The organism is Clostridium sp. NSJ-145 (assembly GCF_021044725.1).
Classification (GTDB): domain Bacteria; phylum Bacillota; class Clostridia; order Clostridiales; family Clostridiaceae; genus Clostridium; species Clostridium disporicum_B.
In genome coordinates, this window is the sequence record NZ_JAJNOS010000002.1 from 115,344 (window position 1) to 230,686 (window position 115,343).

Annotated in this window: 107 protein-coding genes, 1 pseudogene and 3 other annotated features (2 of these 111 cut by a window edge); of the genes and pseudogenes, 85 read left to right on the top strand and 23 right to left on the bottom strand. The window is 28.7% G+C overall.

The features are described 5' to 3' along the window. A pseudogene (locus LQE93_RS03150) lies at window positions 1-110 on the bottom strand (3D domain-containing protein); its annotated part reaches 166 nt to the left of the window's first position; the annotation flags it as partial. A gap of 669 nt (window positions 111-779) precedes the next feature. On the opposite strand from LQE93_RS03150, the gene LQE93_RS03155 reads away from it, so the two are divergent. From LQE93_RS03155 to LQE93_RS03170, 4 genes are all read left to right on the top strand, one after another. Next, window positions 780-1,736, top strand: a complete 957-nt coding sequence (locus LQE93_RS03155) for a collagen-like protein (protein WP_055264127.1) — start codon at window positions 780-782, stop codon at window positions 1,734-1,736. Window positions 1,737-1,884: 148 nt separating this feature from the next. Then, a complete protein-coding gene (locus LQE93_RS03160) occupies window positions 1,885-3,330 on the top strand; it encodes a hypothetical protein (RefSeq protein ID WP_055264129.1) in 1,446 nt (481 codons plus the stop codon). 238 nt (window positions 3,331-3,568) lie between these two features. Further along, the gene (locus tag LQE93_RS03165; RefSeq protein ID WP_055264131.1) at window positions 3,569-4,276 is read left to right on the top strand and encodes a PspA/IM30 family protein; all 708 of its coding nucleotides are present in this window, start codon (window positions 3,569-3,571) and stop codon (window positions 4,274-4,276) included. Window positions 4,277-4,326: 50 nt separating this feature from the next. Beyond that, window positions 4,327-5,373, top strand: a complete 1,047-nt coding sequence (locus LQE93_RS03170; RefSeq protein ID WP_055264133.1) for an SPFH domain-containing protein — start codon at window positions 4,327-4,329, stop codon at window positions 5,371-5,373. Window positions 5,374-5,503: 130 nt separating this feature from the next. Here LQE93_RS03170 and LQE93_RS03175 read toward each other — a convergent pair whose 3' ends face one another. Beyond that, window positions 5,504-6,373 (bottom strand): methionyl aminopeptidase, encoded by an 870-nt coding sequence (locus LQE93_RS03175; protein ID WP_055264135.1) that lies wholly within the window; start codon window positions 6,371-6,373, stop codon window positions 5,504-5,506. Window positions 6,374-6,501: 128 nt separating this feature from the next. On the opposite strand from LQE93_RS03175, the gene LQE93_RS03180 reads away from it, so the two are divergent. Beyond that, window positions 6,502-7,332 (top strand): phosphatase PAP2 family protein, encoded by an 831-nt coding sequence (locus LQE93_RS03180; protein WP_172675736.1) that lies wholly within the window; start codon window positions 6,502-6,504, stop codon window positions 7,330-7,332. Window positions 7,333-7,419: 87 nt separating this feature from the next. Here the strand turns inward: LQE93_RS03180 and LQE93_RS03185 are convergent, their stop codons facing one another. After that, window positions 7,420-8,076 (bottom strand): hypothetical protein, encoded by a 657-nt coding sequence (locus LQE93_RS03185; protein WP_148315738.1) that lies wholly within the window; start codon window positions 8,074-8,076, stop codon window positions 7,420-7,422. Window positions 8,077-8,519: 443 nt separating this feature from the next. Here LQE93_RS03185 and LQE93_RS03190 point away from each other — a divergent pair, with 443 nt between their 5' ends. Both LQE93_RS03190 and LQE93_RS03195 read left to right on the top strand, forming a co-directional pair. After that, window positions 8,520-9,824: an MATE family efflux transporter gene (locus tag LQE93_RS03190; RefSeq protein WP_055264140.1), complete on the top strand. Its 1,305-nt coding sequence runs from the start codon at window positions 8,520-8,522 to the stop codon at window positions 9,822-9,824. Window positions 9,825-9,933: 109 nt separating this feature from the next. Beyond that, the gene (locus LQE93_RS03195) at window positions 9,934-10,752 is read left to right on the top strand and encodes a MerR family transcriptional regulator (RefSeq protein WP_055264144.1); all 819 of its coding nucleotides are present in this window, start codon (window positions 9,934-9,936) and stop codon (window positions 10,750-10,752) included. Window positions 10,753-10,972: 220 nt separating this feature from the next. On the opposite strand, the gene LQE93_RS03200 is transcribed toward LQE93_RS03195, so the two are convergent. Continuing rightward, a complete protein-coding gene (locus tag LQE93_RS03200) occupies window positions 10,973-11,623 on the bottom strand; it encodes an HAD family hydrolase (RefSeq protein WP_055264147.1) in 651 nt (216 codons plus the stop codon). Between the two features lie 195 nt (window positions 11,624-11,818). Further along, window positions 11,819-12,069 (top strand) — a binding site (T-box leader). Window positions 12,070-12,236: 167 nt separating this feature from the next. Between LQE93_RS03200 and LQE93_RS03205 the strand changes: the two genes are divergently transcribed. Together LQE93_RS03205 and LQE93_RS03210 are read left to right on the top strand one after the other, a co-directional pair. Continuing rightward, complete coding sequence (locus tag LQE93_RS03205; RefSeq protein WP_055264150.1) at window positions 12,237-12,719, top strand: Lrp/AsnC family transcriptional regulator; 483 nt, start codon at window positions 12,237-12,239, stop codon at window positions 12,717-12,719. Beyond that, window positions 12,716-13,882, top strand: a complete 1,167-nt coding sequence (locus tag LQE93_RS03210) for an aminotransferase class I/II-fold pyridoxal phosphate-dependent enzyme (protein ID WP_055264153.1) — start codon at window positions 12,716-12,718, stop codon at window positions 13,880-13,882. Before LQE93_RS03205 ends, LQE93_RS03210 begins: the two co-directional genes overlap by 4 nt. A gap of 122 nt (window positions 13,883-14,004) precedes the next feature. Here LQE93_RS03210 and LQE93_RS03215 read toward each other — a convergent pair whose 3' ends face one another. Beyond that, window positions 14,005-14,742 carry a helix-turn-helix domain-containing protein gene (locus LQE93_RS03215; protein WP_084758946.1) on the bottom strand — a complete coding sequence of 246 codons (738 nt, stop codon included), beginning with the start codon at window positions 14,740-14,742 and terminating at the stop codon, window positions 14,005-14,007. Between the two features lie 207 nt (window positions 14,743-14,949). Here LQE93_RS03215 and LQE93_RS03220 point away from each other — a divergent pair, with 207 nt between their 5' ends. The 14 genes from LQE93_RS03220 (at window position 14,950) to celB (ending at window position 32,078) form a co-directional block, all read left to right on the top strand. Continuing rightward, window positions 14,950-17,016 (top strand): NEAT domain-containing protein, encoded by a 2,067-nt coding sequence (locus LQE93_RS03220; protein WP_231071968.1) that lies wholly within the window; start codon window positions 14,950-14,952, stop codon window positions 17,014-17,016. 72 nt (window positions 17,017-17,088) lie between these two features. Continuing rightward, window positions 17,089-17,742, top strand: coding sequence for an NEAT domain-containing protein (locus tag LQE93_RS03225; protein WP_231071970.1), 654 nt, complete (start codon window positions 17,089-17,091; stop codon window positions 17,740-17,742). Between the two features lie 21 nt (window positions 17,743-17,763). Beyond that, entirely contained in the window at window positions 17,764-18,681 is a 918-nt protein-coding gene (isdE, locus tag LQE93_RS03230; RefSeq protein ID WP_055264164.1) for a heme ABC transporter substrate-binding protein IsdE, read from the top strand. A 2-nt stretch (window positions 18,682-18,683) separates the two neighbouring features. Then, window positions 18,684-19,676: a FecCD family ABC transporter permease gene (locus LQE93_RS03235; RefSeq protein WP_231071972.1), complete on the top strand. Its 993-nt coding sequence runs from the start codon at window positions 18,684-18,686 to the stop codon at window positions 19,674-19,676. After that, window positions 19,676-20,452, top strand: a complete 777-nt coding sequence (locus LQE93_RS03240) for an ABC transporter ATP-binding protein (RefSeq protein ID WP_186837822.1) — start codon at window positions 19,676-19,678, stop codon at window positions 20,450-20,452. Before LQE93_RS03235 ends, LQE93_RS03240 begins: the two co-directional genes overlap by 1 nt. Window positions 20,453-20,599: 147 nt before the next feature. Beyond that, window positions 20,600-21,109: a DedA family protein gene (locus LQE93_RS03245; RefSeq protein ID WP_231071974.1), complete on the top strand. Its 510-nt coding sequence runs from the start codon at window positions 20,600-20,602 to the stop codon at window positions 21,107-21,109. Between the two features lie 216 nt (window positions 21,110-21,325). Further along, window positions 21,326-22,030: a response regulator transcription factor gene (locus LQE93_RS03250; RefSeq protein ID WP_186837821.1), complete on the top strand. Its 705-nt coding sequence runs from the start codon at window positions 21,326-21,328 to the stop codon at window positions 22,028-22,030. Beyond that, entirely contained in the window at window positions 22,005-24,179 is a 2,175-nt protein-coding gene (locus LQE93_RS03255; RefSeq protein WP_231071975.1) for a sensor histidine kinase, read from the top strand. Before LQE93_RS03250 ends, LQE93_RS03255 begins: the two co-directional genes overlap by 26 nt. 224 nt (window positions 24,180-24,403) lie before the next feature. Continuing rightward, window positions 24,404-24,736, top strand: coding sequence for a P-II family nitrogen regulator (locus tag LQE93_RS03260; protein ID WP_055264176.1), 333 nt, complete (start codon window positions 24,404-24,406; stop codon window positions 24,734-24,736). Window positions 24,737-24,786: 50 nt separating this feature from the next. Continuing rightward, window positions 24,787-25,986, top strand: coding sequence for a cation:proton antiporter (locus LQE93_RS03265; RefSeq protein ID WP_055264178.1), 1,200 nt, complete (start codon window positions 24,787-24,789; stop codon window positions 25,984-25,986). A 112-nt stretch (window positions 25,987-26,098) separates the two neighbouring features. After that, window positions 26,099-27,262, top strand: a complete 1,164-nt coding sequence (locus tag LQE93_RS03270) for a class I SAM-dependent methyltransferase (protein ID WP_231071976.1) — start codon at window positions 26,099-26,101, stop codon at window positions 27,260-27,262. 123 nt (window positions 27,263-27,385) lie between these two features. Next, window positions 27,386-28,666, top strand: coding sequence for a L,D-transpeptidase family protein (locus LQE93_RS03275; protein ID WP_231071978.1), 1,281 nt, complete (start codon window positions 27,386-27,388; stop codon window positions 28,664-28,666). Window positions 28,667-28,900: 234 nt separating this feature from the next. Then, window positions 28,901-29,163, top strand: a binding site (T-box leader). Between the two features lie 172 nt (window positions 29,164-29,335). Continuing rightward, window positions 29,336-30,670: a branched-chain amino acid transport system II carrier protein gene (gene brnQ / locus LQE93_RS03280; RefSeq protein WP_231071980.1), complete on the top strand. Its 1,335-nt coding sequence runs from the start codon at window positions 29,336-29,338 to the stop codon at window positions 30,668-30,670. Between the two features lie 124 nt (window positions 30,671-30,794). Continuing rightward, entirely contained in the window at window positions 30,795-32,078 is a 1,284-nt protein-coding gene (celB, locus tag LQE93_RS03285) for a PTS cellobiose transporter subunit IIC (protein ID WP_055264187.1), read from the top strand. A gap of 186 nt (window positions 32,079-32,264) precedes the next feature. Here the strand turns inward: celB and LQE93_RS03290 are convergent, their stop codons facing one another. Beyond that, a complete protein-coding gene (locus LQE93_RS03290) occupies window positions 32,265-32,948 on the bottom strand; it encodes a GntR family transcriptional regulator (protein ID WP_055264189.1) in 684 nt (227 codons plus the stop codon). 166 nt (window positions 32,949-33,114) lie between these two features. On the opposite strand from LQE93_RS03290, the gene LQE93_RS03295 reads away from it, so the two are divergent. Then, window positions 33,115-34,506 carry a glycoside hydrolase family 1 protein gene (locus tag LQE93_RS03295; RefSeq protein ID WP_148315739.1) on the top strand — a complete coding sequence of 464 codons (1,392 nt, stop codon included), beginning with the start codon at window positions 33,115-33,117 and terminating at the stop codon, window positions 34,504-34,506. Window positions 34,507-34,554: 48 nt separating this feature from the next. Here the strand turns inward: LQE93_RS03295 and LQE93_RS03300 are convergent, their stop codons facing one another. Together LQE93_RS03300 and LQE93_RS03305 are read right to left on the bottom strand one after the other, a co-directional pair. Beyond that, the gene (locus LQE93_RS03300; protein WP_055264193.1) at window positions 34,555-35,142 is read right to left on the bottom strand and encodes a 4Fe-4S binding protein; all 588 of its coding nucleotides are present in this window, start codon (window positions 35,140-35,142) and stop codon (window positions 34,555-34,557) included. Window positions 35,143-35,157: 15 nt separating this feature from the next. Continuing rightward, entirely contained in the window at window positions 35,158-35,355 is a 198-nt protein-coding gene (locus LQE93_RS03305; RefSeq protein WP_055264195.1) for a 4Fe-4S binding protein, read from the bottom strand. 142 nt (window positions 35,356-35,497) lie between these two features. Here LQE93_RS03305 and LQE93_RS03310 point away from each other — a divergent pair, with 142 nt between their 5' ends. The 5 genes from LQE93_RS03310 to LQE93_RS03330 all read left to right on the top strand — a co-directional run bounded on the left by LQE93_RS03310 (window position 35,498) and on the right by LQE93_RS03330 (window position 39,626). After that, complete coding sequence (locus LQE93_RS03310; RefSeq protein WP_055264197.1) at window positions 35,498-36,148, top strand: Crp/Fnr family transcriptional regulator; 651 nt, start codon at window positions 35,498-35,500, stop codon at window positions 36,146-36,148. A gap of 101 nt (window positions 36,149-36,249) precedes the next feature. Continuing rightward, complete coding sequence (locus LQE93_RS03315; protein ID WP_055264199.1) at window positions 36,250-36,570, top strand: rhodanese-like domain-containing protein; 321 nt, start codon at window positions 36,250-36,252, stop codon at window positions 36,568-36,570. A gap of 15 nt (window positions 36,571-36,585) precedes the next feature. Beyond that, window positions 36,586-38,286, top strand: coding sequence for an FAD-dependent oxidoreductase (locus LQE93_RS03320; protein ID WP_231071981.1), 1,701 nt, complete (start codon window positions 36,586-36,588; stop codon window positions 38,284-38,286). Window positions 38,287-38,378: 92 nt separating this feature from the next. Further along, window positions 38,379-38,632: a binding site (T-box leader), on the top strand. A gap of 143 nt (window positions 38,633-38,775) precedes the next feature. Continuing rightward, window positions 38,776-39,321 (top strand): tryptophan transporter, encoded by a 546-nt coding sequence (locus LQE93_RS03325; protein ID WP_055264203.1) that lies wholly within the window; start codon window positions 38,776-38,778, stop codon window positions 39,319-39,321. Between the two features lie 110 nt (window positions 39,322-39,431). Next, entirely contained in the window at window positions 39,432-39,626 is a 195-nt protein-coding gene (locus LQE93_RS03330) for a hypothetical protein (RefSeq protein ID WP_055264205.1), read from the top strand. A gap of 61 nt (window positions 39,627-39,687) precedes the next feature. Here LQE93_RS03330 and LQE93_RS03335 read toward each other — a convergent pair whose 3' ends face one another. The 3 genes from LQE93_RS03335 to agaV are packed head-to-tail and all read right to left on the bottom strand — an operon-like array spanning window position 39,688 to window position 41,868. Next, window positions 39,688-40,530 carry a PTS system mannose/fructose/sorbose family transporter subunit IID gene (locus LQE93_RS03335; RefSeq protein ID WP_055264207.1) on the bottom strand — a complete coding sequence of 281 codons (843 nt, stop codon included), beginning with the start codon at window positions 40,528-40,530 and terminating at the stop codon, window positions 39,688-39,690. Further along, window positions 40,520-41,335, bottom strand: coding sequence for a PTS mannose/fructose/sorbose/N-acetylgalactosamine transporter subunit IIC (locus LQE93_RS03340; protein ID WP_055264209.1), 816 nt, complete (start codon window positions 41,333-41,335; stop codon window positions 40,520-40,522). Before LQE93_RS03340 ends, LQE93_RS03335 begins: the two co-directional genes overlap by 11 nt. A gap of 56 nt (window positions 41,336-41,391) precedes the next feature. Further along, on the bottom strand, window positions 41,392-41,868 hold the full coding sequence (gene agaV, locus LQE93_RS03345; RefSeq protein ID WP_055264211.1) for a PTS N-acetylgalactosamine transporter subunit IIB: 477 nt from the start codon (window positions 41,866-41,868) through the stop codon (window positions 41,392-41,394). A gap of 433 nt (window positions 41,869-42,301) precedes the next feature. Between agaV and LQE93_RS03350 the strand changes: the two genes are divergently transcribed. Beyond that, the gene (locus tag LQE93_RS03350; protein ID WP_055264213.1) at window positions 42,302-43,471 is read left to right on the top strand and encodes an AraC family transcriptional regulator; all 1,170 of its coding nucleotides are present in this window, start codon (window positions 42,302-42,304) and stop codon (window positions 43,469-43,471) included. A 228-nt stretch (window positions 43,472-43,699) separates the two neighbouring features. Here LQE93_RS03350 and yajC read toward each other — a convergent pair whose 3' ends face one another. The 3 genes from yajC to LQE93_RS03365 are packed head-to-tail and all read right to left on the bottom strand — an operon-like array spanning window position 43,700 to window position 45,627. Further along, the gene (gene yajC, locus LQE93_RS03355; protein WP_055264215.1) at window positions 43,700-43,978 is read right to left on the bottom strand and encodes a preprotein translocase subunit YajC; all 279 of its coding nucleotides are present in this window, start codon (window positions 43,976-43,978) and stop codon (window positions 43,700-43,702) included. 1 nt (window position 43,979) lies between these two features. Then, window positions 43,980-44,411: a PTS galactosamine/N-acetylgalactosamine transporter subunit IIA gene (gene agaF / locus LQE93_RS03360; protein WP_231071983.1), complete on the bottom strand. Its 432-nt coding sequence runs from the start codon at window positions 44,409-44,411 to the stop codon at window positions 43,980-43,982. Window positions 44,412-44,448: 37 nt separating this feature from the next. Beyond that, on the bottom strand, window positions 44,449-45,627 hold the full coding sequence (locus LQE93_RS03365; RefSeq protein ID WP_231071984.1) for an SIS domain-containing protein: 1,179 nt from the start codon (window positions 45,625-45,627) through the stop codon (window positions 44,449-44,451). Between the two features lie 190 nt (window positions 45,628-45,817). Between LQE93_RS03365 and nagA the strand changes: the two genes are divergently transcribed. The 16 genes from nagA (at window position 45,818) to LQE93_RS03445 (ending at window position 63,876) form a co-directional block, all read left to right on the top strand. Then, window positions 45,818-46,957, top strand: coding sequence for an N-acetylglucosamine-6-phosphate deacetylase (gene nagA, locus LQE93_RS03370; RefSeq protein WP_186837807.1), 1,140 nt, complete (start codon window positions 45,818-45,820; stop codon window positions 46,955-46,957). After that, the gene (locus LQE93_RS03375) at window positions 46,957-47,481 is read left to right on the top strand and encodes a hypothetical protein (protein WP_055264222.1); all 525 of its coding nucleotides are present in this window, start codon (window positions 46,957-46,959) and stop codon (window positions 47,479-47,481) included. The genes nagA and LQE93_RS03375 overlap by 1 nt, the downstream gene beginning before the upstream one ends. A 42-nt stretch (window positions 47,482-47,523) precedes the next feature. After that, window positions 47,524-48,375 carry a class II fructose-bisphosphate aldolase gene (locus tag LQE93_RS03380; protein WP_055264224.1) on the top strand — a complete coding sequence of 284 codons (852 nt, stop codon included), beginning with the start codon at window positions 47,524-47,526 and terminating at the stop codon, window positions 48,373-48,375. 177 nt (window positions 48,376-48,552) lie between these two features. Continuing rightward, entirely contained in the window at window positions 48,553-48,930 is a 378-nt protein-coding gene (locus tag LQE93_RS03385) for a hypothetical protein (protein WP_055264226.1), read from the top strand. Between the two features lie 372 nt (window positions 48,931-49,302). Then, window positions 49,303-50,817, top strand: coding sequence for a sodium-dependent transporter (locus tag LQE93_RS03390; RefSeq protein ID WP_055264228.1), 1,515 nt, complete (start codon window positions 49,303-49,305; stop codon window positions 50,815-50,817). Window position 50,818: 1 nt separating this feature from the next. Beyond that, on the top strand, window positions 50,819-50,929 hold the full coding sequence (locus tag LQE93_RS03395; protein WP_148315740.1) for a MetS family NSS transporter small subunit: 111 nt from the start codon (window positions 50,819-50,821) through the stop codon (window positions 50,927-50,929). Between the two features lie 222 nt (window positions 50,930-51,151). After that, window positions 51,152-51,412 (top strand): metal-sensing transcriptional repressor, encoded by a 261-nt coding sequence (locus LQE93_RS03400; RefSeq protein WP_055264230.1) that lies wholly within the window; start codon window positions 51,152-51,154, stop codon window positions 51,410-51,412. A 21-nt stretch (window positions 51,413-51,433) separates the two neighbouring features. Then, window positions 51,434-53,860: a heavy metal translocating P-type ATPase gene (locus tag LQE93_RS03405; RefSeq protein ID WP_231071985.1), complete on the top strand. Its 2,427-nt coding sequence runs from the start codon at window positions 51,434-51,436 to the stop codon at window positions 53,858-53,860. Window positions 53,861-53,885: 25 nt separating this feature from the next. Continuing rightward, on the top strand, window positions 53,886-54,095 hold the full coding sequence (locus tag LQE93_RS03410) for a heavy-metal-associated domain-containing protein (RefSeq protein ID WP_055264234.1): 210 nt from the start codon (window positions 53,886-53,888) through the stop codon (window positions 54,093-54,095). Window positions 54,096-54,229: 134 nt separating this feature from the next. Next, window positions 54,230-55,219: an alpha/beta fold hydrolase gene (locus tag LQE93_RS03415; protein WP_231071987.1), complete on the top strand. Its 990-nt coding sequence runs from the start codon at window positions 54,230-54,232 to the stop codon at window positions 55,217-55,219. Window positions 55,220-55,380: 161 nt separating this feature from the next. Next, window positions 55,381-55,704, top strand: coding sequence for a thioredoxin family protein (locus LQE93_RS03420; RefSeq protein ID WP_231071988.1), 324 nt, complete (start codon window positions 55,381-55,383; stop codon window positions 55,702-55,704). A 255-nt stretch (window positions 55,705-55,959) separates the two neighbouring features. Beyond that, a complete protein-coding gene (gene glgB / locus LQE93_RS03425) occupies window positions 55,960-57,870 on the top strand; it encodes a 1,4-alpha-glucan branching protein GlgB (protein ID WP_055264306.1) in 1,911 nt (636 codons plus the stop codon). A gap of 39 nt (window positions 57,871-57,909) precedes the next feature. Next, complete coding sequence (gene pulA / locus LQE93_RS03430) at window positions 57,910-61,110, top strand: type I pullulanase (protein WP_231071990.1); 3,201 nt, start codon at window positions 57,910-57,912, stop codon at window positions 61,108-61,110. Between the two features lie 154 nt (window positions 61,111-61,264). Further along, the gene (locus LQE93_RS03435) at window positions 61,265-62,260 is read left to right on the top strand and encodes an ABC transporter ATP-binding protein (RefSeq protein WP_231071992.1); all 996 of its coding nucleotides are present in this window, start codon (window positions 61,265-61,267) and stop codon (window positions 62,258-62,260) included. 2 nt (window positions 62,261-62,262) lie between these two features. Then, a complete protein-coding gene (locus tag LQE93_RS03440; protein WP_231071993.1) occupies window positions 62,263-63,081 on the top strand; it encodes an ABC transporter permease in 819 nt (272 codons plus the stop codon). Window positions 63,082-63,084: 3 nt separating this feature from the next. After that, a complete protein-coding gene (locus LQE93_RS03445) occupies window positions 63,085-63,876 on the top strand; it encodes an ABC transporter permease (RefSeq protein ID WP_231071995.1) in 792 nt (263 codons plus the stop codon). Window positions 63,877-64,111: 235 nt separating this feature from the next. Here LQE93_RS03445 and LQE93_RS03450 read toward each other — a convergent pair whose 3' ends face one another. Together LQE93_RS03450 and LQE93_RS03455 are read right to left on the bottom strand one after the other, a co-directional pair. Next, the gene (locus LQE93_RS03450) at window positions 64,112-64,429 is read right to left on the bottom strand and encodes a DUF1540 domain-containing protein (RefSeq protein ID WP_055264244.1); all 318 of its coding nucleotides are present in this window, start codon (window positions 64,427-64,429) and stop codon (window positions 64,112-64,114) included. 17 nt (window positions 64,430-64,446) lie between these two features. Further along, window positions 64,447-64,992 carry an NADH peroxidase gene (locus LQE93_RS03455; RefSeq protein ID WP_231071997.1) on the bottom strand — a complete coding sequence of 182 codons (546 nt, stop codon included), beginning with the start codon at window positions 64,990-64,992 and terminating at the stop codon, window positions 64,447-64,449. Window positions 64,993-65,320: 328 nt separating this feature from the next. Between LQE93_RS03455 and LQE93_RS03460 the strand changes: the two genes are divergently transcribed. The 9 genes from LQE93_RS03460 to msrB all read left to right on the top strand — a co-directional run bounded on the left by LQE93_RS03460 (window position 65,321) and on the right by msrB (window position 76,032). After that, window positions 65,321-66,109 carry a YdcF family protein gene (locus LQE93_RS03460; RefSeq protein WP_231071999.1) on the top strand — a complete coding sequence of 263 codons (789 nt, stop codon included), beginning with the start codon at window positions 65,321-65,323 and terminating at the stop codon, window positions 66,107-66,109. A 397-nt stretch (window positions 66,110-66,506) separates the two neighbouring features. Beyond that, window positions 66,507-66,959, top strand: coding sequence for a metallophosphoesterase family protein (locus tag LQE93_RS03465; protein WP_231072000.1), 453 nt, complete (start codon window positions 66,507-66,509; stop codon window positions 66,957-66,959). Window positions 66,960-67,023: 64 nt separating this feature from the next. Then, window positions 67,024-67,956, top strand: a complete 933-nt coding sequence (locus tag LQE93_RS03470) for a coiled-coil domain-containing protein (RefSeq protein WP_231072002.1) — start codon at window positions 67,024-67,026, stop codon at window positions 67,954-67,956. 34 nt (window positions 67,957-67,990) lie between these two features. Next, entirely contained in the window at window positions 67,991-69,109 is a 1,119-nt protein-coding gene (locus LQE93_RS03475; protein ID WP_055264256.1) for an anaerobic sulfatase maturase, read from the top strand. 156 nt (window positions 69,110-69,265) lie between these two features. Continuing rightward, entirely contained in the window at window positions 69,266-70,444 is a 1,179-nt protein-coding gene (locus LQE93_RS03480; protein ID WP_231072004.1) for a hypothetical protein, read from the top strand. Window positions 70,445-70,738: 294 nt separating this feature from the next. Beyond that, complete coding sequence (locus LQE93_RS03485) at window positions 70,739-73,000, top strand: glycogen/starch/alpha-glucan phosphorylase (protein ID WP_231072006.1); 2,262 nt, start codon at window positions 70,739-70,741, stop codon at window positions 72,998-73,000. 194 nt (window positions 73,001-73,194) lie between these two features. Further along, window positions 73,195-74,190 (top strand): alpha/beta hydrolase, encoded by a 996-nt coding sequence (locus LQE93_RS03490; protein WP_231072007.1) that lies wholly within the window; start codon window positions 73,195-73,197, stop codon window positions 74,188-74,190. A 143-nt stretch (window positions 74,191-74,333) separates the two neighbouring features. Continuing rightward, window positions 74,334-75,059 (top strand): MBL fold metallo-hydrolase, encoded by a 726-nt coding sequence (locus tag LQE93_RS03495; RefSeq protein WP_231072009.1) that lies wholly within the window; start codon window positions 74,334-74,336, stop codon window positions 75,057-75,059. 16 nt (window positions 75,060-75,075) lie between these two features. Continuing rightward, window positions 75,076-76,032 (top strand): peptide-methionine (R)-S-oxide reductase MsrB, encoded by a 957-nt coding sequence (msrB, locus tag LQE93_RS03500; protein WP_055264266.1) that lies wholly within the window; start codon window positions 75,076-75,078, stop codon window positions 76,030-76,032. Window positions 76,033-76,123: 91 nt separating this feature from the next. Here the strand turns inward: msrB and LQE93_RS03505 are convergent, their stop codons facing one another. Then, the gene (locus LQE93_RS03505; protein WP_231072010.1) at window positions 76,124-76,993 is read right to left on the bottom strand and encodes a helix-turn-helix domain-containing protein; all 870 of its coding nucleotides are present in this window, start codon (window positions 76,991-76,993) and stop codon (window positions 76,124-76,126) included. Window positions 76,994-77,526: 533 nt separating this feature from the next. Here LQE93_RS03505 and LQE93_RS03510 point away from each other — a divergent pair. From LQE93_RS03510 to LQE93_RS03520, 3 genes are all read left to right on the top strand, one after another. Further along, a complete protein-coding gene (locus LQE93_RS03510; RefSeq protein WP_231072012.1) occupies window positions 77,527-78,921 on the top strand; it encodes an ABC transporter substrate-binding protein in 1,395 nt (464 codons plus the stop codon). A 74-nt stretch (window positions 78,922-78,995) separates the two neighbouring features. Next, on the top strand, window positions 78,996-79,838 hold the full coding sequence (locus LQE93_RS03515; RefSeq protein WP_186837790.1) for a carbohydrate ABC transporter permease: 843 nt from the start codon (window positions 78,996-78,998) through the stop codon (window positions 79,836-79,838). An 8-nt stretch (window positions 79,839-79,846) separates the two neighbouring features. Beyond that, window positions 79,847-80,686, top strand: coding sequence for a carbohydrate ABC transporter permease (locus LQE93_RS03520; protein WP_231072089.1), 840 nt, complete (start codon window positions 79,847-79,849; stop codon window positions 80,684-80,686). A gap of 122 nt (window positions 80,687-80,808) precedes the next feature. On the opposite strand, the gene LQE93_RS03525 is transcribed toward LQE93_RS03520, so the two are convergent. Continuing rightward, window positions 80,809-82,614, bottom strand: a complete 1,806-nt coding sequence (locus LQE93_RS03525; protein WP_231072013.1) for a flavocytochrome c — start codon at window positions 82,612-82,614, stop codon at window positions 80,809-80,811. Between the two features lie 287 nt (window positions 82,615-82,901). Between LQE93_RS03525 and LQE93_RS03530 the strand changes: the two genes are divergently transcribed. Together LQE93_RS03530 and rpsU are read left to right on the top strand one after the other, a co-directional pair. Beyond that, window positions 82,902-83,351: a peptidoglycan recognition protein family protein gene (locus LQE93_RS03530; RefSeq protein WP_055264274.1), complete on the top strand. Its 450-nt coding sequence runs from the start codon at window positions 82,902-82,904 to the stop codon at window positions 83,349-83,351. A 102-nt stretch (window positions 83,352-83,453) separates the two neighbouring features. Next, a complete protein-coding gene (gene rpsU / locus LQE93_RS03535; protein WP_207731821.1) occupies window positions 83,454-83,657 on the top strand; it encodes a 30S ribosomal protein S21 in 204 nt (67 codons plus the stop codon). Window positions 83,658-83,790: 133 nt separating this feature from the next. Here the strand turns inward: rpsU and LQE93_RS03540 are convergent, their stop codons facing one another. Further along, on the bottom strand, window positions 83,791-84,672 hold the full coding sequence (locus tag LQE93_RS03540; RefSeq protein WP_055264278.1) for a DUF1002 domain-containing protein: 882 nt from the start codon (window positions 84,670-84,672) through the stop codon (window positions 83,791-83,793). A gap of 170 nt (window positions 84,673-84,842) precedes the next feature. Between LQE93_RS03540 and proC the strand changes: the two genes are divergently transcribed. The 14 genes from proC to LQE93_RS03610 all read left to right on the top strand — a co-directional run bounded on the left by proC (window position 84,843) and on the right by LQE93_RS03610 (window position 98,402). Then, window positions 84,843-85,649, top strand: a complete 807-nt coding sequence (gene proC / locus LQE93_RS03545; protein WP_186837787.1) for a pyrroline-5-carboxylate reductase — start codon at window positions 84,843-84,845, stop codon at window positions 85,647-85,649. Between the two features lie 189 nt (window positions 85,650-85,838). Then, window positions 85,839-86,756, top strand: a complete 918-nt coding sequence (locus tag LQE93_RS03550) for a patatin-like phospholipase family protein (RefSeq protein WP_186837786.1) — start codon at window positions 85,839-85,841, stop codon at window positions 86,754-86,756. Between the two features lie 60 nt (window positions 86,757-86,816). Next, entirely contained in the window at window positions 86,817-87,446 is a 630-nt protein-coding gene (locus LQE93_RS03555) for a histidine phosphatase family protein (RefSeq protein WP_231072018.1), read from the top strand. Window positions 87,447-87,528: 82 nt separating this feature from the next. Beyond that, a complete protein-coding gene (locus LQE93_RS03560) occupies window positions 87,529-88,434 on the top strand; it encodes an alpha/beta hydrolase (protein WP_231072020.1) in 906 nt (301 codons plus the stop codon). 102 nt (window positions 88,435-88,536) lie between these two features. Continuing rightward, window positions 88,537-89,940, top strand: coding sequence for a dipeptidase PepV (gene pepV, locus LQE93_RS03565; RefSeq protein ID WP_231072022.1), 1,404 nt, complete (start codon window positions 88,537-88,539; stop codon window positions 89,938-89,940). A gap of 43 nt (window positions 89,941-89,983) precedes the next feature. Next, window positions 89,984-90,361 (top strand): PH domain-containing protein, encoded by a 378-nt coding sequence (locus LQE93_RS03570; RefSeq protein ID WP_231072024.1) that lies wholly within the window; start codon window positions 89,984-89,986, stop codon window positions 90,359-90,361. 23 nt (window positions 90,362-90,384) lie between these two features. Further along, window positions 90,385-90,633 (top strand): hypothetical protein, encoded by a 249-nt coding sequence (locus LQE93_RS03575; protein WP_186837781.1) that lies wholly within the window; start codon window positions 90,385-90,387, stop codon window positions 90,631-90,633. A gap of 164 nt (window positions 90,634-90,797) precedes the next feature. Then, a complete protein-coding gene (metF, locus tag LQE93_RS03580) occupies window positions 90,798-91,679 on the top strand; it encodes a methylenetetrahydrofolate reductase [NAD(P)H] (RefSeq protein WP_186837780.1) in 882 nt (293 codons plus the stop codon). 18 nt (window positions 91,680-91,697) lie between these two features. Next, window positions 91,698-92,153 (top strand): S-ribosylhomocysteine lyase, encoded by a 456-nt coding sequence (locus LQE93_RS03585; RefSeq protein WP_186837779.1) that lies wholly within the window; start codon window positions 91,698-91,700, stop codon window positions 92,151-92,153. Continuing rightward, entirely contained in the window at window positions 92,143-92,817 is a 675-nt protein-coding gene (locus LQE93_RS03590; RefSeq protein ID WP_186837778.1) for a vitamin B12 dependent-methionine synthase activation domain-containing protein, read from the top strand. Before LQE93_RS03585 ends, LQE93_RS03590 begins: the two co-directional genes overlap by 11 nt. Continuing rightward, the gene (locus LQE93_RS03595) at window positions 92,807-95,194 is read left to right on the top strand and encodes a homocysteine S-methyltransferase family protein (RefSeq protein ID WP_231072026.1); all 2,388 of its coding nucleotides are present in this window, start codon (window positions 92,807-92,809) and stop codon (window positions 95,192-95,194) included. The genes LQE93_RS03590 and LQE93_RS03595 overlap by 11 nt, the downstream gene beginning before the upstream one ends. Before the next feature lie 85 nt (window positions 95,195-95,279). Beyond that, a complete protein-coding gene (locus tag LQE93_RS03600) occupies window positions 95,280-96,392 on the top strand; it encodes an endonuclease/exonuclease/phosphatase family protein (protein WP_186837776.1) in 1,113 nt (370 codons plus the stop codon). 167 nt (window positions 96,393-96,559) lie between these two features. Further along, on the top strand, window positions 96,560-97,024 hold the full coding sequence (locus LQE93_RS03605; protein ID WP_055266336.1) for a hypothetical protein: 465 nt from the start codon (window positions 96,560-96,562) through the stop codon (window positions 97,022-97,024). Window positions 97,025-97,151: 127 nt separating this feature from the next. Then, window positions 97,152-98,402, top strand: coding sequence for a hypothetical protein (locus LQE93_RS03610; protein WP_231072027.1), 1,251 nt, complete (start codon window positions 97,152-97,154; stop codon window positions 98,400-98,402). A 215-nt stretch (window positions 98,403-98,617) separates the two neighbouring features. Here LQE93_RS03610 and LQE93_RS03615 read toward each other — a convergent pair whose 3' ends face one another. Beyond that, window positions 98,618-100,288 (bottom strand): ammonium transporter, encoded by a 1,671-nt coding sequence (locus tag LQE93_RS03615; RefSeq protein WP_231072028.1) that lies wholly within the window; start codon window positions 100,286-100,288, stop codon window positions 98,618-98,620. Between the two features lie 211 nt (window positions 100,289-100,499). After that, the gene (locus tag LQE93_RS03620; RefSeq protein ID WP_055266332.1) at window positions 100,500-101,234 is read right to left on the bottom strand and encodes a 3'-5' exonuclease; all 735 of its coding nucleotides are present in this window, start codon (window positions 101,232-101,234) and stop codon (window positions 100,500-100,502) included. A 214-nt stretch (window positions 101,235-101,448) separates the two neighbouring features. Here LQE93_RS03620 and LQE93_RS03625 point away from each other — a divergent pair, with 214 nt between their 5' ends. From LQE93_RS03625 to LQE93_RS03640, 4 genes are all read left to right on the top strand, one after another. Continuing rightward, entirely contained in the window at window positions 101,449-104,628 is a 3,180-nt protein-coding gene (locus tag LQE93_RS03625; protein WP_231072036.1) for a ligand-binding sensor domain-containing protein, read from the top strand. 57 nt (window positions 104,629-104,685) lie between these two features. Beyond that, a complete protein-coding gene (locus LQE93_RS03630; RefSeq protein WP_231072038.1) occupies window positions 104,686-105,570 on the top strand; it encodes a potassium channel family protein in 885 nt (294 codons plus the stop codon). 121 nt (window positions 105,571-105,691) lie between these two features. Further along, window positions 105,692-106,438: a DeoR/GlpR family DNA-binding transcription regulator gene (locus LQE93_RS03635; RefSeq protein ID WP_231072040.1), complete on the top strand. Its 747-nt coding sequence runs from the start codon at window positions 105,692-105,694 to the stop codon at window positions 106,436-106,438. 263 nt (window positions 106,439-106,701) lie between these two features. After that, window positions 106,702-108,156 carry a glycoside hydrolase family 1 protein gene (locus tag LQE93_RS03640; RefSeq protein WP_231072042.1) on the top strand — a complete coding sequence of 485 codons (1,455 nt, stop codon included), beginning with the start codon at window positions 106,702-106,704 and terminating at the stop codon, window positions 108,154-108,156. A gap of 64 nt (window positions 108,157-108,220) precedes the next feature. Here the strand turns inward: LQE93_RS03640 and LQE93_RS03645 are convergent, their stop codons facing one another. Next, window positions 108,221-109,141: a DUF362 domain-containing protein gene (locus LQE93_RS03645; RefSeq protein ID WP_331000399.1), complete on the bottom strand. Its 921-nt coding sequence runs from the start codon at window positions 109,139-109,141 to the stop codon at window positions 108,221-108,223. A 251-nt stretch (window positions 109,142-109,392) separates the two neighbouring features. Here LQE93_RS03645 and LQE93_RS03650 point away from each other — a divergent pair, with 251 nt between their 5' ends. The 3 genes from LQE93_RS03650 to LQE93_RS03660 all read left to right on the top strand — a co-directional run bounded on the left by LQE93_RS03650 (window position 109,393) and on the right by LQE93_RS03660 (window position 111,376). Next, a complete protein-coding gene (locus tag LQE93_RS03650) occupies window positions 109,393-110,244 on the top strand; it encodes a DegV family protein (protein WP_231072044.1) in 852 nt (283 codons plus the stop codon). 19 nt (window positions 110,245-110,263) lie between these two features. Further along, on the top strand, window positions 110,264-110,761 hold the full coding sequence (locus LQE93_RS03655) for a DUF1836 domain-containing protein (protein ID WP_186837769.1): 498 nt from the start codon (window positions 110,264-110,266) through the stop codon (window positions 110,759-110,761). 180 nt (window positions 110,762-110,941) lie between these two features. Then, window positions 110,942-111,376 carry a GatB/YqeY domain-containing protein gene (locus LQE93_RS03660; protein ID WP_055266316.1) on the top strand — a complete coding sequence of 145 codons (435 nt, stop codon included), beginning with the start codon at window positions 110,942-110,944 and terminating at the stop codon, window positions 111,374-111,376. 102 nt (window positions 111,377-111,478) lie between these two features. Here the strand turns inward: LQE93_RS03660 and LQE93_RS03665 are convergent, their stop codons facing one another. Next, complete coding sequence (locus LQE93_RS03665; RefSeq protein ID WP_186837767.1) at window positions 111,479-112,063, bottom strand: hypothetical protein; 585 nt, start codon at window positions 112,061-112,063, stop codon at window positions 111,479-111,481. Window positions 112,064-112,265: 202 nt separating this feature from the next. On the opposite strand from LQE93_RS03665, the gene LQE93_RS03670 reads away from it, so the two are divergent. The 4 genes from LQE93_RS03670 to LQE93_RS03685 all read left to right on the top strand — a co-directional run. Then, window positions 112,266-113,615 (top strand): MATE family efflux transporter, encoded by a 1,350-nt coding sequence (locus LQE93_RS03670; RefSeq protein WP_186837766.1) that lies wholly within the window; start codon window positions 112,266-112,268, stop codon window positions 113,613-113,615. A 366-nt stretch (window positions 113,616-113,981) separates the two neighbouring features. After that, the gene (locus LQE93_RS03675) at window positions 113,982-114,377 is read left to right on the top strand and encodes a hypothetical protein (RefSeq protein ID WP_055266310.1); all 396 of its coding nucleotides are present in this window, start codon (window positions 113,982-113,984) and stop codon (window positions 114,375-114,377) included. Between the two features lie 114 nt (window positions 114,378-114,491). Continuing rightward, the gene (locus LQE93_RS03680; RefSeq protein ID WP_186839219.1) at window positions 114,492-114,941 is read left to right on the top strand and encodes a hypothetical protein; all 450 of its coding nucleotides are present in this window, start codon (window positions 114,492-114,494) and stop codon (window positions 114,939-114,941) included. A gap of 287 nt (window positions 114,942-115,228) precedes the next feature. Next, window positions 115,229-115,343, top strand: the beginning of a protein-coding gene (locus LQE93_RS03685) for a beta-N-acetylhexosaminidase (protein WP_186839218.1). The gene runs 1,481 nt beyond the window's last position; the window shows 115 of its 1,596 coding nt (coding positions 1-115); it begins with the start codon at window positions 115,229-115,231; the stop codon falls past the right edge of the window.

The window sequence follows — 115,343 nt, forward strand, 5'->3', positions numbered from 1 at the left end:
CCCAGTGGAATCACAGAAGGATCAACAGCTATGGTACTATATCCCCCTTCATTTCTTGTAGGTACTGTACCAGTAGCAGTTATACCATCTCCTGTATAGGCTGTACTTTCCATTATAAAATTACTTATATATCCAGAGTGATTATTTTCATCAGTAGTGTCACTACTATCAATATTTTTAACCGTAACATCAGTGTTAGAAACTTCCTCAACAACATCATTTGATGTTGGATTTTTTAAGATTTTATTTAACTTCTCGACATTATCTACATTTTCTTTAAATTCATTATATTTAAATTTGTGATTATTTATATCAACTGTTGTAGATAATGCATTTGCAAATGTCGGAAAAGAAGTTAGTGCTGATAGGGTAATAACGGTTAATGATACAAAAAGTTTTTTAAACAAAATTACACCTCCAAAAACTAGCTTGTGTCCATTGCGTATTTAGTATAAACATAGGCCTTAAAGCTTGTCAAATAGCCATGGATAAATATTGAAATGAATAATATTCCAAAAGTGATATTGGTTATATTATCCAATAGTTGCTTATGTAAGATGATTAAAAGGATTAAGAAGGATAAAACTTAAATATGTCAAGAAAAAAATAAGAGAAATATAATCCTGTATTTCCTGAAATTTTATCAATTGGTATGTTGAAAAATGCATAAAAATATACGAGTTTGTACAGATGTAGCACAAAAAAAATTGTTCAGCATATTTTATATTATAAATGAATGTCCAAAAGATAAAAAAATAGGTGTTTGTTAGGAGGAAAAGATGAATAAAGAACGTAGATATTATTACTATGAAGATGAAGATGATAATTCAGTAGAGGAGTATTCTAGTAATAGATGTGAAGAGAACGAATGTAATTCTAATAAATGTGATGAGTATGAAAAATGCTGTATTTGTAGAGGACCAAGAGGACCAAGAGGACCACAAGGGCCATGCGGACCAAGAGGACCACAAGGACCATGCGGACCAAGAGGACCACAAGGACCATGCGGACCAAGGGGACCAAAGGGAGAACCAGGACCATGTGGACCATGCGGACCATGCGGACAATGTGGACACTGCGGACCATGCGGACCAAAAGGACCAAAGGGAGATACAGGAGCAACAGGACCACAAGGACCATGCGGACCAAGAGGACCAAGAGGATTACAAGGACCACAAGGTGATATAGGACCAAGAGGACCACAAGGTATACAAGGACCTCAAGGTGAAGTGGGAGCACAAGGACCAACAGGAGCACAAGGACCAGTAGGAGCAACAGGACCACAAGGGCCAGCAGGAACAATTGGAGATTTTGGTATAGTTTATAGAACTGTAGATGATCCTAATATAGCTTTAGCTACTGGAGAGCATGTACCATTTACTACTGATGAAATAGTAGGAGATAATATAGTTCATCAAACTAATAGTAGAGATATATTATTAAAAGGTAATGCATCATATTTAGTTAAATATTCAGTATCTTTTACAGCAGAAAATAGATGTAGTTCTGAGGAAGGAAGAGATGTAGAATTTACTTTAACTTATGGAAACGGAGATAAAGTTGCAGCATCACAATTTGCGGCTTCAGTTTCAGAAGATATAAATTTAAATAATATAGCTAATCATACTATAGTAAATTTATGTGAAGATAGAATTATAAGATTAACCAATTTAACAGAAGGAAGGTTGCCAATAAGAATTTATGCAGCAACTATTTCTATTGTTAGATTAAAATAAGACTACTAAAAGGATCTGATAATAATACATTATCAGATCTTTTTATATGAAAGATCTGAAAACATAATGGAGGATATTAAAGTTAATACACGATAAATTGACAAGTGAATAATATATATTAAATAGTGATTTATAAGAGGTAATAAGTTTGAAAAGTGAAGTAATTATTGATTCAAAAAATGGTAGAGTAACAAGAGAAGAAAAAGAAGATATTGTATGCTTAAAAGGTAATAAAATTAATGAAGATAGTAATTTTATTGAAAACTTATGTATTGATATTAAATCAGATGTGATAGGGGAGAAAGAGTTTCCGTTAAAGATAGGTGGATATAATTTTAAGCTTTTCTTAGGTCATTTTTGTAATGAATATATTGAAGATATACTTATTTGTGGAGAAAGTGGAGGTAGTGGCAATTACGCTATAGCAAATATTTATCATTATCAAGATGGGAAGTTACTTGAAATATTTAATTCAGATACTTTCTCTGATAAGTATAAATATAAGTGTAGATACTTAAAAGATTGTAAAATTGAACTGATTTGTGATAAATTACAAAAGAAATATATTATAGATATAGGTACTATAGATAAGAATTATTTAGAACAAATATATTCTATAGATGGCAAAATAATTACTGATAGTGATCCGTCAGTATCATACGTAACTGACATATATCCAATAATAGATTTAAATACAAATCTTATGAGGGTTGAAGCATACCAAAGAGTAATTGGAATAGTGAACGCAAGTACTATTGGAGAAATAATAAGTATTATTTCTCTAGAAGAATGTAGAACAAAGGTTATAGAACAATTTGCAGCAACTGACGGAGAAAATATTTCAGAACTTTCAAGAGGTAATGATTTAAGAGATGATATTATAAGCAAGTTGCCTGATGATATAACTTTGATAAATCTAAATAAGTTTGGTGGAAGAAATGGATTAATTAAAGCTGATATAGATGGGGATGGTAATGAAGAAATATTATGTGCATATAAGTATAAAGATGTACAATATTTAAGTGCATTTAGAGAAATAGATGGAGCAGTTAAATTCTTAGATAATATAGATGGAACAGGGTATGATATATCAGATTTAATAATTGATAAGATAAAGCAAAAAGGTGGAGAAAGCATAATAGTAGGATGGAGAATTGGGGGGATATGGTCAGTATTAGATATATTAGATTTTAGAGAAGGTAAATTTATCAAGGCTTTAAAAGGGGATAAATTAAATTACTCTAAGATAGAGCTTTGTGATTCAAGTAATACAAGGGGTGGAAAGAATATAGCATTATGGACTCATGAAACTGGAGAAGCTTATAATGTACAAATATATACATTAAGAGGAGAAACCTTAGAAAAAACATACAAAGATGATAAAGAGTATTTTTTAAGGGTAGAAGAGTATTATAAAAATTTGATAAATAAATCTAGGGAAACACCACAATATCTATACTATTTAATTCAAGCTCAATGTAGAGCGGGAAAGAAGAAAGAGGCTATTGATAATATAAATAGAGCTTTGAAAAATCCAAATCCATTTCCTTCAATACAAGAGCTAAAGAGGTTAAGAAAGAGTATAAGTAAATAAACCTAATATTGAAATATGATAACTTTAACTTGCTTATATATTATGGTGAAAATATGATTAATTATAGATAAATTTAGAAATAATCATAGAAGATGTAATATATTAAGCATTATTAAAGTTATCTTTTTTATAACAGTTAAAACAGGTGTTATATGTAATATGTAAGGTTGGAAAAAAATATAATAAGTTTATATTATATGTTATAATATAAAATATATAATTAGAGGGAGGAATCAATATGTCAATATTAAAAAGATTCACAGATATAATGTCTTCTAATATTAATGCTATGCTTGATAAATGTGAAGATCCTGTAAAAATGGTAGATCAACTAATGAGAAATTTAAATAAAGATTTAAATGAGATAAAAGTAGAAACTGCTTCAGTTATGGCAGAAGAAAATAGAGCTAAAAGAGAACTTGATGAATGTCAAGAGCAAGTTAACAAAATGTTAGATTATGCAAAAAGAGCTGTTGCAGCAGGAAATGATGATGATGCAAGAAGATTTTTAGATAAAAAAGTAACTCTTTCAGAAAAGTTAACTTTATTGCAAACAAAATATGATTCAGCAAAAGCAAATTCAGAAAAAATGAGATCTATGTACAATAAAGTTTCGAATCAAATTGAAGAACTTAATGAAAGAAGAGCAGTAATAAAAGCTAAAATGACAACAGCAAAAATACAAGAAAAAGTTAATACTTTAGGTAATAGTGTAAATAAATCAACTGCTAATATGGATTCATTTGCAAGAATGGAAGAAAAGGCTAACAGAATGCTTGATGAGGCAAACGCAATGGCTGAATTAAATTCAAAACCAGTAGATGATATTGATGATTTAATGAGCAAATATAATAGTAATAATTCAGCTGTAGAAGATGAACTTGCAGCTTTAAAAGGTAATAATGATGCTGTTGAAGATATGTTAAGAGAGTTAAAAGGTGAATAATATATTCTCATGATAAACATATTATCTTTTAGGATATAACGGAGGTAAAGATGGGATTATTTAAAAACCAACTTTTAAATGTAATTGAATGGAATGAGACAAGAGATGACGTTATTTTTTGGATGTGGAAGAATAACGAAATAAAAAAGAATAGTAGATTAATAATAAGGCCTGGACAAGATGCGATTTTTATGCAAAATGGTAAGGTTGAAGGTGTATTTACTGAGGAGGGAAATTACGAAGTCGAAACAGAAATAATTCCATTTCTCTCAACATTAAAAGGCTTTAAATTTGGTTTTAATAGTGGACTAAGAGCAGAAGTGTTATTTATTAATACTAAGGAGTTTTTAGTAAGATGGGGAACTAAAGGTCCAATTAATATTCCAGCTCCAGGTATGCCTGGTGGAATGCCAATAAGATGCTTTGGATTTTACACTGTAAAAGTAGATGATTATATGACTTTAATAGATAAGGTTGCAGGTATAAAAAGTCAATTTACAGTAGATGATATCAAGATTCGTACATCAGCTATAATGGATGGACTTCTTATGAAATGGATAGTAAAAGAAGGAAAGAATATGTTTAATCTACAAGTAAATTCAGCTGAGATAGCTAAAGGATTAAAAGTAGATTTAGATATGCAGCTTTTACAAATAGGATTGACTGTAACTGGCGTAACTATTGAAAACTTCAATTATCCAGAGCAAGTTCAAAAGATGATTGATAAAAATGCAGCTTATGGTATGGTGGGGAATATAGGACATTACCAAAATGTAGCCATGGTTGAATCAATGGAGAAAAATCCAGGAAGTTCTATGGGGAATATGGCTCAAGCGGGTATAGGAATACAAATGGGTATGGAAATGGCAAAAGAAATGAAAAGCAATATAGAAAATTCAAAGTCTAATGTCTCTAACTCTAGTATTTGTCCTAACTGCCATAGTAATATAGATAGCAATGCTAAGTTCTGTCCAAATTGTGGAGAGAAAGTAGTAAAAGCAGAAGAGCAAAACTCAAAAAAGAAATTTTGTCCAGAGTGCGGAGCAAAACAAGATGGAAACTCTAAATTCTGTAGTGAGTGTGGAAATAAACTTTAAAAGGTTATAAATTAACAGTGACAAGTGATGAGTTAAAAAATTGAAGCAGCTTAAGCTGCTTCAAAACTTATCACTTGTCATTTTTTCATTTATATCTAAATAAAGTGTTGACACTTTATCTATGTTGGAATTAATAAGTTAAAATTTCTATGCCTGTTTCAGTTACAAGCACAGTATATTCCCATTGTGCTGAAGGGTATCCATCTTCTGTTAATACAGTCCAGTCATCATCTGAATCAATGAATATATCAGGAGTACCCATGTTTATCATTGGCTCAATTGTAAAAACCATACCAGGAACTAATAGCATTCCAGTACCTCTTTTTCCAACGTGAGATACAAAAGGTTCTTCATGGAATTCTAATCCTATTCCATGTCCTCCAAATTCTCTAACAACAGAGTAACCGTTGTTTTCAGCATGTTTTTGAACTGCTTCAGCTATATCTCCCATGAATCCCCATGGCTTAGCTGCTTCTAATCCTTTTTCTAAGCACTCTTTTGCTACATCTACTAGTTTATCTAAGTTAGGATGAACTTCTCCTATTTTAAACATTCTTGAAGCATCAGAAAAATATCCATTATATATTGTAGAAACATCTACATTTATAATATCTCCATTTTCTAATATCACATCAGGGCTTGGAATACCATGACAAACTTCATCGTTTATTGATGTACAAACACTTTTTGGATAACCTTGAAAGTTTAATGGAGCAGGAATAGCACCTTGAGAAATTGTAAATTCATGAACTAGAGTATTTATTTCTTCTGTACTCATACCAGCTTTTATATTAGTGGATACAAGATCTAAAACAGCAGTATTGATTTTAGAACTTTCTTTAATACCTTGAATCTGTTCAGGGGTTTTAATTATGCTTCTTGGAGGAATAATAGCACCTCTTTGAGCATAAGAAGCTAGTTTCTTATCAAATTCAAGATGACAATGTTTATATTTTTTATTGCTACCGCACCAACAAGGTGCATTTCTATTAATGTTCATAATTGTTCTCCTTAAATTAAAATTACTATAATAATTATTATACTACTAAATTGAAAATGTTGATAATAAGTATAGTAATGATATAAAATTATATTAAAAATTATATTGAGAAATGTAAAGGAGGAATTATGGAACTAGAGATAATAAGAACTATTCAAAGTATTTCAAATCTATTTTTTGATGTGTTATTTCAAATATTTACTATGTTTGGTGAAGAGTTGATATTAATATCGATAATAACTACTATATACTGGGCGTATGATAAAAAGTTTGGAGAGTATATTGCATATTCATCATTAACGAGTTTGCTATTTAATAATGCATTAAAGGATATATTTAAAATGAAAAGACCAATTGGAGAAGAAGGAATAAGAACACTAAGAGCTGAGACAGCAACAGGATATTCATTTCCAAGTGGTCATAGTCAAGGGGCTGCATCTTTTTATGGAAGTATAGCTATATATTTTAAAAAGAGAATTATTTATATTTTAGCAACTATAATAATTTTTTTAGTTGGAATATCTAGGTTATATTTAGGGGTTCATTATCCTAAAGATGTATTAGTTGGGATAGCACTTGGGCTTTTGATATCAATTATCTCATATAAATTATTTAGAACAGTGAATAATAGAAATTTACTTTATATAATAACTTTTATTTGTTTTATACCAGCATTAATATTTGCACAATCGCCAGATTTTATAAAAGGAATGGGAACATATCTAGGCTTTATTATAGGTGTAATTGTAGAAAAGAGATATATTAATTTTTCTGTTGAGGGGAATTTAGCTAATAAAATATTGAGAGTAGTTATTGGAATAGCAATTTTACTTATAATTAAATCAGGATTAAAAGTAATTTTTCCTAATGAATTAATATTTCATTTTATAAGATATACTATAGTAACATTTGTAGGAATTGGAGTATATCCTGCAATATTTAAAAAACTTAAAATCTAAACAAAATAAAGAGTAATAATCTTAGATAAAACTCACAGGCTATTGTTCATTTTAGTTGAGCATCAGCTTGTGAGTCTGACTAAGAGCTTATTTATATATGTTAATAATATTAGAAAGAAATTTAATTATATCATCAATCATTATTGTTATTCCGCTATAAAATATAGTTAATATAATCATGTAAATGCAATAAATTATAGGACATAACATAAAAAATGATAATATTTTTCTATTGTTATTTATAAAATATACAAATTTAAACCAAATCTTATCTAAAAACCATGCCTTGTTGTCTAAAATAAGATCTTTTATGGTATCTATGTCTAAATAATTACCATTATCTTTATTTGAATTTATCATAAATAGAAGTTGATTTTCCTGAATTAATTTAAAAGTGTCAATATTAATAGTATTATCAAAATCATTTTCAGGAGATAATATTAATGTAGTTAAAGGGACATCTTCTTCAATAATATCTACTAGAAGATTTTTAATATTTTCAGTTTCGTTATATATATCATAAATAAGCTTATTTGCAATATCCTTTGAGCTGTTATTATCTAAAAAATTTGATAATGGAATTATATTATATAATCCATTAGGAGTAATAGCTAGATGATATATATTGAGAGTTCTATCATCATTTTCTAAAGAAAGATTGCTTAATACTATATTATTAGATGGAAGCAACTTGAGAATATCTTTTATATTATCATTTTCTTTAAGTTCTTTAAAAAATCTCATTATATTACTGTGAATATTATGATAAATTCCGTTATGCAAAGCAACGATATGCATCAAATATATGAAGTATATTGAAGATAATATTGAAAAGTTAAGATCGAATACTATACCAAGTATTAATAATATAGTAGGTACTCGCAAAAATTTATTTCTAAATAAAAAGATAATTGATTTAAATGCAAATATAATAGCTTTGTAAGTGAATAATAAAATGTAAAAAAATGATTTAGTTAAAAGTATTATAATAAAGCCTATAGATTTAAGTAAGAAAAACAAGGTAATACCTCCAGTTTGTAATATAGTAGTATTATTTACCAATATAAAAGTTTTTATTAAATAAAATATACATAGCCATTATTATAAAAAAATAATAAAATATATTGACTCTATAGTAACAATAGACTTTATAATATGGAAGGAAAATTTAAAATATGGGGGTAATTATGACTAAAGAGTTTTTAAAATATGCTATTCCATCAGCATTAGCAATGTTTACTTCGGCTTTATATACTGTAATTGATGGAATATTTGTAGGACAAGGTGTTGGTTCTTTAGCTTTAGCAGCAGTTAATATAGTATTACCTTTTACTGTAATGTTATTTGGTATTGCTAATATGTTTGCTATTGGAGGAGGGTCTTTAGTATCTAAAAATATTGGAGCTAAAAAGATAGATAAAGCTGTTAATATTTTTAGACAAGTATTTAAGTTCTTATTTATAATAAGTATTGGAATAAGTTTATTTTGTATTATTTTTACTAATCAAATAGTAACAGTTTTAGGTGCAACAGAAAACTTAAAACCTATGGCTGTAGAATATTTAAGATTTTATGCACTTTTCTGTATTCCAAACTTAGTGGGAATAGTTTTAAATAGCTTTGTAAGAAATGACGGAAGACCAAAGCTTGCTATGATTTCTACTATTAGTGGTGCGATTACAAATGTTATATTAGATTATGTGTTCATTTTTCCACTAGGAATGGGAATAAAAGGAGCAGCAATAGCTACAGGTCTAGGACAAATCGTAACTGTTGCAATTTTATTACCTCATTTCTTAATGAAAAAAGGATATTTATCTTTTGGAAATGTTAAAATAGAAAAAGAGAAAATAAAAGAATTTTGTACAATAGGATTTCCATCATTTTTTGCACAAGCTAGTTACTCAGTAATAGTTTTATTACACAATATAGCTATTGTTAAGCTTGTTGGAGAGATTGGTATATCTGCTTATAGTATAATGAATTATCTAACAACTAATGTGTATATGGTGCTTTATGGAATAACTCTAGGAGTACAACCACTTATAAGCTATAATTATGGTAGAAAAAAATCGGAAAAAATGTTAGGATTTTATAAGATAACATGTAAATCAATTATTTTAGTAACTACAGTATTTACTGTTATAATATATTTATTTGGACTTAACTTAATTAATATTTTTACTAATGATAATAGTCTGGCAAATATAGCATTTAATGCAATAAAGATAAACATATTTAGTTATTTTGCAGTAGGATTAAATTTAAATACTTTAGTTTACTATCAAGCTATAGAAAAACCTAAGTATTCAAATATAGTATGTATATTGAGATCAGTAGCTTATTTACCGATAAGTATATTTGTATTATCAAAGTTATTCGGTATAAATGGAATTTGGGCAGCAGCTATAGTAGCTGAAACTGCTACATATATAACAATGAGATTAAAAACAAATATAGAGGAATCTACAGCTGAAATGTTAGCTGCATAGAGATATATAATATTAAAAAGTATTTTGATGACAAATAGCAAATAAGTTGAAAACTAAATTTGCTATTTGTCATTTCTCATAAAATAAAGAGTTGGAGGAAGGTAAATTTATGGAATCAAAATTTTCCATAGGAGAAATAGCAAAAATTCATAATGTTTCAGTTCAAACATTAAGACATTATGATAAGATTGGATTATTAACACCTTCTTATATAAATAAAGAAACTGGTTATAGATATTATTCATCAAAAGATTTTGTAATAATTGACCTTATAAAACAATGTAAATCTATGGGATTATCTTTAGATGAAATAAAAGATATAATTCATAACTACACATCATTAGATTCTATATTGGATATAATGAAAAAACAAAAAGATATAATAGATAAAAAGATAAACGAATTAAATACCATAAAAAATAATATATCTTTTTTAGAAAAAAGAATTAATGAATCATTAGAGGAAGGCATAAACGTAATATTTATAAAGGAATATCCTAAAAGGGAATTTATAAAGTATAATAACACAAATAGATTTACTGTAGAATTTGAAATAAACCTAAGTAAAGCGTTAGCAGATGCAGAAAGAAAATATAATAATTTCAATAAGGAATTAGCTTTTGTAACATCATTTAATGATTTTAGAAGAGATGATAAAACTATATATAAAGCAATGATGTTAAGCTTTACTGATATGATAAGTATAGATGAGAAAGAGAAGTTTATAATTCCAAAAGGAAAATATTTAACTATAAATTTTGATGATGATTATAAGGATACTAAAAAGTATTATACGAAAATTATGAATTATATACGAGAAAATAATATTAAAGTAAAAGGTGATTTCTATGAAATATATGCTATGACTAGAGTAGGTAATGATGGAAGAGAGAAGTCTTTAGGAAAGCTTCAAATAGAAGTTCTTTAATTAATGACTGAAATAAATTGTCCACGAAGCTCACAGGTGAAAGATCGACTTTGTCGAAGTGAAATGGCTATAGCATAACAGTGAAAAGCTAACTTAAGTTAAAGTGAAAGGTACTATTGAGAAGACTTTTCATTATTACTAAAGGTAATATTTCCATTGTTATGTTAGTGACCCTTTCTCTTTTGACGAAGTCAAACTTTTCACTAAAGTGTTCGGCACTTTATTTAAGTAGTTCTATAACTTGTCCTAAATCATCTGCCTTTTTATAAATCATCCCTAATAGTTCTTCATCTGGTGTTAATAAGTCTGGTACCATAATTGGATACATTCCAGCATTTTTAGCAGCATACACACCAAATCTTGAATCTTCAAGAACTATACAATTTTCAGGAAGAACATTAAGCTTTTCCGCTACTTTTAAGAATATTTCAGGATCTGGCTTTGATTTAGTTACTTCATCACCACAAATTATATAATCAAACTCATTAACTACCTCACCAAGAGTTAATAGTTTTAATGCCCTAGCTCTTGATGTAGAAGTCGCAACAGCTCTTTTGATATTATTTTCTTTTAGATAAGCAAGTAATTCTTTTAATCCTTTTTTTACTCTTAAACCATTCATATCAATAAGTTTATCAGCCATAATATTTCTTTCAGAAATAAGCTCCTTATAAGGACTTTTTTCACCGAATTTGTTAATTAGAAGATTAGTGATATATTTACTGTTTGTACCTAAAAATTCTGAAAAAAGTTCATCATCTACAGGCATATTTACTTTTTCACCAGCAATTTTCCAAGCTTCTCTAGAAACAGTTTCGGTATCAAACATTAATCCATCCATATCAAATATAACTAGTTCTATATTCATCATTTTGTGTCCATCCCTTCTAAGCGTAATCATAGTATTATATTATCTTATTAGTTTTAAAAATTAAAGAATATATTACGCATTTTCTAAATTTGAAAATTTGAAATTGACTTTAATTGAAATATTTTTTATTGACTAAATATTATTTATGATAGATAATATTTGTAAGATTAACTGAAAATTCAAATTTTAATATGTGAAAAGATTATGATGAGGAAGAGTATTTAAAGATATTATTTATAGAGAGCTAAGGGATGGTGAGACTTAGTAATAATACTTTTTAGAAGCAGCCTTTGAATTGCTTGCTGAGAACTAAGAGTTATCTTAATGTAGGTAAAGCCGGATATCCTAACGTTATAAGGAATGGAATGCTGATGTATTCCTACTGAGTGAGTAAATTTTTTTACTTATTAGGGTGGTACCGCGAAATTTTTAGCTTCGTCCCTTTCTAGGGATGAGGCTTTTTTTATTTATAATGAAAAATTAGCAATTAATAATTTATGAAGAATTCTTGCTTGTATTTTAAAAATAATTAAAGAAAAGTTATAGAATTTTCATATTTAATTATTAAATTAAAACTATTAATTATTAATTAATATGGGGAGGAATAGTTTATATGGAAGAAATTTTAGAAATTTTAGAACAAAACAGTAGATATACTGATGAAGAGATAGCTGTAATGGCAGGAAAAACTGTTGAAGAAGTAAGAGAAGCAATAAGAGATTATGAAGAAAAGAGCATAATTGCAGGATATACAACATTAATTAATTGGGAGAATACAGGTAAGGAAACTGTAACAGCATTAATTGAAGTTAAGATTACACCACAAAGAGGAGTAGGCTTTGATAAGGTTGCAGAAAGAATATATAAATTCCCTCAAGTTAAGGCATGTTATTTAATGTCTTCAGGTGGATTTGACTTAACTGTAATAATAGAAGGAAAGACAATGAAGGAAGTTGCTATGTTTGTATCAGATAAACTTGCAGTACAAGAGTTTGTTAATGGAACAGCAACACACTTTGTTTTAAAGAAATATAAAGATCATGGAACTATATTTAAAGAAAAGAAAGTTGATACAAGGGAGGCTATATTTATATGATATTAGAAAATATGATTAGAGATGATGTTAAAAATATGCCTCCATCAGGAATTAGAAAATATTTTGACTTAATAAATGAGATGGAAGATGTAATATCTTTAGGGGTAGGAGAGCCAGACTTTGTTACCCCTTGGAATGTTAGAGAGGCTGGTATATATTCTTTAGAGATGGGAGAAACTCATTATTCAGCAAATGCTGGATTTATAGAATTAAGAGAAGAAATAGCTAAGTATTTAGATAGAAAATACGACTTAAAATATAATCCTAAAGATGAAATATTAGTAACAGTTGGTGGAAGTGAAGGTATAGATCTTGCACTAAGAGCTTTAGTAGGGCCTGGAGATGAAGTAATTATTCCAGAGCCAAGTTTCGTAGCTTATAAAGGATGTACAGCCTTTACAGGAGCGACAGCAAAGATTATTGATTTAAAAGCTGAAGATGATTTTAAGCTTACTCCAAAACAATTAGAGGATGCAATAACAGATAAGACCAAAGTTGTTATAATTCCATTTCCTAATAATCCTACAGGAGCAATTATGACTAAAGAGGAGTTAGCAGGAATAGTTGAAGTTTTAAAAAATAAAAATGTAATAATACTTTCTGATGAGATATATTCAGAATTATCATATGACAAGCCACATGTATCTATTGCGAGCTTCCCAGAGGTTAAGGAAAAAACTATAGTTATAAATGGATTTTCTAAAGCTTATGCAATGACTGGATGGAGATTGGGATATGCTTGCGCTCATCCTATTATATTAGATGCTATGAAGAAGATACATCAATATGGAATAATGTGTTCACCGACAACTGCACAGTTTGCAGCAATAGAAGCATTAAAAAATGGTGATGATGATGTAAGACATATGGCAAAAGAATATAACAGAAGAAGAAGAGTTATGGTTAATGGCTTTAGAAAGATGGGATTAGATTGCTTCGAACCAATGGGAGCACTTTATGTATTTCCATGTATTAAATCTACCGGAATGACTTCAGATGAGTTCTGCGAGATGTTACTTATGGAAGAAAAGGTACTAGCTGTGCCAGGAAATGCCTTTGGGGAATGTGGAGAAGGATTTATAAGATGTTGTTATGCATCTTCTATGGAAAATATAGTAGAAGCTCTAAAGAGAATAGAAAGATTTATAAAAAAATTTGACTAATATTTAATTGAATAATTAAATTTTATTTAAAGATGTTTTGAAGTGGTTCAAAGCATCTTTTTATTTTATTTTAAATCATAATCACCCGATTACGGGTGAATGATTTAAAATAACAAGAGGAGTTACTCTTTTAAACTTTCTCTATATTTAATAGGAGTTTGGTTGGTCAATTTTTTAAAAACTGTACTATAGTAGCTTTGATTATTAAATCCCACAGATAAAGCTATATCGAGCAAAGAATAATCCGTGTTAGCAAGGAGTTCTTTGCTTTTTTCTACTTTATAATTATTTAAATAATTTATAAATGTTTGACCAGTTTCATTTTTAAAGACACAGCAGAAATAGCATTTATTTATATTAAGCTCTGAGCAAAGGTCATCTATAGAAATTTCTTTACTATAATTTTTTTCTATATATTCAATGGCTCTTTTTACAAAGGGAGAAAGAGTTCCGTTTGGAGTCGTAGTTTTATATTTATTTACTATTAGATTTGAATATAGGTTTATAACATCATCTAATAGAGATTTATTTATAGTTAATATACTAGAATCACAAGTGTTAACTTTAGTATTTTTATTATCTTGGATAATATAAGGACCTATCAAGATATATGCAGGCATATTGTCATAATGATAAAAAGCAATAGCTGAATATGAAATATTATTAGGTATATTTATAGCAATTGGATTCGAATATGAAAGACTATTTTTTAAAATATCAATTGCTTTGGATGTATAAAAGCTATTTTTTAATTCAGCATTATATTTATGTGAATGAACAATTTTAAAGCTGTTATTTAAAACTAAAGTTGGTAGTGATAAGCAAGTAAAAAAATCATTTAATACATTATAAGTATTCATAATTAGACCGCCTTTTTAGTTGAGATATACTATTATTTAAAATTTATAACACTAACAAAATATATTTAAAAAAAATATAAATATCGTTAAAACATATTAAAAAAATATATGTTATTATAATTGCAGAGAGTGAGAATCAATATCAATTATTATGGAATATAAATTAAAGAATGTCAAATAAATATGTTTTTATAGGGGGAAGTAATTATGTTAAAGAAAAAGATAGAAAAAATTATTGCTACTTTTGTTTTAGGAGCAATGGTTTTAAGTGTTGGTGGACAAACTGTAACAGCTAGTGCATCAACTTTAAATAATGTAGATACTGTGACTAAGGCGTCAACTACTGCACCAGAAGTTTTAGAAGATGGAACTTATGTAATAGAAAATGGTGCATATAAAGTAGGAACTACTGATAATAGCGGGATTAGAGATTATATAGATACAACATCTATTGTAACAGTAGAAGGTGGAAAGATAACTTTAACTCTTAAATATACTGATTTAGAATTAGAAACTGATACAGTAAGAACAATTAATTCTATTACTATAGATGGAGAAGAAGTAGAATTTAATGCAAATGAAGAAGAAATAAGTTTTGAAATTGAATCAAAAGATGTATTAACATCAAGAATTACTGTTAACCTAACTTATTACAATGAATTTATTCCAGAATTTATTGCACCAGGTGGAATGCATACAGTAGATATGGAGATATTACACATTGGAGAATTATCAAAGGTTGAAGATGATAAAGAAGAAGTTAATACTTTAGAAAATGGAACTTATAAAATAGAAAATGATGCGTTTAAAGTAGGAAGTACTGAAGATAGCGGAATTAGAGATTATATAGATACAACATCTATTGTAACAGTAGAAGATGGAAAGATAACTGTAACTCTTAAATATACTAATTTAGAATTAGAAACTGATACAGTAAGAACAATAAGTTCTATTACTATAGATGGAGAAGAAGTAGAATTTATAGCAAATGAGGAAGAAATAAGTTTTGAAATCGAATCAACAGATGTATTAAATTCAAGAATTAAAGTTAACCTAACTTATTATAATGAATTTATCCCTGAATTTATCGCTCCAGGTGGAATGCACACAGTAGATATGGAGATATTACATAAGGGAGAATTAGTAAAGGTAGAAGATGATACAGTAGAAACTCCAGAGACTCCGGAGACTCCAGAAATACCTGACAATGATAATTCTGGAAACGGAGACATTGATGGAAGTACAGGAGCAACTCAAAAGCCTTCAGAAGGTACAGGTTCAGGATCTACTGAAGAAACTCAAACAGATAAAACTTATACAGGTAAAAATGAAATAGTTTCTGATAGCGAAGCTGGTAAGGCAATGGCTAGACAAGCATTATCAGAAGATATGAAGATAGAAAAGATAGGTGAAAAATACCGTGTAACTATAAACTTTACTGAATTTGGTGCAGTGCAAATGAGCGATGTTATAGTTTATGTAAATGGTAAAGAAGTTGAAACTAAAGAGATAAGAACAACTCTAGCTGGATTAAGCTTTGAATTAGATAGCTTAGATGATTCAATAGAAATATCTACTAAAATTAATGCTATGGGTGGAAGAAGAATTTCATTTGGTCTTAAAGTATTACAAGATACTTTAGTTGAAGTTGAGAATGATGATGAAGGAATAACAGGTGGAACTACACAAGGTGGTACAACTAATGGTACTACTGGAGGAACGACTGGTGGTACAACTGGAGGAACTACACAAGATGAACAAACTTCAGGAACAACAGAAGAAACTGAAAAAGAAGAAGAACCACAAATAATAGTTGGAAAGTTGTATTCTATTCAAAATAACGTTACTCATGAAAGTGAAACAGGAGTAGCTATGGCAAGAATGTACTTAAGTGCTACTTCAAGAGTTGAAGAAGTTGAAGGACAATACTATGTTACTCTGACATTTACAGGGGCAGAATTCATGCAAAATCATGAAATATATGTAAATGGAAGCAAGGTAAGCGTAAGCAAGAGTACAAGTGGTGATGAAACTTATGTTAGATTTGCAGTTGGAAGCTTAAATGATTCTATAAAGGTAAAAATGTATGTTGTACCAATGCAAAGAGATGTTGAATTTGGTGTGGAATTACTAACAGATACATTAACTTTCATTAAAGAATATACAGTAGAAACATTACCAAACACAGGAGCTGCAGCAAGCTCAGCAGTAGTAGCAGGATTAGGGTTACTAATGACATCTGCAGGTGCAGTTTTAACTAAAAAGAAAAAATAAAATAATGTGCGGGGTAAATAAAATAGTAATACTATTTATTTACCTCATATTTGCTATAAAGGAGAAATAGATATGAAAATATTAAATAAATTTAAGAGTATATTAATAGCCGTAATGGTTTTAGGGTTATTTTTCACTATGGGAATTAAGAGTGCATATGCAGCAGATGCTGACATAGCAAGTGGTATTTATGAAGTTGAAAATGAGGTTTATCATGAATCAGAAACAGGGATGGCAATGTCAAGAAGTTACTTACTACCTACTATGGAAGTAGAAGTGACTAAGGACGGAATAGTTTATACTATAGGTTTCTCAGGAAGTGACTATATGGAAAACTACAGAATGTTAGTTAATGGTGAAGATACTGCAGTTGAAATGGTAGACGAGGTAACTGAAGAAGGTATAGTTAAACTTAAAGTTGAAGTAGATAAAGTAGATGCAGATATGGATGCTTTAATTTATGTAGCACCAATGGGAAGAGATGTACAGTTTAAGGTAATTCCTAAGATGGAAACTTTAACTTTAATTGAAGCTATAGAAGAAGCAGAAGAGGTTATAGAAGAAGTAGTTGCAGAAGATTTAATAGAAGAAGTTGTTACAGAAGTAGATGCAACATCAGGAGCTTCAGAAAATTATAAAACTATGGCTGTAGCTGGTGGAGTAGCAGTTGTAGTTATAGCAGGTATAGTTGCAGTTTTAGTAATTAAGGCTAAGAAAAAGAAATAGTAGTTAGGAAGGTTATTTATTATGAAATATAAAAGAATTATGTCAATAATAGCAGCTGGAATTATGTCTTTAGGTTTAATTAGCTGTGGTTCTAAAGCTGCTGAAGAAAATGTTGTAGTTGAAGCTAATGGTGGAGAAGTAGCTGTGGAAGCTGATAGCGAAGAAGTAGTTGTAGCAACATCTGTTGCAGTTACAGAAATTTTAGATGCTTTAGGGGTAAAGGTTTCTGGAATTCCTCAAACATCATATGAGCTTCCTGAAAGCACAAAAGGTGCAGTAGAGGTTGGAAGCCCTATGAGCCCAGATTTAGAAATTATTAAATCTTTAAATCCTACAGTTGTAGTTTCAGTTGATACTTTAGGGTCAGATTATATGGAACTTTTTACTCAAAATAACATACCAAGTGAATTCGTATCTTTAGAAAGTTTAAATGGATTAAAAGAAGCAATAAATACTTTAGGAAAAAGATTCGATAAAGAAACAGAAGCTGAAAGTTTATTAGCAAACTTAGAAGCTAAGGAAAAAGAGGTTGCTGAAAAAGCAGCACAATTAGAGAGTCCTGAAATATTAGTTTTATTTGCAGCACCAGGATCAACTATGATTGCAACATCAAAATCTTATGTTGGTAGCTTAGTTGAAATGGTTGGAGGTAAAAATATAATAGCTGATAACAGTACGTCATTTACTACTTATAATAAAGAAGATTTATCAATGCTTAATCCAGATAAGATTTTAGTAATGGTACATGCCCTTCCAGAAGAAACACAAGCTGCATTAGAAAAAGAAATGGCAACTGATGCTGCATGGCAAAACATTGAAGCTGTAAGAAATGGTGATGTTGTATACTTAGACACTTCATATTTTGGAATGAGTGCAAATCTTAAAGCTATAGAAGGATTAGATATTTTAAGTGATATAGTCCACGGTAATGGAGAGTAATTATGAAAACTTTAGATAAAAAATTTAGAGGATTATTTATAGCTGTTGCTCTTATAATATTAGTAGCAGGTATATTAATCTCATTAAAATTAGGAAGTATAAATATTACATTTGGTGAGCTTATAAAAGGATTATTCACAGGGCAAACAGATGGTAATATAGGAATAATAAAAGATTTAAGAATGCCTAGAGTTATAATAGCTGTTCTTGTTGGAGCTAACTTAGCTATTTCAGGTGTACTATTACAGTCAGTAATAAGAAACCCATTAGCAGATCCATATATAACAGGTATATCTACAGGTGCATGCTTAGTAACTGTATTTTTAATGGTATTCATGCCTGGAGTTACTAATTCAAGACCTATATTTGGTTTTTTAGGAGGATTAGTATCATGTGGTTTAGTTTATTTTATGGCATATAAAAAAGGACTTTCTCCTATAAGAATAGTTTTAGCAGGAGCAGCTTGCAATGCATTATTAGGTGCTTTCTCATCTATGATTACAGTAAGTGCAGGATTAGGTTCAAGCAATATTCAAAAATGGATGATGGGAAGTCTTGCTACTGTAAATTGGAGTAATGTATATGTATTAGCTATATATTCAGTAATAGGAATTGCTGCAGCATTTATGTTAAGTAAAATATGTAATGTATTAGCTTTAGGAAGCAAGAATGCTAAGAGTTTAGGATTTAATGCAGATGTATATATGATTGTAGTTACTGCAGTAGCTGTATTTTTAGCAGGTATATCAACTGCTATAGCTGGGGTAATATCTTTCGTAGGATTAGTAGTTCCACATATATGCAGAATGATAATAGGTTCTGACCATAAATATCTTATTCCTTGCAGTGGGATTATCGGTGCATTATTAGTATTATTTGCGGATACAGTTGGAAGAATGGCCATGAGACCTAATGAAATACCAGTTGGTGTAGTAACATGTATTTTTGGAGCACCATTCTTCTTATATCTTTTAAGAAGGAGTGACTTAAAGTAATGATAAAAGTAAAAAATCTAGAGTTCTCTTATGAAAAAGATAAAAAACTTATAGAAAACTTAAATGTTGAAATTGAAAAAGGTAAGATAACTACTATATTAGGACCTAATGGAAGCGGTAAATCTACATTATTAAGTATTTTTACAGGACTTAATAAACCTACATCTGGAGATGTTATAATAAATGGAAAGTCTATAAAAAAACTTAAATATAAAAATATCGCAAGGGAAATTGCAACAGTACATCAGCAAAATACAGTACCAGGAGATATTACTGTAAAAGAATTAGTATCTTATGGGAGAATACCTCATAAAAAGTATTTCCAAGGAAATAATGAAAGTGATGAAGATATAGTAGAATGGGCACTTGAAAAAACTGGGCTTACTAATTTAAAAGATAAGACAGTTATGAGTATGTCAGGTGGAGAGAGACAAAGAGCCTTCATAGCTATGGCTTTAGCTCAAAAGAGTAAAATATTATTTTTAGATGAACCAACTACATATTTAGATATTTATCATCAGATAGAAATATTAGAACTTGTAGAAGAGTTAAATAGAGAAGAAGAATTAACAGTAGTTATGGTTCTTCATGATATTAATCAGGCTCTTAAGTATAGTCATAATATTATAATAATGAAAAATGGTAAGATAATAAATGAAGGTAATGCTAAGAAGGTTATAACTATGGATATGCTAAATAAGGTATATAATATAGGTGGATTTATAAATGAGACTAATGATGAAACTTTCTTTGTGCCATTAAAGCTAGAAGCCTAATAATTAAATATAAATATAATAAAAAACGGTTAATTCTAAATTAGCCGTTTTTTTAATCTTAAGAATTTCTTTAGAAATGTATTAGCTTCTTCTTAACTTTTAAAAGATATCATTGAAGTATAGTAAAGAAAGGGGGATGGAGAAAAGATGGATGGGAACAGTATTATGAATAATATAACTCAATATGGAACTATAGTTATATTTTTGATAATATTCTTAGAAAATTTAAATATGCCAGGGTTTCCAGCAGGTGTAATAATGCCGATGGTAGGTCTTTGGGCATCTAAGCATAATGAAAATATTATTTTTATAGTGATACTATCAGTAATAGCATCATTATTAGCAAGCTGGATATTATATTTTATAGGTTTTTATGGAGGAAATTATATACTAGATAAGTATACAAAGAGGTTTCCAAAGCAAAGTGAATATATAGATGAAAAACTAGAATACTTAAGAAGAAAAGGGAATGTTGGAGTGATGATAAGCAGAATGATTCCAATGGCAAGAACTATAATACCTGTACCAGCAGGGGTACTGAAACTTAATTTTCTTAAATATACTGCATATTCTGCTATAGGAATTTTAATATGGGATTCAACTCTTATATGTTCTGGATATATATTAGGGGATGGGGTTATAAAGATATTATCTTAAATAGAAATATCATTAAATAATCATTCTATATAAAAGGTAGTTTAGAACAAGAGAAAATAAGAAAATGAATTATGGAAAATAATACTTTCTATGTTAGTATATAATAAAAGAATTTAGTGAGTAAGAATAGGAAAAATAGTTACTTATATTCATAAACGTAGTTTGTTTTTGCTAAAGTTAAGATTTCATGACTTACTTATAGAAAGAGGTATTAAGATGGATTTATATAGTGTTTTAGTAGTTGAAGATGAAAATGATATAGCAGTAGCGATAGAGGCTTATTTAACAAATCAAGGATATAAAGTTTTTATAGCTAATAACGGAATAGAGGGATTAGAAGTTCTAGAGAAAGAAACTATACATCTCGCTATAGTAGATGTAATGATGCCAAGGATGGATGGGATAACTTTTGTTATGAAGCTTAGAGAGAAATATGATTTTCCTGTAATAATGTTATCAGCGAAATCAGAAGAGGTAGATAAGATAATGGGATTAAATATAGGTGCTGATGATTATGTAACAAAGCCATTTAGACCATTAGAACTTTTAGCTAGAGTTAATTCACAACTTAGAAGATATTCTAAATTTCTAAATATGGTAAGCAATAAAGAGATAAATGAAAATATATATTCAGTCGGAGGTCTTGAATTAAATATTGAGACTAAAGAGGTAACAGTAGATGAAAAAGCTGTGAAACTCACTCCAATTGAATTTAAAATATTAGCTTTGCTTATGAAAAATCCAGGAAGAGTATTTTCAGCAGAGGAAATATATGAAAGAGTTTGGAATGAGCAGGCTATAAATACTGATACAATAATGGTTCATGTAAGAAAAATAAGAGAAAAGATTGAAGTTAATCCGAAAAATCCAAAATATTTGAAGGTGGTGTGGGGAGTTGGATACAAAATTGAAAAACAATAATACTAGCAAAGGGATAATTGCTACTATAGTAGCTATATTAATTATATCAATGGCGGCAATAGCGATGTGCAAATCATACCCTATAATAGATAGGAATGCACAAAATATAAGAGATAATTATTTTGATGATTATAGATTTGCAGACATTATAGCAGAAACAAGCTATGTAAATTATTTTAATTCATTATCAGAAAAAGCAGGTGGGAATCTTAATCCAGCAGAGAGTTTGTTGGATTTTGGTAACAATATATACAGTAATGATGAAGAGTATTATGAAGATTCGTATGCTAATGGATTTAATTCAAGGTTTAGCAGTTGGAGTAGGAATATAAATGAAAGCTATAGAAATTTACTATATTATTCATACGATAAAGAAAATGATATAAAGAAAACTAATATAGGTGAAGGCATAACTATCAAAGAGAAGAATATGGATATATCTTCATTAGATAAGGAGCAATTTCAGTTTTTTGTACTTTTGAATTTTGATGAAAATGGAGTTCTGACTGTATCAGATATTAAAGGTGCAGATAAGCAAAATTTTGAATATATCTTAAAAGAAAATTTAAGTGACTTAGATGGATATTATGATATTACAATGAAGCCTATTAAAAATATGTCTTTTGTGTATGCAGTGCCTAAGTCATTAATTTATGATGATTCGATATCTTGGGGAATAAAAGATTCAAATATGATAGGATATGAAATGGCTGGTACTACAGCAGTAATGATAATTTCGGCAGTTATATTGCTAGCTGCATTAATATTCCCAATTAAAAAGGCTAAAAAAATGGCCCTATTCAATGGATTATCAAAAATACCGTTTGAAATATGGATAGTAATATGTACATTTGCAGCAATGCTTATGGCTGTATCTCCTAGATATATTGTAAAACCAACTTTAGAAGGAAATTTAGAGTATTTATTTGGATTCTTTGTAAATGGAATTACATTATCTAATAATACAATATGGTTCCTTAACTTTGTAAATTGGTTTATATGTTTTGGCGTTGTATTTTTTGCTATATTAGTTATAAAGTATATTTTTAATATTGGAATAAAGGAATACTTTAAGAGAAGAACTATAGTTGGTAGAGTTATTACATTAATCGTTAGATATATCAGAAAAACTTTAGATGCTGTAACTAGTATAGATTTAAGTGATAATAATAGTAAACTTATAATTAAAGTTGTTTTAATAAATGCTGCAATATTAATAGGTATAACATCAATATGGTTATTTGGAATACCTGTAGTGATACTTTACTCGGTAACATTGTTCTTTGTAATAAGAAAATATGTTGATAAAATAAGTGAGAAGTATAAGATACTAAAGAAAGCTACAAATAAAATTGCTGAAGGAAAACTGGATGTAACTATTGAAGAGGATTTAGGATTATTTGAGCCTTTTAAAGAAGATTTAGAAAAGATTCAATCAGGATTTAAAAAGGCTGTAGATGAAGAGGTTAAGAGTCAGAAGATGAAGACTGACCTTATATCTAATGTATCTCATGATTTAAAAACTCCTTTAACAGCTATAATAACTTATACCGATCTTTTAAAGGATGAAAATCTAGAAGAAGAAAAACGTAGACAATATTTAGATACCTTAGATAAAAAAGCTCAAAGACTTCAAGCTCTTATAGAAGATTTATTTGAAATGAGTAAGGCAAGCAGTGGAAATATAACTTTAAATATAGAAAATGTTGATGTAGTATCACTGATGAAGCAGACTATACTTGAATTAGATGATAAGCTTCTTGAAGCAGGATTAACAGTCAGAAATAACTTTCCAGAAGGAAAAGTAATCTTACCTCTTGATAGTCAGCGTACATTTAGAGTATTTGAAAATTTAGTAATAAATATGACTAAGTATGCTATGAGAGGAACAAGAGTATATATTGATATATTTGAAAATGATACTTATGTAGAAATTGTTCTTAAAAATATGGCAGCGGAGGAAATTAACTTTAATGTAGAAACTATAGCAGAAAGATTTGTTCGTGGAGATGAATCTAGAAATACTGAAGGATCAGGATTAGGTCTTGCTATAGCAAAGAGCTTTGTAGAGCTTCAAGGTGGAAGCTTTAACATAAGTGTAGACGGCGACTTATTTAAGGTTAGTATAAAATTTAATAAGATATCTTAATAATAAAAATGCGTGTATCATAAAATTATAGATACGCGCATTTTTTATTAATACAATATAGAAATACATTCAAGTTTTTTATGAATATTACTTAAAATGAAATGATATCGTTATTATAGGTAAATATGACTTTAAATCGAATTAATTAGCAAATTTGCAAGTTTGAAAAATAATACTTGCAATTATATAATTTAAAATAGTGTATATTTTTAGGAGGGATAGAATTGGAATTGCTTGTAACTATTTTAGAAGAAAATGAAAATATTGAGGATATAATGTTAGAGTTCAATAAACTTGGAATTAAAGGCTCTACGATAATTGATTCTCAAGGAATGGCAAATATTTTAAGTGAATGTGAAGAGTTTAGTCTATTTAGTTCATTAAAGTTGTTAATGAATGATGGACGAGCTCAAAAGAAAACAATTTTAACTGTTTTGAAGAGTAATATGGTAGATAGTGCAATATCAGCAATTAAGAAATTTGTAGATATTGATTCGCCAGGAAGTGGAATAATATTTACAGTTCCTGTAGGAAGAGTTGAGGGTATACCTTTATAATTGCAGTAATTGAGTGAGAGGATTATGTAATAATAAAGGAGGAAAACAGAATGAGTTGGTTTTATTACCTAGCAATAATATTAATTTTTGGATTACTAATGGGAAAGGTAGTTTCTTATTTAAAATTACCTAGAGTTACAGGATACTTAATAGCTGGGGTATTAATAGGACCTTTTGTTTTAAAGCTAGTACCACATGAGGCTATAGAAAGTTTAACTATAATTTCTGAAGCTGCATTAGGGTTTATAGCTTATAACATTGGTAGTTCATTAAATTATAATAAATTGAAAAATATAGGTAAAGGCGTAATAATAATTGCTTTATTTGAAGCGTTAATGGCAACTTTTGTAGTAACGCTTGCAATGAAGTTTATATTTGGACAAACATGGGAATTTAGTTTAGCAATTGGAGCAATAGCATCAGCTACTGCACCGGCAGCAACTATTATGGTTTTAAAGCAATACAAGGCAAAGGGGCCATTAGTAGATACATTAATTCCTGTAGTTGCTATAGATGACGCTATTGCAGTTATAGCATTTGGTATTTCAATAGCTATTGCACAAATTATTTCTAAAGGATCAGATGGTGTTTCAATAATGGCATTTTTAAATCCATTTATAGAAATATTCTTCTCTATAGTATTAGGATGTGCAGTTGGATTTGCATTAACTTATTTTAATAAACTTTCTAAGCAAAAAGAAAATGCTATGAATCTTGTAATTGCAGCTATATTTTTAGTTATAGGATTAGCAGATTTATTAGATCTTTCAAATTTATTAGCATGTATGGCACTAGGTGCTACTGTAAGTAATTTAGTGTTAAGTAAATCAAAGTTATTATCATCAATTGATAATATTACGTCGCCAATATTTATAATGTTCTTTACCATATCAGGATTAGAGCTTGACTTATCAGTATTACTTACTGTTGGGTTAATTGGTATAGGATATGTTGTATTTAGAGTAATAGGTAAAGTTTTAGGTGCTTATATAGGAGCACAACTTGCTAATAGTCAACCTGTAGTTAAGAAGTATTTAGGATTAACGCTTGTACCTCAAGCAGGGGTTGCAATAGGACTTACAATGATAGTCCAAGAAGCATTGCCAAGTTGTGGAGCATCAATAAGAGCTATAATACTAGCAGGTACGGTTATATATGAGCTTATAGGACCATTGTGCACAAAGATAGCAATCTTCAAAGCAGGAGAAGCTACTGTTGATGCACATCACAAAATAGAGATAAGTCATTAAAAGGTGCGAAAGCACCTTTTTTTAGTTAAGAATACTCTTTCTTTTTAGAGAAATAACGATATAATATATCGTATAGATTATAAGAAATTTAGAAGTGATAAGGTGTGTTAATATGAACGATTTAAGAAAAGCTATTTGTGATATGGTATCTGAAAATATCGTTAAAGTAGTAATAAGTAACAAGATGAAAAGTGATGTTCAATATAATAAAATAGTATTTTTATTAAAAGAGAAGAAAGGAAAAGAGTATTATCAGATTGAAAAATATACTGATAAGCAAGTTTTCCATGAGAATATTGATAAAGGTGATTTAGAAGAGAGCCTTTTAGAAGCAATCGAATCTAAATATAAACAAGTTAATGCGTGGAGTGAAACTATAACTTTTGATATGAAGATTTCTAAAAAAGGAAAAGTATTCTTAGGCAAGAAGAACAGTGATAATAAAAAAGTTGCTAATAAATCTCACAATAAAGAAAAGAACTATATACTTAAAGAAGGGATGATAATTGAGCCTCTTATAGACTTAGGTGTATTTACTAAAGAGGGGAAAGTTGTAAATTCAAAATATGATAAGTATAAGCAAATAAATAGATTTATAGAAATTATTGATGATGAAATAAAGAAAAATAATCAAAAAGAGCTTACTATATTAGATTTTGGTTGTGGAAAATCGTATTTAACTTTTGTGTTATATTATTACTTTGTAGAAATTAAAAAGATTAATGTTAAGATGATAGGGTTAGATCTTAAAGAAGATGTAATAAAAAAATGTAATGATATTGCTAAAAGATATAATTATGAAAATCTTCATTTTGAAATTGGTGATATAAATGGATTTAAATATAATAATAAAGTTGATATGGTAATAACTCTACATGCTTGTGATACGGCTACAGATTATGCTTTATATAATGCAGTAAAGTGGAATGCAAAGATGATATTCTCTGTTCCTTGCTGTCAGCATGAGTTTAATGCTCAAATGAAAACAGAGGAATTATCTATTTTAACTAGATATGGAATAGTTCAAGAAAGAATAGCTGCACTTATGACAGATTCAGTTAGAGCCAATATTTTAGAAGCTTTAGGTTATAAAACTCAATTATTAGAGTTTATAGATATTGCTCATTCTCCAAAGAATATTTTAATAAGAGCTTCTAAGGGTAATATATCTATGGAGAAGAGAGAGAAAGTATTAGTTGAAGTTGAGAATCTTATGAAACAATTTAATTTGAGTCCAACTTTATATAATTTATTAAAAAATGATAATCTTATATAAAGTTAAAAAGTTTTGAGGGGTTACGTAAAGTAACTCCTTTAAAATTTATTAGGTTATGGTTAACATAATAATAAGATGTTAAAATAAAGTTAGTTATACACAAATACAAAAAGTGGAGGGAATATGGGGAGAATAAAAGATTATATTATTAAGAGAAGACTATTAATAATTATACTGTTAGTAATCATAGTAGCTGGAGTTGGTATAATTAATGTTGGAGTAGCTAAAGCTGAAGAAAGAAAAAGAATTTCTATAATTGAAGATTTGATATCTGAAGGTAGTTATGATGATGCAATTGAAAAAATAGATGAACTTACTGAAAAGTATAGTTATAAATTAGATAAGAAGATTACAGATTATCGAAGTATATTAGAAACATATAGATACATTGATTCATGTAAAGATAGCATAGAAATAAAAGAAATTATAGAATTATTAAAAGAAGATTATAGTGAATTGCTAAAGGATAATATATTTATAAAATTAAATGAAAGTTTATTACAAAAACAGAATGATATAGATAATCATATAAAAGAAATGGAAAATATCAATATTTTTAAAGTGCAAATCGAGGAAGCTATAGATAGGGATATTGAAGAGGCTAAAACATTAATAGAGATTTTTAAAAGAGATTATCCAGATGAAGATATTTTGGCATTAGAAAATAAATTAAAAGAAAAAATTGGTAATATTGAAAATGAAAAAGAACTTTTAAAGGAAGATGAAACTGTAATAGAAGAAGTAGAGTATGAAAAAGATATAAATAATTCTACTGGTATTCAAGAAAATAAATTAGGTATAGCTAATACAGTAGCAGCGCAAAATTCAAGTCAAATCATTACTGTAGTAAGTAATGGAGGGTCATATGGAGAACTAGTTATGTGGCAAAAGGATGGAAATGGCAATTGGGTTGAAGTAGAGAGAGTGGCTGCAAGATTAGGTCAAAATGGAATGAAGTATGCAAGTGAAGTATATGAAATGGACAAATGTACACCGACAGGTATTTATACTGTTACAGAGGCTTTTGGAATCAATAGTAATCCAGGAAGTGGAGTGCCTTATAGAGAGTTAGATGGTTCTGAATATTGGGTTGATGATGTAGATTCAGAATATTATAATACAATGCAATTTGGTGATCCAAATGGAAGATGGAACTCTGCAGAAAAGCTAGTAGATTTTCCGGGGTACTACAATTATTCTCTTGTAATAGATTATAATAGATGGCCGGTAATACCAGGAAAAAGTTCAGCTATATTCCTTCATTGTGATATGGGAATTTACACATATGGATGTGTAGCTATACCACAAAATAATTTAGTAAATTTGTTAACATGGTTAGATCCGAATAGTAACCCAGTAATGATATTAGATTTTACTTATGAGGATATATATAATAATTATTAAGAATCACTATAAATAACTTAAAAATATTTATAGGATTGCTTAAAAGGTTTAACACTTAAAAATCGATAAAGCTATATATAATAAAATGATATTAAAAATGAGTTATAGTGAATATATTAATTAAAAAATATTTAATATTATAATAAAATAACATAAATAATGATTAAAAAAATGTAAAAATAGTATTGACATTGATTTAATGGTAATATATTCTATATTTAGAAATTGATTTTAATAAATTCGTTGAAGAGAAAAAGTAAGTATAGATTTGTTCTACAGAGAGTTGGCATTTTGCTGCAAGCCAATGTTCAAAATATAGCTGAAAAATCATCTCTGAGAAGTAAAGGTGAAAAGTTATTGAGTAATCTTTACCGGAGGCTCACCGTTAAAAGAGAGGCGTATTATAATGTACGTTTACTAAGTGCTATAATAGGTTTATTTTTTATAAGCTAATTTTATAGAATTAGGGTGGTAACGCGGTTAACCCCGTCCCTTTGTATTAAGGGACGGGTTTTTTATATTTAAGTGAAACTCTAAATATATACCTATATTGGCAAATGTAATCTAGATAACTGAAAAAGGGGGCGGTCGAATGGAGACAGACATTGATATTATAAAAATAGGTAATAGATATAAAGAATAATAGATTAGATTATTGGGGGACTTATCATGAAGAATTTATCAAGAAAAGATTTAGTATTAGTAAGCTTAATGCTTTTTTCATTATTTTTTGGAGCAGGCAATTTAATATTTCCACCTTTTTTAGGACAAGCAGCAGGTAGCGCTACTTGGGTGGCAATGATAGGATTCTTTATAACGGCAGTAGGATTTCCTATTTTAGGAGTTGTGGCAGTTGCAAAATCTGGAGGATTATATTCATTAGCTAAAAGGGTTCATCCTGTATTTGCTGCAGTATTTACAGTTTTAATATATTTATCAATAGGGCCGGGACTTGGAATACCTAGAGCTGGAAGTTTACCTTTTGAAATGGCAGTTGCGCCATATTTGCCAGAAAGTATATCAACAACATTAGCACTATTTTTATTTACTTTAGTATTTTTCTCAGTTGCTTATTGGCTTTCTTTATCACCAGCTAAGCTTGTAGACCGTATGGGGAAGGTTTTAACTCCTACATTATTAGTATTAATTTCACTAATATTTATAGCTAGTATTTTTAGACCTATTGGAGCATATGGAGAAGCAACAGGAGAGTATGTGACATCTCCGTTTGTAAAAGGGTTCCTAGAAGGATATTTAACAATGGATACTATAGCAGCATTAAACTTTGGAATAGTAATATCATTAGCTATAAAGTCTAGAGGAGTATCTGATGAGAAGTTAGTTGTGTCAAATTCTATAAAAGCCGGAGTGATTGCTGGAAGTTTGTTAATAGCTATATATGCAGTTTTAGGTCACTTAGGAGCAACTAGCGGAGGTAGATTTGGAACAACTGCAAATGGTGCACAAACATTAACTAATGTAATAACATATATATTTGGAAAACCGGGAGCTGTGTTGTTAGCAGTAATATTTACACTTGCTTGTTTAACAACTTGTGTAGGATTAATAACTTCTTGTAGCCAATACTTTGCAACTTTAACGTCTAAGGTTAGTTATAAAGGCTTTGTTAGAATATTAGCATTATTAAGTATGGGAATTGCAAATATGGGATTAACACAAATACTTTCTATATCAGTACCGGTATTAAATGCAATTTATCCAATAGCTATTATGCTGATAGTTTTAGGAATGATGAACAGAGTGTTTACAGGAAATGCAATGGCGTATAGATTAACAATTATATTTACTGGTGTTGTTAGTGTAGTAGATGCATTAGGTCAAGTTGGAGTTGGAGTGGAGGCGCTTACAAAGTTATTTGAAAGATTACCACTTTACTCTCAAGGATTAGGATGGATAGTTCCAGCGGCAGTTGGAATGATATTAGGAGTATTAATGAAGGTAGTTAAAGAGAATGTAAAAACTGAAAAATTAGAAGTTAATTAAGATTAATTTAATGATTGTATAGACAATGTTTATTATGTATCTGTCTATACAATTATTTTTATTACTAAAAGTATTTGGTATATTTGTTTCATCAAAACAACGTTTACAATATGGAGGGGACGAAATGAACTTTTATCAAAAATTTGAAGGTAAAATAATGGAATTTGGGACAAAGCTTAATAATCTAAAGGTATTAAGGGTTTTACGTGATTCATTTATGATATCATTTCCATTAATAATATTTGGATCAATAATGTTAGTTATAGCTAACTTACCATTTTTAGATAAAATATTAAGTCCAGAAACATTAAACTCTTTAAAAACTTTCTTAGGACCAGCATCAATGACAACTATGTCAATAACAACAATCTTTGTTACTTTAGGTATTGGATATTACTTTAGTAAAGAAGAAGGGGTAGATCCTATATTCGGAGCAGCAATTTCTTTAGTATCTTTCTTACTTTTAACTCCTACTGCTGATGGTGGAGACTTAGGAAGTGTATTACAAATAGATAGATTAGGTGCTAAGGGAATGTTTATAGGTATGATAGCAGCATTTTTATCTGCATATATGTATACATTCTTTGTAAAGAAAAATTGGACAATAAAAATGCCAGATACAGTACCACCGGCGGTATCTAAGTCTTTTGCAGCTTTAATACCAGCAGTTTTTACATTATCAACTTTTTTAGTAATAAATATAATATTTACATTTACTCCATGGGGAAATCCACATGATTTTATATATGAAATAATACAAACACCTTTAACTAAATTAGGTAGTGGAATTGCAGCAACAGTAGTAGCAATATTTGCAGTTCAAATTCTATGGTTCTTTGGATTACATGGACAAATTATAGTAAATTCAGTAATGGATCCTATATGGAATACTTTATCACTTGAAAATTTAAATGCTTTCCAAGCTGGAGCAGAAATGCCAAATATAATAACAAAGCAATTTATAGAAACTTTTACAGTTGGGCTTGGTGGAACTGGGATGACTCTTATAGTAATATTAGCTATATTAATATTTATGAAGAGTAGACAATTAAAAGAAATAGCACGACTAGCAGCACCAGCAGGATTATTTAATGTAAATGAACCAGTTACATTTGGATTACCAATAGTTTTAAATCCAATAATAGCTATTCCTTGGATAATAGCACCAGTTGTAGCAACTTTAGTAGCATATTTTGCAATGGCATCAGGATTAGTACCAGCAACAACAGGAGTTGCAGTTCCTTGGACAACACCAGTATTAATAAGTGGATTCCTAGCTACAAATTCTATTGCAGGTTCAATACTTCAATTAGTACAGATGGCAATAGTATTAGTTATATGGTTCCCATTCTTAATGGCATTAGATAAGAGAAATTGTGACTTAGAGAAAGAAGAAAAAAGTGCATAGTATAACTACAAGTTAAACGAAACGTGAACTAATATGATATTATAAATGATAAAATTAATAGCTATAGAAATCAATCGAGGAGTTAAAGTTTTAAAGCCTATGTTTCTTACACTATTAATTTTATCATTTTTTATATGGTATAATTTACTTACTTAATTTGTTCAATAACTATATGAAGTGAAAAAACTATCTTTTAGCATAATAAACTATAGAATTATTAAAATGCTTATTTATAGAGTATTCATAAACTCGTCCGTTAGTAAGATATCCTATATTTTCAACTTGAATGGCTAGATTTGAATCTTGCTTATTAGAAAGCTCCATCTCTTCGTTAGTAAGGATTACTGCAGAGATATTTTTTATGCCATGAGAAATTTCATAATCATTATCATATTCAATATATGAAAGAAGACTTGCTTCACAATTTTGTTTTGTAAGATTAGGAAAAAGTGATATAGGCATATATATATATTCAATATGATCTATTTTTGTATTAATACATCTTAATCGAGTTATATACCAAACCTTTGACCCTTTATCTATTTGTAATTTTTCACAAATATTATCGTCAGCAACTATTTGTTTTAAATTTAGAACCTTAGTATGTATATCTTTAGCAGAATAAAGATCATATTGAGAGCTTAAATTTAAAGAATATGTGCAAGGTAATTCATTTACAAAAGTTGGGCCACCATGAGATTTCCTAGCATAACCTCTTTCTATTAACACATCCATTACTTTTCTTATAGTATGTCTATTACATTCATATTTTTGAGCAAGATTACTTTCAGAAGGAAATTTTGAATTTACTTCTAATTCACCACAAACTATGCTTTCTATTAAATCTTTTAATATATCTTTACTTTTCAAAATTTAACTTCTCCTTTAGCTTAGTATATTTTAATAATATTACAGTAAGAAAATATTTTCAATAAATCAGTGAGAGGTTATTTATATTTCATTTTGTATAGACAAATGCTGAAAATCTTTATGATAAATATTAGAATTAGGATAATAAAATAGATTTGGAGGTACGATTATGGCTAAATATAAATTTCCAGAAAATTTTACTTGGGGAGCAGCAACTTCAGGCCCACAAACTGAAGGATGGACAGATAAAAAGAACTTTAGTATATATGATTATTGGTTCCAAATTGAACCAGAAAAATTTCATAATGGTGTAGGTCCAGAGATAAATTGTGATACTTATAGAAAATATAAAGAAGATGTTGAGCTTATGAAAGAAATCGGTTTAACTAGCTTTAGAACATCAATACAATGGACAAGACTTATAAAAGATTTTGATACATGTGAAGTAGATCCAGTTGCAGTAGAGTTTTACAATAATTATATTAATGAAATAATAGAAGCAGGAATAGAACCGTATATAAATCTTTTCCATTTTGATATGCCTATAGAATTACAAAATAGAGGTGGATGGGAAAATAAAGAGGTTATAGATTTATATGTTAAGTATGCGACTAAATGTTTTGAGCTATTTGGGGATAGAGTTAAGAAATGGTGTACTTTTAATGAACCAATAGTTCCAGCTGAAGGTGGATATCTTTATAAATTTATGTATCCTAATATAGTAGATTTCAAGAGAGCTATTCAAGTTGGATATAACACTATAGTAGCTCATTCAAAAGCAGTTGAAGCTTTTAGAAAGTTAAATACAGGTGGAGAAATAACAATAGTTTTAAATCTTACTCCATCATATCCAAGATCTCAAGATGAAAAAGATTTAGAGGCATCAAGAATTGCAGATGGAATATTTAATAGATCGTTCTTAGATCCAGTAGTTCATGGTACATTCCCAAGTGATTTAGTAGAATTACTTAAAGAAAATAATTTAATGCCTGAATATACTGAGGAAGAATTAGAAGTAATTAAGAATAATCCAATAGATTTCTTAGGAGTTAACTATTATCAACCAAGAAGAGTAAAGGCTAAGGAAACAGAAGTAGACGTTAATGCACCTATAATGCCAGAAACTTTCTTTGATTATTATGATATGCCAGGAAAAAGAATGAATCCATATAGAGGATGGGAAATAGCACCACAAGTAATGTATGATGTAGCTGTTAACATAAAAGATAATTATAATAATATTCCATGGTATATTTCAGAAAATGGTATGGGAGTTGAAGGTGAAGAAAGATTTAGAGATGAGAATGGTGTAATAAATGATGATTACAGAATAGATTTCGTAAAAGAACACTTAACATATCTTCATAAAGGAATACAAGAAGGGTCAAACTGCTTCGGATACCATTTATGGACATTTATAGATTGTTGGTCATGGGCAAATTCATTTAAGAATAGATATGGATTTGTAGCTTTAGACTTAGAATCAGGAAAAAGAACTGTAAAGAAATCAGGAAGATGGATAAAAGAAGTATCTGAAACTAACGAAATTGAATATTAAAATAGAAAAGAAGTGAAGGTCTATAATTTTAAGCCCTTCACTTCTTTTTTAGAATTCAATTTTATCTTTAATTATACATATTCCTTGAGTCATAGTCCCCATAGGACAATACACACACCAGGAGTTAGGCTTATAAATAAGCATAGTAACTATTCCAAGAATTGTTGAAGTTATCATTATACTATAAAATCCAAATGCAAATTGAGCAATCCATGGAGTTACATGAGAATAATCGGCAAAATTCCAAGGTAACTTAAAGGCCCATAGAAGTGTTATAACTTCTTTTAGTGTGTTGGTACCATTAAACACTAAGTAAGTGTTAAATATCATATTAATAAACATGGATAAAAAGAAGATTAAGAATCCGTATCTAAAGTATTTATGCTTCAAAAACTTAGGCATAGGTTTATTTCTAGAAAGTTTATATTTATTTCCTAGCATGTTTAAAAGCTGACCTCTACCACAGTAGCTATTGCAATATGTTTTTCCACCACCGAATATTGATATTAACAATGGAATAGAGAAGCATAATAAACCAAGCCAAGCAAATAAAATATTAAAAAGTCCTAAAAATAAATACACGGTAGATAAAATCCACATATATTCAGACCAATGTTTTTTCTTATTTTTCTTCATAATGTATAAAACCTCCTATTTAACTTCTATAGTAGATGCAGGACAAGCTTTTGCACATTTACTACATCCTACACATTTATCAAAATCTACTTTAGAGTAAATTCCTTTATATATTGTAATCGCATTAAAAGGACAAGCTTTTTCACAAATTCCACAAGCAACACAGTATGTTTTATCTACATAAGCTTTTTTTCTAATAAATTTTTTTTCCACAATTAAATCTCCCTTCATAAAAATAAAATTTCACAAAATTTAATATAAGTATACGGTTATAATATATATATTGTATGTGATTTAATCACTAAGAGTATAAGTAGAAAAAGGGTATATTTTTAATATGAGGTGATAGAGAAAAATGACTTATAATATAGAAGATTTATATGAAGCTTATCCAGTTTTAAAAAAAGTTGATAGAAGTTTTAATGGAGTAATAAGTAAAAAAGTAATTTATAAAGAGTTATTAGCCAGTGAACATTTAACTACCAATGGAACTAGTTGTACAGGCTTTTTATTTGTTTTAAGTGGAGATATTAAGATTCAAAGGATAGGATATGATGGTGAAGAAACTAATCTTTATAATATTGGAAGAGGGGAGCTTTGCCATGAGGCATTAAGTTGCTTTTTGAAGTGTGAACCATTAAATATAATAGGAAAAGCAACACAAGATTCTAGAATTTGTATTATACCATTTGATATAGTTGAAAATTACCTTTTGAATAATGTGGATTTTTTAAAAGAAATGTATAGAGACTTACATTCTAAATTTAATTTAATAATTGGGACTAAGGAAGAAGTGAAGCATGAATCATTACAAAAAAGGTTGGTAAAGTTATTAATAAGTAAAAAAAGTAAAAATATTTATGCAACACATGCTGAGATAGCTTTTGAATTAGATTCAGCTAGAGAGGTTATTAGCAGACGGCTTAAGGAATTAGAAAAAGAGGGATATGTAAAACTTACAAGAGGAAAAATACAAATAATAAAAGATTTAAATGAATTAATGTAATCAAGTCACAAAAGTTTTAAAAATTTATGAGTAAACTATAGATATACAAGAGATAAATAAATTTCAAAAACATAAATAACAACATTTTAGGAGGAAAAGTTATGTTTGGATTTTTTAATAGAAATACAGGAAAATCAATAAATGTAAATGATATTGATAGTTTAGTAGGAAAGGTTGAACTTATAGATATAAGAGAGCCTTATGAATATAATAGTGGTTCAATTGTTAGTGCAAAGAATATTCCGATGAAAACCCTTTTAGGAAATCCATCAAAATATTTATCTAAGGATAAAGAGTACTATATAATGTGTCAATCAGGAGGAAGAAGTTCTATGGCATGTAGTGAGCTAGCTAAGATGGGATATGATGTTATTAATGTATCTGGTGGTATTGGGTCATATTTAGGAAAAAATAGAAATTAAAGAGGTGATATTGAGATGAATAAAAAAATTTTAATTGTAGGTGGAGTTGCTGGTGGGGCATCTGCAGCGGCTAGGTTAAGAAGAAATAGTGAAAAAGATAAAATCATAATGTTTGAAAAGGGGTCTCATGTATCATTTTCAAACTGTGCACTTCCATATCATTTAAGTGGAACTATAGAAGCACCAAATAGATTAGTGCTTATGAGTCCAGAAAAATTTAAGGCTCAATATAATATTGAGGCGAGGGTAAATAGTGAAGTTGTATCAATAGATAGACAAAATAAAGAGATTGAAGTGAAAAATATACTTACTGGAGAGGTATATAGAGAGAAATATGACAAACTTATTCTTTCACCAGGAGCAAGACCAATAGTGCCTAATATTCCAGGTATAGAAAATGTTAATGTATTTACTATAAGAAACGTTATTGATATTGATAAATTAAATAGATTTATTAAGGAAATAGAAGTTAAGGATGTTGCTGTAATTGGTGGTGGATATATAGGAGTTGAAGCTGCTGAAAATTTAATTGAAGGCGGATATAACGTTTCATTAATAGAAGCAACATCTCAAATATTAAAACCTTTTGATTATGATATGGTTCAAATTCTTCATAAAGAGATAATGGATCATGGGATAAATTTAATAATTGAAGATAAGGTTATGAGTTTTGAAAAGGATAAGATCGTTTTAGCTTCAGGAAAGAAGATAGATGCAAAAGCTGTAGTTATGGCAATCGGTGTAACTCCAGAAGTTGAATTAGCAAAAGCTGCTGGATTAGAAATTGGAGAAACTGGAGCAATAAAAGTAAATAGTAATTATAGAACTAATGATGAAGATATATATGCAGTAGGAGATGTAATAGAAGTATATAATGCATTAACTTGCATGAGCACAAAATTATCATTAGCGGGTCCTGCACAAAAAGCTGCTAGAACAGTAGCAGATCATATAAATGGTAAAACAACTGCTAATAAAGGATACATTGGATCATCTGCCATTAAAGTCTTTGATTATAATGCAGCATCAACTGGATTAAATGAATCTTTAATTAAAGTTTTAGATATGAAGATAAAATATGATATAGTTAGAATTATTCCGTCAGATAAAGTAGGAATAATGCCTGACTCATCACCAATGCATTTTAAGCTTATATTTGAAGTTCCTACAGGAAGAGTGTTAGGAGCTCAAGCTATAGGTAAAGGCGATGCAATAAAAAGAATTGATGTCATAGCTACAGCTATTAAGTTTGGTGCTACAGTAGAAGATTTAAAAGATTTAGAATTATGCTATGCACCACCATTTGGAACAGCAAAAGATGTAGTTAATTATGCTGGCTATGTAGCATCAAATCTTTTAAATGGAGAATTTAAACAAGTTAATGTTGATAAAGTAAGAGAACTGGTTGAGGAAGAAGCTTATATAATTGATGTTAGGGAAAGAATGGAATATGAAAATGGTCATATAAAAGGAGCGATTAATATTCCATTAAGTGAATTACGAGATAGAGTAAACGAAATACCTAAAGATAGACCTGTATATTTACACTGTAGAACAGGACAAAGAAGTTATAATGCAGTATTAGCCTTACAAAATTTAGGGTTTGGCAATGTAGTAAATATTACAGGAAGTTATTTAGCATTATCTTATTATGAATATTATAATGATATAGCTAAAAATAGAGAAAGTATAATGACAAAGTATAATTTTAAGTAATTGCACACTAAATAGGAAAGTGTAGCATTTATACTATTTATAAAATTTATTGTGACAAAATAAAGAATTTCAAATATAATATATAATATATTACAAATTCAGAGATGAGGGAGAGTAGCGAAATCAAGCTTCATTAAAGAGAGTTAGGGATGGTGAGATCCTAACAAGAAGAAATTTTGTGAATGGGCCTCTTAGAAGTAAAGGGAAATACAGTTTTGTAAAGTACTGGCACCGTGAGCTGCACGTTATAGCAGATAGAATATGTTAGTATTCGAAATTGAGAGGCTTATTATATTTTTATAATAGCAATTTAGGTGGTACCGCGGATTATAACTCCGTCCTATTTTTATAGGACGGAGTTTTTTTATTCTATATTTAATTATAGGTGTTTATTTTGGAGGTGAGTTTATGGTTTGAAGTTTCTTATCAAGTAAAGAAGACTTGGAAGTAATTAAAAAAGAATATAAATATATTTGGAGGAATAATAAAATGAAAAGAAATAGTAATACAAAAAAAATAGTTATCAATGCTTTACTTTTAGGAATAGGAGCGATTTTACATCAAATTACACCTGCTTTAGGAATACCTATGCAACCAGATTTTGCATTAGCTATGTTGTTTATTGTAATGATTATAAATTTTGGAGATTATAAAACATCATTAATTGCTGGAATAGTAACTGGAATTTTTACTGCTTTAACCACAAAGTTTCCTTTAGGACAAGTTCCTAATATAATAGATAAGATAGTTACAGTAAATCTAATATATATCTTAATGATATTTATGAAACAATTCGTAAAAAGAGGATTTGAAATTAATAATATGAAGTTAAGTATAATAGCAATAATATTTAGTTTAGGAACTTTAATTAGTGGCACAACATTTTTAGTATCAGCACAAATTTTAGTTGGACTTCCTATGAATTTTGGAATACTATTTACAACTGTAGTATTGCCAGCAGTAATAATAAACTCAATAGCAGGTATATTCTTATTTAAAATAGTAGTTTCTTCATTAAAAAGAATTGCTATATAAATCTACAATTTAAAATGAACACTTGTGACTTAATTATATTTAATTTTACTTTTCTATTTAAACAGTATATTCTTATAATAAAGAAGGAAATATAAAAAGAGGTGTGTAGTATGATAAGTGTATGTCCAGAATGTTCAGGAATAAATATAGATAGATTAGAAAAGGAATTTGGAAAAGATAATATTGATTATAGATGTATTGGAGAATGTGGAGGACGAGATGGAATAGTACTTGGATATACTAAAAGAACATTTATCCAAGCTGAAAGCGATGATGAGTTTATTGAAATAGTAAAAAAATTATAGTATGTACAAATAAAAGGAGTTGTTATTAACAACTCCTTTTAAGTGTTAAAAAGATATTATTTTATCCCCACATTGTGAAGCCACCTAAGTGACCAATAAATGCACCAACGATTCCGATTACAAGTAAAAGAGCTATACAAGTAACTGGCTTCCAACCTTTCTTCTTAAGTAAGAAGAATAATAATAATGTTAAAGCTAGAGGAATCATTTGAGGTAATACACCATCTAATATAGCTTGAATATCGATTGGAGCTTCACCATTTGGTATTACGATTCCTAATTTAGTTGCACCATAGTTAGAAGTTAAAGCACCAACTATGAATACACCTAGCATAGAAGCAGCACGTGTAAATTCTTTAGCATTCTTAGTTAAAATATCAATTGCCTTAGAACCTAGGTTGTAAGACCAGTGCATTAACCAATATCTTACACCAAATTGAACAGCATTGAAGATTAATAAGAATAATATTGGACCAGCTAGTGAACCATTGATTGCCATATTAGCAGTGATACCAGCAGTAATTGGAACTAGTGTAAACCAGAAGATAGCATCTCCGATTCCACCTAAAGGTCCCATAGCAGCAACTCTTACGGCTCTGATAGTATTTGTATCTGCTTTTTGTTGCTCTAAAGAAAGAATTATACCCATAACGAAAGTTACTAAGAATGGGTGAGTATTAAAGAATTCTAGGTTGTGTTTCATAGATTTAGATAAATCATCTTTATTAGTATGAATTTCTTTTAATCCAGGTAATATACCATATAACCATCCTGCAGCTTGCATTCTTTCATAGTTAAAAGAAGCTTGTAGGAATAATGAACGCCAAACCATTTTGTTTAAAGTTTTCTTGTCAAGTTGTTTAGCTGGAGTTAAATCTTTATATTGAGTTGAATTAAATTCCATCTTCGTCATCTCCTCCCCCTACTGGTGCATAAGCTGCACTGCTCTTCATTTTTACGTTAGTTTGGAAGTCATAGATAGCAACAGCGATTCCGATAAATGCGATAATTAATAGAGCTGAACCACTTAATCCGTCTATCTTTCCAATTATTGTTGCTAGAGCAAAACCAGCGAAGTAAATACCCCATAAATCGTTTGATAACATGATACGTAAAAGTATTGCAAATCCAACATAACGCATCATTCCACCAGCAGCACTAAGTCCGCTCATGAACCAAGCAAATTGTTCAGATAATGCAGTTAATGTTTTACCAGCAGCAGCACCACCGATTAAACCGATAACAACTACTAAAGCAAAGAATAATCCTAAAGCACCCATTGCTAGATAGTTAAGATTTTCAATTCCTTTTGTATTCGCATCTTCAGCATATTTATCAGCTTTTGACATTAATGGAGACATGATTGTGAATAGTAAAGTTACACAATATTGTCCGATTAATGCGAATGGAACAGCTAGTCCAACAGCTGCAGCTGGATCTAGTTTAGAAGAAATAGCAAATACAACTGCCATTATTCCACCAATAACAGCATTTGGAGGTTGAGCTCCTCCGATTGGCATATTTCCGATTGTCATTAATTGATAAGTACCACCTACTATAAGACCGGTTTGTAAATCACCAAGAATTGCACCGACAACAGCACCAGATACAATTGGTTGGTATAATGATTCTAAGAAACTGAATTGGTCTATACCTGCAATAAATGCAAATACTGCAACCAATAAGATTTGTACTACATTAAAATCCATTATTGTAATCCCCCTTATTTAATATTTAGTTTTTTTATAATGACCTTAAAAAGGTATTATTTGAATAGTTTATCAAGGCTTTCTGCACTTTCAGTAGGAACTCTTCTAATTTCAAGTTCTACACCTAAGTCTTTTAATTTTCTAAATGCTTCTACGTCCTTATCATCTACTGCGACAGAACCAGCAACTTGTCTCTTACCTTGAGCCATATGCATATTTCCAATATTAACTTTCTTTATTGGAACACCGCCTTCAACTAGCTTTAATACATCAGAAGGAGTTTCGCAAACTATGAAGATAAATTGCTTTGCGCTAGCTTTGTGAATTGTGCTTATAGTTTTTTCAAGAGTCCAGTAACGAGTTGAAGCATAAGATGGAGCAGCCATATCCATTAAACCTTGTCTAAGCTTGTCCCCAGCAACAACATCGTTAGCAACTAGAATTAGGTTTGCTCCGATGGAACTACACCATTGAGTTGCAACTTGTCCATGAATTAATCTGTTATCTATTCTTGTTAAAACGATATTTGGCATATTTTCACCTCCTTTATTAACAAATTGTAAAAAGTTATTAACTCTTTATATTTATTATAAAACTAACAAAAGATGGAATCTTTGGATTTTTTAATAATTGTTTTATGTTTTTTAACAACGTTTACAAAAAGGTTAAAAATACGATGATTTTTTTATGTTAAATATAATTTCAAAGCATAAAACGCGAAAAATAGGCATTATTGTAATGATAGTAAATAATTGACAAAGATTATAATTATATTACAATATAGTTGTATAAAAGAATAGAATTAAATAGGGTATTTATATATTTATCGTAAGGGTTTTTATTAAAAATATTATGTATATCATAATGAAGTGAAATTATGAATATATTATGTTAGGACAACCTTCCGTTGAGAAGATTTTCGAGTTCCAATATGATAAATATTTAAAATGAGAGAGGGGATTTGCTATGTATGATAAAACATCAAGCGCTCAATTTAAAAAATACGGTTCTATTTATGATGAACCAAAGGATCTGCATAGTGATGAATTGATACAAAGGGAAGTGGTAACTACTGATAGAGTAATTTCTAGTTTGTATCATTTTTCAGAACCAGTGTATGTAGAGGTCAAGGATGGAATGGCTTATATATTAATTGGTGATTCAAGTGATGGAGAATTTAAATTATTTGGAATACATAGGAATTTAGAAATTAAGGCTAATATGTATTTCAATATAATTCCTATGATGGATCAGGTAAAATTTAATTTAATAATTCCACCTAACTATAATTTAAACATTGAATTTCTAAATCCACCATATGAGTATAATAGAATTTTACCAACAATTAATATACCAGAAATAATGGCATATTATTATACAATAAAAAGTCCAAACTATAAGTTTAAAGGTGAAAGACATAATATATATGAATTAACCTTTGTAGATAACGGAACATTAGAAACATCAATTGATAATGTAAGTTATACTTTGAATTCTTATGACTTGATTATTTATGGAAAAAATCAGCTTCATACTCAGAATGTAAATAGCGATTCATCATGTTCATACTTAACTGTTATGTTTGATATGGAATGTAAAGATGATAGTTTAATTTGCAATAGAGTATTTCACTGTAGAAAAGAGTTATACAAGGCAATAAGAACCTTTGCAAAAAATATATCATCTACGTTGCCTTATACGCAGAATTTAATATTAAGTAATTTTCATGAAATAATTATTAGATTATTCCAGTATGATTATTTAGGTACAGAGTCAGATAAATTACCCACTGAAACTCAGCAATATTTTCAAGACGAACTATTAGAAGGAATTTTAGCTTATATTGATAAGATGGTCTGTGAACCTATTACAATTGAAGAACTTTGTGGTAAGTTTTCAGTATCTAGGTCTTCATTACAAACATTATTTAAAAATAATTTAAATACTTCGCCTAAAAAGTATATTAATGATTTAAAGTTAGCTAAAAGTAAACTATTAATAAAAGAAAATAAATATACTATTAGTGAAATAGCATTTATGTTAGGGTTTAGTTCAATTCATTACTTTTCAAGAGCTTTTACTCAACACTTTGAGATAAGTCCTAGTGAATATGCACAAACTGTATTTAAGTCTTAATTAAGCAATTGAAATAAAGTGCGAGGCACTTTGGTGAAAAGTTTGACTTCGTAAAAGGGGAAAATGTCACTGACGTGACAGTGAAAATATTGCCTATGGCAATAGTAAAAAGTGTCTACATTAGTACCTTTCACTTTAAGTTAAGTTAACTTTTCCCTGCTACGCTAGTAGCCTTTTCACTTCGTGAAGTCGACCTTTCACCAGTGAGCTTCGCTCGCACTTTATTTTTTAAGCAACACTTTGAATAGCATATCTAGATACAGTAACTACTACATTTTTAGCAACTTCTACATCTACAGTATCATTTCCTACTTTAACTACTTTACCATAAACGCCACCACAGAACATAACTTTAGTTCCAGGTTTTAATTCAATATGAAATTCTTTAATTTCAGATGTTCTTTTTTTAAGGTTTTTTGCTGAGATAAATAATAATATCATAGCTGCTATTCCTACTAATACTGCTACTGTGATACATGTCCACATAACAACTTCCCAATTTATCATATTAGATACCATCCTCGCATTCAACATCTTCATGTACAATAAATTCAAATTTTAAAATTCCGCTTCTTCCAACTTCTAAAGCACTTTCTGATAATAAAGATAAATCATCTATCATATCTTTAGTCATAGATATTTCAAGGGCCATAGGTAAATTTGTTCCACCTATTACTTCCATAGGTTTATTAATTTCTGTTTTCACTTCAACTAGAGTTTTAAAAGGTGAACCTCCAGCTAAATCAGCAAGAGCTAAGATACTATCACAATTATCTAAAGATTTTAAAGAAGTATAGTATTTTTCTTTAAGAGTTTCTGTTGAGTCTGTTTCTTCAAAATCTACATATTCAACATTAATTGGTTCCCCTGCAATTAGTTTTAAAGAAGAACGTAAACCTGATGCAAAGTTTCCATGACCACTAATTATTAATCCAACCATATTTATTCATCCTCTCTCAATTCCTTATAAGTTATTTTTATTTACAAGTATATGGATATAACGTAACACCTTTAACAACACGGTTTACCTCTCCAGATGGGCAAGGGTTATCTGGTGTTAAATCCATTGATAAAGATTTTAATACTGCTAAAGTTTGTGCAAATGTAATATACGCTAAACCTAACTCAGCATTATTTGCATTTGAATTAATATTATAAGATACTGTGTAATCGGCTAAAGTGTCTAATTCTTCTGAATGCTTGTCTGATACAACTACTAACTTATTATTCTTTCTTTGTGAACTGATCTCTCTAATTAAATCTAATTCATATTTATAAGTATATTCATCGTTACTAACATAAACGACTGTTAATGTAGAATCATCAATGATAGATTTTGGACCATGTCTGAATCCTAATGGAGTATCAAACACTGCAACTGTTTTTCCAGCAGTTAATTCAAGCATCTTTAATGAAGATTCTTGTGATATACCTTTTAATGTATTGCTACCTAAATAAACTATTCTTTCAAAATTAAATTCATCAATTATTTTAGATGCAATTTTATAATTATTATCTAAGAAATTTTGAGTAGAAGAGCAAACTTTATTTAAGATGGATTCTTTTTGCTCTAGTTCATCTAGGTTAAAGCAAAGATATGCAGCTAGATACATATTTGAAAAACTAGAAGTCATAGCAAATGATTGATCATGAGTTTCATCAGTAAGATTTATTGCATAGCAATTATCAAGTTCATCTGCCATTTTAGAAAGTGCACCATCTTTATTGCAAGTAATAAATAAATTATATAAATTATTACAAACTACAGAAGCAGCTTCAACAGCACCTATTGATTCTGGAGAATTACCTGAACGTCCAAAGCTTACTAATAATGTTGGCTTAGTTTTTGAAAGATAATTTTCAGGTGTAGCAACTATATCTGTTGTTCCATAAGATTTAACTTTGTAATTTAATTCCTTATTTAAGTAAGAATATAATGAGTTACCAATAAACTCACTAGTACCAGCACCGGTTAATATAACATCAAAGTCATCACATTTGATAACTTTATCTATAAAAGATTGTATAGCTTGTTTGCTTTCTTTAATTTGATTTAATGTTTTTAACCATGTTTTAGGTTGTTGGTAAATTTCTTTTAAAGTAAATGAGGAAAGTGTTTTCTTCATTTGCTCTTCATTAATATTAAATATATTCATAAAAATATCCCCTCCACTGTATTTTAAACTTTATAAATTTTAAGCTGAGCTTTATTAATTTTAATTATAATGAAGAGCTATTTAAATACAATGGAAGTGCTGAAAGATATAATATGTATGTTAAAAAGTGCAAATATTAGAAAAATAAACTTATGTATAATTAAAGTAATGATATACAAGGAGGATGACTATGTTAATACAAAGTAAAAAAGTTTGGATAGCAGATCAATTTATTCCAGCTCAAATTGAGATTGATTATAATAAAATAATTAATATTTATAACTATAATGAAAAGAGTGGAGCTCTAGATTATGGTGATAGGAGAATTGTTCCAGGATTTATAGATGTTCATTGTCATGGAGCATATGGCTTTGATACAAATGATGCTAATGAACAAGGTCTTAGAAATTGGACAAAGGGTATAGTTAGTGAGGGAGTTACATCAATACTACCAACAACTATAACTCAAAGTAATGAAGTTCTTACTAAAGCTGTGGCTAATGTAGCTAAGGTTGTAGAGGAAGGATATGATGGAGCCGAAATATTAGGAATACATTTTGAGGGACCATATCTTGATATGGAGTATAAAGGAGCTCAACCGAAGCAGTTTATTACTAAACCTACAGTAAGAGAATTTCAAGCTTATCAAAGAGCAGCAAAAGGATTAATAAAATATGTAACTTTGGCAACTGAAACGGATGAGGATTATGAGCTTACAGAGTACTTGTTTAAAAATGGAATAGTTGCAAGTATAGGACATTCTGCAGCAACTTATGAAGAAGCTGTACTTGCTTTTGCACATGGAGCTAGATCACAAACCCATGTATATAATGGAATGACTCCATTTAATCATAGAAAAAATGGACTAGTTGGAGCAGCTTATAGAATTAAAGGAATGTATGGTGAAGTTATTTGTGATGGAAATCATTCAACTTTAGCAGCTCTATATAATTTTTTCAATGCTAAGGGACCAGATTACGGAATTATGGTTACAGATGCATTAATGGCTAAAGGGTATGAGCCTGGAACTAAATTTATTTTTGGTGGAAATGAAATAGAAATATATGAAGATGGTAGTGCTCATTTAGTTGATACTAAAGGATTGGCTGGATCTACATTAAGGATGAATGAAGGTCTTAGAATATTAGTTGAAGAAGCGATGGTACCATTTAATTATGCAATTAATGCATGTACTGTAAATCCTGCAAGATGTTTAGGAATTGACAACCGTAAGGGAAGAATAGGGGTCGGGTATGATAGCGATTTGGTAGTTCTTAATCATGACTATTCCGTACATCAAACATATTGTTTAGGAAAGGCGATGTTGTAATGAAGAAACATGTTACTAATTTGGCAGGAAATAATTTGTATTTAGACGTATATGGAAATACGGTTTATTACAATATCTTTGATAAGAAAGGCTATATTATATCAAAAGAAGTAGAGCAAAAGTTTAGATTGTTATATTACAGATATTCAATTATTGTTATAGTTTTAATCTTATTAGGAGACTATTTTAAGTCATTACAGAATACTCTTATTATAGGAGTTGGAGCTGTAGTTTTAGTAGAACTATATTTTAGAGGAATATATCTAAAAAAGCTAAAATCAATAAAGGATTTTAAGAGAGATAAAAAGGTTTCTAAGTTAGAAGTTATTGTTAGAAGCAAAGAAAAAGAAAAAATAGTGATGAAAGCATGTGCATATATGCTATTAAGTATATTAATCGTACTAAATGCAATACAACAAAACTTTAATATAGTTTTTATGATTTTAAGTGGAATAGTAGCTATATATAGTATCTATTCAGGAGTTCTTAATATAGTAGCTGTTAATAAAATGAAAAAAATATAAATTTAGCATATACAAAGTAAAAATCGAGGGAGAAGAGGTATTATGGAATTAATTACAACTAAACAAATTTTAAAGCAAGCTCAAGAAGGGAATTATGCTATAGGCGCATTTAATGTTGAAAATATGGAGATGGTTATGGCTGTTATTAGTGCAGCTGAGGAGATGAATGCTCCTGTTATAATGCAAACTACTCCATCTACAGTAAAATATGCAGGTCTTGATTACTTTTTAGCAAATGCAAAGGTTGCTGCTAGTAAAGCGAAGGTTCCAGTAGTTATGCATCTAGATCATGGGTCAAGCTTTGAGTTAGCAGCTCAAGCACTTAGAGCAGGATATACTTCAATTATGATAGATGGATCTCATAGTGATTTTGAGAGTAATATAGAAATATCAAAGGCAGTTGTAGATATGTGTAAACCTTCAGGAGTAGCGGTTGAAGCTGAGCTTGGAAAAGTTGGAGGCAAAGAAGATGATTTAGATGGTGGAGATGGAGATTTATATACAGATCCATTAGAAGCTAAAGAGTTTGTTGAAAGAACAGGTGTTGACTCATTAGCTATTGCAATAGGAACAGCTCATGGGATGTATAAAGGTGAACCTAAGTTAGATTTAGAAAGACTTTCAGAAATAAGAAAAGTTGTATCAGTTCCACTTGTATTACATGGAGGATCAGGTATTCCAGATTGGAAGGTACAAGAGGCAATTAAGAGAGGAATTTGTAAAGTTAATTATGCAACAGAATTAAGAATTGCTTATACGCATGGAGTAAATACGTATCTTAAAGAAAATCCTGATACAATAGATCCTAAGAAATATAATAAAGCAGGAATTGATGAAGTTAAAAAGTTTGTAATAGAAAAGATAAAAGTTTGTGGTTGTCAAAATAAAGCATAAGGCTAAATGTTGGACAAGTATCGTGTAAAAAGTATCTATGTATAAAAGATATAAAATAGGTTGATAAAGAAAGAGGAACATATTAAATGTTCTTCTTTTTTATAGCTTATGATATAATTTATATGTAGAATTTTATAAGGAACAAATGAATGGTATGAAAAAATTGGGAGGGTTTATATGGGAAGAACAAATATAATTAATATTACAAAAAGTTATTTAGATAAAAGAGGATATAATAATATAAACTTTGATAATGGATATGGAGTTGTTGTTTTTGAAAAGGTTAAGATATTCTTTTATCCAGGAAATGAGGTTTTAAGAATAACAGCTATACCAACAGATAGAAAGTATAAGATATATAAAGATTTTAATATAGAAGGAACCAGTATAGGAAATATACTACTTAAATACCAGCCAGATAAAAGTAATTCAGAGTTAATGTATGATATTTATGAGAAGTATGTAACTGATTCAAATATTGATAAAGTAGCAATATTTTTCTTAAATAATACACAGGATATTTTTAATGACGTTGAAAGTGATGAGTTGCACTAGGTAAAAGTTAAATAGGAATAAAAAAACTAGTAGATTAATTTTAATTCTACTAGTTTTTTATTTGTTTTTAATATTATTGAAAAACTTTTTAAGCAATTTTAAGTAGTATTCTTTTATGATTTTAAAAAGAAAAAAGTTAGGTATATAAAAAATAAAACTTAATTGATAAATCTTCAATTTAAAGAGTTTTTTTGATATTCAAATTAACAAAATGGTTAAATAAATAAACTATAATTAATAAAATGATAAATATAAATGCTGATATATATAAATTTACCATAAAGTTCTTGAAAAAACTATCAAAATGATATAATATATAGACAAGAGAAATAAGAGGTAAAAAACCAGTTATTAACCGAAGGAGGACGAATAGTGGATAACTCAAGAGAACAATGGGGATCGAAATTAGGATTTATTTTGGCTGCAGTAGGATCGGCAGTAGGATTAGGAAACATATGGAGATTTCCATATGTAGTTTATGAAAATGGAGGAGGAGCTTTTTTAGTTCCATACTTTGTTGCTATATTTACAGCAGGTATACCTATATTAATACTTGAATATGGAATGGGGCATAAATTTAGAGGATCAACACCTCTTTCAATTGCTAGAGCAAATAAAAAGTGGGAATGGCTTGGATGGTGGCCAGTGGTTACAGCATTTTTTATTTTAAGTTATTATTCAATGATATTAAGTTGGGCTATGAAATATTTTACACTAAGCTTTAATAAAGGCTGGGGAAGTAATACAGATGCATTTTTCCATAATGACTTTTTACAGCTTACTAGTTCACCGTTTGAGCTAGGAAATATTATATGGGCTGTTCTTATAGGAATATTTTTAGTTTGGGGAATAGGTTGGTTTATATGTTATAAAGGTGTTAAAGGTGGAATTGAGAAATTAAATAAAGTATTATTACCGATATTAATAGGGATAATGGTTATTATAGTTGTTAGAGGAGTAACTTTAGAAGGAGCTACTTTAGGATTAAATAAATTATTTACTCCAGATTGGAGCAGGCTTACAGATCCGAAGGTTTGGATATCAGCTTATGGACAAGTATTCTATTCATTAAGCTTAGCAATGGGAATAATGATGACTTATTCAAGTTACTTACCTAAGAAAACAGATATAAATAATAGTGCTTTCATGACTGCTTTTGCAAATTGTGGATTTGAGTTCTTATGTGCTATAGGTGTATTTGCTATTTTAGGATTTATGGCAACAAGTCAAGGTGTTGGAATAGATGAGGTTGTTTCAAGTGGAGTTGGACTTGCCTTTGTAGTATTCCCAGAAGTATTTACAGCTATGGGTTCATGGGGAACTATATTAGCAGTTTTATTCTTTGCTTGTTTAGTTTTTGCAGGATTAACTTCAGTAGTATCATTAGTCGAAGCTATAGCATCATCGGTGATAGATAAAACAAATTGGGAGCGTAAAAAGGTAGTTTCAGGAATTTGTATTTTAGGTGTGGCAATGAGTGCTATTTTTGCTACAGGTGCAGGTTTATACTTATTAGATATAATTGATAACTTTGTAAATTGCTATGCTATAGTTGGAGTAGGCTTACTTGAAGCTATATTAATAGGATGGATAATTAAACCAGAAGTTATAAGAAATCATGTAAATAAAATATCATATTTTAGAATCGGAAAATGGTGGGATTTTATAGTTAAGTTTGTAACACCAATGATGTTAATAATAATGCTAGTACAGAGTTTAACTGCTGAATTTAAGAATCCATATGCAGGATATCCACTTGCGGCAACGCTTCTATATGGATGGGCAGTTATTGGCTTTGGAATAATATTAGGATTATTAATTAGTAAGAAACCTTGGAAAAATAAAGATTTGAATAAAGTAGATGAAGAAGAGGAGGTTGCGATTTAATATGACAGGAACATCAATAATATTTTTCGCATTAGGAGCAGTAGTCCTTTGGGGTGGTTTAATCACTACATTAACTATAACAATAAAAAATGAGAGAAAATCTGCTTCATAAAAATAAAGAATTATACTTAGAAGATAGATTAACTTTAATTCACACAGTTTAATAAGAATATCATTACTATATAAAAAATAGAGCTATACAGATTTTTGTATAACTCTATTTTTATTTGAATTTAAATTTGAAAAGTTGAAAAACTATTATTGACAGTTAGAAAAAAAAGAGTATAATGAGGTTAAAACACACCCCCCACCTGGGAGGGGGTAAGGAGGAAATATGGACGAAAGAAAGAATGCTATTCAAAGTTTAAAAGTAGCTAAAGGACAAATTGAAGGAATAATAAATATGATTGAAGATGAGAGATATTGTGTTGATATTTCAAACCAAATAATAGCAGTACAATCATTATTAAAAAAAGCTAATATGCAAATCCTAAGAAGACATATAAATCACTGTGTTTCCGATGCAATATTAGAAAATAAAGGTGAAGAAAAGATAGATGAAATTATGAAAATATTTGAGAAAATATCAAAGTAATGATAAGAGGTGATATAAAAAATGAATAAGAAATATAAAATAGGTGGAATGACTTGCTCTGCATGCTCTAATAGAGTAGAAAGGGGAGTTAAAAAGATGGATGGTATAATAGATGCAAATGTTAATTTAACAATGGAAACTTTAACGGTTAATTTTGATGAAAATAAATTAAGTGAACAAGATATAGAAAAGAAGGTTAATGATCTAGGGTATACAGTAATTAAAAATACTAAGGTTCATACCTATAAAGTTGAAGGAATGACATGCTCTGCATGTTCAAATAGAGTGGAAAGAGTTACTAAAAAGATGGATGGGGTAATTGACTCAGTAGTTAATTTAACAACTGAAAAATTAACAATTACTGTTGATGAAGATTTAGTTACCTATGGTGATATAAAGCGAACAGTAGAAAAGGCTGGATATAAACTTATAAGAGAAGAAGAAATAAAAGATGATAAGAAAAAGAAAACTGATAAAGAGAAACTTTTTATAAGATTTATAGCATCAACTGTATTTACTCTACCATTACTTATAATAACTATGGGGCATATGGTAGGAATGCCACTACCTCATATTATTGATCCTATGATGAATCCGATGAATTTTGCATTGGTACAGCTTGTTTTAACAGTTCCAGTTATGATAATAGGATATAGATTTTATTATGTAGGGACAAAGAATTTAATTAAATTATCTCCTAATATGGATTCTTTAATTACAGTAGGTACTATAGCCGCTTTTATATATAGTTTATTTGGTACTTATAAGATATATACTGGAGATAGTTCATATGCTATGCATTTATATTATGAAGCTGCTGTTACTATTCTTACATTAATAACTTTAGGTAAATATTTAGAAGCTGTTTCAAAAGGTAAAACTTCAGAAGCTATTAAAAAGCTTATGGGACTAGTTCCAAAGACAGCAACTATAATTAGAGATGATAAAGAATTAATTATTCCGATAGATGAAGTTATTGTTGGAGATACTGTATTAGTTAAACCAGGAGAAAAGCTACCAGTAGATGGAGAAGTAATAGAAGGTAGTACGGCTGTTGATGAATCTATGCTTACAGGGGAAAGTATACCTGTAGAAAAAACTATTGGAAGTAAAGTAGTTGGAGCAAGTATTAATAAAACAGGTTTTATTAAATATAAAGCAACAAAGGTTGGAAAAGATACAGCTTTAGCACAAATAATCAAGCTTGTAGAAGATGCCCAAGGTTCAAAAGCGCCAATTGCTAAAATGGCTGACGTAATATCTTCATACTTTGTTCCTATAGTAATAGGACTTGCAATATTTGCAGCTATAGGGTGGCTTATAGCAGGAGAAACTCCTGTATTTGCTTTAACAATATTTATTTCAGTTCTCGTAATAGCTTGTCCATGCGCTTTAGGACTAGCAACTCCAACTGCTATTATGGTTGGTACAGGTAAGGGAGCTGAAAATGGAGTTCTTATTAAAGGTGGAGAAGCTTTAGAAATCACTCATAAGGTAGACACTATAGTATTTGATAAGACAGGTACTATTACAGAAGGAAAACCAAAGGTTACTGATATCATAACAACTAATTATTCTAAAGATGAGCTTTTAGTTATTGCAGCTAGTGCAGAGAAGGGTTCAGAGCATCCTCTTGGAGAAGCGATAGTAAGAGAAGCTGAAGAAAAGAATCTAGAATTTAAGGGTATTGAAAACTTTAGCGCTATTCCTGGACATGGAATAAAGGTTGATATAGAAGGTAAAACTATATTGCTTGGTAATTTAAAATTAATGAATGAAAATTCTATAGAAGTCGGAACACTAGGAACAGAGTCAGATAAATTAGCTCAAGAAGGTAAAACACCTATGTATATAGCTATAGATAATAAGTTAGAGGGAATTGTTGCTGTTGCAGATACAGTAAAATCAAGTAGTAAAGAAGCAATAGAAAATCTTCATAATATGGGGATTAAGGTTGCAATGATTACAGGGGATAACAAAAAGACTGCTGATGCTATAGCTAAACAAGTTGGAATTGATATAGTATTATCAGAAGTTTTACCAGAAGATAAAGCTAATGAGGTTAAGAAACTTCAAGGAGAAAACAGAAAAGTTGCTATGGTTGGGGATGGTATTAATGATGCTCCAGCACTTGCTCAAGCTGATATAGGGATAGCAATCGGTACTGGAACTGATGTAGCTATAGAGTCAGCAGATATAGTTTTAATGAAGGGTGACTTAAGAGATGTTTCAACAGCTATTAAGTTAAGTAAAGCTACTATAAGAAATATAAAACAAAATTTATTCTGGGCATTTGGATATAATGTATTAGGCATTCCAGTAGCTATGGGAGTACTTCATATATTCGGAGGACCATTATTAAATCCAATGATAGCAGCTGCTGCTATGAGTTTAAGTTCAGTATCTGTGCTTACAAATGCTTTAAGACTAAAAAGATTTAAAGCTTAAAAATATATTAAGGAGAGTAGATTTTATGTTAAAGAAAATATTAATTGAAGGAATGAGCTGTAATAAATGTGTTGCACATGTAAAGGAGGCTTTAGAAGAACTTAAAGATGCAAAATCAATAGAGGTAAATCTACAAGAGAAGTATGCTAAAGTAGATACAACTTCAGATGATGAAGAAATTAAAGAAAAAATAGATGATGCAGGATATGACGTAATATCAATAGATAATCTATAATTTTAGAGAAAAATAAGTGAAAAAAGAGAGTTAGTGCTTTTGCAATAATTCTCTTTTTTTGTTTATAATAGTTTCATTACTAATTTGTAAAAAATGCTAGAAATATAAAAAATTTATATTAATGTGGGTGAAATATGATTAATAATTTAGAGAGAGGGTATTTCTATAATTTTGGAAGAGATTTAGAAAATATAAATAGAGTAGAAGAAAGATTAAATAGAATCAAAAAAATGGGGTATTTTAAAGGGGAAAATGACTTAGATATTTACTATGAAACTTATATAGTTGAAAGAGAAAAAGGAAGAATAGTAATAAGTCATGGATTTTGTGAATGCTTAGAAAAATATAAAGAAATAATTTATTATTTTATAGAAGAAGGATATTCAGTATTTGGTATTGAGCATCGTGGACATGGAAGGTCAGGACACTTAAGTAAAAAATATAAAAGTCAAGTAAATGTAGAAAAGTTCGATTATTACATTGAAGATTTAAAACGTTTTTTAGATCAAATTGTTAAAGAAAAGGGAAAAGATTTATATCTTTATGCACATTCTATGGGAGGGGCTATAGGTACATTATTTCTAGAAACATATCCTGGTTACTTTAAAAAAGCTATACTTAATGCTCCTATGATGCAAATAAATACAGGAAAATATTCGAATTTTATAGCAGAATTGTTAGCCAAGTTCTATATTGCCATAGGAAAAGGTGATAATTATATATTTGGACATAAAGATTTTGATGGTATAGATGACTTAGAAGGGTCAGGAACTTCTGATAAATACAGATATATGCATCATTTATCGTATTTAAAAGAAAATAAAGAGTGTCAAAGAGGTGGTGGATCTTTTAGATGGGTAAATGAAGGGCTAAAAGCAACTAGGAAGCTACTAAAAGAGGAGAATATTAAGAAAATAGATATTCCAATATTACTTTTTCAAGCTGGAAATGATACTTTTGTAGTAAATGAGGCTCATAATGAGTTTAAAGCAATAGCTAAGGATTGTGTAATAGTTTATATAAATGAAGGTAAACATGAATTATATTTTGAAAGAGATTCTATACTACATTCCTATTTAGATAGAATATTTAATTTTTATGAGCAAGGAAATATGTACTCTTAAGATAAAAATCAAAATTTTATAGATAATTATCTAACATAAAATTAAGAGCTATATATTAAAGCTCTTTTTTTATATAGAAAAATTCTATTTGTATAAAAGAGAAGAGGGGAGTTAAAATTATATATAATAGATTTAATATACAAATATAGAGGTGAATAATAGTGATTAATATAGAAAATTCAAAAGAAGTAGAAGAAGTAATTAAAAATAATAAAATGAGTATTATTTATTTTACTGGCAGTGCGTGTGGAGCATGTGAAGCAATAAAGGAAAAGCTTGAGAGTATATTAAATGAATTTCCTAAAATAGAGTGTAGAGAGGTTAATGGTGAAAAGCATATTGATTTAGCAGCTAAGTATGGTATATTTTCTTTACCTATAATGCTACTTTTTATAGAAGGAAAGGAATTTTTAAGAGTAGGAAGAAATGTTAATTTATTAGAGCTAAAAAATAATTTTGAAAGATATTATAATATGATATATTAATATTAAGAATAATTGGGGTAAAATTATAATATTTACTTAAATGGATTATTTGTACAAAAAATGGTACAATTAATATATATAATTATACAAAAAGATAATAAAGAAAGGTTAACATAGGGAGAGAAGAGTATGGTTAGTAAAATTGAAAAAAGCACGAAAAAAAGTAGTAAAGCTATTATTAGCGAAGAAATATTGCCAAAAGAAATTATAGAATGTAAAAGTGAGAAGATTTTTGGCACCGATTCCAGAAAAATAATGGAGAAAATTCAAACAGAAGAAGAAAAAGAGATTTTTGAGTTGGATGAGCATTTATTTCACGAAGGAACTCATACAAGTTGTTATGAGTTTATGGGAGCACACTTTGTAAAATATAAAGGAAAAAATGGAGTTAGATTTACAACTTGGGCACCAAGAGCTAGTAAAATAACTGTAGTTGGTGATTTTTCAAATTGGGAAATTAGAAAAGAAAATGAAATGAAAAGATATAATCAGCTTGGATTATGGACAACCTTTATAACAGGATTAAAGCCAGGCGAAAGATATAAGTTAGCAGTTACAAATTATGATGGTAGTAATACAGTTCTAAAATCAGACCCATATGCTTTTAAGTCTGAATTAAGGCCAAATACAGCATCTATATTAGTAAAGGAAAATAAATTTAGATGGTCAGATAAAAGATGGTTAAATAAAAGAGAGAAAAGTGATATTCAAAGTAGTCCTATGAATATTTATGAATTACATTTAGGTTCATGGAGAAGAAAAGATGGAGAGTTCATGACTTATAGGGAAATAAGTGAAGTATTACCAGAATATATACAAGAAATGGGATATACTCATGTTGAGATTATGCCATTACATGAACATCCATTAGATAAATCTTGGGGATATCAAGCAACAGGATATTATTCACCAACATCAAGACATGGAGATTCTACAGAACTTAAGGAATTAATAAATAAATTGCATAAAAATGATATCGGAGTGATTTTAGATTGGGTTCCAGGACATTATTGTAAAGATTCACATGGATTGAGCTATTTTGATGGAACTGCAACTTATGAGTATCAAGATTATTGGAAGGCAAATAATGAAGGCTGGGGAGCTTGGAATTTTGATTTAGGCAGATATGAAGTAAAAAGCTTTTTAATATCAAATGCTATGTATTGGATAAAAGAGTTCCACGTTGATGGATTAAGAGTTGATGCTGTATCAAATATGCTTTATCTTAGCTATGGACGTAATGATGGTGAATGGATTCCTAATATTTATGGAGGTAATGGAAATTTAGAAGCCATTAGTTTTTTAAAGGAATTTAATGAAGTTGTTCATAAAAACTTTCCAGGGATAGTAACTGTGGCAGAAGAATCATCTACATGGCCTAAGATAACACATCCTGTAAGTGAAGGGGGAATAGGTTTCGATTTTAAATGGAATATGGGATGGATGAATGATACATTGAGCTATGTGGAGCTTGACTCTATATATAGAAAATATCATCATAATAAGATGAATTTTTCAATGATGTATCAGTACTCAGAAAATTTCATTTTACCTATATCTCATGATGAAGTTGTACATGGTAAAAAATCATTAGTAAATAAGATGTTTGGAGATAATTGGTGCAAGTATGCTGGATTAAGATTGTATGCAGCTTTTATGATGGCTCACCCAGGTAAAAAACTATTATTTATGGGAAGTGAATTTGGGCAATTCATAGAGTGGAGAGAGTATGAACAGTTACAATGGCAGATAATTGACCAATATGAAATCCACAAGCAAGTTCATAATTATTTTAAGGTATTAAATAGATTTTATAAAGAAAATCCATCGTTATGGGAGCTTGATAATAAAGAGGAAGGCTTTCAATGGATAGATGCAGATAATAGTGAAAAGAGTATATTATCATTTATAAGAAAAGGTAAAAATGAAGATGATATGTTAATCTTTGTTTTAAATTTTACACCTGTAACATATTATGATTTTGAGGTAGAAGTTCCTAAGGAAGGAGAATATGTAGAAGTATTAAATAGTGACAGCATAGAATTTGGAGGAAGTGGACAGACTTTAGAAAGGTCTGTATTTACTAGTGATGATAATGGTGATCCATTTAAAATTAAAATTAAAGTACCGCCATTAGCAGTAACAGTATTAAGACCAAAGATTTAGAAATTGTATGTATGAAAATTACAATAAGGTGGTGTTTGAGTGGAAATACTGAATTATGTTGAAAAATTTGAGGTTGATGGAAATAAACACGGTAGATACGGGATAAAGTTAAGCCCTATGTCAAATACTATAAGATTTACAGCAAAATATGATAATGCTATATGTGCTTACATTGTAGGTGATTTTAATAATTGGGAAAAATTGGAAGAGTTTAAACTGAATTGGCAGCTTGATATTGAAGATGGCACCCTAAAGATGATAAAGGATGTAAAATTTGAAAATGGTTTAGAAGAAGGTCAGTATAGATATAAATATATATTAGTTGATAGAGAAGGCGATGAAATATGGGTTGATAATCCCTATGGTGGAAAAAATGGGTTTAAGTTTACTTGGGATAGAGTTGAGAATTTTTTAGAAATATTATCGTCAAATAAGTTTGTAACTTATAAAGCTCCAGTAGAGCTAGTAGGAAGAGTAGTTGAGTTGTATGACAAAGTATCTTTTCCAGATATTAATTGGTATTTAAAAGAAGAGATAGAAGGGGTGAAGTTAGAAAATTCATACTTATATGTTTCAGAAGATGTAGAAGAAGGAACAGAAATAGTTGTAATTGCACAAACTTCTGATAATAAATATAAGAATGAAAAAAAAATTATTGTTTCTAAGAGTTTACCTGACCAAACATTGGTACATTTTCTTACTGATGATAATAAATATATTGGAGAGAGCTATTTATGGAATTGTTGGGCATTTCAAGATGGATGTGATTCAAAGGAAATAGACTTTAATATAGAGACAGATTTTGGAGATTCTGCATATATGCCGTATCATAATTTCATAATAAGGAAAAAACAATGGGGTCCTAACTGGGTAAACCAGTGGGCAGAACAAAGTCCAACCTTTAATACCGGCAATAAAGAGAATAACCTATATATTTTATACGGAATACCAAGCCCATATAATTCGTTAAAGGAGGCTGTTATGGCCTGTGGAACTAAAATAAAATTTGCGGTTATTGATAACGATAGGAAGATAAAAGCGTACTTAACAAGAGAACCTCTACTAGGTGTTGACTTTCACCTTTATATAAATGGAGAAAAAATAGAGGGAGTATCAACTATAATAAGAGGAAGAGAAGTAATTTTAACTAATATACCGAAGAATATAAATGCTAATGACTTAGTAGTTGTAAGTCCTTCAAATATGTATAATCCATGTAAGGTTACGATGAGAAGTTATTTAGATAAGTATTATTACTCGAAAGAAATTGGAGTTTCATTTTTGACGGAAGATATAGTTTTAAGACTTTGGGCACCTACAGCATATAAAGTAGAAATAGCTTTATACAATAATTATGATGATTTAAATCAGAATTATTGCACTGTAGAGGAAATGGCATATGATCAAAAAACAGGAACACATTATGCCGCTATAGATAGAGAAAAAAACCAAGGTAAATATTATTTATATAAGCTATATTTTAGAGATATAAATAATGATGGTGAGATTATAGATAAAATAAATTATGCTGTTGATCCGTATGCATTTGCAGTAGGTGTTAATGGAGATAAGGGAGTTTTAATAGATATTAATAGCAATGATTGTAAGCCATTAGGATGGAAGGAAGATAAGAGTCCTTATATCGATAAAAAGATTGATTCAATAATATATGAAGCTCACGTAAGAGATTTTACAATAGATAAGACTTCTGGAGTAAGTGATGATTTAAGAGGAACTTACTTAGGATTGGTAGAAGAGGGAACTTCTTATATAGATGAAGTTAGTAATAAGAAGGTAAGTACAGGAATAGATCATTTAAAGGAATTAGGAATTACTCATATTCATTTGCTTCCGACTTATGATTTTGGTTCTGTAGACGAGAGATTCAAAGATATTGAAGGCAATAGAAATTGGGGATATGATCCTAAAAATTATAATGTCCCAGAAGGAAGTTACAGTACAGATCCATACAATCCAATTACGAGAATTTTAGAATTTAGACAGATGGTTCAAGGATTTCACAAAAATGGTATACGAGTAGTTTTAGATATGGTTTATAACCATATGATGAGTACAGAAAATATGGATAAAATAGTACCTGGATATTATTTTAGAACAGATTATTTGGGAAGATACTCAAATGGTTCAGGATGTGGAAATGAATTATGTACAGAGAGACCTATGGTTAGAAAATTTATTTTAGACTCTTGTAGTCATTGGATAAAAGATTACCATGTTGATGGGTTAAGATTTGATTTAATGGAATTAATGGATATAAAGACTACTAAGGAGATTGTAAGGAAAACTTCAAGAATAGATAAGAACTTTTTAATATACGGAGAACCTTGGAAAGGTGGGGATTCTCCTGTTAAGAATGGAACTTATAAAGGTTCTCAGAAGAAAGAAAATTTCTCAGTATTTAATGATACATTTAGAGATGCTATAAGAGGAGATAATTCTCCTTCGAGAGGATTTATAAATGGAGATCAGCATAATGCAATAAAAGCATGGAATATAGTTGAAGGGTTAAAAGGTTCTATATATACAATAACTTATAATCCAGATGAAAGTATAAACTATATGGATGCGCATGATAATTACACTTTATGGGATCAAATTGAAAAAACTCAAAATTATAATACTCAATATGGACAATATAGAGATAATATTGGAGACAATATATTAGATAATTATAATGTTAGACAGTATTTATTAGGAGCTTCAATATTATTCACTGCTCAAGGAATACCATTTTTTCAAGGAGGAGCAGAATTTCTTAGAACTAAGCAAGGAGACCATAATAGTTATAAGAGTGGAGATATTATTAATAGTATTAAATGGAGTGATAAAGTTAAATACAACGAAGTTTTTGAATATTATAAAGGGTTAATAAAAATAAGAAAACAATATGATTTATTCAAAATAACATCACCAGAAGACGTTAAGAAAAATCTAAGTATAAAGTTTGCTCATAATGATGATAAGTCTGGAGTCATAATTTCTTCAATTTCTAGTGAAGATAACAGTGAAGAATTTATTATTATTTATAATGGAACTAGTATTGATAATTATGATGTAAATAGTGAGATATCTTTAGATGTTGATAAAGAGTGGAGTATAATAGCTAATGGTAAATTAGCTGGAGTAGAAGTTATTAAGAAGATAGTTGATTCTAATATACCTTTAATAAAATCATACTCAGCTGTTATATTACGTGGAATTGCATTATTAGAAAAATAATATCAAATAAAAGATATGCCTGTGGCAAAGTGCTGAATGTCATAGGCATATTTTTTAGTGAGTAAATTATTCAGAATAAAATTAGTATTTCAACAGATGTAAAATTAAGGTAAAATATTAATTGGAAATGAAGAGTGATGAAAGAGGTGAATTTATGATAAAGGTAGAAAGTTTAACTAAAGAGTTTAGGATGAGTAAAAAATATCCTGGATTTAAAGGAGCTATAAAAACATTTTTTTCTAGGGAGTATACTGAAAAGTTAGCAGTAGATTCTATAAGTTTTGAGATAGGTGAAGGAGAAATAGTTGGATATATAGGTGCTAATGGAGCAGGGAAGTCAACTACAATAAAAATGATGACTGGAATTTTAACACCTACATCTGGGACCGTTACCGTAAATGGGTTAGTACCCTATGAAAATAGAGAAAAGAATGCTAAAAATATAGGAGTAGTTTTTGGCCAAAAGACTCAATTGTGGTGGGACTTGCCTATATCTGAGACGTTTACTCTATTAAAAGATATTTATGAAGTAAGTGATGAAGATTTTGAAGAGCGAATGAACTTCTTGAAGGAATTATTAGGATTAGAGGAGTTTTTTTTAAATCCAGTAAGAACATTATCATTGGGACAAAGAATGAGAGCAGATTTAGCAGCGGCGCTTATACATAATCCAAAGATAATATATTTAGACGAGCCTACTATTGGCTTAGATGTAGTTGTAAAGGAAAATGTAAGAAAGGCTATAAAAGAGATAAATGAAAAATACGGAACTACTATAATATTAACTACACATGATTTAAATGATATTGAGGAGTTATGTAGTAGGATAATTATAATTGATAAAGGTAAAAAGATTTATGATGGTGAGATTCAAGGAATTAAAGATAAGTATGGATATTTAACTACAGTAGAAGCTCAGATTAAAGGCGATATTTCTATAGATGACTTAAAGTTCAAAGAAATAGTTAAAGACGATGATTTTAATTTAGATATAAAAGAAAATAAATTAGCTATAACATTTAATAAAAATAAAATATCTTCAGCAGAGATAATAAGTGAGGTTATGAAAGAAGCTAAGGTTATTGATTTTATAGTTAAAGAAACTAGTATTGAAGATATAGTAAAGAAGATGTATAGAAATGAGGTGTAAATATGAATAAATTAAAGGAAATTAGAACATATTTACCTTTTGCAAGAAATACATTTCAAAAATTAATATCTTATAAGGCAAATGTAATTATTTTTATGTTTGGAGACTTACTTATGCTAGCTGTAACTTATTACTTATGGAAAGCTATATATGGAAGCTCAAGTGAAGCAGTAATAAATGGATTTACTTTAAATCAAATGATTATATATGTTTTTATAACATTCTTAACTAGCTTAATGACTTCTGTAGATATAAGCCAGGACATATCTAGGGAAGTTTTAGATGGGTCGATAGCAATTAATTTAGTTAGACCTATTAATTATGAGAAGAGGATGTTTTTTCAAGGTTTAGGAAATGTATTTTATAATTTTATAGTTATATTTTTAATTACATTTATGTTAACAACATTTTTATTTTATAGATACTTTGGATATATAAATGTAATAAATATTATTATATATTTTATAAGTATTGTATTAGGAATACTTATAAGCTTTTATTTTAGTTATATATTTGGATTATTTTCTTTTAAAATTACAAATATGTGGGGAATGTCTCAAATTATTCAGGCTATTATTCAGCTTTTATCAGGTACATTAATTCCTATAGCATTTTTTCCATCATGGGCACAAGCTATAGTTAAACTATTTCCATTTAGTTCAGTAATTTATACTCCTACGATGATTTATTTAGGAAAGCTTAGTAATACTGAAATTATAGTATCATTAGGAATACAAGTATTTTGGATAGTTTTACTTATGATCATTGCAAAATCTATGTGGAAATCTATGATAAAGAATTTAACTGTTGTAGGAGGTTAGGCTATGAAAAGACATTTTAAATTATATATAAGATTCTTACAACAATATATAAAAACACTTATGGCTTATAGAGCAGATTTTATATTAGGTCTTATTGGATTTATATTAGTTCAATCTGTAGGTGTAATATTTATAAGCCTTATATTTAGTGCAATACCTACTTTAAGTGGATGGTCATTTTATGAAATATTATTTATATATGGGTTTGCACAGATACCTAGGGGGATAGATCATGTATTTACAGATCAATTGTGGATATTTAGTTGGAAAACTATAGCACAAGGTGAGTTTGATAGATATTTAGTAAGACCTTTGAATCCACTTTTTCAAGTTATAGTAGAAAAGTTTCAACCTGATGGATTTGGAGAAATAATTATAGGTACAATGCTTTTAATAACATCTTGGAGTAAACTTTCTATTGAAGTTACATTTGGAAAGATAATTGCTTTAATATTCATGATTCTTTGTGCCACAGTTATATATACAGCTATTAAACTTGCTGTCACATCAATTACTTTTTGGGTAAAATTCGCTCAAAGTTATATGTTCATGGTATATCAATTAAGTAGTTTTGTTAAATATCCAATTAATATATATCCAAGTTGGATTAGAACGACATTAACATTTATAATACCTTTTGCATTTACAGGATATTATCCCGGAGCATATTTGCTAGGAAGAGGCAGCTTTTTTCAAGGAGTAATAATGACATTTTTAATAAGTATGATTTCTATTTTGCTAGCGTATAGAATATGGCTAATAGGAATAAGTAGATATGAAAGTACAGGAAGTTAAGATGTATCTTCCATAGGAGAAATATTTACCTAGAGGCAAAGATAAATATACTTTACAGCACATAAGTCAAGATTTGATACAGAAATATAAATATTTGCTACGTTAGGGGAAAGGTTGCAGTGCAAAGTGGAAGGTAAGAAAATTTTCACTATTGATTTAAGCAAATTTTTTCTTTAACGTAGTGAATTTTTCACTTTTGCAGAGCAACCTATTAATCTTGCCATAGGGTAACTAATTATTTTTCTTGAAAGCTTTGGCAATGTGCTTCTGAATATATTTTAACGTCATCTCCACCAACGCTAATACAAGGTAAATCACATAAACTATTACAATTATATTTACAGTTCTCAACTTTACAAATTAAAGCATCACATGAACCTGATGCATTTGTATTATTAGTTAAATCACTATAAAGATTCTTATCTAAAAAAGAACCACAACATGTATCTTTAGAGCAAGAAGAGTTTAAACCACCAATGTTAACTCTATTTGAGTAGCATACTCCAGATTTGTTATGAGAACAATTATTTACTGAACAATTTATTTCTGCCATATTAAACACTCCTTTTATTATTTAGAAAAATATCTATCAAGTAATCCTTTAAATGCTCTTCCGTGTCTTGCTTCATCTTTACACATTTCATGGACTGTATCATGAATAGCATCTAAGTTATTTTGTTTAGCTAAAGCAGCAAGCTTTTTCTTTCCGTCACAAGCACCAAATTCAGCTTCAACTCTTGCACTAAGATTAGATTTTGTATCAGCTACAACAACTTCTCCTAGAATTTCGGCAAATTTTGAAGCGTGGTCAGCTTCTTCGTAAGCAATTCGCTTATAAGCTTCTGCAACTTCAGGATATCCTTCTCTATCAGCAACTCTTCCCATTGCAAGATACATACCAACTTCTGTACATTCGCCCATAAAGTTTGCTCTTAACCCTTCTATAATTTCAGGGTCAATACCTTCAACTATTCCAACTCTATGCTCATCTGCCCATTGTAATTCGCCTTTCATTTCTTCGAATTTACTAGCTGGAGCCTTACATATTGGACATACTTCAGGTGGAGTATCACCTTCGTGAACATAACCACAGACTGTACAAATATACTTTTTCATTAAATTTTCCTCCCTTTATTTATTTTATAGACAATAAAAGTTTCAACTGTAGTATTATTTGCTAATTAAGAAAGAAATATTTATTTATATTATTATATTGGGAATATAAATTATTAGGTGTTTACTATATAACAATAAGTTTACAAAATTATACATATGTCATACAATTAATATAATGTTAAATGCTGAAGAATAAAAGCGATACTTTAAAGTATGATGAAATCTAGTGCTAGTTACTTGAGATAGTAGAAGAATATTTTGGTAGAGATAGATGGTATCAGTAATATAGAAGAATTAGATGTAAAAAGTAAAGGAGTAGAGATATATTATGAAAAAACATGTAGGGATGAGAAAAAATAAGGTGTTATATAAGATATGTCTTGCCGTAGGACTAGCTTTAATTATTTATTATATAGGTTTAAGATTAATATCTGGATTTGTTGCTTTTTCAAGTATGTTTGGCTTATTAGGAGTGATACTTTTTGTATATGGATTTATAGAGCTAAAATTCAATATTAATATATGGGGAAGAATACCTAAGATTTTAAGAAGAATCATAACAGTATTATTTTCTATAGGTATGATTATCTTTATAATAATAGAAGGAATTATAATCTATAATGGACATCACTATGATAAGGAAAGACCAGATTATCTTATGGTATTGGGAGCTGGACTTAGAGGTAGTAAAATAAGTACTTCACTTTTATACAGGCTAGAAACTGCTGTAGAGTATAATAAACTTTATCCAGATGTAAAAATAATAGTTTCAGGGGGACAAGGTCCGGATGAAGATATAAGTGAAGCAAAAGCAATGAAGGATTATCTAGTTAGTAAAGGTATAGATGAAAATTTAATCATAAGTGAAGATAAATCTACAAATACTTATGAAAATTTCTTGTTTACTAAAAAATTATTAGAAGATGAAACCGGAGAAGAAGACTTTACTGTTACAGTAATATCAAACAACTTTCACATGTTTAGAGCTAAATATTTGGGAGAACAAGTAGGGTTTGAATGTTTAGGGTATCCGGCACCATCCCATGCTGCATCAAGTTTTATATTTTACACTAGAGAATTTTTCGGTGTTATTAAAGCTTTTGTTTTTAAGAGATAGTAAGGTGATTATATTCGCTTTACTAATAGAGTTATCTTTTATTTGCATTTATATACTTAAGAGAAAGGCTAAATCTCTAGAGTTAACAGATATACAGTAACAGGTATTCATGGGGCAATTTCAAAAAAAGTAATAAATGTTGAAGGAATGAGATTAAATGTAAGATAATATAAATAATCCGATTTTTAATATACTAAGAAATAATGGAGGTTGTATAATATGACCTTCATTTTATTATTTACATTGTGAATTGATTTGTAAAAATAATTAATAAGTTGTTTCTGTAAAATATTTTTTGGTCTAAAAATATGCTATGTGTCCTAATAACATAGTAAAGAATAGTAATGCTAATAATAAATAGTATACAGATAAAAACATAACAGATAGGAGTAGAAATATGAGATTAGGAGTTATATCAGATACTCATGGAGTACTAAGGGATGAAGTTATAAAAAATCTTGAGGGGTGTGATTACATAATTCATGCTGGAGATGTAGGTGGAGAAGAGATAATTGAAAGATTAGATAAAATAGCAAGAACTTTTGTTGTTAGAGGAAATAATGATGGTGATAGTTGGGGAATAAAGTTGCCTTATTATAAGGAAATAGAGATGGATGAAACTCTTATATACGTAGTTCATAAAAAAGATGATATCCCTTCTGAATTAAGAGAAGTAGATCTTGTTATATATGGACATTCTCATAAATATAGTGAAGAGAGAATAGATAACATAATTTATTTGAATCCAGGTTCTTGTGGAAGAAAGAGGTTTTCATTACCATTAACAATGGCAATAGTTGATATAAATATTGATAGAATTGATATAAGTAAAATAGATATAGAAGGATAAAGTGTTCTATATATTTACAATAAAGTGCTATAATGGAAGAGTAGAGTGGAATAAGGGGGAGAATATGATAAAAGAGATAAATGAGAAATTAATTAAGCTTAAAGAAGACATAGCTTTAAAAAATGTATTAGAGAAAAAATTAGAAACTTTAAATTTACAATTTGATAAAGATAAGAAAGAATTAAATGAATTAGAGATAAAGTTAAAAAAAGAACATAAAGATGTAGAGAAATTAGAAAAGTTATCTTTTGCTAACATAATAGCTACTGTTATGAAAAATAAGAGTGAAAAGTTAGAAAAAGAGCAACAAGAATATATAATGGCTAAAATTAAGTATGACGAGTTTAGTTCAAAGTTAGAGTTATTAAAAGAAAACATCGAAAGCGTAAAATCTAGGCTTGAAACTCTAAAATATTGTGAAAATGAATATAAGGTATTATTAAATAAAAAGTTAGAATTAATAAAGTTATATGGTGATGAAGAAAAGAAAAGTAAATTAGCAATGATAGAATCAGAAATAGATGAAAATTTATTAGAGAAAAAAGAAATAGAAGAGGCTATAAGTGTTGGAAAGGATTTATTAATAGTAGCTAACTCTGCTAAAAATTCATTAGAAAGTGCAAAAAATTGGGGGATATTTGATATTGCTGGAGGAGATATGCTTTCTTCTATAGCGAAGCATAATAAGATAAATGATGCAGAAGTACATTTTAGAAGGGTATCTAGTTTGATAAGTAGATTTAATAAAGAATTAGGAGATATTAAATTTGAGGGACTAACATTTTCATCTACAACAATAGCTTTTGATATATTTTTTGACAATATATTTACAGACTTTTCAGTACAAAGTAAGATTAATAGTTCTTTAGATAACGTAAGAAGGTTAATATGTAGAGTTGAAAATATATTAGGTACTTTAAATGGTAAAAAGGTAAGTATAAATTCTAGGATAGCAAATTTAAGAAAAAACTATGATAGTATAATTGAAAACATTTAAGGATAGAGAATAACAAAGTGAGAGGTAAATACTGATGAAAAGAAATATAAGTTTAATGATAAAGCCATCTTCAAGTAAATGTAACTTGAAGTGTAAATATTGCTTTTATCATTCAATAGCTGATGCGCGTGATATAAAAGATTATGGTTTTATGAGCAAAGAAACATTAAGACAAATAGTAAGTAAGGTAGATGATTATTGTGATGGAGGTAATTGTAATATAGGTTTCCAAGGGGGAGAATCCTTATTAGTAGGGCTAGATTTTTATAAAGAACTAGTTAAATGCACTACTGAAATTAATAATGGAACAAAATTTAATTATCACATTCAAACTAATGGAACTCTTATAAATGATGAAATTGCTAAGTTTTTTAAAGAGAATAACTTTTTAGTTGGAGTTTCTTTAGATGGAACTAAGGAGATTCATAATTTAAATAGGATTGATCCTTTAAATAGAGATACATTTAATAGTGTAATGAAAGGAATAAATATTTTAAAGAAATACGATGTTAACTTCAATGTTCTTATAGTTGTTACTTCGGCATTATGTAAGAAGATTGATAGTGTTTATAAATTTTTGAAAAAGAATGATTTTAAATATCTACAATTTATTCCTTGCTTAGATCCTTTAGAAATAGAAAATGGACAAACTTATAGTTATTCATTAAATGTAGAAGAGTATTCGAAGTTTTTATTAAATTTATTTAATTTATGGTATAAAGATATCATGGAAGGTAACTATGTAAGTATAAGATATTTTGATAATATAGTATCTCTATTCTTAGGACAAGATTATGAATCTTGTGATATGAGAGGCATATGCTCATGTCAACATATAATTGAAAGTGATGGATCAATGTATCCTTGTGATTTTTATACATATGAAAAATATTCAATAGGAAACATTTTAGAAGAGACTTTTGATGAGATACATCATAAGAATGAAACTATCAATTTTATGAAAGAATCTTTAAATAAGAATAATAAGTGTAGTATTTGTAGATTTAAAAATATATGCAGAGGTGGATGTAGACGACACAGAGAAAATAGTCAGGATAATATGAATTATTATTGCTCAGCACATTATGAATTTTTCTCAAAAACTCTAGATAGGTTTGAGATTGTAGCAAATAAATTAAGAAGAAATATGTGATAATTAAGAATTTGTAGTTAAAATTTGATAACTAGATATTTAAGTAATATTAAGAACCTACGGGTTCTTTTTTGATATATTTTTTTAATTAAGGGAATAATTAAAATATTAAAAATTAAGTATGAATAAATAATATTAATATAAAGGAGTAGATAAATGAAAGAACTTATAGAGACATTAAGAAGAAATTCTATTATAAAGTCTCTTATGGATGAATTTAAAAAGGATTTTAAAAATACATATTATGATGCAACTCTTAAACAAAAGGAAATGCTAATTGATTATAGGGATGTTATATTTAGGAGGTGGTTATATTCACCATTAAGAGGGGGAACATATCTAACCCCAAGTTATATAATAAATAATATAGCACAACAAATATATCCTGGAGATTATTGTATTATGCCGTATATTAAAGTGGATTTAGATAGTGAGGGGAGATTAAAGTTTTATAGAAAATTCAATTATCATTCATGTAATAATAGTCCAGTAATTAAGGATTTAGAGAAATTGATAGATTTTTTAAAACCAACGATTATAGTAAGAGATGAAAATAAATATGTTATTGATGAGGGAGAAAGATTAATAAATAGGTTAAATATCCAAAGTGACTATTATATTGAATATCTTATAAATATAGCTACAAATATAGGCATATTACAACCTATGAAATCAATAGGTTGTAGGTGTTATAAAATAGGAAAAGATTATGATAATTATATAAATTTAAAGATAGATGAAAAAATTAAGATTATAATTAATAGTAGTATAGATATAGTGAGAGAAAGCATAAGTGATATTATAGAATTTGATGATACGAATACTATATTTGATATTTTAGATAATGGTGTCACTGAAGAAAAGTTTTTTCAAATGATGAAGCCATCTTTAAAAGAAACTATGGAGCATTCAAAATGTATATCAGATTCTCTAAAAGTTGATGAAAAAACAATTTATAATATTACAGAAAAAGTATTAAGTGATGAGATAGGTTATTGGTTTATTAGACGAGAAGCAGGAATATATTTAGATACTTATTTAACTTGTATTTTAGGATATTACTTAGGAATAATAAATCCAATTTATGACGAATTGTTTCTAACAAAGATTTTTGTAGATTTTGTAAGTTATACAGATAATCCTATAGAAAGATTATCAATTATATTTACTATGGAATTAGGACATAACCTAACAAGGTTTGGAGAAAAAATTATTATGGAACGAAAAATAATAAAAGGAAATAATTTTAAGGATTTAGTGCCTAAAAATATAAAATCCTGTATAGAAGAATATAAAAATAAGAAAGATAATATCTTATATCATATTCATGATTAGAAGAGAGAATTAATGAAAGATTAGGTTATATATAGTTAAAAGCAAAGAGGTTAAAATAAGAAAATACTCTTTGCTTTTTTTATTTATGAATTTTTCTGAAAATTAAGCATAATTTTTTATATATAGCAAAAGTTGAAATAAGAATGTACAAAAAAAAATAAAAATATACATTTGAAATTTTAAAAAATTGGTATTATATAAATATAAAGTATCAGAAAACAATTACATAATGTTTATACAGAACTTACATAATATGCAATTTAATATGTATTTAAATTGGGAGGAAAGATTAAAATGATTAAGGAAAATTTAAATGAAATTTTAAAGAAAAGATTTGAAAAAACAATTGCTACTGCGACTGACGAAGAAGTATATTTAGCACTATTAGAGTTAACTAAGGGTATTATTAAAAATAAGGGAACAAATAAAGGGAATAAAAAGTTATATTATATATCAGCAGAGTTTTTAATTGGTAAGTTATTATCAAATAATCTAATTAATTTAGGACTTTATGATGAGGTTAAAGAGGTTCTTTTAGAAAATGGTAAAGATTTATCTCAAATAGAGGAAATTGAGTTAGAGCCATCATTAGGAAATGGCGGTCTTGGAAGATTAGCAGCTTGTTTCTTAGATTCTATTGCTACATTAGGTTTAAATGGTGATGGAATAGGATTAAATTATCATTATGGTTTATTTAAACAAGTTTTTGAAAAAAATAAACAAAAAGCTGAAAAGAATCCATGGATAACTAAAGAAAGTTGGTTAAATAAATCAGATATTAAATTTGATGTATTATTTGGAGGATTTAAAGTTACTTCAAGCTTATATGATATAGATGTTACAGGATATAATCAACCTTGTAATAAACTAAGATTATTTGACATAGACTCTATAGATGAAACTATTGTAGAAGATGGCATTAATTTTGATAAAGAGGATATTAAAAAGAACTTAACATTATTCTTATATCCAGATGATAGTGATGAAGCTGGACATTTATTAAGAATATATCAACAATACTTTATGGTAAGCAATGCTGCTCAATTAATTCTTTTAGAAGCAGAAGAAAATGGATATGACTTACATAAGCTAAATGAACATGTAGTTGTTCAAATAAATGATACTCACCCTTCAATGGTTATTCCTGAATTAATTCGTTTATTAGGAGAAAAGGGTATAGAAATTGATGAAGCAATCGGTATCGTTACCAAGACTTGTGCATATACTAATCATACAATTTTAGCAGAAGCATTAGAAAAGTGGCCAATAGCATACTTAGAAAAAGTTGTACCACAATTAATGCCTATTATTAGAGAATTAGATAATAGAGTTAAATCAAAATATGATGATGAAAAAGTATATATAATAGATAAAAATGATAGAGTTCATATGGCACATATGGATATACACTATGGATTTAGCGTAAATGGGGTTGCAGCTCTTCATACTGAGATATTAAAAGATGAAGAATTAAATCCATTCTATAAGATTTATCCAGAAAAGTTTAATAATAAGACAAATGGTATAACTTTTAGAAGATGGTTAATTCACTGTAACAATGAGTTATCAAATTATATAACTGAACTTATTGGTGATGACTTCAAGAAGGATGCAACTAAGCTTGAGGATTTACTTAAATATATAGATAATAAAGATGTATATTCTAAATTAGAATCTATAAAGAGAAATAATAAGATTGAGTTAAAGAACTATCTAAAGGAAACTCAAAATATTGATATTGATGAAAATTCTATATTTGATATTCAAATTAAGAGACTTCATGAGTATAAGAGACAACAAATGAATGTATTATACATCATTAATAAATATTTAGAAATTAAGTCAGGAAAGTTACCAACAACCCCTATAACAATGATATTTGGAGCTAAGGCTGCACCAGCATATATTATTGCACAGGATATAATTCATACAATACTTTGCTTACAAGAGATTATTAATAATGATCCAGAAGTTAATAAGTATTTAAGAGTTGTTATGGTAGAAAACTATAATGTAACTAAAGCTTCTAAGTTAATACCTGCTTGTGATGTATCAGAACAAATATCACTTGCATCTAAAGAAGCATCAGGAACAGGGAATATGAAATTTATGCTTAATGGTGCTTTAACTTTAGGAACTGAAGATGGAGCAAATGTTGAAATTCACAAATTAGTTGGGGATGACAATATTTATATTTTTGGTAAGTCAAGTGCCACTATAATTGAACATTATAAAAAAGCAGATTATGTTTCAAGAAAATACTATGAAAAAGAAGGAATTAAAGAATTAGTTGATTTCATAGTAAGTGATAAGATGCTTCAAGTTGGAGATAAAGTAAATTTAACTAGATTATATAATGAATTAATAAATAAAGATTGGTTTATGACTTTAATAGATATTGAAGATTATATAAAGACTAAGGATAGAATGTTCAAGGATTTTGAGGATAGGGACTCTTGGATGAAGAAAGTTTTAATAAACATAAGCAAAGCAGGATTCTTCTCATCAGATAGAACAATTGCTCAATATAACGAAGAAATATGGAAATTAAAATAGCCCTAACTTATACCTTATATAAATAAAAGAGGCCATTGCTATATATGCAATGGTTTCTTTGCTGTTTAGAAAGTGTTAATTGAACTATAACAATTAAAAAATAAATTCTATATAAGTATATTAAATAGTAAAATTAATAGATTAGAAAGCAATTTAAATGAGATAAATAGTTTATTTTTATTGAGGTGATAATTTTGAAAGAGAAATTAGAAAATAGGAAATCACTATTAATACCAGCATTAGCGGTAGTTGGAACAATAACTACAATTGCAGCTGTAAATAAAATTACAGTGAAGCCAGCATCTAAGTTTATTAGATTGCTTTTTAACGGCATATACCCAGGACCTAAAAATTATGATGATATAAAAAAACTGACTACTGCCAAAAAGGATATTGATTATGGTTCAAATATAGAAAATGGAATAATGGATATAAATATGCCTTTAGACAATTCAAATAAAAAGAAGCCGTTAATAATATTGCTTCATGGAGGTGGTTTTATAGGTGGAAGTAAGGAGGCAACAGCTGCATATGCAAGAACTCTATCTAGCTATGGATATATTGTTGCCAATGTAGATTATGCTTTTGCACCAGAACATGTATATCCAACACCTATAATTCAAGTAAGCAAAGCTATAACTTACTTAAAAGATAATAAAGAAAGATTTAATATTGATGATAATAATATATTTATTGCTGGAGGTTCAGCAGGAGCACAGATAGCGAGCCAGATAGCTGCAATACAGACTAATAAAGAATTAGCAAATATTATGGGAATAAAGCCTGTGTTAGATAAGAAAGAGCTAAAGGGAGTAATATTATTTTGTGGGTTATATAATATGAGAAATGTTTCAGAAACAGGATTTCCAGGTATAAAAGAATATCTTTGGGCTTATACAGGAGAAAAGAATTTTGAAACTTATAAGAGGTTAGATGAGATATCAACGATACATCATATTACAGAAGATTATCCACCAACATTTATAACAGCAGGAGATATGGATAAGTTAGAATCTCAATCTAAGGAGATGGTAAAGATATTAAAAGATAAAGGCGTTCAGTGTACATCAGTTTTCTTTAAAGATAAAAGGTTAGTGCATCAATATCAATTTATGTTATGGACCAATGAAGCTTTAAGAACTTTAGAGAAAGTTGTATATTTCATAAATCAAAGAGTAGAAAAAAATTGAAGAAAAATTTAGATATTAATAGAACAAAAGATAAAAATAAATTCATTATCAATAGTATTTTTATTAATATACTATTTAAATAGTATTTAATATGATGTACAGTAAAATAATAGATTTAAAGATGAGTTTAAGGAGGATAAATTATGAAAGTTACAATAATAGGGTGTGATGGAGCTTATCCAAGAGTTAATGGAGCTACTTCAGCATATTTAGTAGAAGATAAGGATACTAAGGTGCTTTTAGACTGTGGAAGTGGAGCAATATCTAGACTTCAAAATCATATTGAATTAAGAGAACTAGATGGAATAGTAATAAGTCATTATCATGCTGATCATTATGCAGATTTAGAGTGTATGCAATTTGCTACAATGCTAGATACATTTGAGAAAAAGAGAGAAAACTCTGTTATAATATATGGACCAGGCAAAGAGCAGATGTTAACTTATAAGAATTTTTGTGTAGGTAAAAGTTTTAAAGGAAAAGAAAACTTTACTATAGGGAGCTTAACTTTTGAAACAATATTAAATAAGCATGGAATAGAAGCTTATAGTATAAAAGTAACTAATGAAGACGGAGAATGTTTAGTTTATACAGGAGATACAGGATATTATGATGAACTACCTATATTTTGTGAAGGGGCAAGTTTATTAATAGCAGAATCTTCTTGTTATGAGTATGAAAGGGGAAATTTATCAGGACATATGACTGGTGGAGAAGCTGCTATAGTAGCAGAAAAAAGTGGAGTAGATACGCTTATTTTAACTCATTTACCACACTATGGGGATATTGAAAAGATGACAGATGAAGCAAAACAATTTTTTAATGGAGAAGTTATACTAGCAAGATATGATTCTTGTATAGAGGTATAAAGTTTGAGGTGATAAGATGAGCAATATAAAAAAAGCAATATTTGCTGGTGGATGCTTTTGGTGTATGGTAAAACCATTTGATAAATATGACGGAGTATCTAGCGTTATTGTTGGTTATACTGGTGGGAATATAGAAAACCCAACATACGAGCAAGTATGTAATATGAAAACTGGACATTATGAAGCCGTAGAAATAACATATGATGAAGAAAAAGTAAGCTATAAAGAATTACTTGAAGCATTCTTTAAAAGTATAGATCCCACAGATGATGGAGGACAGTTTTACGATAGAGGAGATAGTTACAAAACTGCTATATTTTATCAAGATGAGAATCAAAAGAGAATTGCAGAAGACTATATAAAAGAAATAGATAATAGCAAAAGATTTGATAATCCAGTAGTAACTAAAATATTAAAATCTGAAAAATTTTATCCAGCGGAAGACTATCATCAAGATTATTATAAAAAGAATCCATTTAAATATAATGTTTATTATAAGGGATCTGGTAGAAAAGAGTTTGTGGAAAGTGCTTGGAAAAAAAGTGAGGAAGAGAAATTAGCTTTAAAAGATAAGTTAACAGATATTCAGTATAGAGTAACTCAATTAAATGCTACAGAAGCACCATACAATAATGAATATAATGATAACTATGAAGAGGGGATATATGTTGATGTAGTTGATGGAAAACCTCTATTTTCTTCAAAAGATAAATTTAATTCAGGATGTGGTTGGCCTGCTTTTTCAAAGCCTATAAATGGAGGATATATTAAAGAGATAGAAGATTTAAGTCATGGCATGATAAGAACAGAAGTAAGAAGTACTAATGCTGATTCACATTTAGGTCATGTTTTTAATGATGGGCCTACAGAGTTTGGAGGTCTTAGATATTGTATAAATTCAGCTTCTTTAAAATTTATTCCTAAATGCGATATGGAAAAAGAAGGCTATGGAAAATATTTAGATTTGATATGAAATATTTAAAGTTTTTAACTTATTTTGATAGGTTATAATTATTTCTTAAAGTTGCTAATAAATAACTACATAAAGTAATATTGCTGAAAGTTTAATCAGCAATATTACTAGGAGTTATTTCAAACTTTAAATCAGCTAAAATGCTTCTGCTTCTTACTTGATTATAGTATTGTTTAGGAGTACATTCATATTCCTTTTTAAAACTACGAAAGTAATTTGAATAATCACCAAACCCACAGTGATGATATACTTCTCTAATTGGCATACCGCTTTCTATAAGTGTTTTACTATATTCCAGTTTTCTTTTAATTATATATCTATATAAAGATATACCTGTTTTTTTCTTAAATTCATGAAGAATATGATATTTACTAAAAAATAAATCTTCAGCTAATTTGTCTAAAGAAATTTCTTCTTTTAAATGTGAATTAATATATGAAAATATATCATCCAATCTAAGGCCTTTTTTGCAGCATTTCTTTTCAGGTTCTATATTTTCTAAAATAATTCTATTTAGAATTACTAAGATCATTGATAAAGTATTTGACTTAAAGAGATCTGAAGCATATTTTTCCTCCTTGAGTTCAATGTTAAGAAGGATTAATAAAGTTCTAACCCTCATGGAATTTTCAGATTGAGAAATTATGTAACGACATTTGTCTAATGACTTCTTATCAAAACATTCAAGTAGCAAATCTTTGCTTGAATTATCAAAGTGATTATAGGAAAAAGATAAAATGTATATAGTGCATTCAGTAGTATGATCATTAGTTAAAAGTAATTGTTCTTCATCTCTTAATAATATGTAGCTATGATGACTTGCAATAAATGATTCAGTATATATATTTACGATACAGGATCCTTTTCTGAAATATATAAGACTATGGCCAAGAGTAGATTTGTATTTTAATGGTGAATTTTTTAAAATACTTATTTCTTTGAGGGTAAAAGAAGAATCCATAGTAATAACCCTTTCTTAATATTGTTAATTAAATAATTAATTAATAAAAAATTTAAACATTTACAAGAAGTAGTATAAAGCAATTTTCACAAGTTTTCAAGCAATATTTACCTATTATTCATAAAAAAAGAAATGTATAATAAAGATGAAGTTGTTAATAAATAAACAATTAAGGGGTAGAAAGTAAGTATTAAGCTTTCAGATGGAAAGATTGAAGATGTTTATAAATGAAAAGTATAAATAAGTTTTCCCTTGAATTATATTTATATATTAAAGACTGTGAGGTTTTACATAATCTCATAGTCTTTTTTTATTAATAAAGTTAATTGAATATTTCTATAAATATTCAATATATATATATTAAGAAAAATTTAAAGTGAAATTATTAATATTATTTTAGAACCGATACCGATATATAGCAAGTAGAGGATGTAGTACTATCTAATTTGAAAACCTTTTCTAAGTTTATAAAAAAGTATTCTAATAAGAATGCGATTTTTATTATAAAAGTATTAAGAAGTGAGGGAAAAGTTATGAAAATCAAAAAGTTATTAGCAATTACTATAGCTACAGCAGTTATTGCAAGTGCATTTGTAGGATGTGGAAGTAGTACCACTGAAAAGACAGAAGGAGATAGTACTACAAAGACAGAAGATAGCGAAAATACAGATAAGTCGGCTACAGAAATCTACTTTTTAAATTTTAAACCAGAAATTGCTGAAGTATATGACAAAATAGTTGCGGATTATGAGTCTGAAACAGGTGTTAAAGTTAAAGTTCAAACTGCAGCAAGTGGTACTTATGAACAAACATTAAAATCAGAAATGGCAAAATCAGATGCGCCAACAATATTCCAGTTAAATGGACCCGTTGGATATCAGTCATGGAAGGACTATTGTGCTGATTTAAAAGACACAGAACTTTATAGTCATCTTTTAGATAAGACTATGGCTATAACTAGTGAAGAGGGGGTATATGGGATACCATATGCAGTTGAAGGATATGGAATAATATATAATGATGCTATCATGCAAAAATACTTTGCATTAGATGGTGCTAAGGTTAAATCTATGGATGAAATTAATAATTTTAACAAGTTAAAAGAAGTTGCAGATGATATGCAATCTAAGAAAGATGAATTAGGAATAAAAGGTGTTTTTGCATCAACCTCTATGTCTTCAGGTAATGCGTGGAGATGGGAAACACATTTAGCAAATCTCCCTTTCTACTATGAATTTAAAGATAATACAACTACAGGTACAGTATTAGAAACAGGATTAGAAGCAAATACTGTAGAGTTCAAATATGCAGATAATTATAAGAACATTTATGACTTATACACAACAGATTCTACAACTGAAAAAGGATTGTTATCAGCAAAAACTGTTGATGATTCTATGGCAGAATTTGCTTTAGGTCAATGCGCAATGGTTCAAAATGGAAATTGGGCTTGGAGTCAAATCAATGGTGTAGATGGCAATACAGTTAAGGAAGAAGATATTAAATTCTTACCTATATACACAGGAGTATCAGGTGAAGAAAATCAAGGTATATGTGTAGGTACTGAAAATTATTTTGCAATAAATAGCCAGGTTTCAGAAGAGAAACAAAAAGCTTCAGCAGAGTTTATTAATTGGTTATTTACAAGTGATACAGGCAAGAAATACGTTTCAAATGATTTGGGATTTATAGCTCCATTTGATTCTTTTGAAGAAAGTGAAAAACCATCAGATCCATTATCAAAGGAAGTTTTAAGATGGATGGAAGACTCTAATATAAGCAGTGTTCCTTGGATATTCCAATCATTCCCAAGCCAAAATTTTAAAGACACATTTGCAGCATCATTACTTGAATATGTTCAAGGAAGTAAAGAGTGGTCAGATGTTGTTACAACTGTAAAAGATACATGGGCAGCAGAAAAACAATAAAAATATATTAGAAGGAAGAGGCAGTGATTTTGGTTGCTGCCTTTTTTTGAAGCAATATAAAAAGGAGGAATAAGATGCAAAAGAATATAAAAAAATATTTCTGGTTTTTTGTATTACCAACTTTAGTGGCTTTTATTATAGCTTTTTTAATTCCATTTATAATGGGGATATATTTATCTTTTACAGAGTTTACTACAGTAACTAATGCAAAGTTTGTAGGATTAAGTAATTATATTAAAGCATTTTCTAATAAAGATTTTTTAAGGTCATTTATTTTTACTGCTAAATTTGCTGTGGTATCAGTTATTACTATTAATGTATTAGCTTTTACTTTTGCTTATATGCTTACTAGAAAATTAAAAGGAACTAACATATTCAGAACCGTATTTTTTATGCCAAATCTAATTGGTGGAATTGTTTTAGGATATATATGGCAAATTATTCTAAATTCAATTTTGTACTATTTTGGAATTACTTTAACATATGATCCTAAGTATGGATTTTGGGGATTAGTATTACTTATGAATTGGCAGCAAATAGGCTATATGATGATTATTTATATAGCAGGAATACAAAGTATACCTGGAGAACTTATAGAATCTGCAAGGATAGATGGAGCATCGAAGTGGCAAACATTAAAAAGCATAACAATTCCAATGGTAATGCCTTCTGTTACAATTTGTTTATTTTTGACTGTATCTAATTCATTTAAATTATTTGATCAAAACTTAGCATTAACAGATGGAGCTCCAGGAAATAAAACAGCAATGCTTGCGCTAGATATATTTAAAACCTTCTATGGAAGAGTAGGCTATGAAGGCGTTGGCCAAGCTAAAGCAGTAGTATTCTTTATTTTGGTTGCAGTTATTATGTTAATACAACTTAAGATTACTAGAAAGAAGGAGGTTGAAAATTGATGAGATATATGGCGAAAAGCAAAGTTAAAATAGGAACAATATTACTATATGTTATTTTAATAGCTTTAACTATACTATTTCTTGCACCAATTTTTATGGTATTAATGAATTCATTTAAAGGAAAGTTATATATAAGTAGTGAACCATTTAAGTTACCTACTTCTGTAACCTTTGTTGGATTGAATAATTATATTGGTGGAATTACTAAAACTAACTTTTTAATATCATTTGGTTATTCTTTATTTATTACTATAGCTTCAACAGCTGTAATAATATTTTTTACTTCAATGACTGCATGGTATATAACAAGAGTAAAAACCAAGTTCACAGGATTTTTATATTATTTAATAGTATTTTCAATGATAGTGCCATTTCAGATGGTTATGTTTACAATGACAAAGATAGCTAATATGTTACATCTAGATAATCCAGTTGGAATTATAGTTTTATATTTAGGATTTGGAGCTGGACTTTCGGTATTTATGTATTGTGGTTTTGTAAAATCTATACCTGTTGAAATTGAAGAAGCGGCAATGATTGACGGATGTAATCCAATACAAACTTTCTTTTTTATAGTAGTACCATTGTTAAAACCAATAACTATAACAATAACAATTTTGAATGTTATGTGGATATGGAATGATTATCTGTTACCTTATCTAGTATTAGGCAGTGAGTATAAGACTATTCCTACAGCGGTTCAATATTTAAGAGGTGGATATGGATCAATTGATATGGGAGCTATGATGGCACTTCTAGTTCTTGCTATAGTACCGATAGTAATATTTTATTTGACTTGTCAAAAATATATAATAGAAGGTATTGCTGCTGGAGCTGTAAAAGGATAGCGATATAATGAGAAATCGTTAATGATATATTGTAATTAATAATTTGATATTATAAAAAAGGTATAAGATAGTGAAAACACAAATCTTATACCTTTGGTAAATATAATTAATTGAAAGAATTACTATTTAGCATCTTTTATTGCTTCTGCAACAGCTGTTTTTATAGCTTCACTTGTAAGTGTAGCACCTGAAACAGATTCAACATCAGTGCTTTGAGTTTTTATAATTTCATTTGAAACTCCAGTTTCTGCACCTTCGAAGATACCAGGTGTTTCTTTATGGTCTTTAAGTTCTATTTTAACTATGTTGCCACCTTCAACAGTAACTTCAACAGTTACATCGCCACCATTACCTTTTCCAGTACCAGTGTAAACACCATCTTTGTATCCACCATCAACTTCTGGTTTAGCAGTTTCAACTTCTTTTTCTACTTTAATAGTAGCTTCTGTATTTCCACCATTATCAACAACGTATTTAGCAGAATTTTCACCAGCTATACGTCCGAATACAACTATATCAGTAACAGCGTTACCACCAAGTCTATTTGCACCATGAACTCCACCAGTAACTTCACCAGCAGCGAATAATCCTGGAATTGCAGTTCCGTCTTCTTTTAATACTTCAGTGTTAGTATTTATTTTAACTCCACCCATAGTATGATGTACGGCAGGAGCACATAATCCAGCATAATATTTAGCAGTTGTTAATGGTTCTTCCATTGATTCTCTTCCAAATTCAGCATCATTACCAGCAGCTTGATATTCAGCATAAGTATCCATAGTTTCTTTTAATGCTGTAGCATCAACACCGATTTGTTCAGCTAATCCTTCAATAGTATCAGCTTCGTATATAATTCCAGCTGAAATATACTTTTCGATAGCGCTTAATCCATCTCTAACATTTTGGTCAAACACTATATAAGATTCTTTATCAGTTTGAGCTAATATAGCTTCAGAAACAACATCACGAGTAAGCAATTCATTTACAAATCTTTTACCTTCTTTATTAATTAAGATAGCACCATTACCTCTAACAGCTTCAGTGTACATAGTTTGAGTTTCTGGATGAACTGTTGGGTGAGTTTGAATTTGTTCAATATCAACTAATTGAGCACCTAATTCTTTAGCCATAGCAATACCGTCACCAGTTGCTCCAGCGTGATTAGTAGTACCAAATCCAGCTAAGTTAGGATTGTATTCAACTACCATTTCAGCGTTTCCACCAAAACCACCAGTAGCTAAAACTACAGCTTTACAATCTATTGTAAATTCACCATCTTTATTACTTGCTTTAACACCAGCTACTTTACCATCTTCAACGATGATTTGCTCAGCTTTTGTTTCAAGTAATACAGGAATATTTAACTTGTCCAAATTTTCATTAAACATTTTTACAAGCATTGGGCCTACAGCAGCACCGCCAGTTGGTTTATGGATACGCTTTACACTTGCACCACCAAACATACCAACTTCTGAAAGATCTCCACCATTTTCATTAACCCATTTAACAGCATCAGCAGAATTTTCAGCTAATACTTTAACTAATTCAGGATCATTAAGGTTTTTTCCACCTTTCATAGTATCTTCAATCATTAATTCAACTGAATCTTCAATACCTTCAGCTGCTTGTAATTCTGTACCAGCAGCATTCATACCACCAGTAGTTCTTATAGTGTTACCACCAGTTTGAGGCATCTTTTCTAAGATTACTACGTTAGTAGCACCACTTTGAACTGCTTGCATTGCAGCCGACATACCAGCACCACCAGCACCGATAATAACAATATCCGCTGATTTGTTTTCTACTGCAGTAGTTTGATTTCCATCTTGAGTAGCATTATCTTTAGCAGAATTAGAAGCACAACCAGCAAATAAAGTAGCACTTACTAATGTTGCTAAAGCTAATGACATAACTTTTAGTTTTTTCATAAGTTCCCCCTAAAATACTAATATTTAATAATGTGACATAATTGTTAAAAAATGTCCAAAAATATAATATCACACAGGAAATATTTTGTACAGAGGGAGTGTTAAAAAATATACAAAATAAATATTGAAAGGTATTAAAGCATATATTTTTAATAATATAGATTATGTGAATTCAAATTATAAGAAAAAATTTTAAAATTAGTAGAAATATCAGTGAGGGATATATACATTTTATAGAATGAGTTCTACAGTAATAATGAATAGTTTTTATATAAAGAGGGGAAAATATGAAGATTAATAAAGGATTATTAAATATAGGAGAAAATTTAGAAGAACTAAAGGATCCACAATATATAATTATACATCACACTGAAGAAGAAGGATGGAATTTTTATGATACTAATAATTATCATATTTCGTTAGGGTGGGAATGTATAGGATATAATTATTTCATTGAAGCTGATGGGAAAATTTTTGAAGGTAGAGGAATGAAAGTTGGTGCCCATACTAAGGGGATGAATATAAAATCAATTGGTATTTGTTTAAGTGGAAATTTTGATATAGAAATTCCTAAGCAAGAACAATTAATTTCTTTAAAAAAATTGTGTACTTTTTTGATAAAAAAATATAATATATCTATAGAGAGAGTTATTGGACATAGAGAAGTTGAAAATTGCAAGAAAACTTGCCCTGGAATAAACTTTGATATGGATCAATTTAGAAAAAGCTTATTATAAAACACAATATTTACATTACTTGGAGCGTTACATAGTGTTGACAAAATCACCTTAAGTAATATATAATATACAGTGTTTTGGTAAAGCCGTAGAAATCGATATATGTTACTACGGAGGGAGGGAAAAATTGTGTCAGAAGTTAGAATAAGAGATAACGAATCATTAGAGCAAGCTTTAAGAAGATTTAAAAGAAAATGCGCTAATGCTGGAGTTTTAGCTGAAGCTAAAAAAAGAGAACACTATGAAAAACCAAGTGTTAAGAGAAAGAAAAAATCTGAAGCTGCAAGAAAAAGAAAGTTCAAGTAGTATTCATGATAAAATGTATATTAATTAATGAATATATTTCAAAGTTATAAGCCTTTTTAGTTTTTACTAAGAAGGCTTTTTTCCTATTTAAATATTATAATACAGAAAAAATCCCAGTTAGTACTGGGATTTGCTATTGAGAAGTTGTCCATTTATTAATAAAGTTTTTAAGCCAATTCCAAAGTCTTTCTAATATTCCTGACTCTTTTATTTCATTACCTAATGATTTTAGATCTTCTAGTAGCTTAGAGCTATTTTGTTTGATAGAGTCTTTAATAGAATCATAATCTATATCTAAATCATTTATTTTATTCATTAATAGAACTATTTTTTCTTTTGTTTCTTCATTAATTGTTATATCCAAGTTAGATGCAGCATCAGTTACCATTTTATTTATTTCATCAGTAGTCTTAGGAGCTTCTTCAATTACTCTAGCTTTAACTTCATTTATTAATGCTGTAGCTTCTACACTTCCTATGGAATCTGCTACATCTAAAGTTACTTCTACTTCTTCTTGAGCTACTTGCTTACCTTCAGGTTTAAGTTCTATGCCTGTTATTCTTTCAGCACCTTCAAAAATTCCAGCTAAAGCTGATTCTCCTGTTACAGGAAATGGTGCAGAAGCTATTATATCCGCATCTGTTATTCCAGAAGTTATTAATGCATTTGTTAGCATACCATCTGTAACTAATGTTAAGTTGTTAGATTTTACATTAATACCTGTCCCATTTTCGTTTATTTTAACATAAGCACTAGAATACCATCCACCTGTAAAATCTGTATAACCTAATTGTCTTGAAGCAACAGTATTATCAACATATACTGCATCAATATCACTAGGGGCATTGAAATATTCTCTAAGTGCTTCTTCTTGAGTGTGATTTAAATCTGCACCGAAACATAGAATCTCACCTTTTTGTATATTAGATTTTCTAGCTAGTGCAGGTATAGAGAAATTGAGAGTTACTAAAGCAAGCGTAGCAAGTGCTATTTTCCTCAAAAATTTATTTTTCATAATATACCTCCTTGGGTTATTAATACTATTATACACAATATAAGTATTTTATGGAGAGAGAAATTGATATATAATATAAAAATATAGTATAGAGTAATTATAGCAATTAGAAATATAGATATATAATTAAGTATATTTTAAAGAATAAATATAAGATAGGAGAAAAGTTTATGAGTAAAATAATAGGATTTATTGGAGCTGGAAATATGGGGCAGGCTATACTTGGTGGTATAGTTAAAGCCGGATTAGTAGCTTCAGAAAATATAATTATGTCAGATTTATATGAACCAAGCTTGGAAAAAGCAAAAGGCAATTATAATATAGAAATTACAACTGACAATAAGTTAGTTGCAAAAAAGTCAGATATATTAATATTGGCAGTTAAGCCTAATTTATATCCAATAGTAATAAATGAGATAAAAGATTTGGTAAAAGATGATGTTATTATAGTTACTATTGCTGCAGGTAAATCAATTGAAAGTACAGAGAAGTCTTTTGGTAGAGAATTAAAGGTGATAAGAACAATGCCAAATACTCCGGCCTTAGTTGGAGAAGGAATGACTGCAGTTTGCCCAAATAAGCTTATAACAGATAATGATATAAATGAAGTTTCAAAATTACTTAATAGCTTTAGTAAAGTTGAAGTAGTAAGTGAAAGTTTAATAGATGCGGTTACATCTGTAAGTGGATCTTCACCGGCGTATGTATATATGTTTATTGAGGCTATGGCAGATGCAGCTGTATTACAAGGAATGCCAAGAGATAAAGCTTATAAATTTGCAGCTCAGACTGTACTTGGTTCAGCTAAAATGGTATTAGAAACAGGAATGCATCCAGGAGCATTAAAAGATATGGTATGTTCTCCGGGAGGAACTACTATAGAAGCAGTAGCTGAGTTAGAGGCTAAAGGTTTTAGAAGCGCTGTTATATCAGCTATGAATAAATGTTATAAAAAATCTCAAGAGATGTCTAAATAAAAGTTATTAAGATTAAGAAGCAAGAGTTGGCAGTAACTCTTGTTTTTTAATTATTCTATTTAAAATTATTAGGACTATATTAAGAAAAGACATATATGTAGCAGCATAAAATTTTATAATATATAATAATAATGTAAAAAAATAGTGATTTAAATTGTTTTAATAAATTTTGATTTAGGAAGGTATTGTATGAAAATAGGATTAGTATTAGCCGGTGGAGGCGGTAAGGGAGCATATGAACTTGGAGTTTGGAAAGCCTTAAAAGAATTAGGTATTAGTGAACATATATCGGTTTTTTCAGGAACATCGATAGGTGCTTTCAATGCAGTTTTATTTGCTATGGATGATATGGAGAAGGCTGATAAACTATGGGATGAAGTGACTATGGATAAGCTAGTACCTATTAGTAATTATGAGTTGATTAAAAGAGGAATAGGTCTTTATCTAGGTGGTAAAAATCTTCAGTTAGCTAAGAAGTTTTTAAATGATAAATTGAATTATGGTGCTATTACTAATGATGGTGCTGTTGATATAATTAATAAATATCTTGATTTCAGTAAAATAAAGGAAAAGAATAAGATTTGTTATGCAGCGTGTACAAAGTTACCTAACTATACTGTTCAATATTTTAGGATAAATGATCATGATGATGAAACAGGAAAGAAAATGATTTTAGCATCAGCATCATTACCACTTATTTATGATAGTACTGAAGTTTTTGGAGAAAAATATATTGATGGAGGAATTGTTGATAATACTCCTATTCAACCTGTATATGGTGAAAATTGTGATGTTATCATAGTAGTGTTACTATCAAAAGAAGCTACTATAGATAGATCACTTTATCCAAATTCAAAGCTTATTATAATAGCACCTGAAAATCTTATGGAAAATACAATTACGGGAACATTAAATTTAGATACAGAGGCTAAGACTAGAAGAATAGTAGAAGGATATAATGATACTATAAATAAGCTTGAACCAGTAATTGATTTATTTAAGTTTATTAAAGAAGAAAATGAGCAGAAAGAAAATCCAATTCTATATAAGTTATATAACTGGTTGAAGAATTTTAGTAATAAGATAAAAAGAGTATTTAAGAAATAGTGTGATTTTATAATAGATTTAGTTTAAGATAGTTAAGTTTAGAAAAGGAGATAGTAACCAATGAAAACTACGGTATATTTAACTAGACATGGTCAAACAGAATGGAATCTTGAAAGAAGATTGCAAGGGAGAGGAAATTCGCCTTTAACTGAAGCTGGTATAGAAAGAGCTAAAGAATTAAGAGATAGAATTAAAGATATCCATATTGATTATATATATTCAAGTCCTATAGAAAGAGCATTAGATACTGTAAACATAATCAAAGGTGACAAGAGCATTGAAGTAATAACAGATGAGGGATTAATGGAAATGTGCTTTGGAGATTATGAGGGAAGAAAGACAGATGAAGTTATGGCTGAAAATCCAGAATGGAATATTGACCTTATAATGCATGGCGATGTTAAACTATGTGCGCCTAATGGTGAGGATTTAGCAAGTGTTAGAGCTAGAGTTGCTGAAACTATGGATAGAATAATAGAAGAAAATAGAGGTAAGTCTATATTAATAGTAACTCATGGAATAACTTTAAAGGCCTTAATGTATTATTTTAAGGATGAAGAAGTGAACAATGAAGTTATGGGTCAAGCTACTTTAACTAAAATAAATGTAGATGAGAATAATGAATTTGATATAGAATTTAAAAATGATGATAGTCATTTTACAGTAAAAGGCCAAAAGTTAGGATGGTAGATTTTAATTCGTTCAGTATGTATGATAAAAAATAAAGACATACTATAGATATTAAGATAAATTTAAGAGGTGCAAGCAATTTATGATTTGGATAAGTATTATTATAATACTAATTTTAGTTGTACTTTCTTTAGGAGTTAATATTGGATTAAAAGAAACAGTGATGTCTAAAAGAAAAGAATCAAGACAAATGTTAGAGGAGTTATGGTCTAGATTTGGAACTGATTATAGGAATTATCAGAACATTCCGGTTGAAGAAGTAATTATTAAAAGTTATGATGGCTTAAAACTTAAAGGTTATTTTCATAGAGTATATAAAGATTCAAAAAAAGTAGTAATAATGAATCATGGGTATACTGCTAATCATTACATCGATTATCAGTTTACAGACATATTTTTTGAAGAAGGATACAATGTTTTACTTATCGATATGAGAAGTCATGGAGAAAGTGAAGGTAAAGTGGCTTCATATGGATATAATGAATCAAAGGATATAGGAAGTTGGGTAAGGTGGATTAAAGATAAAATTGGAGAAGATGCTTATATAGGTCTTCATGGACAATCTATGGGAGCTGCAACAGTTATGTTATATGGTGCTACGCATCCAAATGATATTAAATTTATAATAGAGGATTGTGGCTTTACAAGTGCTAGAGAAGCTATAAAATTTCAATTTCGGAAAGTTAAAATTCCATTTTGGCCATTATATGATTTGATAAGAGTTAAAGTAAAAAGAAAATATAAATTTGATTTTAATAATATTTCTCCAAAAGATGCTATAGTAAATAGCGATATTCCAGTGTTGTTTATACATGGAGATAATGATAAGGTTGTTCCTACTTGGATGGGTAAAGCTTTGTATAATGAAAAAAATGGGGAAATGGATAGATTATATTTAGTTCAGGGTGCTGGACATATGGAAGCATATTCAAAAGATAAAGAAAAATATAAACAAGTTGTAAAAGAATTTTTAGATAATATTAAATAGTAAATATAAAGGTCTGTTAAATTAAATAAGTTTAACAGGCCTTTAATTATGATATAATTTATTAAATAATATAATTTATATAAGTATAAAGGGAGTGTAAAAATGTATAAGAGACAAATAGAAGAGTATTTTAACTTACATAAAGATGAGATGTTAGAGGATATATGTAAAATTATAAGAATAAAAAGTGATCGCCAAGAGCCGAAGGAGAATATGCCTTTTGGTGAAGGTGTAGTTAAGGCTTTAGAAGAATCTTTAAAAATTGCAAGTAATATGGGATTTAAGACTACTAATTATGATAATTATGTAGGAGCTGTAGATTTTAATGATAAAGAAAAAGCTTTAGATATATTAGCTCACTTAGATGTAGTTCCAGCTGGAGATGAGTGGACAGTAACTGAGCCATATGAACCAGTAATAAAAGATAGTAAATTATATGGAAGAGGATCAGCAGATGATAAAGGGCCTGCAATAGTAGCCTTATATGCTTTAAAAGCAGTTAAGGATTTAAATATTCCATTAAGCAAAAATGTTAGACTAATTTTAGGAACTGATGAAGAGTGTGGAAGTGGAGATATTAAACATTATTATAAAATAGAAAAGGAAGCTCCAATGACATTTTCGCCAGATGCAGATTTTCCAGTTATAAATGTTGAAAAAGGTGGATTAAAAGGCCTATTTAATGCAAGTTATAGTGAAAGCAAAGAAATTCCTAGAATTCTTTCAGTAAATTCAGGAGTAAAGATTAATGTTATTCCAGATAAAGCAACTGCAGTAATTGAAGGATTCAAAAAAGAAGAGATAGAAAAATATTGTGAAAAAGCTACTGAGTCAACTGGAGTAAAATTTGTTATAAGTGAATCAGATAATAACTGTGTAATTAGCGCAAAAGGAGTAGGTGGACATGCTGCTCATCCTACTGGTGGAAATAATGCATTAACAGCTATTATTCAGTTATTAGCTTCTATGCCATTTGCTAAGAGCGAGGGATTTGAAAGAATATGTGCTATAAATAAATTACTACCTCATGGTGATTATTACGGAGAAGCTCTTGGAGTAAAGATGTCTGATAAGGTATCAGGAGAATTAACTTTATCATTTAATATTTTTGAGTATAGTACAACAGGATTAAAAGGAACGTTTGATTGTAGAGCGCCACTTTGTGCCAATGATGAAAATTTAAGAGATGTCGTCGCTAAAAACTTAAAAATTAATGGAATTGAATTAGAACCATGCAATGTATCTGATGGGCATTATGTGGACGAAAACTCTGATTTTATCCAAACGTTATTAAGATGTTATGAAATGTATAGCGGTAAAAAGGGTGAGTGTATAGCTATTGGTGGAGGTACTTATGTACACCGTCTAAAAAATGGAGTAGCATTCGGTTGTACAATGCCAGGAACTGATAATAATATGCATGGAAATGATGAATTTGCAGTAGTTGATGAATTATTATTAAGTGCTAAAATATTTACTCAAGCTATAATAGAATTATGTAAATAATAATATACTATAATCAATTAAAGAAATATAGGAGTGATATTAAATGGGTTTATTTAATGGAATTATAGGAAATGCATCAGAAGTTGATATAAATAAGTTGGCTCAAGATTATGATAAGTTATTAGGGCCAAGCGAACGAATTGAAAAAGCATATAAATTAATAAGAGATATGATTATATTTACTAATAAGAGATTAATAATAGTTGATAAGCAAGGAATGACAGGTAAGAAGACTGAATATCGTTCAGTACCATATAGAGCTATTACTAATTTTTCAGTAGAAACTGCAGGGCATTTTGATTTAGATGCAGAACTGAAAATTTACATTTCAGGAATGAGTATGCCAATAGAAAAGACTTTCAGCAGTGGATGCAATATATATGAAGTTCAAGCTATACTTGCAGAGTATTGTAGTAAATAAGAGAAATAACAGGAGAAGAGGGTATGTGGATAAGGGTACAAGATGAAAAGACATTAGTAGAACCTAAGATAATTGAAATTACTAAGGGAATACTGAAAAAGTCCAAATATACTATTGTAGGTAAAGTTACTAATAGTACTCAGGAGATGGTAGTAAATTTAGGGACATATGATAGTGAAGAAATTGCAGATAGGGTATTTGAAGAGATTGAACAAGCGATTCTTAGTGATAAAAAAATATATGTAATGCCAGAAAGTAATGGAATATATTAATTTAAAGAGAAAAGTGTGGTTATACATTAGTATAACTACACTTTTTATATTTTAAATGTGTTTTTATATAAAATAGTTATAAAAAATGTTATTATAATATTAGAAAATTATTGAAATAAATACATAAAAAGTATTTGAATTTCTAAAAGGAATGGGGGCTATAAATGAATATTAGAGAAATTTTCGACCAAAAAAAATTGGTGTTTTCTTTTGAGGTATTTCCACCTAAAAGTACTTCTCCAATAAAAAATATATATAAGGCGTTAAATGAACTAGTGAAATTAGAACCAGACTTTATAAGTGTTACCTATGGGGCAGGAGGAAGCACTATAAACAATAAGACTACAGAGATATCATCTCTTATAAAAAATATTTATGGAATAGAATCATTAGCACATCTAACTTGTATTTCTTCAACTAGAGAGCAAATAGTCGATATAACTGAAAGATTAAAGCTTGAGGAAGTTGAAAATATATTAGCTCTAAGAGGTGATGATAATGGTACAAGCTGTGGAGATTTTAATTATGCTAATGAATTAATAAGTTATATTAAAGAAAAAGAAAGTTTTAATATAATAGCTGCATGTTATCCGGAAGGACATATTGCAAATAAAGATATTAAATTAGAGATTGATAATATAGAAAGAAAGATTGAAAGTGGAGCAACTAGCTTTATATCTCAACTGTTTTTAGATAATAATATTTATTATAAATTTTTAGAAGAGATAGAAAAAAGAAATATTAAAACTAATATTCAAGCAGGAATAATGCCTGTTATAAATGCAAAGCAGATGAGGAGAATAACTGAACTCTGTGGTGCAACTATACCTTTAAAGTTTAAAAAGATAATGGAAAGGTATGAGAATAATCCAGAAGCTTTAACGCAAGCTGGTATAGCTTATGCAACAGATCAGATAATAGACTTATCTTCAAGCAATGTAGATGGAGTTCATTTGTATACAATGAATAATCCATATGTTGCAAAGAATATAAGTAAGAATATAGGAAAAATAATAAGTTCGATAAATGAAGTTCAAAATGTATAGTAAAAAGGAGAGTTTGAGATGGAAAAGGTAGAAAGTTTTGAATTAGATCATAGAAAAGTAAAGGCACCTTATATAAGGAAATGTTGTGTTTTAAATGGAGAAAAAGGTGATAAAGTAAGTAAGTTTGATGTTAGATTTCTTCAACCTAATAAAGAAGCATTTGGAACAGCTGCAATGCATGGATTAGAGCATCTATTAGCTCATACATTAAGAGAGAAATTAGAAGGTGTTATAGATTTATCACCAATGGGATGTAGAACAGGATTCTATCTAACTATTTGGGGAGATAGGGAGTGTAGGGAAATAAAAGAAGCAGTAGAATATTCTTTAAATAAGGTTTTAGAAGCAACAGAAATTCCAGCAAAAAATGAAGTCCAATGTGGCAATTATAGAGATTTATCGCTTTTTGGAGCACAAGAATATGCTAAAGAAGCATTAGAAAAGGGTTTTTCACTTAATATTTATGGAGAATAATTTAAAGATAGATATAAATGAGGTATTAAGATATCTAGGATATAGAGGTCAAGAAATTACTAATGAACTTATGGAAGAAGTTGAAGAAGCCATTAAAGAAAGTAAGAGTTTGCTTAAAGTTAAATATGTTTGTAAAGAATTTAAGATTACAAAAAATAATAGTGAGATATTATTAGAAGGAACAAATTTAAGATTAAAAGGTAAAGATATATTTAACTTATTACAAAATAGTGATAAGTGTATATTGATGGCAGCAACTGTTGGTAGTGATATAGAAAGAAAGATTAAGTTTTATAGTAAAATTAATTTAACTAAAGCTTTAATATTAGATTCTTGTGCAACAGCGGCTGTTGAAGAAGTATGTAATAATTTACAGGAAAGTATAGGAAGAGAGATGCTTAAAGGTGAAGAAAATTTCACCTTTAGGTATAGTCCTGGATATGGAGATTTATCTTTAGATATACAAAAAGATTTTATAAGTATTTTAGATTGTGAGCGAAAGATTGGAGTAAAGGTTTCTAGCAATATGTTATTATTTCCCAGGAAATCTGTCACAGCAATTTTAGGAATAACTAATAAGAAGCAAAATAGAGATAGATGCAAAGAATGTAGTAACTTTGAAAGATGTAACTATAGAAAAGGGGATAAAAGGTGTGGACGTTAGAGAATTAATTAAAGATAGAGTAGTTGTATTTGATGGAGCTATGGGAACTATGCTCCAAAAAAGAGGATTAAGGCTTGGAGAAAATCCAGAAGTAATTAATTTTACAAATGAGGATACTGTAATAGATATACATAAGGAATACATAAAAGCTGGAGCAGATATTGTAACTACTAATACTTTTGGGGCTAATGAGATTAAATTGAAAAACACACCATATTCAGTAGAAGAAGTTGTAAGCAAGGCAGTAACTTTAGCTAAGAAAGCAGTTTCTAATAATGAGGTATTAGTAGCTTTAGATATAGGGCCTATAGGAGAACTTATAGAACCTATGGGAACATTATCTTTTGAGCATGCAGTAAATATATTCAAAAGAATAATAAGAGCTGGAGATAAAGCCGGAGTGGATTTAGTATTAATAGAAACTATGACTGATCTTTATGAGATGAAGGCAGCGATATTAGCATGTAAAGAAGAAAGTACATTACCTATATTTGCAACTATGACTTTTGAGGAAGATGGAAGAACTTTTACAGGGTGTCTTCCAGAAAGTATGGCGATAACACTTGAAGGATTAGGGGTAGATGTGCTAGGGGTAAATTGTTCTTTAGGTCCGAAGGAACTTTTACCTATATTAAAAAGAGTAGTTTCAAATACTAATATCCCAGTAATGGTTCAGCCTAATGCAGGTTTACCTAAAATTATTGATAATGAAACAGTATATTATATTACTGCTTCAGAGTTTAGAGAAAGAGCAGAAGAGTTTGTAAATAATGGTATATCAATTATTGGTGGATGCTGTGGAACAACACCACAATTTATTAGCGAGTTATCTAAGCTTAAAAGTTTGAAAATATTAGAAAGAGAAAAAGTTACAAAAGCTGTACTTACAACACCTTCTAAGTTAGTGGAAGTAAATGAAGTAAAAGTTGTTGGAGAAAGAATTAATCCTACAGGGAAGAAGCTCTTTAAAGAAGCTCTTAAGAAAAATGATATAGATTATATATTAAGACAAGCTATAGAGCAAGTTGAAGCAGGAGCTGACTTATTAGATGTTAATGTTGGATTACCTGAAATAAATGAAGAAGAAATGATAATTAAGATAATTAAAGAAATTCAGTCTATTTTAGATGTACCACTTCAAATAGATTCTAATGACCCTAATGCTATTGAAAAAGGCTTAAGATACTATAATGGTAAACCCATAGTTAATTCAGTAAATGGTGATGATGAAGTTTTAGATAGTATTTTACCAAGTGTAAAGAAATATGGAGCTGCTGTAGTTGGATTGACATTAGATAGCAATGGAATACCTAATAAAGCTATTGATAGATTTAAAATAGCAGAAAAGATAGTAAGTAGAGCATTAGAATATGGAATAAATAGAGAAGATATATATATTGATGCATTAACTCTTACAGTATCGGCACAACAAGAAGAAGTAGTAGAAACATTAAAAGCTTTAAGAATTATTAAGGAAAAGTTAGGAGTTAAGACTGTTCTAGGTGTATCAAACATATCATTTGGAATGCCAATGAGGGAAATTATAAATGAGACTTTTTTAGTGATGGCAATGGAAGCTGGACTTGATTTGCCTATAATAAATCCTAATAAAGAGAATATGATGGGAGCAGTTAGAGCTTTTAAGGTATTGAAAAATTATGATAAAAATGGAGCAAATTATATAGCTGCTTATGGAAATAAGAAAAATGAAGTAGCTAATAAAGTAGAAGGTAAAAAAGAAATTTTAGATATTAACACATTAGAAAATTGCATTTTAAAAGGTTTAAGAAATTCCACAAAAGAGATTACATTGAGGCTTTTAGATGATAAAAGAGAATTGGATATAGTTAATGAGGACTTAATTCCTGCATTAGATAAGGTAGGAAAAAAATATGAAAATGGAGAGATTTTCTTACCTCAATTAATTCAAGCTGCAGAAACTGTAAAGGTAGCTTTTGATATTATAAAAGAAAGACTTGTGTTAAGTGATAAAGGAAGTTCTGTAGGTAAAGGGAAAATTATTTTAGCTACAGTTCAAGGGGACATTCATGATATAGGTAAAAATATAGTTAAAGTTATATTAGAGAATTATGGCTATGACATAATTGATTTAGGTAAAGATGTAAATATAGAAAAGGTAGTAGAAGAAGCAGTGAAAAGTGATGTTAAGCTAGTTGGCCTTAGTGCACTTATGACGACTACTATAAAATCTATGGAGAAGACTATTCAACAATTAAAGATTAATGACTATAAAGGTTATATAATGGTTGGAGGAGCTGTAGTAACTGAAGAGTATGCTAAAAAAATGGGGGCAGATTATTATGCTAAAGATGCCAATGATTCTGTAAAGATAGCTAAGGAAGTGTTTGGAAAGTGATGCTATTAAAACTTAAATTGTGATTAATAAAAAGTGATAAATATTTTTAAAGATTAATTATTAACTTAGATAATGGGGGAATAATATGAAGAAACAAAAGTATTTAAAAAATTTTTTAAAAGCAATAGGAATTTTATTTTTAGCTATAATTGTAATCGTTGGTTTATATGTTGCATATATGAGTATTCAATATTATAGGATTGATGATAATGTTGTAGTTGAGGATGAAAATCCATCGGATATAATTCTTACAGCTAAAGAGGAACATTCAGTAATAACATATAATATTGGCTTTGGAGCCTATAATCATCAATTTTCATTTTTCATGGATAGCGGAGAGATGAAAGATGGAACACAGGTTGTAGGAAGTGATTCTAAAGCAGAGAGTAAGGAAGTTGTAATTGAAAATACTAATAATTCCATAGATTTTGTTGATAATTTAGATGCTGATTTTTATCTTTTCCAAGAAGTAGATACTAAAGCTACTCGTAGTTATAATGTAAATCAATATGAGATGTTAAAGAGATTAGGTTCAGAGTATTCTTTAAGCTTTGCAAATAACTTTCACTCTGCATTTTTAATGTACCCATTTACAGAGCCACATGGCTCAGTTAATTCTGGATTAACTACTATGAGTAAATATAGAATAAATGAATCTATAAGAAAGCAATATCCAGTAAGTACTGATTTTATTACTAAGTTTACAGATTTGGATAGATGTTTTTTACTTTCTAGAGTTCCTGTTGATAATGGAAAAGAATTAGTATTAATAAATACTCATATGTCAGCTTATGACGAGGGTGGAGCAATAAGAAAAGAACAGTTAAAGGTTCTTAATGAAGTATTAGAAGCAGAGTATGAAAAAGGTAATTATGTTATTGTCGGCGGAGATTTCAATCATGATATAGCTGATACAAAAGAGTTGTTTGAAAGTAATCAAAATATTCCAGAATGGGTTTATCAGTTAGATGATAATGATTTAGAAGAGGGATTTACTTTTGTAATAGCAGATAATTATAAAGAAGTTGCTACTTGTAGAAGTACTGATATGCCTTATGTAGAAGGTGGAAATTACACAGTAGTTATAGATGGATTTATTGTATCAGATAATATAAAAAGTTTTAGGGCGGAAAATTTAGATGCTAACTTTGTATCATCTGATCATAATCCAGTAGCATTATATTTTATACTAGAATAGTAGAAATTTTATATCAATTTGGCTCTATGCTTGATGATTAATGATAAAAAAGCTTGGTTATAAATGCCAAGCTTTTAATTTTGAACTTATTTACAAATAATTACGTAATATCATAGTTATCTTTCTCAAATACTATAATTAACGTATGGTATTAGGAGGATAAGATTATGGATAAAGAATATAATAGTAATATTTTTAGAACATATAAATTAGATTACTTTGGAAAGTATCATTTTTATGAAGAGAATGAATTAGTTAAAGAAAAAGAAGATGGAGAATATATTTTAGAAAATTTAAAAAAGAGTAATAGATTTGATTATAATGGAGCATCATATACATTTACGAAGTTTGGAAATATATCTGAAGGAAGAACAGAAAAAGATGTAGATTTAACAATTAAAGAGAATGATTATAATGTTGATATTAACGGAGAAGTAGTTCATTTAGATTTAATTTATAAGATGGATATAAAAAAATTAGAAGATCACTATAGAATAACTACAAGGATTAGTGAAAAGGGAGATACAGTATCTTGCTTACTTTATATAGATTTAGAGAATGGAGAAGATTTTATTAATGGATTAAATCATGTTAAGGAAGCACAAATAGAACTATCTCGACCAAAAGATTAAAAATCTATATTATATTTAAAATATATTAGAACGTTAACTATTTATTAAGTTAGCGTTTTAAATTATGTAATAAATTGTATATAATGTATAATATAGTTGTTAGCAATTTGTATTGGGATAGATATTAATGAACGAAAAGTATAAAAGGTTAAGTTTATATTATAGAGATTTATGGTGGAAGAGTAGTTGTGATTTACAGTTGACTATGACTAAATATACTTTAGAAGAAAAGCAAAGACGTGAAAAAGATTTTGATGTACTTATAGATAAGATTATAAAGTATATTGAAAGCTTTCCTAAAGATGAAAAGAAGAGAGAGAGTTGGAGAATAAAGGGGAATGATTATATTGAAAAAATAATTTCTTCTGAACGTATATTTAAATTAGGTGTTATTGATAAAGAAATGAAAAGTGCTTTCATCAAATCAACAAAAGATTTCATAAAAGCATCTAAGTCTTTTGACAGTACTCTATCTTATGAAGATATAGGACAAGCAATGAGAAATGTATGGATAGTGAATATGTTACAACAAGCCTTTGGAGAAACGATTAGATTTAATAATGGAGTTTTTGGATATAGTATGCTGTATCCATATACAGATAACTATTTAGATAATATTGAGATAGGATTAGAAGAAAAGATTTCTTTTAATAAGAGATTTACTAAAAGACTTAATGGTGAGAAGGTTATGCCATTAAATAAACATGAGGATAAGGTTTATAATCTTGTTTCCTGTATTGAATCAGAATTTAAGAGAGAAAAATTTAATGATGTATATGATAGTCTTTTACTTATACAGGAAGGGCAAAAATTAAGTCTTAATCAGCAAGAGGAAGAGAGCATTCCTTATGAAAAAGATATTTTAGGTATATCTATTGATAAAGGGGGAGCATCAGTGATCGCTGATGGAAATCTTATTAGAGGAACTATGAGTGAGGAAGAAGAAAGGTTTGCTTGGGGCTATGGATTTCTATTGCAGTTAGGTGATGATTTACAGGATATAAAAGCTGATAAAGAAAAGAAGCATATGACAATAATGTCTCAGCTTGCAGGGAAATATCATTTAGATAAAATAGTTAATAAACTTATAAATTTAACTATTTATGTAGTAGATAATGCTAAATGTTTTGTATGTAAAAATCCTAATGAGCTTAAAGAATTAATAAAAAATAATTGCAACTATATGGTTTTATTTGCAATCATTGATAATAAAGAATACTTCTCAAAAGAGTATATAAATGAAATTAATGACTATTTGCCATTTACAATTGAATTCTGTGGAGGTATTAAACAGAAAATAAATGATAAATTTAAGAAATTAAAAAAAGAGTATCATGGAGTTTCTGTAGAGGATATATTAATGGAGTTTTGTATGTAAATAAAGTGCGAAGCACTTTGGTGAAAAGTTTGACTTCGTCAAAGGGGAAAATGTCACTGACGTGACAGTGAAAATATTGCTTATGGCAATAGTGAAAAGTGTCTACATTAGTACCTTTCGCTTTAACATAAGTTAACTTTTCCCCGCTACGATAGTAGCCTTTTAACTTCGACGAAGTCGACCTTTCACCTGTGAGCTTCGCGAACAATTTATTTTTATTCTTCGTCTTGAAGAGCATCGTATCCTTCTTCGTTAGTCCTTATTTTAACTACATTTTCTACTGGATAAACAAAAATTTTTCCATCACCAATCTTACCAGTATATAAAGCCTTCTTAATAGTATTTATTAGTGTTTCAACTGGGATTTTACATATTACAATTTCAACTTTAAGCTTAGGTAATAAAGTAACTTCTACAGGAGTACCTCTATAGTAGTTAGTAGAACCTTTTTGCATACCGTATCCTAGTACATTAGTAACAGTCATACCTGTAATTCCAAGATTATCTAATGCTAACTTTAAAGCATCAAATCTATCTTTGTTAGTTATTACAACAACTTTAGTCATCTTACTTCCATCAGTAGGACCATTATATACAACGGGAATAGTGTCTACAGTGCTCATAGGAGTAGTAGTAGGAACAGAAAGACCTGTAGTAGTAGTAGGAACAAACATAAAATCAGCATAACTACTTTCTAAACCATGTTCAAATTTATCAAGACCTAAGATTTCTTCTTCAGCTGATACACGAAGTCCAACAGTTTTCTTTATTACTAGAAATACTATTGTCATTGTAACTAAAACCCAAAGAATAACACAAAGTACACCAAGAATTTGAGTTCCTAAGAATTTAAATCCACCACCGTAGAATAATCCACCATCTAAAGCAAATAAACCAGTTAAAATTGTTCCTAATGCGCCACATACACCATGAACAGAAATTGCTCCTACAGGGTCATCTATCTTAAGTTTTTTCTCAATAAATTCCACTGCAAAAGTTAAGACTAATCCAGCTATAACTCCAATAAAGAATGCACCACTAGGAGATACCATATCACAGCCAGCTGTTATAGCAACAAGACCAGCTAGTGAACCGTTTAATGTCATAGAAACATCTGGTTTTTTATATTTAATCCAAGTAACTATCATAACAACTATTGTAGATGAAGCAGCAGCAATATTTGTAGTCATAAATATGTTACTTGCTGATAAAAGCATTGCATCTCCAGTCATTGAAACAGTCGAACAACCATTAAATCCAAACCAACAGAACCATAATATAAATACTCCTAAAGCTCCTAGTGTAAGGCTATGGCCAGGTATTGCATGAGCTTTCCCATCTTTAGAATATTTACCTATACGAGGTCCAAGAATTTTAGCACCAACTAATGCAGCTATACCACCTACCATATGAACAGCAGTGGAACCAGCAAAATCATGAAATCCCATTTGTGATAAGAATCCACCACCCCAGATCCAGTGTCCAGAAATAGGATATATAAGCGCACTGATAATTAAACTATAAATACAGTAAGCAGAGAACTTTGTTCTTTCTGCCATTGCTCCAGAAACTATTGTAGCTGCAGTTGCACAGAATACAGTTTGGAATATTACAAATGTAAAAGTAGGTAGTGAAGAACTATAATCCCCTCTAATAAATAAATCCAAACTACCTATTAATGGGCCATCTCCAGCAAACATAAGGCCAAATCCAATAAACCAAAAAACTACAGTTCCAATAGCAAAATCCATTAAGTTTTTCATGATTATATTTCCTGCATTTTTTGCTCTAGTAAAGCCTGTCTCAACCATAGCAAAACCTGCTTGCATGAAAAATACTAATACAGCCCCAAATAAAGTCCAAATTGTGTCAAGTGATGAATACATAAATAATTCCCCCTTTTTTATTGTTATAAAAATAGAGTGAATTTTACTGACTATGCAAAGTAAAATTCACTCCATTGTGATAGCTATTAAATTTATAAAATAAAAAGACGCTTTGAACTATTTTAGTTCAAAGCGCCTTTGCTTTTTATGCTAATTATTATATTACAAGATATTGGAAAAAGGAAGTGTTTTTTTAAAAAAATTATAAAATTTATTTGTTAAACTGATTAGTTTTACCCATCATATATGCTAATTTAATCATATCCTTTTCTTCATCAGTAATATTTCTATTATACATTTTTTCAAATTGATTTATTAAAGCTGAAGTATCAATACTAGTTTTTGTATGTTTTTCTCTCTTATTATCAGTGTAAATATATAATTGAGGTTTCATTCTTTTGTTGTAAATTTTTTTAAAGACTTCAGCTGTGTAGTAAGCATCATTAAACGCATCGTGAAATTCAGATTCTATAGGTATTTCAAGCTGTTCTGTAGCTACCTTTAAACCAATTTTTCTACCTTTTGAATATTTTAATGCTTTAGATAAGTAACACTGAATATCTATATATTTTTTTGGAATAGCATCAGAAGATAATTTGTAATAATTAGCGTTTCTTATTAATTCTTTAATATCATTAACTCCCCATAAAACTAAAGTTGCATCTTCTGTTCCGATAAAATTGATAAAGTCTTTGTAAACATCTATAAAAAATTTAGCTGAATTTATTTGCTCATAATTTATATTAGTTAATTCTTCTACGTAAGGATGAATAAGTTTATGAACAGTTGGTTTAATAAAAGAATTGAAGGTCGAAATTGTGTTAAAGTTACTGTCCAATTTTAAAGCTCCTATTTGAATTATCTCGAACATAAGGGGAGATTTTTCAGTAGTTTTATTATCAGGATGTTGTTGATTAAATTCTAAGTCAAATATTATATAATTCATTTTTTCACCTACATGAACTTGTGGTATTAATATTATTAGTTTTGCACTTGTTATTAGGAATATTACTTTATAATAATTCCAAAAATACATTAATAAGCTATGTAATATATTACAATAAATAAAAGTGAAATTAAAGAGTAAGTTTCCAAAATAATGACATTTAATATTTTATATAGTATAATTATTTTAAAAAAATGTAGAAAAGAGTAGAGAAATGACGAAAAAGATATCAATTAAAGCTACTAAGACTCTTATATTTATATTTATTTTTATTTTGGGTTTTGGAGGAGTTAAATGTGATGCTTATGATAGTATAAGTTTTAGTAATATAACTATAGAGGATGGATTATCACAGGCTACTGTTGAAACTATTTTACAAGATAAAAAAGGATATATTTGGTTTGGTACTAATAATGGATTAAATAGGTATAATGGTTATGATTTTAAGGTATATAACCATGAAAAAGGTAATCCTAGAAGTATTATTAATAATTATATAGTTGATTTGAAGGAAGATTTTGAAGGTAATATATGGGTTGGAACAGCAAATGGAATCAGTAAGATTAGCTCCGATGAAGAAACTATTACGAATTATTCACAGGGAGAAGAAAATGGAGGATTATCTCATTATAATATATGGGAAATACTGATTTTGAGAAATGGGAAAATATTAGTATCTACAGCTAATGGATTAAATTTTTACGATGAAAAAACAGATTCTTTTAAAAGAATTTTTAATGATGATAGTTTATCTAGTCAAATGATTTATTCGATTGATGAAGATAGTGAAGGTAATATTTGGCTAGCAACTGACAATGGGTTAAATATGATATCAAAAGAAACTGGTGAAATAACCAGATATTATCATGATGATACGAAAAACTCCATAGCAGAAAATCGTATTTATAAAGTGTATTGTGATGATAATGGATTTATATGGTTAGGTACATTTACAAAAGGTGCATCAAGAATAAACAGAAAAACTGGAGAGATTACTAACTATTATAAAGATTCATGGGGATTAGATAAATATCCAGGAGAACATATAAGAGATTTTTATAAGGATAGTAATGGTGATCTATGGATTTGTAGTAGCAATGGTTTAGTTAAATATGATTATAATAAGTTTATATTATATAACAATAAGGTCTATGATAATAGAAGTTTAGTTAATGACACTGTATTTACAATTATAGAGGATAGGACTGGAATGCTATGGGCTGGAACTTATGCTGGAGTGAGTGTGTTTGATTCATCTAATAGCATTGTTCATTATAAAAATGATCCTTTTGATAGCACAACTATTAGTGAGAACATGATTCAAAGTATTTATGAAGATAGTGATGGCTATTTATGGGTAGGTACTCATACAAAAGGAGTTGATATTCTAGATGGCGATAGGAAAAAGATAAAAACTCTTAGTTTTGAAGATAATGAAATTATAAGTGGAAATAGAGTAAATGCTATAAAAGGTTATAAGAATTATATTTTCCTGGCAACAAATAATGGACTAAATATAATAGATAGAGATAATAAAAGTATAAAAATAATAAAAAAAGAAGAAGGTTTAGAAACTATAAATATTAGAAATCTTTGGGTTGATGATAAAGGATATCTTTGGATAGGAACTATCGATGGAATATTTGTAATGAATATTGATACAAATAAAATTGAAAATGTAACTTATATATTAGAAAATGCTGAAACAGATGACTACTATAGTGGTTATATTTTTCAAGATAGCGAAGGAATATATTGGATAGGTAACTTTGTTAATGGAGGATTAACTAAGATAGATCCATATACTAAAGAGGTTACTAACTACAAGTATGATAGTAATAATAAGAATTCATTAATAGATAATGTTGTAAGGACAATTGTAGAAGATGGCAAAGGGAATATATGGATAGGAACAAGTGAAGGATTAAGTGTTCTAGATAAAAAGACAAATAGCTTTACTAATTATACTACAAAAGATGGATTACCTAATGATACTATTTATGGAATATTAATTGATGATGAAGATAATCTATGGTTATCAACTAATAATGGATTATCTAGATTTGATATTTTAAATCAAAAATTCATGAATTTTAATATAACTGATGGCCTTCAAAGCAATGAATTTAATGGAGGAGCATATTTTAAATCAAAGTCAGGAGAATTCTTCTTTGGAGGAATAAATGGAATGAATTCATTTTATCCTGCTGATATAAAATCAAATAATTATAGTGAAAATGTAGTTTTTGATGAATTTCGTGTAAATGGAATAAAGGTTAGAGATATTAATGGAAAAGTATTTTCACATGATCAAAATAATATAGGTATTCAAGTTTTTTTACCAGAATATAAAAATAGTAAAAATATAAGATATTATTATAGTCTTAATGATGATGATTGGATGCCTATGGATAAGACAACAGTACTGTTTAGTGAACTATCTCCTGGAAAATATAATTTTAAAATAAAAGCTATGAATAGTAATGGTATTGTTAGTGAGAGTAATGAATTAAGTTTCAAAATAAAAATGCCATTTTTAATTAGTTATCCAGCATTAGCCTTTTACCTTATTGTAATTATAATAATGATAAAATTACATAAAAATAAATTAAATAGATTAGATACTCTAGTTGATAGAAGAACTAAAGAGTTACGTGATGAGATGGAAATAAATAAAACTCTTTTTGATAAGATTATTAAATTAGAGAGAGATAAAAATAGCTATTTTATAAATTTATCTCATGAGTTAAGAACTCCATTAAATGTTTTACATACCACAGAACAGCTTATAAGTACTTTAAATAAATCTGGTAATATTGAAAGAAGTAAATTAGATTATTATATGTCTATTATGAGAAAAAATAATAATAGACTTTTAAGCTTGATTAATAATCTAATAGATATTTCTAAGATGGAGAATGGTAAATATAAAATAGAAAAAGAAGAAGTAGATATTGTATATCTTGTAGAAGAAGCTGCACTAAGTATGAAGGAGTATATTGAGGAGAAAGGAATAAGTCTTATAATAGATCCAGAAGTTGAGGAGAAAATTATAAGATGTGATGGTGAAGATATTGAAAGATGTATACTAAATCTTATTAGTAATGCTACAAAATTTACACCAGAAGGTGGAGAGATTATAGTATTAATTGAGGATTTGAATGAAAAGGTTAGAATAGTAGTTAAGGATACAGGAATAGGCATACCAGATGAGTTCAAAGATTTAATATTTAATAGATTTGACCAAGTTGTTGATTCTGATGCAGAGGTAAAAGGAGGAAGTGGTTTAGGACTTACAATAACAAAGCAGATAGTAACTTTACATAAAGGTACAATTTATGTAGAAAGCAAAGTTGGAGAAGGAAGTTCCTTTATTATAGAATTGCCGGTATAGATTAAAAAATATTTTTTAATAATATAGATTTAAGATACTTTTAAAGTAGGTGAAATAATGGGGAAATTATTTATAGTCATTTCGACGTTTTTACTTTTAGTAGTAATTGGGGTTAGAAATGCAAAAAATAATAAGAGAATTTTTACAGTTTTAAATAAAATAATGAAAGAAATAAATACTACCTATATTCAGTTGTTTAAGGAAAAGTCTAAATTAAGAAGAAGTGTTCAGATAATATTAATAATAGCAGCAGAGATATTTATAGCAATATCTATTTCTACAAGTGTAATTAGATATATGGATACTTACATGACAAGCACAGTGGATTTACTAATAAAAATAGGGATTATTATAGTATCATTAATAGTAATACATTATTTTATGGGATATATATTGCTTATTACAATTAAAATCCATAAGTTTATATATGGCGTGGAAAATAAGAATGTTAAAGTGGATTTACTTCTAAGTTATTTTATTATAAGTACTTATTTTACTGCCTTATTATTATCACCAGAAGAATTTGAGAGTACATATGTATTAGGGTTAATAGGGATTACAGTATCTTATGTGTTAAATATGAAGGTACTTATACAACTTATAAGAAATCCTTATAATATAAAAAGTAAGCATGAAGAAGAAACTTCTTATAGTAGGATTATAGTTGCAGCAATACTTATGGTTGGGTTAATAGTTCTCAATTTATTCTTAGGAGTATGTTTTATAAATGGAGCAGAGCCAGGTGCTTTTAGTAATTCTCCAAATGCATTTGATTTATTTTATTATACTGTAATTACTTTTACAACTATAGGATATGGAGATATAACTCCGTTGACTATAGGAGCGAAAATTATAAGTATAATTATATCTATAACTAGTGTAATATGTTTAACAATATTCTTAAGTACAATTTTGTCATATAAAGATAATAGTGAAAATTAGGATAAATAAATCGATAGAGTAGTTTAACACTTGTTAAATTTGTTGACATAAAAATTAACAAGTGTTAATATTTGTTCATATAATGAATAATTTTAAAAATAATGGTATATAGGTGATTGATGTGGTGCTTATAGATAGATGGATAGAAATATTAGAATATTTAAAGGTTAAAAAATTTGCTACTGTTGAAGAAATGATGGAGAAGTTTGAGATTTCTAGATCGACATTAAGGCGTGACTTGATAGCAATGGAGGATAGAGGTCATATAAAGAGAACTCGTGGGGGAGCAGAGATTATTGAAAAAAATGATGATAATCTTGAATGGGTAAGTTTATCAGAAATATTCAAATATAAAAAAGAAGAAAAGATAGAAATAGCTAAAGTAGCAGCGAAGCTTATTAAAGATAATGATGTAATATTTATAGATTCAGGCTCAACTTGTTATTATATGATAGATTATATAAATGCAAAGAATATAACAGTTGTAACTAATGGGATACTACATATTCAGAAGCTTATGGCAAAAGGTATTAATACTTATATATTAGGGGGATATGCAAAACCAGAACTAAACTTAATTATAGGTGAAGACATAGCAAGTAAGATAAATGTGATGAATTTTGATATAGCATTTTTAGGAACGATGGGAATAGATTCTAAAAGCGGATTTACAACACAATTACTTAGTGACGGAGAAGTTAAAAGAGCTGTGATTAGCTCTGCCGAGAAATGTTTTGTTCTTGCAGATACATCAAAGTTTAATAAGAGAAAATTTTATACTTATGGAGAGTTTTCAGAAGCTACTGTAATTACAAATTCTGAGGTTGAGTTTGAAGATTCTAAAATTGATATTATATATTGTGATTAATTAAATATAATTTTGATAATATAAACCTTATTGATAGAAGAAAATTAAAAAGATAGATATAGATTACTTTTAAAGTCGGTTTTAACTGGCTTTATTTTTTTATAAATTAATGAAATAAATAAAGAAAGATAATTTTCAAAAAATGAAAACTGGTCATTATATGAACGAAATAAATTGACTAATGTTCAAAAGGTGATTTATAATTTACTCAAAGAAGAAAATGAAATATTTTAAGAATAAAATTAGAATAATGGAGGGTACTTATGAGTAATATTAAATTCCCAGAAAATTTCTTATGGGGTGGAGCTACTGCAGCTAACCAATTTGAAGGTGGATATAGAGAAGGTGGAAAGGGGTTAAGTACATCTGATGTTATGACAGGTGGAACTCACACTGTAGCAAGAAGAATTACTCCTGAATTAGAAGAAGGAACTTATTATCCAAGCCATGAGGCAATCGATTTTTATCATAGATATAAGGAAGATATAGCTCTTTTTGCAGAAATGGGATTCAAAACTTTTAGAATGTCTATGAACTGGACAAGAATATTCCCTAACGGTGATGAATTAGAACCAAATGAAGAAGGTTTAAAATTCTATGATGATGTTTTTGCTGAATTAAAGAAATATAATATAGAACCATTAGTAACTATTTCTCACTATGAAACACCATTTGGTTTAACAAAGAAATGGAATGCATGGGAAGATAGAAGAACTATAGATTGTTATTTAAGATATTGTGAAACTATATTTAACAGATATAAAGATACAGTTAAGTACTGGTTAACATTTAATGAAATTAACATATTAACTCACGGTGCAGCTGCTGCATTTATGGGTGCTGGAGTAATGTTTGATGATATAAGAGAATTAAAGTTTGGTCCAGAAGCAGCAGGACATAAGCAAGAATGTTTCCAAGCTTTACATCACCAATTTGTTGCAAGTGCTAAAGCAGTTCAATTAGGACATTCCATAAACCCAGATTTTAAAATTGGGTGTATGATAGCTTACGGTAAGCAATATCCATATACTTGTAATCCAGAAGATGTATTATTAGCTCAACAAAGCGAAGAGTTCTCTAACTTCTTATGTGGTGATGTTCAAGTTAGAGGGGCATACTCAGGATTTGCTAAGCGTTACTTCAGAGAAAATAACATTGAAATCAAGATGGAAGAAGAGGACTTAGAAACTCTTAAAAATGGATGTGTTGATTTCTATACATTTAGCTACTATATGACTAACTGTGTAAGTAAGGATCCAAATGTTGAAACTACTGGGGGAAATCTTTCAATGGGATTAAAGAATCCTTACTTAGAAGCAAGTGATTGGGGATGGCAAATTGACCCTGTAGGTTTAAGAACTACTTTAAATCAAATTTATAACAGATACCAAATTCCAATGATGATTGTTGAAAATGGATTAGGAGCTGTTGATACAGTTGAAGCTGATGGATCAATAAATGATGATTACAGAATTAATTACTTAAAAGCTCATATCGAGCAAATGAAGGAAGCTATTGCTGATGGTGTTGAATTATGGGGATATACTCCATGGGGATGTATTGACCTTGTATCAGCTGGTACTGGTGAAATGAAGAAGAGATATGGATTCATCTATGTTGATAAGAATAATGATGGAACTGGTACTTTAAATAGATCAAGAAAGAAGAGTTTCTACTGGTATAAAAATGTAATAGCTACAAATGGTGAAGAACTATAAAATATAATTAATATAAAATAGCAATAGATACATTACGTCTATTGCTATTTTTGTATTAATTATTTTATTTATCAACAGAAAATTCTTTTCCATAAGCACATTTATTAAAATGTTTTTCTGCATCAAGTAAATTCATTCCTAAGATTTTTATAGGGGAATTACTTTCAAGAGTAACTTCGCCACACCCTAGACCTTTATTTATAGATGAGTATAAATAATTTATAGCTTGAGGCTTAAAACCTAATAACCTAGCACCAATAGTATCTGTAGCAACAGGGTCAGTGCCACATAGAACAATTCCAGTATGATTTCCAATTCCATTATGAGGACCAGTTCCTATCATTGCAGGATTTGCACTAACTATCGATAAATCTATAGTGAACTTTTCAAGCATAGCAGTTATAAAGCCATGTAAATCTTTATGGATTCCTAAGTTTTTCTTAGGATAACCATGTTCTTCACAAGATGGCCATCCCATAGCTATATTTTTTATAGATGCAGACATAGTAGCTTCTTCATGAATTTTAAGTTGTGTAAAGGAAATTAGAAAGGTCATTTCTTCGTATAGCTTATTTAATGATGTTGAAGTCGGACCGCTATGATTTAATGGAACACTTATAAAAGGTCCATAGTTTAAGTTGATGAATTCTACATTTTCTGATTTTATAACATCTGTATAACCTATATCGTTCATTACGGATTCAATATTTTTTTCAGCAGATGCTGTTGCAACTACAACTTTTTTAGGGTTGCAAGACTTAACGATTTTTATTAGTTCTCTTAAGCTTTCAGGACCAACTACATCACCATATCCAACACCGCCTTTATTAACAAAATTAGGAGTTATTACAACAACATCATCATTTTTTATCATGGAAGAAATATTAAGAAGGTTTAAGCCTTCTTTTATAGCTAAAGATTCATTAGAATTTTGAGTTATAGCAACTGTAGAATTTAAGTTTTTTCGTACTCTCAATATAATCACCTCTAAATTAAATTTAATATTTAATATTTATTATTTATTATTTCCATTCTATATAGTAATTAAAGTAAAAATTAATAATAAGAAAAATTATTTTAAAACTTATATGGAGAAAGCGTGAAGAAAATGTAAAGGTTATTGACAAAATGGTTTTAGGGTGGTAATCTAAAACAAATAGTTTTTAAAACTAGATGAATTAGATTGATAGACAAAATTACTTAGAATATAATATAAAATGAATGGAGAAAGAATTTATGATTAGAATAGTATCAGACTCATCATCACTTTACTCAAAAAAAGATGGACAAGCTAAAGGGATTGAAATTGCTCCACTTTCAGTAACTATTAATAATAATACATATAAAGAATATGAAGATATTCAGACTGAAGAATTCATAGATATAATTAATGAAGGACATATACCATCATCTTCTCAACCATCAATAGGAGAAGTGTTAGAAATATATAGTAAATATCCGCAAGATGAGATAATTAATATTTCAATGGCTGATGGATTATCAGGTACATATAATTCAGCATGCATGGCAAGAAATATGGATGAAAATCCAGAACGTATTCATGTAATAAATTCGCAAACTTTATGTGGGCCTCAAAGATATTTAGTTGATTTAGCTACGACTTTAGCTCAAAATGGAATAGAAGCTAAGAAAATAGTTTCAGAGATAAATGAAACTCTAGATAAGTCAAAATCATTTTTAATACCTAATGACTTTGATTATTTAGTTAGAGGTGGAAGATTATCACCATTAGTAGGTAAGATTGGTGGATTAATCAAACTTGTTCCTGTAATGACTCTTGCAGAAGATAAAAAATCTTTAGTTAAATTTACTACTAAGCGTACTTTTAAAAGAGCAATACAAAGAATTTGCGAAGAAATGATAGAAGATAAAGTTGATTCAGATTGCAAAATTTACATAACACATGCTTGCAAAGAAGAGCTAGCAGAAGAAGCAAAAAAGATTATTCTAGGGAATATAGAAAATGCTGATATTGAAGTTAAACTTTTAGGACCTGCATTCACAACACAAGGTGGTCCAGGGTGTGTAGCAATTCAATATATTAGAAAACATGAAGTATTAAAATAGAAAAGTTTAGGAGGGACTAATGGAAGGTTCTAAATTTCATTTGCCAAGATTCAATGAGTTACCACGTGTTCCTTTATATAAAGATCAGGTAATTACATATTTAGAAGATGTGGCTAAATCAATAAATGTTAGTACAAATGAAAAAGTGTTAACACCAACTATGCTTAATAATTATGTTAAGCAGAAGGTGGTATCACCTCCAAAGGATAAAAAATATAATGAGAAGCATCTAGCATATTTAATTGTAGTTTGTATATTAAAGCAGGTATTTAGTTTACAAGATATATGTAATCTTATAAATTTACAAATAGAGAGTTGTCCTATAGACACTGCATATGATTATTTCTGTACAGAAGTAGAAAAGGCTATAGAGGCTATCTTTTTTACTAGAGATTTTTCTTATCCTAGTTCTGCATCAGTAACTACACGAGAAAGTGAAATGGTAAGATCTACAGTTATGGCAGTTGCTCATAAATTATATATACAAAAGCAGTTAATTGATATGGAAAACAAATAAAATATTAGCTTTAGATATAAATCCGTAATGTAAAAATTGCGGATTTTATATTATTATAATTAGAAAATAATATTATTATAATCAGAAGTTTATTATTTCATTATATTGGTATATAATAATAAACAAGGAAGAGTAGTATTTAAATATCAATTTAATATATAGAATAGGAGATTAAATAGTATGTTAAAAGAACAATTAAAAAAAGATGAAATAGCAGCAATGAAAGCAAGAGATAAGGCAAGAGTAAGTGTTTTAAGAATGGTTAGTGCTGAAATTAAAGCTTATGAAGTTAATAATAGGGAAGATATTTCAGATGAAAATGTTATTAAAATAATTGAGAAGAGTATAAAACAAACTAAAGAAGCTTTAGAGTATGCGAAACAAGCAAATAATGAAGAAAAAATTCAAGAAGGAAATTTTGCGTTAGAAGTTTTAACACCATACCTTCCAAAGCAATTATCTGAAGAAGAAGTTACTGAAATGTTAAAAGAAATAATAGCTAATGGAAATTACACAGCTAAGGATATGGGGAAAATTATGAAAGAAATAATGCCTATGATAGCTGGTAAGTTTGATAGATCTAAAATTAATCCAATGGTAAAAGGGTTACTATAAAATAAAAATAAAGACTGTTTCAAAGTTATATAGATTAATTTTGAAACAGTCTTTTTTGCATATATATGAGAAAATATATTTAAGACATATTATATTAAAATATTAGCTTATTCCTAATTTTTCTTTTGCATCATCAATTAAGTTCTTTAAATCATCCATAGCATCATGAGAAGATTTTCCTATAGTTCTAAGACCTTTAACAACTTCATCTTTGCCTAAAGTTGCATAATCCTTAGTTTTTTCTGCAAATCCTGAAGTATAATCATCAACAGAAAGGATAGCTTTATCTATATCTGTAATAACTTCTGCATTTAGCTTATCAACTTCTGGAGTTCCTTTTTTCACAAAGTTGTTTAAATCAGCTTTAAAGTTTTCTAAGTTTGCTTTTAATTCAACATAAGAATTATTATAGACAGTTAGGAATTCTTCATTTGTTCCATTAAAAGTAAAATCTTCTGCATATATATCATAATTATCATATAAATTAGAATCACCAAAGTAATAGTTGTATCTTTCTGTTAAATAGTTTTGATACTCTTCTTTAGTTGTTGGAGTAGTAGAAGTATTTTCAGTAGTATTTTGTGAATTGCTATTAGAGTTATTTTTAGCTGTATTATTGCCACAACTTACAAATGTTAATAAAAGCATAGCTACTAATAAAGCTGAAATGAGTTTAATATTTTTCATTTTACAAAACCTCCTTAAATAATATATTTATAGTTTGCTTAAATTTTATAAGTATATTCCTAAGAAAATATAGCTTTTTTTATTGATAAAAATATGTATACAAATTTTATAAATATAGTGATATAATAGGCGAGGATTTAAAGGAAAAAAGTTAATAATTAAAGTAAATGCTTTAATATTATATACATGCAAAGGAGAAAAAATGGATATAAATGAAGTTTTAAATATGAATATATTTAAGGTATGGTCAAAGTTTGTAGTAGCTTCTATGGTTGGAATTGTATTAAATACTATATATACAATGGTTGATGGTATTTTTGTAGGACAAGGAGTTGGAGAAGCTGGACTTGCAGGAGTAAATATTGCTTGGCCTGCTGTAACTTTAGTTGTAGGTATTGGCTTAATGATAGGAATTGGGACAAGTAGTATTATAGCTATTCATATGGGAAGAGGACATAAAGAAAAAGCTGAAAAATGCTTAGGTACAGCTATTAAGTCAATTATTATAATTGGAAGTATAGTAATGATTTTAGGGCTTATATTTAGAGAGCCTATAATAAAAATGTTGGGTGCTACGGCAGATACAATAGGTTATGCAAGAGATTATTATACAATAATTTTCATTATTTCTATACCGTATATATTTTCAACAGCATTAAATCCTATTGTAAGAACTGGGGGAAGACCTGATTTATCAATGATAATGATTGGGGTAGGTGCAATTGCTAATATAATATTAGATTGGCTATTTGTTATGAAGCTTGGATATGGAGTAAAAGGTGCAGCTTTAGCAACTAGTGCAAGTATTTTTATATCAATGGTGATATCTTTATTACATTTCTTAAAGGGAAAATCAAATATAAAAATTAAAAAAGAATATTTTAAAATAGATTTAAGAAATTTAAAGAAAATATTAAAGATAGGGTTTGTAAGTTTTGCAGTACAACTATCTTATGGAATTATACTTTTAGTACAAAATAGGACTATGTTTGCTTATGGAAATACAGTTGATGTAGCAATTTATACTGTTGCAACATATATAAATTGTTTTCTAGTAAATACATGTATGGGAATTGCTCAAGGATTACAACCTTTAATAGGATATCATTATGGTGCAAATAAATTAGAGCGAATGAAAAAATTATTATACATAACTATCGTTATTTGTGTTATTGGAGGAGTTCTTGTTTATACTAGTATAGTATTTTATGGTAGAGAGATGATTTCTATATTTGGAATAGGTAGTGAAAGCTTAGATTTTGCTTATGATAAGATATTGATTTATTGCATTGGAAGTCCTATAATAGGAACAATTTTTACAATGAGTGGATATTTTCAAGCTATAGGTAAAAATGTATATGCAAATATAATTTCTATAGGAAGAGGATTTGTGTTTCAATTTTTATTTACATTAATTTTACCACCTTTTATTGGAGTTACTGGAGTTTTCTTATCATTACCATTAGCTGAATTAATTACGTTGATAATATTAGTTTATATAATATTTGTTGAAAGTAATAAAAGAAGTAAGAAAAATGTTTTGAGAGTTTAGATTTAATATAAAAATCTTAAAGTAGCATAATTACAAATGAATTTAAAATATTAGCGTATTTATGGATAAAACTATAAATACGCTTCTTTTCTTATATAGGAAAGTTTAGATGTTTATGCTCATAGGATAAATCGAGAGATTTCTGTTAAAAGTGATGATTACAAAGGGGAATATATTGTAATGGAAAAAAGATAATTTGATTTTTCTAGAAGAAGAATTTCATACTGAACTTTTTGTAAGTAACTAATAATTAAAAATAATTGTAAAAAATATAATAAATATTATTACGATGTGTAACAAAAATGTAAATGGATTAATAGTTTGTAGTATATGAAAAATATATTTTTTATGACGGAGGATAAAAATATGGATTTAATTATTAAGGAAGTAGCTGCTACAATTAACTGTAATACTTGCCCTTGTGATACAAGTGTTGTATATGATGCAGGAACAATTACTCCTGATACACAAGTATCATTAATTGACTTTAATGTAACATTAAATAATGTTTGTGTAGATTCTAGATTTGGTATATTTGTAAGAATATATTTTACACCAAATGGTGGTACAACATCATTAGTTGGAATAGCAGGAAAATCTATTGATGTAGATGAGTATGTAGATGAAGCTGATTCTGGTTGTTATGATGACGTTACCATTCCATTCGAAGATGTAGTAGTATGGGTTCCTTATTGTTTTAATGGAACTTTTAGTTTTGAAGTATTTGGAAATTATCTTCAATGCCCAGATTTTGATGATTAATTAAATAATTAATTATTTTTAAATATTATAATGGGATATCGTTATTGAGATATCCCTATTATTAAATGAAAGGTATTTATTTAATTAATAGTATTAATTATTAAGGTGATAAAGATGGATGAAATAATATGTTCCAATAAGGATTTAGGGAATATTGCAGAAATAAATGTAAACAGTAATTGTAGCCTTGTAAGTTTTGTAGTAAAGTTTTGCAAACTAATTAATTGTTGTAGGTATTTTGTTGTATTGCAGTTACAAGCAGACTTTGGCGATGGAGATGGGTTTGTTAATGTTGCGATATTAAACAAAAAATTTTGTGCAATTAATAATAGGATACCACCTTATAGGTGTATTAATTATAATGTATTTTTCAACAATATAGTTATTGATGTTCCTATTTGTAAGGATGTGGTAAAATATAGGATTAAGCTTATAGGTATAAATTGTGTCGGAATTATTAAATGTCGCAAGAAGTTAAACAAAGAAGATAATGATTTAAATGATACTAATAGTTGCTGCAATAAATATATTGGAAAATGCGTTATAAAGATACATTCTTCTTAAAAGTTAATTTAGAGATTAATACAGAATCATAAGAAATTTAATATATATAATAATTATTAGAAATTATGGCAACTGTAGAGATTTTACCCCTTTAGTTTTTACTTCTGGGGATTTTTTTTATTTCTATATACTTAGAAAGTTTTCAGGTAAGCACTTTTCTTTTTAGGATAGTAAAAATATTGTATAACAAATTAATATAACAAAAGTATAGAAAATAATTATTGGTTATAAAATAACAATAAGCTTTATTATTATGAAAATTTATTGATGTATAGGATGGTGAACAAATGAGGAATACATTTAATAAGAAGTGGAGCAAAAAAAATATATTTAGTATAACATTAGCAGGTATAATAACCTTTTTAATAGTAATTGCTAATAATTATAAAGAGGTAAAATCAG

Excerpts from the sequence above, each read along its gene's own strand:
- LQE93_RS03670 (WP_186837766.1), top strand. The coding sequence starts at position 112,266 with ATGGATATAAATGAAGTTTTAAATATGAATATATTTAAGGTATGGTCA.
- LQE93_RS03625 (WP_231072036.1), top strand. The coding sequence starts at position 101,449 with ATGACGAAAAAGATATCAATTAAAGCTACTAAGACTCTTATATTTATA.
- LQE93_RS03275 (WP_231071978.1), top strand. The coding sequence starts at position 27,386 with ATGGGGAGAATAAAAGATTATATTATTAAGAGAAGACTATTAATAATT.
- rpsU (WP_207731821.1), top strand. The coding sequence starts at position 83,454 with ATGTTACTACGGAGGGAGGGAAAAATTGTGTCAGAAGTTAGAATAAGA.
- LQE93_RS03475 (WP_055264256.1), top strand. The coding sequence starts at position 67,991 with ATGAAAAGAAATATAAGTTTAATGATAAAGCCATCTTCAAGTAAATGT.
- LQE93_RS03350 (WP_055264213.1), top strand. The coding sequence starts at position 42,302 with ATGTATGATAAAACATCAAGCGCTCAATTTAAAAAATACGGTTCTATT.
- LQE93_RS03335 (WP_055264207.1), bottom strand. The coding sequence starts at position 40,530 with ATGGAATTTAATTCAACTCAATATAAAGATTTAACTCCAGCTAAACAA.
- LQE93_RS03380 (WP_055264224.1), top strand. The coding sequence starts at position 47,524 with ATGGAATTAATTACAACTAAACAAATTTTAAAGCAAGCTCAAGAAGGG.
- metF (WP_186837780.1), top strand. The coding sequence starts at position 90,798 with ATGAATATTAGAGAAATTTTCGACCAAAAAAAATTGGTGTTTTCTTTT.
- LQE93_RS03265 (WP_055264178.1), top strand. The coding sequence starts at position 24,787 with ATGAGTTGGTTTTATTACCTAGCAATAATATTAATTTTTGGATTACTA.
- LQE93_RS03515 (WP_186837790.1), top strand. The coding sequence starts at position 78,996 with ATGCAAAAGAATATAAAAAAATATTTCTGGTTTTTTGTATTACCAACT.
- LQE93_RS03665 (WP_186837767.1), bottom strand. The coding sequence starts at position 112,063 with ATGAAAAATATTAAACTCATTTCAGCTTTATTAGTAGCTATGCTTTTA.
- nagA (WP_186837807.1), top strand. The coding sequence starts at position 45,818 with ATGTTAATACAAAGTAAAAAAGTTTGGATAGCAGATCAATTTATTCCA.
- LQE93_RS03600 (WP_186837776.1), top strand. The coding sequence starts at position 95,280 with ATGAAGAAACAAAAGTATTTAAAAAATTTTTTAAAAGCAATAGGAATT.
- LQE93_RS03530 (WP_055264274.1), top strand. The coding sequence starts at position 82,902 with ATGAAGATTAATAAAGGATTATTAAATATAGGAGAAAATTTAGAAGAA.
- LQE93_RS03175 (WP_055264135.1), bottom strand. The coding sequence starts at position 6,373 with ATGAACATTAATAGAAATGCACCTTGTTGGTGCGGTAGCAATAAAAAA.
- agaV (WP_055264211.1), bottom strand. The coding sequence starts at position 41,868 with ATGCCAAATATCGTTTTAACAAGAATAGATAACAGATTAATTCATGGA.
- pepV (WP_231072022.1), top strand. The coding sequence starts at position 88,537 with ATGTATAAGAGACAAATAGAAGAGTATTTTAACTTACATAAAGATGAG.
- LQE93_RS03560 (WP_231072020.1), top strand. The coding sequence starts at position 87,529 with ATGATTTGGATAAGTATTATTATAATACTAATTTTAGTTGTACTTTCT.
- LQE93_RS03310 (WP_055264197.1), top strand. The coding sequence starts at position 35,498 with ATGACTTATAATATAGAAGATTTATATGAAGCTTATCCAGTTTTAAAA.
- msrB (WP_055264266.1), top strand. The coding sequence starts at position 75,076 with ATGAGCAATATAAAAAAAGCAATATTTGCTGGTGGATGCTTTTGGTGT.
- LQE93_RS03550 (WP_186837786.1), top strand. The coding sequence starts at position 85,839 with ATGAAAATAGGATTAGTATTAGCCGGTGGAGGCGGTAAGGGAGCATAT.
- LQE93_RS03405 (WP_231071985.1), top strand. The coding sequence starts at position 51,434 with ATGAATAAGAAATATAAAATAGGTGGAATGACTTGCTCTGCATGCTCT.
- LQE93_RS03675 (WP_055266310.1), top strand. The coding sequence starts at position 113,982 with ATGGATTTAATTATTAAGGAAGTAGCTGCTACAATTAACTGTAATACT.
- LQE93_RS03250 (WP_186837821.1), top strand. The coding sequence starts at position 21,326 with ATGGATTTATATAGTGTTTTAGTAGTTGAAGATGAAAATGATATAGCA.
- LQE93_RS03225 (WP_231071970.1), top strand. The coding sequence starts at position 17,089 with ATGAAAATATTAAATAAATTTAAGAGTATATTAATAGCCGTAATGGTT.
- LQE93_RS03505 (WP_231072010.1), bottom strand. The coding sequence starts at position 76,993 with ATGGATTCTTCTTTTACCCTCAAAGAAATAAGTATTTTAAAAAATTCA.
- LQE93_RS03270 (WP_231071976.1), top strand. The coding sequence starts at position 26,099 with ATGAACGATTTAAGAAAAGCTATTTGTGATATGGTATCTGAAAATATC.
- LQE93_RS03620 (WP_055266332.1), bottom strand. The coding sequence starts at position 101,234 with ATGAATTATATAATATTTGACTTAGAATTTAATCAACAACATCCTGAT.
- LQE93_RS03330 (WP_055264205.1), top strand. The coding sequence starts at position 39,432 with ATGATAAGTGTATGTCCAGAATGTTCAGGAATAAATATAGATAGATTA.
- LQE93_RS03400 (WP_055264230.1), top strand. The coding sequence starts at position 51,152 with ATGGACGAAAGAAAGAATGCTATTCAAAGTTTAAAAGTAGCTAAAGGA.
- LQE93_RS03680 (WP_186839219.1), top strand. The coding sequence starts at position 114,492 with ATGGATGAAATAATATGTTCCAATAAGGATTTAGGGAATATTGCAGAA.
- glgB (WP_055264306.1), top strand. The coding sequence starts at position 55,960 with ATGGAGAAAATTCAAACAGAAGAAGAAAAAGAGATTTTTGAGTTGGAT.
- LQE93_RS03570 (WP_231072024.1), top strand. The coding sequence starts at position 89,984 with ATGGGTTTATTTAATGGAATTATAGGAAATGCATCAGAAGTTGATATA.
- LQE93_RS03510 (WP_231072012.1), top strand. The coding sequence starts at position 77,527 with ATGAAAATCAAAAAGTTATTAGCAATTACTATAGCTACAGCAGTTATT.
- LQE93_RS03165 (WP_055264131.1), top strand. The coding sequence starts at position 3,569 with ATGTCAATATTAAAAAGATTCACAGATATAATGTCTTCTAATATTAAT.
- LQE93_RS03660 (WP_055266316.1), top strand. The coding sequence starts at position 110,942 with ATGTTAAAAGAACAATTAAAAAAAGATGAAATAGCAGCAATGAAAGCA.
- LQE93_RS03630 (WP_231072038.1), top strand. The coding sequence starts at position 104,686 with ATGGGGAAATTATTTATAGTCATTTCGACGTTTTTACTTTTAGTAGTA.
- brnQ (WP_231071980.1), top strand. The coding sequence starts at position 29,336 with ATGAAGAATTTATCAAGAAAAGATTTAGTATTAGTAAGCTTAATGCTT.
- LQE93_RS03540 (WP_055264278.1), bottom strand. The coding sequence starts at position 84,672 with ATGAAAAATAAATTTTTGAGGAAAATAGCACTTGCTACGCTTGCTTTA.
- LQE93_RS03615 (WP_231072028.1), bottom strand. The coding sequence starts at position 100,288 with ATGTATTCATCACTTGACACAATTTGGACTTTATTTGGGGCTGTATTA.
- LQE93_RS03590 (WP_186837778.1), top strand. The coding sequence starts at position 92,143 with ATGGAGAATAATTTAAAGATAGATATAAATGAGGTATTAAGATATCTA.
- LQE93_RS03640 (WP_231072042.1), top strand. The coding sequence starts at position 106,702 with ATGAGTAATATTAAATTCCCAGAAAATTTCTTATGGGGTGGAGCTACT.
- LQE93_RS03395 (WP_148315740.1), top strand. The coding sequence starts at position 50,819 with ATGACAGGAACATCAATAATATTTTTCGCATTAGGAGCAGTAGTCCTT.
- LQE93_RS03220 (WP_231071968.1), top strand. The coding sequence starts at position 14,950 with ATGTTAAAGAAAAAGATAGAAAAAATTATTGCTACTTTTGTTTTAGGA.
- LQE93_RS03520 (WP_231072089.1), top strand. The coding sequence starts at position 79,847 with ATGGCGAAAAGCAAAGTTAAAATAGGAACAATATTACTATATGTTATT.
- celB (WP_055264187.1), top strand. The coding sequence starts at position 30,795 with ATGAACTTTTATCAAAAATTTGAAGGTAAAATAATGGAATTTGGGACA.
- LQE93_RS03200 (WP_055264147.1), bottom strand. The coding sequence starts at position 11,623 with ATGATGAATATAGAACTAGTTATATTTGATATGGATGGATTAATGTTT.
- LQE93_RS03340 (WP_055264209.1), bottom strand. The coding sequence starts at position 41,335 with ATGGATTTTAATGTAGTACAAATCTTATTGGTTGCAGTATTTGCATTT.
- yajC (WP_055264215.1), bottom strand. The coding sequence starts at position 43,978 with ATGATAAATTGGGAAGTTGTTATGTGGACATGTATCACAGTAGCAGTA.
- LQE93_RS03610 (WP_231072027.1), top strand. The coding sequence starts at position 97,152 with ATGAACGAAAAGTATAAAAGGTTAAGTTTATATTATAGAGATTTATGG.
- LQE93_RS03190 (WP_055264140.1), top strand. The coding sequence starts at position 8,520 with ATGACTAAAGAGTTTTTAAAATATGCTATTCCATCAGCATTAGCAATG.
- LQE93_RS03480 (WP_231072004.1), top strand. The coding sequence starts at position 69,266 with ATGAAAGAACTTATAGAGACATTAAGAAGAAATTCTATTATAAAGTCT.
- LQE93_RS03445 (WP_231071995.1), top strand. The coding sequence starts at position 63,085 with ATGAAAAGACATTTTAAATTATATATAAGATTCTTACAACAATATATA.
- LQE93_RS03300 (WP_055264193.1), bottom strand. The coding sequence starts at position 35,142 with ATGAAGAAAAATAAGAAAAAACATTGGTCTGAATATATGTGGATTTTA.
- LQE93_RS03525 (WP_231072013.1), bottom strand. The coding sequence starts at position 82,614 with ATGAAAAAACTAAAAGTTATGTCATTAGCTTTAGCAACATTAGTAAGT.
- LQE93_RS03485 (WP_231072006.1), top strand. The coding sequence starts at position 70,739 with ATGATTAAGGAAAATTTAAATGAAATTTTAAAGAAAAGATTTGAAAAA.
- LQE93_RS03155 (WP_055264127.1), top strand. The coding sequence starts at position 780 with ATGAATAAAGAACGTAGATATTATTACTATGAAGATGAAGATGATAAT.
- LQE93_RS03170 (WP_055264133.1), top strand. The coding sequence starts at position 4,327 with ATGGGATTATTTAAAAACCAACTTTTAAATGTAATTGAATGGAATGAG.
- LQE93_RS03470 (WP_231072002.1), top strand. The coding sequence starts at position 67,024 with ATGATAAAAGAGATAAATGAGAAATTAATTAAGCTTAAAGAAGACATA.
- LQE93_RS03245 (WP_231071974.1), top strand. The coding sequence starts at position 20,600 with ATGGATGGGAACAGTATTATGAATAATATAACTCAATATGGAACTATA.
- LQE93_RS03555 (WP_231072018.1), top strand. The coding sequence starts at position 86,817 with ATGAAAACTACGGTATATTTAACTAGACATGGTCAAACAGAATGGAAT.
- LQE93_RS03450 (WP_055264244.1), bottom strand. The coding sequence starts at position 64,429 with ATGGCAGAAATAAATTGTTCAGTAAATAATTGTTCTCATAACAAATCT.
- LQE93_RS03210 (WP_055264153.1), top strand. The coding sequence starts at position 12,716 with ATGATATTAGAAAATATGATTAGAGATGATGTTAAAAATATGCCTCCA.
- LQE93_RS03605 (WP_055266336.1), top strand. The coding sequence starts at position 96,560 with ATGGATAAAGAATATAATAGTAATATTTTTAGAACATATAAATTAGAT.
- LQE93_RS03585 (WP_186837779.1), top strand. The coding sequence starts at position 91,698 with ATGGAAAAGGTAGAAAGTTTTGAATTAGATCATAGAAAAGTAAAGGCA.
- LQE93_RS03215 (WP_084758946.1), bottom strand. The coding sequence starts at position 14,742 with ATGAATACTTATAATGTATTAAATGATTTTTTTACTTGCTTATCACTA.
- LQE93_RS03325 (WP_055264203.1), top strand. The coding sequence starts at position 38,776 with ATGAAAAGAAATAGTAATACAAAAAAAATAGTTATCAATGCTTTACTT.
- proC (WP_186837787.1), top strand. The coding sequence starts at position 84,843 with ATGAGTAAAATAATAGGATTTATTGGAGCTGGAAATATGGGGCAGGCT.
- LQE93_RS03185 (WP_148315738.1), bottom strand. The coding sequence starts at position 8,076 with ATGAGATTTTTTAAAGAACTTAAAGAAAATGATAATATAAAAGATATT.
- LQE93_RS03240 (WP_186837822.1), top strand. The coding sequence starts at position 19,676 with ATGATAAAAGTAAAAAATCTAGAGTTCTCTTATGAAAAAGATAAAAAA.
- LQE93_RS03650 (WP_231072044.1), top strand. The coding sequence starts at position 109,393 with ATGATTAGAATAGTATCAGACTCATCATCACTTTACTCAAAAAAAGAT.
- LQE93_RS03435 (WP_231071992.1), top strand. The coding sequence starts at position 61,265 with ATGATAAAGGTAGAAAGTTTAACTAAAGAGTTTAGGATGAGTAAAAAA.
- LQE93_RS03575 (WP_186837781.1), top strand. The coding sequence starts at position 90,385 with ATGTGGATAAGGGTACAAGATGAAAAGACATTAGTAGAACCTAAGATA.
- LQE93_RS03415 (WP_231071987.1), top strand. The coding sequence starts at position 54,230 with ATGATTAATAATTTAGAGAGAGGGTATTTCTATAATTTTGGAAGAGAT.
- LQE93_RS03465 (WP_231072000.1), top strand. The coding sequence starts at position 66,507 with ATGAGATTAGGAGTTATATCAGATACTCATGGAGTACTAAGGGATGAA.
- LQE93_RS03205 (WP_055264150.1), top strand. The coding sequence starts at position 12,237 with ATGGAAGAAATTTTAGAAATTTTAGAACAAAACAGTAGATATACTGAT.
- LQE93_RS03455 (WP_231071997.1), bottom strand. The coding sequence starts at position 64,992 with ATGAAAAAGTATATTTGTACAGTCTGTGGTTATGTTCACGAAGGTGAT.
- LQE93_RS03655 (WP_186837769.1), top strand. The coding sequence starts at position 110,264 with ATGGAAGGTTCTAAATTTCATTTGCCAAGATTCAATGAGTTACCACGT.
- LQE93_RS03410 (WP_055264234.1), top strand. The coding sequence starts at position 53,886 with ATGTTAAAGAAAATATTAATTGAAGGAATGAGCTGTAATAAATGTGTT.
- LQE93_RS03195 (WP_055264144.1), top strand. The coding sequence starts at position 9,934 with ATGGAATCAAAATTTTCCATAGGAGAAATAGCAAAAATTCATAATGTT.
- LQE93_RS03315 (WP_055264199.1), top strand. The coding sequence starts at position 36,250 with ATGTTTGGATTTTTTAATAGAAATACAGGAAAATCAATAAATGTAAAT.
- LQE93_RS03385 (WP_055264226.1), top strand. The coding sequence starts at position 48,553 with ATGGGAAGAACAAATATAATTAATATTACAAAAAGTTATTTAGATAAA.
- LQE93_RS03320 (WP_231071981.1), top strand. The coding sequence starts at position 36,586 with ATGAATAAAAAAATTTTAATTGTAGGTGGAGTTGCTGGTGGGGCATCT.
- LQE93_RS03460 (WP_231071999.1), top strand. The coding sequence starts at position 65,321 with ATGAAAAAACATGTAGGGATGAGAAAAAATAAGGTGTTATATAAGATA.
- LQE93_RS03495 (WP_231072009.1), top strand. The coding sequence starts at position 74,334 with ATGAAAGTTACAATAATAGGGTGTGATGGAGCTTATCCAAGAGTTAAT.
- LQE93_RS03375 (WP_055264222.1), top strand. The coding sequence starts at position 46,957 with ATGAAGAAACATGTTACTAATTTGGCAGGAAATAATTTGTATTTAGAC.
- agaF (WP_231071983.1), bottom strand. The coding sequence starts at position 44,411 with ATGGTTGGATTAATAATTAGTGGTCATGGAAACTTTGCATCAGGTTTA.
- LQE93_RS03365 (WP_231071984.1), bottom strand. The coding sequence starts at position 45,627 with ATGAATATATTTAATATTAATGAAGAGCAAATGAAGAAAACACTTTCC.
- isdE (WP_055264164.1), top strand. The coding sequence starts at position 17,764 with ATGAAATATAAAAGAATTATGTCAATAATAGCAGCTGGAATTATGTCT.
- LQE93_RS03440 (WP_231071993.1), top strand. The coding sequence starts at position 62,263 with ATGAATAAATTAAAGGAAATTAGAACATATTTACCTTTTGCAAGAAAT.
- LQE93_RS03180 (WP_172675736.1), top strand. The coding sequence starts at position 6,502 with ATGGAACTAGAGATAATAAGAACTATTCAAAGTATTTCAAATCTATTT.
- LQE93_RS03235 (WP_231071972.1), top strand. The coding sequence starts at position 18,684 with ATGAAAACTTTAGATAAAAAATTTAGAGGATTATTTATAGCTGTTGCT.